This window comes from uncultured Oscillibacter sp. (assembly GCF_910579365.1).
In the GTDB taxonomy this organism is placed as follows: Bacteria; Bacillota; Clostridia; order Oscillospirales; family Oscillospiraceae; genus Oscillibacter.
Genome location: NZ_CAJTUX010000002.1, coordinates 1 through 113,154, shown reverse-complemented (window position 1 = coordinate 113,154; position 113,154 = coordinate 1). Strand labels below are relative to the sequence as shown.

Here is a 113,154-nt window from a genome sequence, read left to right as displayed (position 1 = left end):
CATTTCCTTCTCCAGCTTCTTGATCTCCGCCTCCCGTTCCTGCTTGTTCAGCTTGCGGTGGCGCCGGGCCCGGGTGGTCTCGTCCTCCGCTGCGGTGGAGATTTCCAGCACCTCCCGGACGCCCTTGATGATGGTCTTGGGCACGATGCCGTGCTCCTGGTTGAAGCGGTCCTGAATGCCCCGGCGGCGCTCCGTCTCGTCCATGGCGGCCCGCATGGAGGGAGTAATGCTGTCGGCGTAGAGAATGACCAGGCCCTCCGCGTTCCGGGCCGCCCGGCCGATGGTCTGAATCAGAGAGGTCTCGGACCGGAGGAAGCCCTCCTTGTCCGCGTCCAGCACCGCCACCAGACTGACCTCCGGAAGGTCCAACCCCTCCCGCAGAAGGTTGATGCCAATCAGCACGTCGAACTTCCCCAGCCGCAGATCCCGGATAATCTCCATCCGCTCGATGGTCTCCACGTCAGAGTGCATATAGCGGACCTTGATGCCCGCGTTCTTGAAGTACTCCGTCAGGTCCTCCGCCATCTTTTTGGTCAGGGTGGTCACCAGCACCCGCTCGTCCTTCGCCGCCCGGGCGCTGATCTCGTCCATCAAATCGTCGATCTGCCCGGTGACGGGCCGGACCTCCACCCGGGGGTCCAGCAGACCCGTGGGCCGGATGACCTGTTCCACCACCTGGTCCGCCTGGTCCCGCTCGTAGGGGCCTGGCGTGGCCGAGACGTAGACGGCCTGTCCCACGCGGCCCTCGAACTCCTCGAACTTCAGCGGCCGGTTGTCGTAGGCGCAGGGGAGGCGGAAGCCGTACTTCACCAGGGAGTCCTTCCGGGCGTGGTCGCCGTTGTACATGGCCCGGACCTGGGGCAGGGTGACGTGGCTCTCGTCCACGAAGAGCACGAAGTCGTCGGGGAAGAAGTCCAGCAGCGTCATGGGGGCGGAGCCCCGGGGCCGCTCGGAGATGATGCGGGAGTAATTCTCAATGCCGGAGCAGTAGCCCAGCTCCGCCATCATCTCCATGTCGTACTCCGTCCGCTGGCGGATGCGCTGGGCCTCCACCAGCTGGTTATTCTCCGTGAAGACCTTGACCTGCTCCTCCATCTCCCTCCGGATTTCCCCAATGGCCCGGTCCATCTTGTCCTTGGTGGTGACATAATGGCTGGCGGGATAGATGGCGATGTGGTTCAGCACCCGGTTCACAGAGCCGGTGACGGGGTTGAACTCGCTGATGCGGTCGATCTCATCCCCGAAGAACTCCACCCGGATGGCCCTGTCCTTGTAATAGGCGGGATACAGCTCCACCGTGTCCCCCCGGACCCGGAACATGTTCCGCTCGAAGGCGATGTCGTTCCGCTCATAGCGGATTTCCACCAGACGGCGTAGCAGCTCGTCCCGGTCCCACTCCGCCCCGGTGCGGAGGGAGACCACCATCTTCGCGAAGTCGTCCGGCTCCCCCAGGCCGTAGATGCACGAGACGGAGGAGACCACGATGACGTCCCGCCGTTCCAGCAGGGCGCAGGTGGCGGAGAGGCGGAGACGGTCGATCTCGTCGTTGGTGGAGGCGTCCTTGGCGATGTAGGTGTCGGTGTGGGGAATGTAGGCCTCGGGCTGGTAGTAGTCATAGTAGCTGACAAAGTACTCCACCGCGTTGTTGGGAAAGAACTCCTTAAACTCCGCGCACAGCTGGGCGGCCAGAGTCTTGTTGTGGGCCAGCACCAGCGTGGGGCGCTGAACGGCCTCGATGACCTTGGCCATGGTGAAGGTCTTTCCCGAGCCGGTGACGCCCAGGAGAATCTGCTCCTTCAGCCCGTTTTCGATGCCCTCCGCCAGGGCGGCGATGGCCTCCGGCTGGTCGCCGGAGGGCTGGTATTCGGATACGACTTGAAATTTTGGCATAGGGACCTCCCACGGACCAAACCGGATCTGCTTCCAGGGCCCATGATACCACAAGGCCGCCGGAATTACAACATATGTTCGATATAATTTTCAAGGACAGAGCGGCCGGACGCCCCCGCCCGCGCCGTCAGACAAAATACCCTGAGTCGAAAAAGGAGACGAAATCCCCGTCCGCCACAATGATGTGGTCCGCCAGCTGCACGCCGATGGCCTCCAGGGCGGCCCGGGCCTGCTGGGTGGCCGTGTGGTCGTCATCCGAGGGCAGGGCCACGCCGCTGGGGTGGTTGTGGGCCAGGATCACGGAGCTGGCGGAGCTCAAAAGCGCGTTTTCCACCAGCTTGCGGATGTCCAGGTTCACCGCCGAAGCGCTGCCCTCTCCCAGGCGCTTGCAGGCCAGCAGCTTTCCCTTCCGGTCCAGACAGAGCTGGTACACCGCCTCGTTCCGCTCCTGGGAAAAGCGCTCCAACAGGTACGCGCCGATACTGTCCACCGTGTTCAGGGCGATCTCCCGCTCCGCCTCCGCCAGGCGGGCCTTCTGGGCCAGCAGCGGCGCCAGCCGCAGCAGCACCGCCGCGCTCTCTCCCACGCCGTCCACCTGCTTCAAAAGCTCCACCGGGGCGGAGAGGACTCCGGACAGCGTGCCAAAGCGGTCCATCAGCTCGTGGGCGATGGGATTGGTGTCCCGCCGGGGGATGGCGTAGTACAGCAGCAGCTCCAGCGCCTCGTGATCGGCGAAGCCGCTGAGGCCGTTTTCCAGGAAGCGCCGGCGCATATGCTCTCTGTGCCCGTCGTGGATGCCCATGGGCCCTCCCCCTTCCGTCCCGCCCTTCCCTCCGCCGCCGGGTGGAAACGGAGGCGGAGGAGCGGTTTTCCCTGTGATTCCGGCCATATGATAGCACATTTTTCAAAGCCCGTCAATCTTCCCCCGGCCCGGCGGGCGGGGCGGCGGCGGCAATTTTCCAAAAGTTTTTGTATACAAACGGGAATTCCTGTGCTATACTATACCGAGTTGACGTTCCGGCGGCCCGGTTCAGGGCACCTGGAGCGGGTTCGCCCGGCGCTTTTTCCGGGCGTTTCATGGTATTTTTCCGGTGCGGGACGCGCTTCTCCGCCGGTCAAATAAATTTAAAAAAGGGGTCTGCCTTCAGCGGCCCCAGCGGTCTTTCGGACGTGACCAAACCTCCGCCGGCGTAACGGGGCCAGGCGGACCACGGGCGTCTTTGTTTTCTTATGCCCCTATGGGCGTCTGCGAAAGCCGCGGTACATCTTTTTGATAAGCAAAGGAGTTCTAGTATCTATGGCAGAAAAACTGAAAATCATTCCTCTGGGCGGTCTCAACGAGATCGGCAAGAATATGACCGCCTACGAGTACGGCGGGGAGATCATCGTCGTGGACTGCGGCATGGCCTTTCCCGGGGACGATATGTACGGCATCGACTGCATCATCCCCGACGTGACCTACCTCATCAAGAACCGCGCCCGCATCCGGGGCCTCTTCATCACCCACGGCCACGAGGACCATGTGGGCGCCATTCCCTATGTCCTTAAACAGGTGAACATGCCCATCTACTGCACCCGCTTCACCGCCGGCCTCATCCAGCTGAAACTGGAGGAGCACGGTCTCGTCAAGAGCACCAAGCTCATCACCGTGGAGGCGGGCCGTTCCGTCCGGGCGGGGAAGTTCACCGTGGAATTCATCCACGTCAACCATTCCATCGCCGACTCCGTGGCCTTCGCCATCCACACCCACATGGGCACTGTGGTCCACACCGGCGACTTCAAGATCGACTCCACTCCCATCGACGGGGAGGTCATCGACCTGGCCCGTCTGGGCGAGCTGGGAAAGGGCGGCGTGCTGGCCCTGTGCGCGGACTCCACCAATGTGGAGCGCCCGGGCTACACCATGAGCGAGCGGGCCGTGGGCCAGACCTTTATGCGTCAGTTCCAGGGCTGCGAGGAGCGGATCATCGTCACCACCTTCGCCTCCAACGTCCACCGCATCCAGCAGGTGCTGGACGCCGCCGCCGCCCACGGGCGGAAGGTGGCCGTCACGGGCCGGTCCATGGAGAACATCATGCGGGTGTCCACGGAGCTGGGCTACATGAAGGTGCCCAAAAACACCCTGGTGGACATCAACAAGATCAAGAGCCTGCCCAAGAACAAGCAGGTCATCGTCACCACCGGCTCCCAGGGCGAGGAGATGAGCGCCCTGTACCGCATGGCCTTCTCCACCCACAAGCAGGTGGAGGTGGGCCCCGGGGACAAGGTCATCATCTCCGCCTCCGCCATCCCCGGCAACGAGGTGACCGTGAGCCGCGTCATCAACGAGCTCTTCCGCAAGGGTGTAAAGGTCATCTATGACCGGGCGGACATGCTTCACGTCTCCGGCCACGCCTGCCAGGAGGAGCTGAAGATCATCCACGCCCTGACCCGCCCCCGGTTCTTCATCCCCCTTCACGGCGAGCAGCGGATGCTTCAGATTCACAGCCAGGTGGCCCAGCAAATGGGCATGGACCGCAATCACATCGCCATCGCCGAAAACGGCACGGTGATCGAGCTGACGGCCAAGACGCTGAAGCTGGGCAGCGCCGTTCCCGCCGGAGAGGTCTTTGTGGACGGCTCCGGCGTGGGCGATGTGGGCGCCGTGGTCATGCGGGACCGCAAGCGCCTGGCGGAGGACGGCATGGTCGTCGTGGTCCTGCCTATCTCCAGCCACGACGGGGGGCTTCTCAGCCCGCCGGAGATTATCACCCGGGGCTTTATCTACGTCAAGGAGTCCGGAGACCTGATGAAGGAGCTCCAGAACATTGCCATGGACGCGGCGGAGTCCGTCACCCGCAAGCGCGGGCGGGACGACGGGGAGCTCCGGGGCACCGTAAAGTCCGCCGTCAGCAGCTACCTCTTCAAAACCACCAAGCGCAGCCCCATGGTCATCCCCGTTGTGACGAGGCTGTGAGTATCCCAAGGCCGCCGGCTATGCCGGCGGCCTTTCGCATGCCGGGGAACGGGGCGGCGAAGGCGGTCCGCTCCCCCGGGGAGGGGGAGGAAGCCTCCCCATGAAAAAACGCGGACAGGAGACCTTCCTGTCCGCGTTTCATCGTTCCTTGCTGAGCCCCAGCAGGTAATCCGTGCTGACGCCGTAATACTTACTCAATGTAATCAGATGGTGGATGGGCAGCTCGTTGGCCCCCCGCTCATAGCGCGCATACATGGTCTGAGACGTACCCAGAACCTCGGCAATCTGCGACTGTGTTTTGTCGGCGTCTTCGCGCAAATCACGAAGAATTCGTACATACTCCATTTCATCCACGTTCGACACCCCCCTATTGACTTTTACCCTGTTCGTTTTCCAGCTTTACTGTAGCATAAAAAACCGGACAAGTTGGGTTCACAATACACAATTTTACTACGATTTCTTCGTGATTCCTTGTATAATTTGTAGGTTTCCTTGGATTTTAATTGGTTAAAGTTTTAAATTCCTCAAAATTTGAAGGCATGTAGAGCCGGACCGCTTTACAAGCGGAGTTTTTCCCTGTATAATGCTTTTGAAATACGATTTTCATTTGACAGCCGGCGCAGTTGAAAGGAATCCATAGGATTCTTTTCAACGAAGCGCCGCCATGCAGCGCCTCGGGCCGCATGGGCGGCCTCCTGCGCCCGGCTTCATTGGAAACGCATGCGCGCCTTGCACGCCGGCGGCCCCCTGGTCCGCCGGTTGAAAAGGTGCTTATGCTCCTTTTCAACTGCGTTGACTATAACATATGTCCCATTACGTGAAAAGAGGAAACGAGACATGGAATTTACCGAAGGCGTCCGGTTTGACAGTCTGGGGCTGTCGCCGGAGATTATGCGGGCCCTTCAGCGGCGGGAGCTGGAGATCACCACCCCCGTCCAGGCCGGCTGTATCCCCCCCATGATGAATTGGCAGGACGTCATTGCCAAGGCCCCCACCGGCACCGGCAAAACCTTTGCATACGGCATCCCCATCATCGAGCACACCGACTCGGAGGACGACGGCGTCCAGGCTGTTATCCTGGCCCCCACCCGGGAACTGGCCATTCAAATCACCGGCGAGCTGCGGGACATCGCCGCCTTCCGCCCCGGCGTCCGCTGCGTCTGCCTCTACGGCGGTCAGCCCATCGGAAAACAGATCGACGCGCTGAAAAAGCGGCCTCAGATCGTGGTGGCCACGCCGGGCCGCCTCAGCGACCACATGAAGCGCCGCACCGTCCGGGTGGACAGCGCCCAAACCGTGGTGCTGGACGAGGCGGACCGCATGCTGGACATGGGCTTCATTCACGACGTCACCCGCCTGCTGGATAAGATGAGCAAGCGGAAGAATCTGGGCCTCTTCTCCGCCACCATCTCCCGGGAGGTGATGGACATCGCCTGGGTCTACCAGCGGGACGCGGCGGAGGTCACCGTCCGGGAGGACGAGCAGAACAAGCCGGACATCAAGCAGTTCCGCATGGACGTCGCCCAGAACGAAAAGGCGGACGTCATCGCCAAAATCCTGGAGGAGACGGGTTTTGACCGCTGCATGGCCTTCTGCAACACCAAGGGCGCCACGGAGCGCATCTGCAAGTTTTTGCAGATGCGGGGCATTGACGCGGAGTGCATCCACGGCGACATTCCCCAGCGGCGGCGGGAGCAGGTGATGAATCTCTTCCGGGAGGGAAAGCTCCGGGTCTTCGTCTCCACCGATGTGGCGGCCCGGGGCATCGACGTGGACGACGTGGACATCGTCTTCAACTGCGACGTGCCCGACGAAAATCAGGATTACGTCCACCGCATTGGCCGCACGGGCCGGGCGAAGCGCCAGGGCGTGGCGGTGAGCCTCATCGCGGACTATCCCTCCAAAATGCGGATGGACGACATCGCCCAAAAGACCCGGAACCAGATCGTCCCCGTGAAGTTTGGGGAGGACGGGAAGCTGGAGGCCGTTGAATCGTGAAAAAGAGCGCCGGGGCTTTTGGCTCCGGCGTTCTCTTTTCCCGCAGGGGTTCAGCTCAGGGCAGCCAGCTCCTCCGCCACCCGGGTCTCGCTTTCCCGCATGGCCTGGATGGTCTTGTCCATCAGGGTCTCCAGCTCCCAGCCCAGGCGCGCCGCGCCGTCCTTGATGACGTCCCGGGAGCAGCCGGCGGCAAACTTCTTGTCCTTGAACTTCTTCTTGAGGGAGGACACCTCCATATCGGCGCAGGACTTGCTGGGCCGCATCCGGGCCGCCGCGCCGATGAGCCCCGTCAGCTCGTCCGCCGCGAAGAGAACCTTCTCCATCTCATGGGTGGGCTCCTCGTCGGAGCAGATGCCGTACCCGTGGCTGCAAACGGCGTGAATCAGCTCCTGGGAACAGCCGATCTCCGCCAGCAGCTCCGGGGCCTTCCGGCAGTGCTCCTCGGGCCACTTCTCAAAGTCCACGTCGTGGAGCAGGCCCACCGCGGACCAGAAGTCCGCCTCCCCGCCATAACCCAGGTCCCGGGCGTACCAGCCCATGACGGCCTCGACGGTCAAGGCGTGCTGAAGATGGAAGGGTTCCGTATTGTACTTGCGCAGCAGCGCCAGGGCCGCCGCTCGATCAGGACAGGCTTTCATGGACATTTCTCCTTTATGTTGATAGATTGCAATGGGGCTTGCGCGGGGACCGGAATCCGGGAGGAATGCGCCCCCCTGATCTTCGCGATTCCACTCTTCCAGTCCGAAAAAGAAGCAACCGCCCCTGCCCCACGGCACGGCGGTCACTATTTCCGCTAACCAGGGCGAACCGTTTGCCGGCGGCGCTTTTTTTCAGGGTACAGTATACCCGCTGGCCCCGGGATTGTCAAGCACTCTTTGCCTCACTGCTCCCGGGGATCGGCGTCCCCGTCCAGCGTCACAAAGTAATCGTAGTACGGCAGCAAAAACGCGTATCCCCGCTTCAGCCGGTCCACAATCGCCCGGGAGAACAGGTCCTCCGTCAGCTTCTCCTCGTGGCAGATGGTAAAGGACTTCGCCTGATACCAGGGCTCCAGCAGCGGCGAGGGAGCGGGGCCCTTGGGGCGCTTGTAGCGCTCCGTCTCCAGCCGGAACTCCTCCTGCCCCTCCAAAGTCCGTGTCAGGGCCTCCATGGGTTTCGGGTCCCGGTCCAGCCGGGCCCGGAGCTTCGCCATGGTCAGGGCCTTGGGGAGATAATACCCCATGCCGTAGCTCCAGCTCTCCGGCATCAGCTCGAACCAGAAGGTGGGCTTGGCCGTCCACTGCTCCGAGGGTTCCTCCACGGAGAACCACAGACTCTCCTTATAGGGTCCCCGGCCATGGAGGCGGCGGGCGTCCCGGTAGATGCGGGTGACCTTGTTGACCAGGTCGTAATCCGGGCGCTCGTCCCGGATAAAGGCGTAAATTTCCGCCCCCAGGGCCTGCATGGGGCGGTAGAAATGGTTCAGATAGACGTCTTTGTGGGCCTCGAACCAAGTCCGCTCATTGTTGAAGCGGATGCCCCACATGAAGTCCACCGTCTCGTCGGTAAAACCGGTAAACATGAACTGCCTCCTTTTTTCTCAATGGAAAGCCGAGGGCAGTATACCACAAAAGCGACCTCCTGGCAAGGGCGGCGCGGGGGGCTTCGGCACACGGGGAACGGAAATCCTGATGCCATACGGCGGCCCTCTCCCAAGGAGAGGACCGCCGCTTTTCCCGCTTATTCCGCCGGCTCCTTTGGCGGATAGGGAATCCGGTAGGGCTCCGTCCCCCGCTCCGCCAGCTTTTGGGAAAGCCAGGCCCGCAGCGCGGCGGTCCCCTCCTCCGTCCAGGGAAAAGTCTCCGTCTCCACATCCTTCGCCAGCTCAAAGCTGACATTCTCATAGACCCAGACCTGAAGGCTGCCGCCGCCCACCCAGCCGGTGCGCTGGAAGCGGTAACGGAAGGTCCCCAGACTGCCGGGGAACACCTCCGCCCGGGTAAAGAAATCCAGAGTCAGAAAATCAAAGGCGTTTTCCATGCGGTCTCCTCCCTTCTCCCGGCCCGGCCGGGAGGCGGTTTTCAATATACTACGAGTCGGGATAAAATGCAAGGCCGGGTTTTTATAGGCGTGTCCCCGTGCGTCAAAACCGGGATGGGCCCCAGGGCCGGAGCGGGGTGTCCGCCCCGGCGCACCCGGCGGTCAGAGCAGTCCCACCGGCCCGCCCCTGCGCAGTCAAATTTCGGACATTACCCGCTTTATGTAAAAGAACCTTGACAAACGAGCGGTTTTGTGATAGCTTATATGTAAAGCAACCTTTACAAGGCAAGGAGCGGCCGCTCTGCTTATAAGGGGATGCTTCTTGGAAAGGAGGAAGCCATGAAAGACCGCGTGGAGGAACTGCGGAAAAGCCGGGGCCTGAAACAGGAGGACTTCGCCAGAGCCATCCGGGTCTCCCGGCAGACGGTGAGCTCCATCGAGACGGGGCGCTACAGCCCGTCGCTGGAGCTGGCCTTTACGATTTCCGACTTTTTCGGACTCCCCATTGAGGAGATTTTTATTCACGAAAGGAGCTATACATTATGAAAAAGAGCCATCTTTGGACCGGCTTGGGTATGACTGCTGCGGGCCTCGCCTGTCTGGCCGCCGCCCTCCTCTGGGACACGCCGCTGGACAGCCTTCTCTGCGGCTTTGCCGGCGCCCTCGCCGGCCCGGGCGCAGTGCAGATTCTCCAATACCTCAAATACACCCGGCCTGGGGCCGCCGCCGCCTATCAGAAAAAGCTGGAGGAGGAGCGGATCAACCTTCGGGATGAGCGGAAGGAGATGCTGCGGAACAAAGCCGGGCGGTATGCCTACCTTCTGGTCATGGTCCTGACGGCGGTCTCCATCCTGACCTTTTCCGTTCTGGGCAAGCTGGGCGCGGTGGAGGATGGAGCGTCCAGGCTGATTACGCTTTTCCTGGCGGCGTTTTTGCTGGCGCAGTACTTCGCCGGCGTATTTTTCTACCAGATTCTGGAGAATCGGTATTAGACCTCCGGAACCGATGGCGGCATTCCCCTGGCAGGCGGAGGGCCCCGCCGTGATGCTTCACGGCGGGGCCTCTTGCGTTCAGGGCGCATCCGGAACCGGGTTCAGGCGTTCTTCCGGAGGGTCTCCAGGTCTCCGTCCTGAATGGCCCGGAGATGGTTCGCCAGCTTCTCCGGCGGCCAGTCCCACCACCGCAATTCCAAAAGCGCGTCGATGGTCTCCGGCTCAAACCGCCGCCGGATGAGCCGGGCCGGGACGCCTCCCACGATGGCGTAGGGCGGCACGTCCCGCGTCACGACGGACCGGGCGGCAATGACCGCCCCGTGACCAATGGTGACGCCGGAGAGGATCACCGCCTCGTAGCCAATCCAGACATCGTTTCCAATCACGATGTCCCCCCGGCGGTCCCAAGCCTCGGTGACGGGCATGCCGTGTCCCCACTCCTCGTAAAAGATGGGGAAAACGTAGGTGGAGAGGGACTTCATGGCATGGTTGGCGCTGGTCATCAGGAATTTCGCGCCGCAGGCGATGGAGCAGAAGCGGCCGATGGTCAGGCGGTCGCCATTGACAGGGTAGTGATAGAGCACATTGTTCTTCTGAAAATCCCTGGGGTCGCGGACAAAGTCGTTGTAAATGGTAAACGCACCCACCGTGATGTTGGGATTGTCCACCGCGTTTTTCAGGTAGATGGTCCGGCGGTCGCCGGTTCGGGGGTACAGCTTGGTGGAATCCGGAATCGTCATAGGGTCTTCTCCTTTTTTATTTGGCGTTATTTTGGACGATTCCGGTCCCGGCAATGCAGCGCTTCACCTGCCTACCACCTCTTTTTCCTCGTTTTGTTCCGCAAAGGCTCTGCCCTTTACTCCCGAAGCAGCGCCGTCCGCGCGTCCAGTCTTCCGTTCTCCAGCGTCACGACGCCGTAGGTGGGCCGGGAATAATCCCCGATGCTGCCGGGGTTCAAAAACAGCGTCTTTCCCCGCCTGTCCACCAGGGGCTTGTGGGTGTGGCCGAAGAGGAACAGGTCCAGGTTTTTCTCCTCCGCCGCCAGCCCCGCCCGCATCAGGGACTGTTTGACGCCGTAGGTGTGCCCGTGGCACATCAGAATCCGCATGTCCCCCAGGAACAAAAGCCTCTCCGTGGGCTGGGAGCCGCGGAAATCACAGTTGCCGGGGACCTGCTCCAAGGACAGCTCCGGCAGACGGTCATGGAGACGCTCACCGTCCCGCCAGCAGTCCCCCAGGTGCAGAATCAGCCGGGGCGACTCCCGCTCCGCCGCCTGGAGCATATTGGAGATGTTTCCATGGGAATCGGACAGGACCAAAATCTTCATTAAAGCACGCTCCCTCCCCCTCCCGCAGCGCCGGAGGAAAAATATTTGTCTCGCCATCGCCGCATGGCAGCCTGCGGACTTTTCCGTCTGTTTTACGAAAATCAGTATAGGCCAACTCGCCCCGCTTTTCAATGGCGAAGCGGCCAAATTTATACTTTTTTCAAAATGCGCCAAACTTGCTCTCAAAGGATTTTTCCTCCCCCCCGCGCACTCCAGGTCTCTCCTCCAGGAGGCGCTGCCGGCGTCTCCGCCGGAGCCTCCGCATCGCGCTCCCAGAAAATTTTTGAAAAAAGAAACATTTCCTCTTGACAGCCAGGGTTAGTCATGTTAAACTGCAAACTGTAAGGAGGTTAGTTATTTCTAACTACCTGACCTGTACGGCGGCAGCTCCGCCAGGAGAACGCTCTCCAAAGACACCTCTTTAGAATAGAACCCGCCCCGGAGTCAGGCAGCTCCGGGGCGGGTTCGTCTGTCCCAGGGCCTGTTCACATAAGACAGGCCCTAGACCGCTCCGGCTCCCCCGGCAGTCTGTCCATCTTGAAAGTCAGCCGCCTTCTCCGCAATCAGGGCCAGCTTTTTTCCGCGGTCCAGACGCTTGACCGCAGCCTCCCTCCGGAGGGCCGCAGAGCGGTCCGCAGCCTCCTCCCGATAGGCCAGCGCCACCGGCAGTCGGCTTCGGGTATACTTGGCCCCTTTGCCGCTTTGGTGCGCCTCCAGCCGGCGGGGCAGGTTGTTCGTGCAGCCTGTATACAGACTGCCGTCTCCGCAGCGGAGAATATAAACTGTCCAGGCCATGGCCCGCCCCCTCTCGTATTTGAAATGTAAGTATAGCACGGTCTTCCGGTGAAGTCAAAATCCGCATAGGGACTTCCCCGCCCTTCATAGAGATGAGGCAGAGGCAGGGCCTTTCCGCCGCCTCAAAAAATTCGGTCCGCCGCTGGCCGCAAAAGCGGCGGCCGGGGCGCTGAATCCAGTTCAAGGCCCCGGCGTGGAGGGTCTTATGCTGTCTGCCGCCCTGCTGCTGTTCGCCAACACGCTGCTGTTTTCCCTGCGCCTCTCCGGAGGCGGCTCGTTTCCCAAACCCCTCTCCGCCGCCGAGGAGCGGGAGTGGCTGGAAAAATACGCCAACGGCGACCCGGAAGCCCGGCAGGTCCTGATTGAACGGAACCTCCGGCTGGTGGCGCATATTATTAACAACGGATGAAGCAAAGGGAAAGATTTTGTGCGGCGGTGGACAGGCCGTGTTCCGGCGGCAAGGGAAAACAATTAATATCTATTGGAACATAATTGTATAAATCTGTTGTATCAACAATCAAAGTGTAGTATAATGCAGAATATAATTACAAATAAACAACTTTGGTACTCCTATGTCGAATTAAGTGGGGGAGGGCATTTATGCCGCAATTAGAGTTTGACGCTACCAGCCAATCCAAGCGGGAGTTTATTGAGTCTGTCATTGAGTTTTGTAAGCCGTTTTTTGATGAGGCGCTTGGTTTCGATTTCTCCAAAAATGACTGTCTCAAAATTGCTTATTGCAATTTTGAAAACCGCGCCGAAGTTTATGAAGACTTTTGCAAACGGTTTTTCCCTCTTTATTTGTCAGAAAATTATGACAGAAACTCGATTTTTGTAGCTCAATCTTTTACCAATGCGGATGATGAAATCTATGGCATATTGATTTGTTTAGATATGGAACCAGAAGATGCTGACTGGTATCAAATTATTTTTCATGAAATGAGCCACATCTTTTGTATTAGCCGTGAGCTTGGCAGAGATAATTTTACTGCCAAATACTTAAGCAGTGCAATTACAAAAAGTCCGAAAGAACAGTGTATGGATTTCGGATATGCGATATGGCGCGAATTTATCGCAGATTATATTTCGTACAAAGTAAGACCCATTACGCGTCCGTTGTCATTTGCTCAAATGCGTAAAGTGGTTCGTGAATTGGACCCAGGAGTTTGTGTTAGCAATCCTGAACAGACGGTAAACACATCCATCATACTTGCACATATTTTCGTACACCCCAAAATCCAAGAGGCGAGAGATATAGAGACTGTCCTCCAAGCACTAAAAAGGAATCGAATTTTTTCGTCAAAAGAGAGGTGTGAAGATTATCGTGAACTCATAAAACTCATTTTCCACCAGCTTGAGGATGACTATTGTTGGGAAATTACCCCTCAGTTTATCGTGAAGATAGGATGGGCGTATTTATTAATGCGTTTAAATTGAATCTCTCCACTCTGCTCACTAGAACCAACGAATTACGTAGAAATCTAATTTAGATATAGATAAGGAGAACATCCCTATGAAGCTATTGTTTATGCATTTAAGTGATTTACATTTAAGTAAAAATGATGATATAAACGAGGACGCAATAGCGGGGATAGCACAGACACTTTCTTCTCAAAATATCGGCTCCATAAACCACGTTCTTGTATTAGTAACTGGAGATATTGCAAATGCTGGCAAGAAAAATGAATATGATGCATTTCATTCCTTTAAAGAGTTACTTCTTTCCGCATTAGCAGAAAATCTGCCTCATGATGCTACTCTTCATATGTATATTGTTCCAGGAAATCACGATATCGATTATGATTATTTTTCAAACCCTGATGACAGACAGTATTATGAAACTTTTTTAAAAAATCAAAATAATTATACGCTTTTAGATACAGACAGGGAAGTAGTGTCCCGCTTGGAATTTATTCGCTTCTCTCATAAAGTAAACTCTTTAACCCCTGCTGCCCAACTGTTTGCCAGATATGCGATTGCTCTTGATGGATTCTCATTGGAGATTAATCTTTTAAATACGACCTTCTTTTCTTTAATGCACGAAAATGATCAAGGGTTACATTATTTGCCTTCTGATGTTATTAAAAAGCTAGAATCGCCTTCAGGTGCCATGATGGCAATTACATTATTGCACCACTCTCACCAATGGTTTCATGACTCGTGTAAGCGCGACCTTGAGCGCGCGCTTTTAGAAAAGAATACTTTTGTCTTCTGTGGGCATGAACACACTCCGATAACACAAGAAATTACATATAATGGAGTGAGTCCTGCTCATGTCTTTTGTGGCGGAAGTTTATGCAATTGCGGTGATTGGAGCAATAGTGAATTCTTTAGTTGTATTTATGATACAGATATATTATATTTCTCACAATTTAGTTATAAGTGGGACAAGGAGTCACATATTTATATCGAGAAACTAGAGGATCACGGCAATTTAGCTCACAAACACTCGGTAGAAATTCCCAAAAGGCGTATTGATGCCCATATTGCAAGTCTTGTCGAAGATCAGCATATTCACATTTCAGATAACTTAGCTGATTACTATACATTTCCTGGCCTTCTACGCGATGCAACCGTCGAAGATAATGATATCAGAGATATATTTGAATTTGAGGATTTTTATCAAAAACTAGAGCAATATAAGCGTATTGAAATCAGTGGCAGTGACTCTTCTGGAAAAAGCGCATTACTTAAAATGATATTTTTGCATTTTTTGCCCAGTAAGTATGTAATATTTTGCAAAGTCGATAATATAGTATCCGGTAACCGAAGAAATATTATAAAAAGCTTATTTGAATACATATATGGTGAAGAAAAAAGTGATTATGACAAGTTTACCAGAGCAAAAAAGGAAAACAGAATCATTTTAATAGATGATATCCATTTAATTAGTCCCAAACATATCAGTCGATTTCTTGAAGGAATTGAGGAGGAATTCGGCTATATAGTTTATACAACGAATAATCTACTTAAACTTGACATTCAAGAAAGGATAGAAGCTGCAATAGCTAAAGACTCGTATTCATGCTTTCGGCTTCTTCCGCTATATCGCAAAAAGCGGAAGCAATTAGTTGAAAAAATTATACCTCTTAAATATCCAACTTATACCTCCAAAGAAACGACGGCTCTAGTTGAAAGAATTTGTCACATACTTGATTTGCAAAGACGATATATTCCTCTAACACCGGAAATCATTTTACAATTTCTTGAACATTACGCAAACTACCAAATGGAGTCCGCTCAAAATGATGGTAATATTTTTAGTAAGGTCTTTGAATCGTCCTTAACCAACGCTCTTAGTCCTCACGTGACAGCCCCACTCACAGTTGACAAAACCATGTTGGTACTGGGTAAAATCGCATATTACATTCATGCTCATAAAGAATATCCAGTATCTGATAAAAAAATAATAGATATCATTAATTCTTATTGTGAAGAATACGGGACTAAGGTCAACTCAGTAAACTTTATTGCAACAGTTGTTCACGCCAGAATACTATCTGAATATGGTGAGGATGGGCAGTATAAATTTACAAATAATAACTACTTAGCATATTTTATTGCAAGCGAAATTTGTGCGAGCAAAAATATTGATGCAGTTGAACAATGCTTACAATATGCTTGCTTTGGCTTGAATGCAACGATTTTAATGTTTGTAACTTATTTAACGAACGATACGACGCTAATTGACCTAATTCTTGAGGCAGCGAAAAAAACATCTGATGAATGGGATGAGTTTATCTTTGGGATGCCTGGCTTTAAACATCTTGATGTACAAGCGCCTCCCAAAAATGCCATCATGCTTACCAAAGAAGATATGACATGGAATCAGCAGGTTGATGATGAAACTGATCATTCCGAGGTTGATAAAGCCCATATAGATGTTGTTAGTATTTATGACTATAACGAGGAAGAAATTACAAAATTGGAAAACCAATTAGTCCGTGCAATATCTTTGTTGATGCTGATTTCTAGATGCTTGCCAAACTTTGAGCATCGATTAAAAAAGAATCAAAAAGAGGCAATCATAAAAACTATTTATCAACTACCTAATAAGATTTTTTATGCATGGGCTCAGGAAATCGAAAAATGTAGCGAATCCCTTGTTGCTATGATTTTAAGTATAGAAACAAATGATTTTACAAGAAAAATTCAGACTGAGACAGATGCCAAACGATATTTGCAGTTGAATTCAATATCCCTTCTCTTAGAATTATATAATGGCTCGATTAATAATGCTTATCGTGAAAATACCTATGATTATTTAACAGGGACAGCCGAGACAATTGTCGATTTCCAGTATGAAACACATCAAATAGAAAGACTACTTGTTTTTAGCCAGAGTAAAAGAATCGAAGATTTCTGTACTCAGAGTAAATTCCTTATGGAAGAGTCCAAATCTCCAGCCGCAAAACTTGCTCTCGCATGCATTGTGCGACAAATATTAGTAAAAGGGTCCCTTTCCACCCAACAGATCAGGCGCCTTGAATCAACGTTCTCAATGGAGAAAAGTCATTCAGCTACAGTTTACCGACGTTATCTTGAAAAGAAAAAAGAAAATTAATGCACGTTTTCATGCAATTTTGCTGTTCCTACATTCTATAATTGTAGGAACAGCAAAATTGTTTATATTGGGTGATGCTATGAGTATACAAAAGTTACTTTTAACTTATTTATTGATGGCTAATATTTCAGAGTATGCCGGTTCAATAGAAAACTTATCTAAAATGATATATTGGGTTACAGGAGAAGTGCCGAACAAGACAAATCTTTATAGCTTCATGTCTCATTCAAAAAAAATTGGCCAATATTGCATAGAACGGGACACAAAAAAATGCCAAGCGAATAACAGAGATTTTCCAGACTTATTTTTAGTCCATAAAAAAGTAGAATGACAAAATTGATGTTATATCGTTTTATCAAACTTCGACTATCCTATAAGACACCTTGAACCCCAAAACTTATCATATATGTGGAATTATTTGCTTTTTACCAAAATATATGCGAATCCACTAAATTGTGCTTCAATTTATGTGCACATATCACAGCAGCAATCCTCGGTAATTCCACGTATTACTATAAATTAAATTTCCAAATTCTTTTTAATTCCACAATATATCAGAATTTGAGTTGACCTCCAGCAAAACTCCCTTTATAATAGCTTCCATGAAAACCATAAAGGGGGAGCTACATGTGGATGTCAGCAAAACAACGAGCAATCATGTTTCATATATTTTTTCCAAAGAAGTCATATTGAAATCCCTTCTGAAAAAAGGCATCATCACCGATGATGCCTTTTCGCGATATGATCAAATACTGTATGACCGTTACCACATTGACGCTTCCCTTGGAGTCCCTCGCCCTATCATCAAAGAAATTTCGGAAATACCAGCCCCGGCTACACGTTCACAAGATAGCCCGTATCTTTCACTGACCTCACTTGCCAAAGAGAAAGACAGTTCCTCATCAGGCTATCTCATTCAATGTTGGCTGCGGGAAACTCGGACAATCGAATTTTTGCGTACATGGGAGTTGCAGAACAACCCCCATTTCAATGACACTGGGTATCATGATTTAATGGAAGATTTACGCATATCTCCCACCACCTTTACTGCAAAGAAATGGGTCGAAGCCACTGGCGCTGTCGGAATCCAATCGAAAGCCGGCAAAACCGGAGGCACCTATGCTCATCCAGAAATATTTTGCCATTTTAAAGCGTGGCTGTTTCCGGAATACCAGTATGCACTGATTCAAAATTATATGCAGTCCTCCACCAGCAGGGAGGGCGCTCTGTCATGAAACGAGAAGTAATCGAACTGCCCGCTAAAGATCCGGTGGAAAAGCAAAACGGACATAGAAAGCTGCGGGTCGCTGCCTATTGCCGGGTCTCAACCAGTTTGGAGGCACAGCAAAATAGCTACGAGGCACAGAAGGAGTACTATACAAATAAAATCCTTTCTAATTCGGATTGGATCTTAGCAGGCATTTTTGCGGACAAAGGCATCACAGGCACTTCGGTCGAAAAGCGCAATGGATTTCAGCGCATGATTCGCAAGTGTAAGCAAGGCAAAATCGATTTGATTCTTACAAAGTCCATTTCTCGCTTTATGAGAAATACGTTGGATTGCCTGTATTACGTCCGCCTTCTTCAACGGTTGAATATTCCCATTATTTTCGAAACAGAGGGAATTGACACCTCCCAGATGATGAATGAACTGATCTTGACGTTGATGGGAGCAACCTCCCAAGCCGAGAGCGAAGCCATCAGCAGCCGGGTAAAATGGGGCGTTCGGGCGTCGTTTAAAGAAGGAAATGTGAGATACAGCTATAAAAACTGGCTTGGATATCAAAAAGGTGAAGACGGTGAGCCGGAAATCATACCGGAAGAGGCGGAAATCGTTCGGGAGATATATGCTACTTATTTGAGCGGATACAGTCTGCGCGACATCAAAACACTGCTGGAGAGCCGAAAGAACCTTACTAAAGCGGGAAAAGAAAAGTGGAATATATCCACCATTGACAGCATTCTGCGGAATGAAAAATATACAGGAGACGCAATTCTGCAAAAAACTTATACGACAGACCCTATATCCAAAAAGAGGTGTAAGAATGTTGGTGAGCTCCCCAAATATTTGGTAAAGCACTGCCATCCTGCTATCATATCTCATGAAATGTTCGATTTGGTGCAAAGGGAGTTGGAACGCCGCGGCGAGGCTGTCGGCGCGATTGAAAGTTCCTCTTCTGAACGGCCCAAAACATATTCCAGCAAGCACGCCTTGAGAGGAATTCTCATTTGTGGAGAATGCGGTACACCCTACCGCCGCTGTGTGTGGCACATGCGCAATAGCGGTAAGATTCGTACCGTCTGGCGCTGCTGCAACCGGCTTGACCATGGCAAGAAATTTTGCAAGCACTCTCCAACATTAGACGAAGCGCCTTTGCAGCAAGCCCTGATAGCCGCAATCAACCACCAGCTCTATCGTCCGGAATATCTGCTCGCCCCATTCAACAGGACTTTACTTGAATCGTCCTATGCCGACTCTATTCCGCCCGCAAAGAGTTGGCCCGAACTATATGCGAATCTTTTGGAATTACAAAGAAGAATCGACTATTCATTTGTGGAATTGCTGATGCAATGCGCTGAGCAAAAAGATTGGGAAACTCATGAAGCTCAATTCCGGGAACTGGTAAAGCAGCGTGCGGAGTACGATGAATATATTGACGCATTTGATATGCGGCAGTATGAGGAGGAACGCCGGAAAAATACATACCACCTGCCATTCCAACTGACGGAGTATAACGAGACGATTATCCGGCAAGTCTTAGATACCGTGAAGGTTTTGGACGCGAAGCGCTTATTGATCACATTCAAGGGCGGCGCTGAAGTGGAGCAGGTAATCGAATCGTAATGATAAGCGAAATGCTGGTCAGGATTCCCTGGCCAGCATTTTGTTCCACCCTTTGATAATACTATTTTAGCTCTTGAATATTCGTACCGAATAAACTATAATATAACCGAGGTGAAAGCATGGAACGACGCAAGGCAAAGGTCAACATCAGCTCCGCCGGCGGAACAGCCGGCAAAGGCGCGAAAACGTACAAGGTCACCTTGCCCACCACATGGGTGGAAAGGTTAGGCATCACAGAAGAACACCGGGAACTGGATCTGGCCTTCGATGGAAGAAGGATCATCCTCTCTCAACGTCTAAACGGCTCCGAATTCGCAAAGCGTCAGCGGGCACAAGGCCATGCGGTTCGCGCGTTCCGTCTTTATGATGGAGATCAGCTCTGTTCCACAATCTACGCGGACTTCACCGAACAAACCGTAATGGTGGAAAATCAGGCGGTCCCTACCATAAAGACTGCATTTGGAAATAACCCGGTTCCCTCTTGGGAGGACTTCCAGCGCTTTCTCGCAGAGCGCTGTATCCCCCGGCAGCGGGCCGGACTGCGGGAGTATTTAGAGGCGCTGGGATTAGACACTTACGACCCCTTAGCCATTATTGAGAAGACAGGCGGACATATGGCAGAGGACCAACAGTGGTTGTCCATGGAGGTTCTGAAATGACGATTCGGCTGGTGACGGATGAAAAAATCGCGGAAACCTCCTCGAAAGGGAATCAGGAAAAGTGGTACGACCGAGCGCCAGACCGCTGGTACAAGCTGGACCAGTTTGGATATGAGGCGTTAGCGGAAGCCACCGTCTCTTTATTCCTGGAGCAGAGTAATATTGAAACCGGCACACCCTTCACATTTGTTCGCTATCGCATGGAACGCCTGCAAGTCCATGGGCGGGAGCGCACAGGCTGTTCCAGCGAGAACTTTTTACGACCCGGACAGGCCCTCATCACAGTCAACCGTCTGCTGTCCAGCCACCTGGGCAACCCTTTGCGGGAAAAGCTGACGCGGCTTCCCAGCGACAAAAAGCGCATCGCTTATCTGGCGGAGGCGACGGCGGATATCACGGGCCTGAAGCTCTTCCCCCAATACCTGACCCTGCTCTTTGAGATCGACGCCCTGTTTTGCAACGATGACCGCCACTTGAACAACATCGCGGTCCTTGAGCGGGACGGCCAATACGATTATTGCCCAATCTTCGATAACGGAGCGGGACTCCTCTCCAACACGCAACTCTCCCCCATGGACATCGCGCCGCCAGCTCTAATCTTCGCTTTGCGGGCCAGGCCCTTCAACACCACCTTCACCCGGCAGATGAACACAGCCCGCAGCCTGTACGGACCACAACTGGTGATACCGAAGATGACAGCAGATCAGGTCCAGGAGGTCCTGCGGCCGGCCCTGGACTATTATCCTCAGCGGGACCAAGGTATCATAGCGGACCGGGTTGAAGCGTGTATTCTCACAAGACAAAAAAAGCTGTAAAAATGGAGGAACGGACATGAACAAACGGCACAAGATACTTTTCGGGCTTCTGCTCCTGTCGCTGGTCCTGCTCTGTGGCTGCGGCGGGGATAGCGGTAAGCTGCCGGCCGGGACCGCGCCGGAAACAGAACCGACTGACGAGTCTCAGGAAACTCCCGCCCCGGAGGATTCATCCCCAGAGGGGGAAAGCGAGCCCATCTACATCACCTTTGAGGGGACGGACCTGAAGGGGAATCCGGTTTCTCAGGAGATCTTTCCCCAGTCCAGGCTCACCATGGTCAATGTCTGGGCCACCTACTGCAATCCCTGCCTGAACGAGATGCCGGGGCTGGGCGAGCTGGCGGCGGAGCACGACGGGTCGGAGTTCCAGATCATCGGCATCGTCAACGATGTGCGGGAGGGAGACGACCAGACGCTTGTGGAGAGCCTGGTCCAGGAGACCGGGGCGGATTACACCCACCTGCTGGCCAATGACTCCATCGACCAGGCGCTTTTGTCCAGTGTGAGCGCCGTCCCCACCACCTTCTTTTTCAACCAGGATGGGGTGTACCTGGGCGGCGTGGTCGGCTCCGCGGAAAAATCGGATTGGGAGGAGCTCATTCATGAACTTCTGGAAGAACAGTAGCCGGTGCGCCTGGATATGGGGCGTTCTAGCTGGGGCGGTCTTTCTGGTCATCGGAATTATTCAGGGGCAGTTTGCCGTGATCTGGCAAAAGGCGGTGATGATCTGCCTGGAGTGCATCGGGATTGGGTGAGCAATGAGGAATAAATTACGACTGACCGTACAGCTGCTGTTCACCATCGTGACCAACGGATACCTGTACGGCTTCCTGAACGGGAAAATCTACCAGGGTGGCCTGAAATACGCCTGCGTTCCGGGGCTGAACTGCTATTCCTGCCCCGGGGCCGTGGCCTCGTGCCCCATCGGGGCCTTACAGGCCCTGCTGAACCAGCGGGGCTTTCAGGTCCCCTTCGCCGCCCTGGGGGTTTTCTTTGTGTTCGGAAGCGTGCTGGGGCGCTTCGTCTGCGGCTGGCTGTGCCCCTTCGGGCTGGTGCAGGACCTTCTCCATAAGATTCCCCTCTTCAAAAAAAGGAAGCGCCTGCCCGGCCACCGCGTCCTGAAATACGGAAAGTATGCGGTGCTGGTTCTGCTGGTGTGCGTTGGTTCCATGTTCTTGTTCGGAAGCTTTGCCAAGGTCCCGGCCTTCTGCAAGTATCTTTGCCCCTCCGGGACCCTGCTGGGGGCGCTTCCCCTGCTGGGCGCCAATGAAGCCCTGAGAAGCCAGGCCGGCGGGCTGTTCCTCTGGAAGCTGGGCATCCTGCTGATGATCGTCCTGCTTTCCGTGAAGGTGTTCCGCCCCTTCTGCCAGTACCTGTGCCCCCTGGGGGCCATTTACGGCTGGTTCAACCGCTTCAGTCTTGTGCAGATTCACTGGGACCAAGAAAATTGTGTCTCCTGCGGAGCCTGTGAGAGGGCCTGCCCGGTGGACCTTTCCCTACTCGAGATTTCCCGCTCCCTGGAATGCGTCCGCTGCGGGAAGTGCGCGGACGCCTGTCCGCGGGGATGCCTGCATTTCACAGGCCGTCCCGGGTATAATTCCACGGAATCACAGTCATCCTAAGGGCAAAAAGGATGTGAACCTGTGTCCAACCATTTGCAATACGAAACCAGCCCCTACCTCCTCCAGCACGCGGAGAATCCGGTGGACTGGTATCCCTGGTGTGAGGAGGCGTTCCTCCGGGCCCGTGAGGAGGACAAGCCCGTCTTCCTCAGTATCGGCTATAGCACCTGCCACTGGTGCCACGTCATGGCCCATGAGAGCTTCGAGGACCCCGAGACCGCGGCACTGCTGAACCGCTGGTTTATCTCGATTAAAGTGGACCGGGAGGAGCGGCCCGACCTGGACAGCGTCTATATGGCGGTCTGTCAGGCGTTCACCGGAAACGGCGGGTGGCCTGCCAGCATCTTCCTGACGCTGGAGAAGCGGCCTTTTTTTGCCGGGACCTACTTCCCCAAACGCCGCCGGGGCAATCTGGTAAGCTTCCAGGAACTGCTGACGGTCATTCACGAGAAGTGGGAACAGGACCGTTCCGCGCTGCTGGGCCCGACTGAGCAAATCATGGATCTGCTCAGCCGCGCAAACACAGCGGAAGACAGGGCGGAACCGGAGCTGCTGGAAGACGCCGTCCAGCTCTATAAGCGGCTGTTCGACCGGGAAAACGGCGGCTTCGGCGGTGCGCCCAAGTTTCCCTCCCCCCACAATCTTCTATTTCTCCTGGCGTATTACCGGAGGCGGGGAGACCCGGAGTGCCTGGAGATGGCGGAGCGGACGCTGACGCAGATGGTCCGGGGCGGACTGTTCGACCATATCGGCGGGGGCTTTTGCCGCTACTCCACCGACGAGCGGTTTTTGGCCCCCCACTTTGAGAAGATGCTGTACGACAACGCCCTGCTGATTCTGGCTTACTGTGAAGCGTATGAAACGGTCCAAAAGGAGCTGTACCTGCTGGCGGCAAACCGGACGGCGGAGTTTGTCCTCCGGGAGATGACCACAGCCGAGGGCGGCTTCTACAGTGCCCAGGACGCCGACAGCGACGGCGAGGAGGGAAAGTATTACCTCTTTACGCCGGAGGAGCTGGTCCGCCTTCTCGGCCCGGAGCAGGGCGGGGCGTTTAGCCGGTACTTTGATATCACGGACGCCGGGAACTTTGAGGGGAAGAGCATCCCCAATCTGCTTCAAAGCGACCTGGAGGACCGCTCCTTTGACGGCCTGCTGGAGACGGTATATCAATACCGCAAAAGCCGCTGTGCTCTCCGCCTGGACGACAAAATTCTGACCGCCTGGAACAGTCTGATGATCGCGGCGCTGTGCCGGCTGCATCAGGCCGGCGGGGAACAGAAATACCTGGAGGCCGCGAAACAGGCAGACCGCTTCCTCTGGGAGCATCTCTGGGACGGTAAGTCGCTCCACGTCAGCTTCCGGGTCGGGCGGCGGGGTGAAAAGGGGTTTCTGGACGACTACGCCGCCTGTATCTTCGCCCAGCTGGCACTGTACGGGGCCACCCTGGACAGCGCGTATCTGGAGCGGGCGGAGGAGCTTTGCCGGGATGCCTGTGAGCAATTCCAGGACCGGGAACATGGTGGCTTCTATCTCTACGGCCAGGGGCACGAAGCCCTAATCCTCCGGCCCAAGGAGACCTACGACGGGGCAATGCCCAGCGGGAACTCCCTGATGGCCTGGAATCTGGTGCGGCTGAGCCAGCTGGTTCCCGAGGAAACCTATGGACCCCTGGCGGAGCGGCAGCTGGACTTTCTGGCGGCGGACGCGAAACAGTACCCCGTCGGATACGCCATGTTCCTGCTGGCGCTTCTGGATGACCGCGATCCGCCGCCCAAGGTGACCGTGGTGCTGTCGGAAGAATCGGAGGCAGCCCGTCTGCCCCTGGAACTCCCGGCGGAGGCGGCTGTGGTTCTCCGGGAACCTGGGGCGGAGTACCCGCTGAAAAACGGAAAGACCACCTTCTATGTCTGCCGGGGGCACAGCTGCCGGCCGCCGGTCAACGAACGGCCTGTTCTATAATCTCTCAGCAACTGCCGGACGGAGGAAATCCGCCCGGCAGTTTTTGTTCTCCAAGCATATCCGCAAACCGGTGTAATGCCATTTGGAAATTGCAAGAAGTTACAAAGTGTCGCAGGAATGCGACCAAACGTCGCTATTTTGCTGATATAATCTCTCTTATTCAGCAGGGTGGTGTAAATTGTGATATATTGTCTTTCCGAACGGCTCAAAAGGCTCCGGCAATCCATGCACCTTTCACAGGAACAGCTGGCCCGTCTGTTGGGAGTAGACAGAAGCACAATTTCCTCATATGAGAGCAACGTACGCCAGCCTCCGCTGGATACGCTTTCCCGAATCGCCGACGTGTTCGGTGTAAGCACGGACTATCTTTTGGGGAGGACAAGCGCACTTACCTTCGACACATTTGATCTCACCGGAGAGGATACGGCCCTGCTTTACAACATGGCTTCCGAGCTGTCAGAGAAAAACCGAAGAATTCGTCAATTGCAGGCGCATTAAAATCAATAGCCAGAGAATTTGAAAATGGAGGTACTTTTATGCCCCTCAACGACAGAGAAGCGCAAGGAAAGCCGCATCAAAGCGAGGGCAACGACGGCAAAGTGTTCATCCCCGCCAAACCGAAAGTCCATTTTGACGACCCGGCTCAAATCTTCAGAGTGTGTGCCTACTGCCGTGTCTCAACAGACAGCGAGGAACAGCTTTCCTCCTTTGAACTCCAGCAGGCCCATTACCGGCAGCTGGCAAAGGAGCGGCCCAACTGGGATTTAAAGCGCGTCTACGCGGACGAGGGCATCTCCGGCACGTCCCTGAAAAACCGTACGGAATTCAACGCCATGATCGCCGCCTGCGAGAACGGCGAATACGACCTGATCGTGACAAAAAGCGTCTCCCGTTTTGCGAGGAACCTGGTGGACTGTATCTCCCTGATTCGGAAGCTCAAAAATCTCTCTCCTCCGGTGGGCGTGTTTTTTGAGACAGATCATCTGAACACTCTGGGGAAGGATTCGGAATTGATGCTGACCTTTCTCGCCTCGATTGCCCAGGAGGAATCCATTAAAAAACGGGAGGCCATGGTCTGGTCGCTGGCCCAGCGGTTTCAGGACCGCAAGCTGCTGACTCCTCCTTTGCTGGGCTATGACAGGCAGAGGGATGCCGCCGGCGGCTATATCAAATACGCTCCGCTTGTCGTCAACGAAGAAGAGGCTAAGGTGGTCCGCTTCATTTTCGACGCATATCTCCATGGATGGTCCCAGTCGCATATCGCGGATTTCCTGACGGATATCGGCTGCCGGACAAAAACCGGAAATACCGATTGGAACAGCGGCTCTATCGGCTATATCCTCACAAATGAGCGGTACTGCGGCGATGTCTTGACCTGGAAAACCTTTACATCAGATTTGTTTGAGCATAAGCGCAGGAAGAACCGGCAGGACCTGGATCAATACCACTACATGGGACAGCATAAAGCCATTATTCCAAGGGAGACGTTCGAGATGGCGCAGACGCTTCTCCAAAATCGAAAGCACCACATGCGGGGCGGTCTGCCCGTTCTTCAAGTGATAGACGGCGGAGTTTTTCGCGGGTTTGTTCCCATTAACCATCACTGGGTCAATGATGATCCCGGGCTTTACTACGATACATCCAACAGCGTGAAAGGGCCGGACCGAAAAGCCAAAATTCAAAGAAACACATTCTCCGCGTTTAATCTGGAGGGATATCAGGTTGTCAGAAGCCAGTTTCTACAGACCCGGTATGAAGGTCCAGCAATCACAATCTCCAGGGACAGGATTACGTTCAATCTTTTTTGCGTGAGAAGATTCGCGGACATCGGTCATATTCAATTGCTTCTTCATCCTTCTGAACGTAAAATCGCCATCAGGCCCTGTGAGGAAAACGCGACGCACAGTATCAAATGGCGTTCTGACGCCGCCAAGCCGCTGTACGCGAAGGCGCTGTGCTGCCGGCACTTTTGCGCCGCGCTCTTTCGCATTATGGAGTGGAATCCGGATTTTATCTACAGAGTCAGAGGAACCTGGGTGCGGTGTAACGACGGCCAAATCATCATGTTCAACCTGGAACAAGCCGTATCTGTGCTGCTGACCCCGGCAGATGAAAACACTTTAAAAAAGAAGCGCGTGGAACTGTTTCAGGAACAATGGGAGGATCGTTTTGGCGAGGAGTTTTACGAACACATCGTGGAAAACGAGATTTTCTACATGGCGGGGAGCGCGGCCTGGCAGACCCGCAGGCCCAGTATCCCGGCTCCCGGCATGGCGCAGTACAGAGCGCCAACGGAAGAAGAACTCCAAATCATGATGGAAACACTTACAAGAGAGGCGGCCGCCGGTCATGTTGGATCATAGTCAATTGGATGATATTTTTTTGAATGCAAGGCCGCTCGATGATGAGGAACCGGAAGCCGTGGCGGATTTAGCGGGATATCAGGTCACCAGGGCGGAGCTTTTCTCACACACGTATGAACCGGCGATTACCATCTGGCCAACCCGAATCAAGTTCAACATGGCCTGCCTGCGGAGGTTCCCGGGCGTGACGCACATTCAGATTCTGATTCACCCGGAGCAGCGGCGTCTGATTATTCGCCCCTGCCTTCCCGACGCGCCGGACTCTCTGCGGTGGGCGAAGGGCGGAGGAGAAAAGGAGCTCTCCAACCGGGATATGCTGTGCAGGATTTTCGCGGGGAAGGTCTTTGACTTGATGAAATGGGACTCGGAATACCGCTACAAAATGATGGGCAGGCCCGCCGTCTATCAGGAGGAAATGCTGTTTCTGTTTAAGCTGACGGATTTCGAGCTGTTTATGGGCGGGAGAAAGCGGCGGTCCTACCTTCCGGGAGAATGGAGGGACTATTTCGGAACGCCGGTGGAATCTCACGAGGAGCAGTACAAAATTGATCTTGCGGACGGTTATATTACAACTGACAGAGTATAGGAGGGCTACAAATGGCGGCGATTCCTTTCAGCAGTGAGATTGAGGAAATTTCCATGGACGGTTTTCAGGTAGTCAGCGGAGACCTCTTTACACGCAGATCCGGCTACTATTCCCCGACATGCACGATTTGGAGCGGCGGGATCACCTTTAATAAGGTAGCTTTGACGGCCCTGAACAACTGTGAACGGGTGAGGATTGAAATTCATCCTCAGAAAAAGAGCGTCTTGCTTGTTCCGGTAACCATGAAAGACAAGGACGGCATTCCCTGGAGAAAAAACATCAAAGATTACGCCCCCCGGCGCATGGAATGCGTCAGATTTTCTTCGAAGCTTTACGAAATGTGGAACTGGGATACCGGCTGTGTTTGCAGGGCGGTGGGGCGCGTTGTGACAGTAGACAACAAGGTCATGCTCCTTTTCGATTTCAGCTCTCCGGAGCAGTGGAAAGGCAAAGAGAGAACATCGGAGAAATGAATGACATTCACATTTCCTTTTACTTAAGGGTTGGACGGATTCACATTTTTACAGAAACGCTTCGGCTCATCGGCCAGCCAAAGCGGATATGCTTTTTGATTTCCTCGGATGGGCAGTCGCTGCTGATGCGCGCGTATGAAACCAGAGACCTCAAGTCCCACAGGGCCCCGCCGAATGTGTATAACGGCAAGCGCTCGTTTGAAGTATCCAGCTGTAAGCTGTGCGGGATTCTAGCTAATCTCCACGGTTGGAATCCGGAATACTCTTACCGTGTTCCCGGCGTACTGATGCAGGATCAGCGCTCAGTACGGTTTTCTTTGGCAGAGGCAGAGGTGATTGGTAAGGAATCATTTTGAGAACACGCTATATTGCCGGACGGAGTAAATCCGTCCGGCATTTTTTTGTTCCCGCAGCATATCCATGAACCGAGGTGATGCAATTTGGAAAGCGCGCAAAAAGAGCTGGTCAAGGTCCTGCTGGATCATATCCGCGCCCTTGGCCTGATATCGGATTTCACCTATTCCAGGGCCGTGGATTTGGTACATTCTGTGATAGACTTCCCGGAGCTTTTCCAGTATCCTGTGTGCTTGACAAAGGAGGCGGAGATTCATGAATGTACTTAGGATACGAAATGAAATGCGGAACGGGAAAACCATCTTCGACCTGCCCCTGCGGGTAACCTTCTACGCCAGAGTTTCCACAGACAAGGATGAACAGCTCAACAGTTTGGAAAACCAGGTACAGTATTACACACAATTCATTCAGGAAAAACGGAATTGGACCTATGTTCAGGGCTATGTGGACGAGGGTATTTCCGGCACCAGCACCAAAAAGCGGGACAGCTTCTTACGGATGATAGCGGACGCCAAAGCAGGGCGGTTTGACTTCATCATCACGAAGGAGATCTCCCGCTTTTCCCGTTCTACGCTGGACAGCATCCAGTACACTCAGGAGCTGCTGGAACACGACGTGGGGGTACTGTTCCAAAACGACAACATCAACACCCTGGACTCCGACAGCGAGTTCCGGCTGGTGGTCATGGCCGGGGTGGCTCAGGACGAGGTGCGCAAGCTGTCCGAGCGGCTGAAGTTCGGTTTCCGGCAAGCCATCAAAAACGGCCACGTGCTGGGCAATGACAAGCTGTGGGGGTATGACAAAAAGGACTGTGTGCTGACCATCAATGCGGGGGAGGCCCAGGTAGTACGGCGGATTTTCGACCTCTACGCCAATCAGCAAATGGGCATCCGCCGCATTTCTCAGGTGCTGTACGACGAGGGCTTTACCAGCCGCAAGGGCAACGCTTTCAACGTGCTCACCATCCGGCATATTCTCTGCAATCCAAAATATAAGGGCTGGTACTGTGCCAACAAAAGCCAGACAGTGGACTACCGCAGTAAGCGGAAAATTTTCATGGACGAGAGCGAATGGGTCATGTATCCAGATCCGTCTATCCCGGCGATCGTCTCCGAGGAGCTATGGGACAGGGCCAACGCCCTCTACAAGCGACGCAGTAAACAGATGATGTCCCATCAAAGCGGGGCGGAATTCCACAACCGATATCCTTACAGCGGCAAGATCATCTGTGAGGAACACGGCACCAGCTTCCACCGTCAACTGCTGAAAAGCGCCAAGGATGAAAAGGAGGCCTGGCAGTGTCGTGTCTACCGAGATAAAGGGCGGGCGGCCTGTTCCGCGCCCCAGCTCAGGACGGCGGAGTTAGACCAAATCATGGCCAATATCTTCAACCAACTGACGCAAAACAAACAGGCCGTCATAGGCGCGGTGGTGACCGTGCTCCAGGCAGTCCCCGACGAGCATGACTACGCCCAGGACATCCACCGCCTGGAGGAGGACCTGTCCGCCCTCCGGGCAAAGAAAGACCGCCTGCTGGAGCTGAGCGTCGAGGGCGTCATCTCCGTGGCGGAGTTTAAACAGCGCAACGATGGCTTCAACCAGCAGGCACAAGCCCTGGAGGAACAAATGGAAGTCCTCAGGGCGGAGGCAGAAAAAGGGCGGCGGACGGCGGTGCAGCTGGAGGAAATCCGCGCCGCCCTGGAGCGGGCGCTGACCTTCCAGGACGGAATCAGCTCCACTCTGGTCACCACAATTCTGGACAAAATCGTGGTCAAGAGGAACAGCACCAAAGAGCGTGTCTGCCTGGACATCCATCTGAAATTCGGCGGCCCGTGGGAGGCCGCTTTCAATCGGGTAAATCCTTCCCTTTGCTTCACCCGTCCAAAAAATACTACACCCAGAGCGCCGATCAGGAGGACCTGATTTCCATCGGAACCATCGGCCTCATCAAGGGCATCTCCAGCTTCAACCCCGCCAAGGGGGCCCGGCTGGCCACCTATGCCGCCCGGTGCATTGAAAATGCTATCCTCTCTTAGCGGCGCCGCGCGGCGGATTCCCATTCCTGCCGTTTGAAACGCCAAAGAGGCGGAAGGAAAACCGAGGGTGCAAATGCACACGGGAGAGCTTAAGGCAAACCGAAGAAACAAAAAGGCTGGGGTCCAACCCCCAGCCTTATCCTGTGCAGCTTCTGCGCTTTGCTATAACCGCGTCCATCAACGCAGCCCTCTGCTCCACAGGGCAGGAGAGTGCGCTGAGCTTTTCCACAACCGTCTGCGCATGAACGGTGGCGGCGCATTTGGCAAGCTCCCGCTGCGCCTCCTCGGTTTCGGGATAATGGACAACCATCTCAACAGGACCGCCGCCTTTCATCCTTCCGCCTCCCTTCCAGCGATTCACATAAAAGCATATGCGCCGGCGGCTCTTTTGTATGCGTGCGCTTTCCGAATCCGCGAATCCGGCGCGGAGGGTTCCTCCGCGCTTTCGCTCCAAGTGCCGGGTCCCCCGCGGCCTTGCTGTAGCTGCACCATCTTAAATCAGCGAAAGTGAATCACAGCGAACTCTGACGAAATATTACTTAAATTGGTGAATCGGCCCATAAAGCCAGCCTGTCACAGAAAAAAGTGATAGGTTGGTTCTTTTATTTGGAAATTGCAATAGGTGAATGTCCGCACAGTTATAGAGACAATTTCAATCGCTTCGCTTGTATAAATATCTGTGATTTGCCGGATTCTCTCTTATTTTTGTAAATTAATATAAAAATTAGCTCATGTTTTAGTATCTCTAAAAAAATATTCGTCATTTTTTGTTGCTCCTTCTCCGCGTCCGGCGTAAACTATGCCACCACGCTGAAATTTTTGGCTATCGACGGCCGCTTTGATGTGATCTGCAGTGGATCCATGCTGGGGATCAATTATCGGAAGATCGAGAGCAACAGCGTAGGCTATAAGACGGACTGCGAGATGTTCTCCATGGATTTTGAAGAATTTCTCTGGGCAAAGGGCTATGACGATGGGTTCATTGCTGATCTGCTGGATCATATGCGGACGCTGACGCCTTTCAGCGAATTGGAACTGTCCGTCTGCAATTCGCTGTTCCTGGATTTCTGCATTCTGGGCGGGATGCCGGCTGTGGTGCGGGAGTATGTGGAGCGGGGCACCTTTGAGGGCTCGCTGGATATCCAGCGTCAGCTCATTGCCGACTACAGAGAGGACATTCGGAAATACGCCGAGGGGCTGGATCAGGGGCGCATTCTCAATGTGTTCGACCAGATCCCGCCTCAGCTGGCCAAGGAAAGCAAAAAGTTCCAGATATCCAAGGTGGCTTCGGGGGCCCGGTTCAAGGACTACCGGGGGTGTATCGAGTGGCTCATCGATGCCGGGATGGTGAATATCCGCTGCTGACAGAATTGATATCCACTGATGAAAAACTCTGCAGGGCGCTGCTCCTTCGATATGGGGAGACGACTCTGGACGAATGTATGAAAACGCTGAAAAAAGAACTGGCCTCCATTGGAAGGCAGTATGCCGACCGCTATGGCTGTATCAACTATAGAGACGCGGATGAGTTTGAGTGCGATGTGGCTGATTTTATCGGGCGGCAGACGCAGACACGGTTGGGACGGGGTGAACCGTTGCTGGTACTCCGGGCAGGGATGAATGCGCTGCGGGAATACGCGAGCTATGAAACGGAGGAAGGCTGCGCCTATGTAGATGACGCTATGGACGCGATGCTTACGGACATACTTTGTGCCGGTAAGGAAGACGAGGTGTTCGACTTCCTCCTGAAATACCCAGGGTCGGCCGGCGAACACTGGAGTGTCCGGGATTTTGCGGAACAGGCGATTTTGTCCCGGTTTTCCGGAGAGACGTTTGACAGGAAAAAGTTGGAGCTGGCAGATAGACAAATCACGAACCTTGAGGATTCCGGCAAGCAAGGTTATTCCAGTGAATATGAGATGAAACGGCTGTTGATGCGTCGTTTCGACCTTATGAAAAAGCTGACCTTGCCAAAGGAGGAACTGGACGCCTTTTTAGAACGGTACACAAACTATTCCGATATCCGTAAGCTGCGTATCCAGCAGGCACTTGAGGATAGGAAGACGGATGAAGCTATTCGCCTGCTGGAGGAGGACTGGCGCACTCGGTACATCCGCCGCCGGGCTATGATGGAGGAACTGCGGAACGCGGGGTTTTAATTGCATCATTGTTATATGGCGCTTTTGGCGCTATAATAGCTTTGGGCAGGAGGTGTTCCCCATGAGCTGCCACAATATTGGTCATGGTCTGAACAAAGATAAAGCCGCAGAACGCCGGAAACAGACCGAGCAGTTCCTGGAACATCACGATGTCATCCAAAACGCTGATGTGCGGCGGCTCTGCGGCGTCTTTCCGGCGACAGCCAATCGCATCCGTGCGAAACTCGCGGCAGAAGGAAAACTGATGAAGTGCCGCAAGGGTGGACATTATCAAAAGATTTAGAAAATTAAACCACCGGTTCAATGACAAATCGCGGCGCTCTTGGTGAATTCTGAGAAAACGGCAAGCTGCCAGCGGCAGACCGGCCGGCAGTACCGCCGCAGGAAAGGGCAGGAGAAGTTGAACCGCCGGCTGGCCATCGTCCAGCTCTCCGGCTACGCGCCCCACCGGGGCTATGTGGATTGGGGCTTTGGGGGCAGGACCCTCCTGCACACAGGCAAGTACATCAAATATCCCAAGAACAGCAAGTGTCAGCAATGGCTCAAGCGGGTGAGCAACAAAAAGGTGCGGACTTACCCATTCCTCCCTCAAAAGGGAAACGGCTGCCGCAAGGTGTTTGACTACTGGTGGTCGCTGTATTAAAAGGACGCCTTGGTACATATTATCTGTTTTCTGGTTCACAAGGACAGACCGCTGAGGGATGCCGTACTGGATATGCCGCGCTCTATGGCCGGATCCAGGATTTTCAGCAGGCTGTCATCGGTGAGGGAAGAGAGGCTTGGTCTTCACCACTTGTCCCTCCCTGCGGATATGGGAGTGTTAGCGTCCAGGAATACCACCGCGGCCATTCTTTCGCTATAAGGAGACTAAGCTGGACATCGTGACGCATGTATTGCTTCGAACGGTCAGTGAGAAATGCCTGCGGCAAGCTCATCAATGCGCAGGGTTTACGGTCTGCTAAGCGCTGCCCCCTGACGTTTTTGACTTAACTTTGGAAGAATTCAAAACTCAATACATCACAACATAATTCTGTGTAAAAGGCGATCATGCGGTAAAATTAAGTACTGTATTTAACATCTGAGAAAAACCACGCAAAATCTCTTCAGCATCAGCATCCGCGTCCCAGCTAATCCGGGCAGCGCTTTCAATTCGTTCATCCGGAAGGCCCATCGCCAAAAGCACATGGCTGTGCTGATATGTGCTTGAAGTACAGGCGGAGCCGTTTGCGATCCCGCAGTATTGCCTTGTCGCAAGCATGAGCGCTTCAGAAGAAACTCCCAAAAAGCTGACATTCAGTGTTGAGGAAACACAATGATCCGGGTTTCCATTTATTGAGTAAGCCACATTGGATTCGGCCAACAGCTTCAAAAGTCTCGATTTGATTGCAGCGTTTTGCTGTTGATGATCCGTATAGTTTTGCTCAGCGAGCTCGCATGCTTTCCCCAGGCCTGCGATCAGTGCAGTGGGAAGCGTTCCGGGGCGGATACCATGCTCCTGGGCACCACCAAACATGATTGGGCGAACCGGGGGCAGACGATACTGCTTTTTCCTCAGAATGAGTCCCCCAACACCCTGCGGTCCATGCATCTTATGCCCACTGAACGACATCATGCGATAGGACAGCCTCTGAATCTCCGAAACCAGTTTTCCAGCACTTTGGGTTGCGTCAATGTGAAACAAGACATCTGTTTTCGCAAGCGCCTCCCCAATCTGATCCACGGGCTGGATTACACCGGTCTCGTTGTTTACATGCATAACACTGACCAGCCGCGTATCTTTACGGACCCTGGAAAGAATGTCATCCGCAGAAACGCAGCCGTCTTGACCGGGATTGACAAGTTCAATTTCAAATCCCTCAGTTTCTAAATGCTTTGCGGCTTCAAGGACAGCCTTATGTTCAATGGCCGTCACAATCAAATGCTTGCGCCCAACTTCCAGCCCGTACTTTTGCAGACCCAAAATCGCAAGGTTATTACTTTCTGTTGCCCCGCTGGTGAAAAAGATCTCGTCTTTTTTTACTCCAAACAGTGACGCTGCCTGCCCCCGGGCGGTTTCGACCAGATCGCGGGCATTTTCTCCATAACTATGGGTGCGACTGTCAGCATTTCCGGTGCAGTTCCGATATACGTCGATCATACACTCCAAAACCTCCGAAGATATTGGAGCGGATGCGTTGTAATCCAAATAGATACTCATATTATGAAGCCTCAATCGCAAGATTTAATAAATCAGACAGGTTTTTGATGAATCCTGTACCCGACAAGTGGGCAATCCCACGCTCCAGGTGGAGCTTGAAATATTTGGCCACAGTTATCTCATCCGTCGGGAGACCAGCTCTGACACACCAGGCTTTTATAACCGCCTCATATAGCTCGCTGTATTCTCCAGCGAAGGTGTACCAGGACATCTCAACATTGCTGTCTGCGCTGCCCAGCAGATGGAAGACAGCTGCGCCCAGTTCTTTGAGCCGGCCCGGTCTTATACCCACCTGGAGCAGTTGGACCGGGATACCCTGCCGGCCTTTGTGGAGCGCATTGAAATCGGTCCCAATATCTATGAAAACGGCAGACACAAGGTCCCCGCCCGGGCCAGCCAGCCATACCGGCAGAGTGTGCGGATTTTCTACAAATTTATTGGAGAATTAACCGAAAACGGCGAAAAATGTCCCGAAGAGAAACCCGCTTAAGATGGAGAAGGCACACCAAGGGAAGACGTCGTTACCCCCAAATCCCGCCGGGGCTAAGCCTTGCGGCGCTCAAAAAACTATGGTAAAATGAAACATATATCATCTTTCTGCCGCCGGCAGAAGGGGAATTCCATTACCAATTGGGAGGTATATCGAATGAGCAAACGACTGCGCACAGTCCTGATTATTATACTGCTCCTGGTTTTCGCCGGAAGCCTGGGCGGCCTGATTTGGAACCTCGCTGACCGGGAAAAAGGCCGGTCGTTCTATGAAGAGGCGGAAAGCATCGCCAAACTCTCCCCGCCTCCTCCTGACGCCGGTCTGGAGCCCGGAGCCGAAATCGAGGAGGACCCTTATTTTGAATCTCTCGCCGCCATCGACCTCGCCGCCCTTCAGGAAGTCAATCCCGACGTGCTAGGCTGGATTTTGATTCCGGATACGGAAGTCTCCTACCCCCTGCTCCTTGGACGAGACAACGACTATTACCTTCACCGGACCTGGAACGGCAAGAGCAGCGCCCTGGGCGCCATCTTCCTGGAATGCCGGAACAACGAGAGCCTCAGCGATTTCCACACCATCATCTACGGCCACCGGATGAAGAACGGAACCATGTTCGGCTCCCTGCGGAACTACAACCAGCAAGACTACTGGACCGCTCACCCCTACGTCTACATCATGACCGGCACCAGCATTCGCCGGTACAACATCTTCTCCGCTTACACCGCCAGCGTCACCGGACGGACCTATCAGATCGACTTTGCGAATGACGGGGAAAAACAGGCGTTCCTGGACGAGGGCCTCTCTCTCAACGTTCTCTCCACCGGACTGACCCCTGCCGTCACCGACAAGATCATTACCCTCTCCACCTGTTCCGGCAACACCTATGCCACCCGCTGGGTGGTGCAGGCTTCCCTGGCGGAAATCTATCTGCTGTGAGACCCAGCGGCCCGCGGCAGGGAAAACAAAAGGAGCATCCGTTCGGATGCTCCTTTTTGTTGGTTACGCAGCTTCGCGTTCTTCCTTGCGCTTGGAGGTAAGCAGGATGATGATACCCGCGCCGCTGGCCGTGGCCAGACCCAACCAAACTACAATCGCGTTGTTGTCGCCGGTCTTGGGGATGCCGCCCAGGGGCACGCCCTCGTCCTCGATTTCCTCTTCCGTGGGAGGCTCATCCGCCAGGGGAACCTCCGGGTCGTCGAGAGACACCTCGTCGGGGATATCCGGATTATCCAGAGGAACCTCCGGGTCCGTGATGTCCGTGGGGGGAGTGGGGGTGGGATCCGAGCCGGGAGCGGTTCCCGGACCGGGGTTGGTTCCCGGACCAGGGCCGGGTCCGGGACCAGGGCCAGGACCTGGGTCATCCGGAAGGGTATCCGCGTAGAAGACCCAGTCAATGTAGGCGCTCTTGTTGGCAAAGTCGTTGCCCATCTCTTCATTCACATGAAGATTTACGGTGATGTCATGGGAATCGCCGGGGGCGAAGGTGCCAAGCAGCACGCCGCTCAGGCCGGTGCCCTGCCCAATGTTCACATTGCCGATTTCCTCTCCGTTGTAGGAAACCGTGATGTCGAGATATTTCAGGAACTCCCGGTCCTTGTCGGTCAGATCGGGCCGGACATGAGCGCCGTTCTCGGGAACCTCCGCCTCGACGCACTCGCGGGCGTAGAGGAAGATGCGGTAGCTCTCCCGGTTGGCTCCGGCGGCGTTGACCTTGATGGTCTGGGTCAGGTCGTCGCCGGGCATTACACCCTTGAAGTCCTCGAAGAGGTCGTCGCCGTTGGCATTGATGACGAACCGGCGGGTGTTCCCCTCCTCTACCAGGGTAATACCGCTGTCAAGAGCCAGGGTCCGAGCGGCCAGGGCGCTGTTGGCAACGCCCACCGCAAAGACCGCCGCCAGGAGGACGCTCAAAATGCGCGTTGTTCTCTTCTTCATTTCTTACGCCTCCTTTTAGGTTGTGGGCTCGTCAGCGGAGAACGCGGGAACATAACTCACCGCGCTCGCTCCCCAAGAAGTCGCGACAGCAGTCTTGTTGACATCCGCCTGAAGCGTCTGGGTCAGGATGGTGACTTGGAGCCGGCCATCCACAGGGCCTACGCCATTTTTGGGGCTGCAGCTTTCAATCAGATTGGAAGTCTGCCCGCCGGGCTGCAAAACCTGCTGGTAATAGTAGTATCCGTCGGCTTTCTTCACCCAGTTTTCGTCCCCGTTTTCGCCGACCCAATTGATATTGACCATGCTGTTTTCATCATCCGTCACAACTACGGGCTCAGACAGGACCGTCTCTCCGTCCTTGTCAACCCAGTTGAAGATGACCTTGGCGCGGACATAGACCGGAAGGCTTCCGTCATTCTCGCCATTTTGGACATAGACGTCCTTTTTCACCTGTTCATTGAACTTCTCCTCCGTCGAGGTCGTAACCTCGCCGGGAATGAAGGTGTTCGTCTTCGGGCCGGTCTCGCGAATCAGGTAGGCCAGCGTGCCGCCAACAGAGACGGAGAGAATCAGAACCACCGAGAGCACCAGCAGCGCCGCGCGCCGGGATAGATGGCCGTGCTTCTTGTTATCCTTATTCATAACGGGTCACCTCCTTATCCGTTGGCCGTATCGCCGTCCGTGTCAGTACCGGTTCCAAAATTTTCATCCTGCTTTCCGCCATTCCACGCGTCGCCCGTACGGGCGTCCAGGGTCTTGGCGGCATTCACCGTGATGAAGGTATTCACCGCTGCGTCTCCGCCGGAGAGCCAATTCTCGTTGACCAGGGTGTTGTGGAAGCTCACGCTGCCCTCGCTGTTCGTTTCGCTGAGGGTGACAGCCCCCGGCGCAGAATCGAGCTTATACCGCCAGGACCAGTTCGTGTCCTCCGTCACAGTATACGTGCCTACCGGCAGGCCGCCGATGATCTTGCTGGCCGTCACGCCGCTGAAATCGTGCTCCTGGCTCAGGAAGACGTCCATATCGACTGCCGCCGCCAAGGGATTACCGCTGCCCCTGATGTGGAACAGGAAGCTGTCGCCCTGGTCATAGAACTTGCTGACGCTCTTGGTCACCGTCAGCTGGCAGGGGATGACATGGACATAGAACTGGTGACCCTTGACCGTGCCCTCCGCTTCAATTTTGTCGGGCTCAAGCAGACCGCAGTCATGTTCCCACTTGAAGATGATGCACGCGTTGATGTTCCGGGCCGCAGTTACGCCGGCAGGCGTATATTGCATATGTCCGCCCACCGCCGCCTGCACCTGAACGGGGGTATCCTTCACAAAGTAATTGCCGTTGTACAGATCGTTGTTTCTGGGTGTGTACTCGTAGGTGATCACAGGCGCGGGGGAACTGGGCATCTCAAGCTCCGCTCCGTTTTTAATCTCACCCGGGTACATCCATTCGACCTTTACAGGTCCGGCATACGTCACGTCGTCCTTCGTCATACCCTTGTAGACGCTCATGTCCGTGAAGGTGATTTCAGGCTTAAAGACGTGCACCAGGAACTCGCCAACCTTACTGTCATAAACCCGGCTGACAATGTCCTCGCAGACATGATGGCTGAATGTCACCACATTCTGCTCTTTCGCCGCGCCTTGATCGTCCCGCGTCTCGACAGTCTTGCCGTTGCTGAACTCGACCTTCGTCACAAAGGCATAATAGTCGCGGACAGCCTGGTTGACATCAGCACCGTGCAGCGCATTGACCCGGCCCTTGATGGTACAGGTCAGAGTGGGAGCCGTGCCCTCCATGGTCGCGTTCTCCCCGCCATAGGTAAGGAGGGTCGTATCCGTTTCGCTCACTTGAATGGTGCTGCCTTCAGAACCGCTGTTGGTCACCACATTTCCATTATGTGTCCATACCACACTTTTGGGCATATGGTGTTCCACATCCGCCACAACCGTCAGATACGTCCGCATATCGGCGAAGCTGACCGTGGGCTTGAAGACGTTGACCAGAGCGTCGCACTGGCCGCCCTTATGCACAGCCGGGGCTCCCTTGCTCGCGGGCTCAGGGGTCTCCGCGGCGGTAAAGGTGAAGTCAAGATTGTACTTCTCATCTTCCTCGAACTGAATCGTCTGCCCGTCCCGAAGGGTGATTTGAGGCTCGTTGTTCAGATAATCCGTCCGCCAATCCACAGGAACATTTCCAATTTCGAACAGGTCCTCCAATACGAGGGTGGCGTTTCCATAGTAAATGTTCTTGTCTTTCGGCTTCCACTCCGGAATTTTGATCTGCACATTCGCCTTGGGATACGCCAGCTCCGTGCTCTTAAAATCGGAGTGCAGGGCCTTGATGCAGGTCTCAGGCGATTGGTCGTCATCCAAATCCGTAAACACGCCGGAGAGGCGGGGGATATTGGTGGGCACGTTGTTGCCGCCCCAGAACCCATCTCTCTCCTTGATGGGAATCACGATGCGGAGTTTGTGGCCCTTCCCGTCCAGCAGGAAGTTTTCGTTGAAGTTATACTCCGCTTCCACGGTTTGAATGGCATTGTCCCCATAGACTCCATCATTCAAAGAAGCGTTGATCGGGGTGGAGGAGATTTCCTTACCGTTCTCGATGCTAACATCGTAGGCTTTCACGCCGCCGGCGGCTCTATCCACTTCAAAGTAGGGCGAGATGACGTCGCGCACGACGGTGGCGCCCAGGGACACGTTGGAGGTGCTGCCGGTGATAGAATCAGAGATCTTGATGAACGCATCGATCAACGCATCCGCATTTTCCGGACTAAGATAATGACTCTTTGACAAATCACAGCTTACATCCGCTCCCAAATAATTCGCCGCCCCGCAGTTGGAGGAAAGCATCTGCATAAAACGGTTCGCTCTGGCAAGCTCGTTCTCATCATTGGGTCCAGCATTCTCATTTACCGGGACATAACTCGGAAAACTCTTTCCATCCGCCCTGCTGAAAACGCCAATTGTATATATATCTACTCCATCGTTTTTCAAAGCGCCGGCGTGACGCAGTGCATCGTTTGCAAATTCACGATACGCATCCGGGTTAAATTCAGGTCTGGGTTCCTCCCGTACAAAGTAGCCCGTGTCTTGGTCTGCCGTCGGATAGCCGTCTGTAAAGAGGATCACGACCTTTTTGCGGCCTTCACTCGAAGCCTTCACTTCATCAAAGAGAGCCTTCGCATACTCCATCGCCCTTCCCGTCGGCGTCGCACCATGGGGTTCTCCAAGGTAACCATTGATATCTATCGTTCCTTCGGTCAAACGCCTGCGGATACCGGTCTGTCCGTCTCCCTGTCCGATTGCTTCACCGCCATAGGTCACAACGCCAATACGGTGATTCTCCCCAGATTTCGCCAACTCGGCAAGGAACTGATTCACCGCGTCTTTCAATACGGCTTGGCGCGAAGTGTCCTCGTAAGAGCCCAGAAAGCCTACATGTTCCGGGCCATTACCATAATCCACAAGCTCGTTAGAAGTTGGAATAAACTGCTCACAGCTACATCTATTACTCTCTGGAACTACGCTATTGAGTATAGACTCAGGAAAGGCATAAGTAGGAAGGTTAGGATGCTGATGCGTATAAAATTCCCTTCCGTCAGCGTCATGGATACTTGCCGATACCGGTATGCCGCATTCCATACACCCACTCATGGAGGCAGATTGATCCAGAGCCAAGACAATATCAGCGGGAGCGGAGGTTACCACTTCCGAAGACGTATAGCTGCCCGTGGCGTAAGCCTCAATGGTAAGCTGTAACTGACCATTCACCTCTTCCAGCTTCTTGCTGGTGTACATATTTTCATTTTCCTTGCCCGCAGCCACCGGATTCTGCATCGGGTCCTCCCCCGCAATCCGGCTATTCATCCGCCGGGCGCGCATGGGAGCCGCCGTTGCCTTCACCACAGGAATGTTCAGCAAGGCGCCTGCATCCGTAAAGTTTACAGGCGGAATAAAGGGAATTTCGTTCGCCGTCGCAAGGCGCATCAGTCTTATCAAATGCTCCTGCAAAGCGGCCTTCTCCGCGCTGCTCAGTTCGTACAGGGCGTCAATTTCCTCCCGGGTGGCCTCGTTCAAAATGGCCACGAACGCTTCCAGGGTCTCGGTGGCCATCAGCCGCTCATAGAGGCTGTCTCCCACCGGGGGCAGCTCCGGCAGACCCTCCAGCAGAGCCATCAAAGCCGCCTTCTGCTCTTCGGTCAGCTGCTCAAACAGCTCCCGGTTGGCCTCCAGGATATCCAGGAACTCCTGCTTGTTGGACGCGCCGTTCAGCCGGTTGATCAGGTCCTGCTTTTCCTGCTCCAGCTTCTCCTCAGCGGTGGGCAGAGTCTCCAGCTTTGCCAGCAAAGCGGCCTTCTCCTCGTCAGTCAGCTGCTCAAAGAGTTCCGCGAACTCCTCTTTCAGCTTCTCAAAATCCTCCTTGGTGAGCGCGCCGTTCAGCTTGTCAAAGAGGTCCTTCTTTTCCTGCTCCAGTTTCTCTCCGGCGGTGGGCAGAGTCTCCAGCTTCGCCAGCAGCGCCGCCCGCTCTTCCTCAGTCAGCTTGTCGAAAAGCTCCGCAAACTCCTCTTTCAGCTTCTCGAAATCTTCCTTGGTAGCCGCGCCGTTGAGCTTGTCAAAAAGGTCCTTTTTCGCCTCGGCGTCAGGGTCCTCCGCAGGAGCGTCGGGCAGGGTTTCCAGCTTCGCCAGCAGCTCGGCCTTCTCCTCCTCCGTCAGCTTGTCAAAGAGGTCCCGGTTGGCTTCCAGAATCTCGTTGAACGCGTCCTTGTCTGCGGCGGAGCCCAGCTGATCCAGAAAGTCCTTTTTGGCCTCCTCGTCGGGCTTCTCCTCGGGGGACCCGGAATCAGGCAGGGCCTCCAGTTTCGCCTGGAGCTCGGCCTTCTCCTCGTCGGTCAGTTTGTCATAGAGTTCCTTATTCCCGTTCAGAATGGCGTTGAACGCATCCTTATCTGCCGCGCTGCCCAGCTGGTCCAGGAAGTCTTTCTTGGCCTCGGCATCGGGGTCCTCGGGGACCTCGGGCTGGTCGGGATTCTCGGGATCGGTCGTTTCTCCGGGATTCTCGGGGTCGGTGGTCTCGCCGGGGTTCTCCGGGTCGGTGGTCTCGCCGGGGTTCTCCGGGTCGGTGGTCTCACCGGGATTCTCGGGATCGGTGGTTTCGCCGGGGTTCTCCGGGTCGGTGGTTTCACCGGGGTTCTCGGGCTCGGTGGTCTCACCGGGGTTCTCCGGTTCCGTAGTTTCACCGGGGTTCTCGGGCTCGGTGGTCTCGCCGGAATCGCCGGACTCCTCGGGCTCCGTCTCCTCAGACTCGGAGGGCTCGCTGGACTCGTTGTTGTCCGAACTACCGGAATCAGAAGAAGTATCCCCGCTCTCCACGGCGCTTCCTTCGCTCTCCGCCTCCACGGCAAACGCGGGCGAGGCGATGGAAAGCAGCAGCGTCAGGGTCAGCAGCATTGCCAGAAATTTTCTCATCTTCATTGCGTTTCCTCCTCTCCGCCTCAGTTCGCGGATTCGTCAGGCCAGCCCCTGGCCGCCAGAACGCCGCCTTCGGAGTTGTTGTCGCTTTGGACCGCTTGGGCGTTTACGTCAATGGAATAGCTCTTTCCCAGCCAGGAATTGTCGATCTGCGGACCGCTGAAATTCACCTGGGTCAGCAGGGGAAGGGTCTGGTAATTGTCGTTGGTGAGAATGGTATTATAATAGTACCATCCGTCCTGATAGGTCCAGTGTTCCTCATCCAGCACCAGGGTTACATCCCCATCCTCATAGACATCGGGCCGGTTCTCGGTGAGCTTCACCCGGACCCAGCAGGGCGCGGATTCCTCTGTCTTCCGCACTGCCACAATCTTACTGGCCTTGCTGCCGGGCATAACGGGCATGCCGCCCTCTTCACTGGGATAAACTTCGTTAAAGTCCTCTAATTCGTATACGGCGGTAAAGTTGTCCGCCGCCTGGCCCTCTTGGGCGGTTTTATCCAGCAGCTCAATGGCCACGCTGCCAGAAGTAATCACATTATGCGTTGTCACGTCCGCCGTAAGATAAGCCAGCGTGCCATACGCGCCCACGGTGACAATTAAAACCGCCGCCGCCGCGAGGACGAGCTTCTTTCTTAAACTCATACAGAATACCGCCTTTCTGTTTGCTTGTCATATTTCTTGCGCAGGCCGCGCGCCGGCACTCCCTTTTACATGTGGAGCGCCCGCGCGCGGCCTGCCCAGCGGGCAGGCCGCTTCAGGATGTTGTTTTCTAATGTGTCTGCGAGGATTAGGCTTTCTCAGCCGGAACGCCCTGGGACTGAACCATCTGCCAGATCTGCGCGATCTCATTTTCCGTGAGATAGTCCCCTTCCAGGTCAACGCTGCCAGCCAGCCAATCCTTCTGGATGGCGTATGCCGTAAAGGTCAGCGTGGGCTTGTTGTCTTTGAAGGCATCCATATCCGTCTTTTTCAGATCGGCGGGGATGTTAACTCCCACGATACCATCTTCTTCGCTCAAGAACGGATAGAGGTACTTGCCGTCTGTCGCCTCGACGTCCGGCTTCTTCTTGCTGAAGACCCGGTAAAAGACGTTCTCTACACCAGGCACCTCATGCCAGCCGTCAGCGGCCTTCCACTCAACAGGGCTGTTCTCGCTTTCCTCCACCTTGACGAAGAGGTAGCAGTCCTCGCTTCCCACTTCAACGGAAACGGTGGGGTCCTTAGGAAGACGGGTACCCGGGGCCATGACGTACGTGCGATCGGTCTCCGTCAATTCAATTACGATGTCCCCCGCCTTGAACGTATTCGTCAGCGGTTCAGAACCTTTCGACAGCAAGGCCATGGTGCCGCCGAAAACTACGCCCAGCAGCATGACCGCCGCGCACAGCAGGGCCACGGTCCGTTTTTTCATAAGGTTCCCTCCTTACTCGGGATTTAGGTTTTTATCGCTGGAAATGTAGCATGCGTATTAGCCGAAGAACGCGATAGCCTCAGCGTCGGCAACAGTCAGAGCATTCTCGCCCAGGTTATCGGCCTGGATGGCGAAAGCGGAGATCACGATGGTCTTGCCGTCCAGCTTAGAAGCGAGGGTCGTAGCGGTCAGGTCGCTGTGAACGTTGACCTCGGTGAAGAGGGGAGTGAGGTTGGTCACGTTCTCAGAGCTGGCAACAACTTCCTTGTAGCGATAGATATTGGTGGTGTCCTCAACCCGGGTCCAATCAGCGTGAATCTCCACGTCGGCCACATCAGCCAGCTCGTTCACAACCTTGGCATAGGCATAGCAGGCGGCGCTGTTGGCGCTGACATGCACGGTGGGGTCCTTCGCCAGGGTGGCGCCGGGGAGAACGTTATCGTAGGTGTTGCCGGTCTCGGTTCTGCTACCATCGTCCTTGGTGTTGTCTTTCTCGTCCAGGGTAATCACAACCTGGCCCTTGGTGCCAACGTTGAAGGTGTTGGTGACTTCGCCGGTCTCACCGGTCAGCCAAGCCAGGGTGCCGGCGGCAGCGATGGAGGCCACGACGGCCACGGACAGGACGAGGGCGAGAATCTTCTTGCTGTGTTTCATGTTGATTTCCTCCTAAAAATAATTTTTGATTTATATCTCACATGTAGTTGGCCTACACTTAAGATACCAAATGGGGTGTTGTATTTTCTGGATTTAGAATACCATCAAAAGGTTTCAAGCTGGTTACATCTGGAAAGTTCGGAAAACTTTTTTCATTCTTCCTTTTTCTTCTTTTCCGCCGCCCTGCGGTCCGCCGCGTCGGCGGCGTCCAGCACGTCCGGCAGGAACATCAGCACCAGCAGTCCAACCACCGCGCAGCCCGTGATGTAGATTCCCGGGGGCTGGGAAATCCAGTTGGACAGATTTCCAAACTTGGGCACGCAGAAAAGCGCTTTGCCGATCACATTCTCCGGAGCTACCGGGGCTCCGTCCGCCACATCGTTGGCGTCGCCCTTGGTGTGGAAGCCCTCTCCATCGATTTCGATTACCCGGTGAGTGGCGATGACGCCGCTCTCCTTATCCAAATAGAAGGTAATGGGGTCTCCCACCTCGATGCTCTCAGGGTCCACCGCTTTCACGTAGATCATGGAGCCCACCGGGAAGGCCGGCTCCATACTGCCGCTGAGGACGGCGTAGGGCGTAATGCCCACCAGCCGGACTCCTGCCAGCAGCATGGCCACCGCCACGACGGCGGCTACCAAAACCCACATGACCGCGTTCCATATTTTTTTCAGGGTCGGATTCATACTCCGAAATCACTCTCCTTTTCCGGCGGACAGCGCGCTGTCCATCAGCCGGACCAACTCCATCACGCTGCGGAATTGGGCGTCCATATTTTTCTCCACCCAGACAAGGCTTCCCTGCCAGCTGGCGTTCTGCCGGAACAAAACCCGAATCTGGAAGGTGGCCAGGGGCTCCGCCTCTTCCGAACCCTCCTCCGGCGTCTGCGGAGGCGCGGCCGCTCCGAAGGTCCGGTGTTCCTCCGCACGCTGGGGCAGATTCTCCCGGTCCATAAACGCGTCCATCGCCAGCAGCAGCTGCATGAGGCTGTTGAAGGAAACAGGCTTTCCCCAGTTGGGCCCCGTCAGTGTCCCGCAAGGGCGTTTGTAGTCATAGGAAGTAATCCGAACAATGACCGCGCTCTGACCTAAAGGGGTAAATGCAGGGGCTTTCACGTCGTATTCCTCCTTGATGTTTTCAACTTGCCGCCAGGTCATTCCCGGCTTCTGCCGATTAGGATACCATCCAAAAGTTTCAGTCAGGTTACGCCGGTGAAATTTTCCTCTTATGCGATAAGTGCGGCTTGTGTGTGCCGTTCTTTGGGTTCAGTATATCTCCCAGAGGTTTCAAACCGGTTACACGCGGAAAATTCTCCCTCTCAGGACACGATGGGCCGGAAGCCCGCCAGGGGCTCCTCCGTCTCCAGGGACAGCGCCGGCAGAAGGCTGAACTGCGGCGTGGTGGTTTTGCCCGCCAGCGTCTGCCCGTAGGCGGAGAGGACGCGGTCCACGGCCATGGAGCCGTTTTCGTGGCTGGCAGTGGGCAGAAGCACCAGAAACTGGGTGGGGCTGAACTGCGTAAAGATATCCCCCGAGCGGAGGCGCATCTGAATGGCCTCCTTCAGTTCCTCCATGGCGGCGGCCCGTTGGCTGGGGGCGAGGGCGCCGCCGGTTTTGGAGAAGAGGGTGATGACGCCCAGCTGGACAATCTGCCCGTTCCGGACGGAAATCCGGGCCAGCAGGCGGCAGATGTTGCGGAACACAAAATACTGGCAAAAGAACGCGCCCCGGTTGGCGCTGTCGTCCCCCAGCAGGACGGCCCGGATGGTCCGCAGGTCCAGCTCCTGGGCCTCCCCCGGTCCGCTGAGCTCATGGTACAGGGCCGTCAGCTCCTGGGAGGGGGCGACGCCCAGCTCCTTCATCAGCAGGGCGGAGATGTCGCTGTAATACCGGGCCACGGCCTGTTTGCTGCCGGAGGCGTGGAGAAGGCGCATCATCAGGGACTGGCAGGTCTCGTCATAAGGGTCCAGGGCGGTGGCGAACCGGCAGACCTCCACAGCCTCCTCCAGCCGGTCCCGCTCCCAAAGGACGCTGGCCATGTCAAAGCAGAGATGTAAGTACTTCAAATGATAGTGGGTCCGGGGGGAGAGGGCCCAGGGGCTGGCGGAGGCGTGGGGAAGAAAATCCCCCTGATAGAGAGCCAGGGCCTTCCTGGCGGCAGCCAGTCCCTCCTCGCCTGCGGGGCCGGTTTCAAACTGGTCCCGCAGGGCGTCAAACTCCTCGATATCCACGCGGATCACCAGCTCCGGGTTCCAAGAGTAAACGCCCCGGCGATAGCGCAGGACGTCCTTTCCGTCGGAAAAACCCAGGCGCTCCAGAGTAAGGCGCGCCCGGTGAAGCAGGGTTTTCAGGGTGTTGACGGGGTTGCCCACCTCGACGCCGCCCCAAATGATGTCAATGATCTCCTCCTGCGACACACAGCGCTGGTGGTAAACGCATAAGTACTCCAGAAAGGCCCATTGACGCCAGGAGTTGCTGTCCTGTTCCGTAATCTCCAGATTCTGGTCTTCCGTACAGATGTGTTTCAGGGAAAAGCCGCCTAACGTTTTCACGTATAACGTGCTGTCCAAACACACGCACTCCTTTCTCTATCTCTTCTCGCTCTCTCTATATTCCAGAGGAAGAGACGTCTCCGCTCTCTTGGTCCATCCCAAAGGCGTACTCCTGAAGGAAGCGGTCATGAAGCTGGTTTTCGGCCTGCTTGCGGGCAAGAACCGCATCATCAAAGTTCTTATAACTGCCCAGGTAATGGCGCTTGCCCTTGAAGCAGATGGTGGCCCGCCAGCGGTTCCGTCCCCCCCGCCAGTCCACGCCGGGGATACCGCTGGTGTTGTTGCGGCGCACGGTCTTGGCCCGGAGCATCTCCACGCAGGTGCCGTCCACATAGGTCAGCTTCAGTCCGGTTTCGGGGCGCCGGCAGCCGCAGCTGACGGTCCGGCCGCTGCGGAGCCGGTCGGTCTTCACCACGACTTCCCTGCCGCAGATACAGCGGCAAAGCCAGGCCGTATGCTTTCCGATGTTCTCCGCCGGAGCCAGAACGGTCAGGTCCCCATAGCGCTGTCCCGTCAAATCCAGTTTTTTCCTTGAATGACTCATGGTTTCCTCTCCGGCTGCCGGAACGGCCATCCCGCCGGAAAACTTCCCCCCTGGGGTACAGAATATGCCCAACCTCCAAAATTCCAGCGTGAAAGGCATCTTTAACAGAATTTACATTCTGTTTTTACTTTTGGTGAATTTGCGGCGGCATAAAAGCGAAAAAGACTTGAAAAAGGCTTGCGGGGAAAAGAAATAGAATTTGAGGCGCAATACAGAGAAACCGTGGCATAGAAACTGCCCGGCTCTGGTTAAGTGCCCGGATTTTTACATAAGCCCTTGCAAACGCATGTTGGATTGTGCTATAATAATTTCCCCAGTCGTGTCATGCGGTCAGTCTAGGAAACAGAATGTAAATTCTGTTTCTAAGTCAGCAGACCTAAGTGCTCCAGCTGGCGGGTATGCTCCGCGCCGGTGGACAGAAGGTAGATACGGGTGGTGTTGATAGAGCTGTGCCCCAGAACATCCGCCAGCTTCACGATGTCCCGGGTGGCGCGGTAGAAGGTGGAGGCAAACAAATGCCGCAGGTTGTGGGGGAACACCTTGGTGGGCGCGACGCCCGCCGCCGCGCACAGGCGCTTCATCTCCCGCCAGATTTGAACCCGGGAGAGACTGGTTCCGCCTCTTGCGAGAAAAATCTCGCCGGAGGCGGTTTTGCATTGTCCGGCATAGCGCAGAAGCCGCCGGCAGAGCTTCCCCGGCAGGAGAATGGTCCGGATTTTCCCCTTCAGCGACACGTCCGCCCGGCCCGCCCGGGCCGCCTCCACCGTGATGTAGCGCACCTCGGACACCCGGATGCCCGTGGCGCAGATCGTCTCCAGCAGCAGCTTCAGCCAGCCGGGGCGCAGGCGCTCCGCCGCCGCCAGAAGACGGGCGTACTCCGCCTTGGTCAAATCTCGGGAGGCATCCCGGAACACGCGGCGCTGAACCTTCAGGAATTTCACTTTGTGCTCTTCCCACCCCAGGAAGCGGAACAGCCCGTTTACAGCGGAGAGCTTGGCGTTGATGGTGGCGGGCGACTGCCCCTGGTCCAGAAGGTGCGCCTTCCAGCGGGCCGCGGAATCCTGGGCCGCGGGGCGGCCCTGGAGCCACGCAGCAAAGGCGCGGACGTCGCGCAGATATTTGTCAACGGTGGCAGGCGCGCGTTCCTCCTCCCGGAGAGCCCCGGCATAGGCGGCAAGCTGAGCGGCGGTCAGTGTACGGTTGTCCATAATCTGTCTCCTTGATTCTGTAATCAACTTCTTCTTCGGTGTTTTTCCGTCTGCGGGGGAAAATTCGTTTCCCCCGTTCTTGCCGACATTTTAAACGAAGAAACGGACAGCCGCCAGATACTGCGCAAATTTTTAAACGGAAACCGCAGGAAACGACAAGGGCACGAGGCGGACGTCCGGTTGGAACGCCCGCCTCGTGCCGGTTTTGTTTTCCGCTCCGTGCGCCTGCGCGGTTACAAAGAAGGAGGACCCCGCAGAATGCGGGGTCCTCCTCTGTCGCTCAGAACGAAACCTTGCCCGTAAAGTCGCCGTTGATCACATAATAAGCCGCCTGCTCTTCCGGCTTGACATACAGCTTCAAGCTGGTGACGAGGGTGCGCTTTTTTATGCTGCGGAAATCGGCTTTGGCGGCCTCCGCCAAGCTGTTCATATCCACCTCGGTACTCTGAAATTGAAGAATCAGCTCCGGCTTCAGATGGTCGGCCTTCTCCTTTTCAGCAGCCCGGAGCTTTGCCGCCGCCTCCTTTTCCTCCGCCGTCATGGGGCGCCTGCCCGGACGTTTCTTCTCCTTCAGTTCGCTGGCTTTTTCAGCGTTGGCTTTTCCTCTCATAAGTACCTCCCTGCATTTGAAATCTTTGCCTGTTATTATATAGGCAAACCGGACAAATTGCAACATCTATTTGCATATGCCGCCGTTTTGAATGCCGCCGCAGGGGAAAACCCGCTGTGCGCCTCCGTGATTTCATACAAAAGCCGCTGCTCAAACCCAAGCTCCCCGAATAGACTGGCAACAGATTTCATTCGGAAGGGGCGGTTCCATGAACGACGACGGGCAGCTTGTGATCTACTCCCGAAAATCCAGGTTCACAGGCAAGGGCGAGAGCATCGAAAACCAAATTGAGCTGTGCAGGCAGTACATACGCCTGCACTTCGGGGACGAAGCCGCCGCTCGTGCGCTGGTGTATGAGGACGAGGGCTTTTCCGGCGGCAATCTGGACCGCCCGCAGTTTCAAAAGATGATGGCCGACGCGGAAACAGTGAAACTCCGGGCCATTGTCGTCTACCGTCTGGACCGGATCAGCCGCAACATCGGGGACTTCGCCAAGCTGATTGAACGGCTGAACGGCATGAACACCGGCTTCATCTCCATCAAGGAGCAGTTTGACACCTCCTCCCCCATGGGGCGGGCCATGATGTACATCTCTTCCGTCTTTTCCCAGCTGGAGCGGGAGACCATTGCCGAGCGCATCCGCGACAACATGCGGGAGCTGTCCAAAACCGGGCGCTGGCTGGGCGGCGTCACCCCCACCGGCTACGCCTCGGAGAGCGTTTCCCACGTGACGGTGGACGGCAGGACCCGCAGGGCCTGCAAGCTGAAGCTCATCCGGGAGGAGGCCGGCCTGGTGAAATTGATCTTTGAGAAATTTCTGGAAACCGGCTCCCTCACCAAAACGGAGACCTACTTACTGCAAAACGGCTGCGCCACCAAAAACGGCAAACCCTTCACCCGGTTCGCCATCAAGGGAATTCTCTCCAATCCGGTTTACCTGATCGCGGACGAAAGCGCCTATCAATACCTGACCGAGGCCCGGGTGGACCTGTTCTCGGAGCAGCGGGATTTTGACGGCGTCCACGGCATCATGGCCTATAACCGCACCTTGCAGCAGCCCGGCAGGGCAACGCAGATCAAGCCCAGGGAGGAGTGGATCGTCTCCGTGGGCAAGCACCCGGGGCTGATCGAGGGAACCGCGTGGGTAAAGGTCCAGCGGCTTTTGGCGCGAAATCAATCCAAGAGCTACCGCAAAGCCCGCAGCAGCACGGCCCTGCTCTCCGGCCTTTTGATTTGCGGCGGCTGCCGCAGCTTCATGCGGCCGAAGGCCTCCGGGCGGCTTAACGCCCAGGGGGAACCCGTTTACACCTACCTGTGCTCCATGAAGGAGCGCAGCCGGGGACATGTCTGCAATATGCGAAACTGCAGCGGCAATCAGGCGGACGCCGGCGTTGTGGAGCAGCTGAAGGCCCTGCGGGAAAACGACTCCGACTTTCTCCGCCAGCTGATCCGCAGCAGGCAGGTCCTGGCCGGCGGCCAGCAAAGCCACGACGGGGAAACCGCCAGAATCGAAGCCGCTCTTGCCGCCAATGACGGCGAGATCAAAGGGCTGGTGTCTTCCCTGGGCAAGGCCTCCGGCACGTCCGCAGAGGCCTATATCCTCCGGCAGATCGACGAGCTGCACCACCGGGGCGAGGGATTCCGGCAGCGTCTGGACCAGCTCCGGGAGCTGACCGCCTATCACCGTCTGGCGGATAGGGAGCTCACGCTTCTGGCGCAGGCGCTGGCCTCGTTTCAAGATACCGTGGACGGCATGACCGTGGAGCAGAAGCGGGCGGCTGTCCGCGCCGTCTTCCGCCAGGCGATTTGGGACGGCTCCCAGGTTCACCTTGTGCTGTCCGGCTCAAATTACGAGTATCCGTTTCCCTCTGCCGGTACGGAGGACGGGGCCGCGGAAGGCGGAGAACCGGCGGCTTTTCAGGAGACGGCGGAACGGGAGAATACGGAGCCGCTGGGAGAGGATAGCAAATGAAATCCTGATGTACTTTCGTGGGCAGAAAAAGCTCCAGGGGGAGGTCTCCCTCTCCGACTCCATCGACACCGACAAGGACGGCAACGCCCTCCAGCTCCTGGATATCGTGGGCGTGGACGACACCATGCTGGAGGACCTCCAGGACCGGGACAACGCCCTGCGCCTCCACCGGCTGGTCCGGGAGCGCCTGACCTCCCGGGAGGCGGAAATCGTCCGCCTGCGCTATGGCCTGGGGGGCACGGTGCCCCTGACCCAGCGGGAAATCGCCTCCTCCTTCGGAATCTCCCGGAGCTATGTATCCCGCATCGAAAAACGGGCCCTGGAAAAACTCCGGGAAGCCCTCCAGGAGAACCCGCGCCGTCCCTGACCCGCAGGGCGCCGGCCAGTCCCCCTGGCCGGCGCCGGGACCATTCACAGCTTCAGCGTCTCAATGGCCTCCCGCATCTGCTCCGCCGAGGCCGCCAGCGCCGCCCGCTCGTCCTCCCTCAGCGGCATCTCCAAAATCTCCCGCAAGCCCTTCCGGCCCACGATGGACGGAAGACTCAGCGCCAAGCCGTTCATCCCGTACTGCCCGTCCAGCACCGCCGACACCGGCAGCACCGCCCGCTCGTCCTTCACGATGGCCGCCGCAATCCGCCCCACCGCCATGGCGATGCCGTAATATGTGGCCCCCTTCCGGCGGATGATCTCATAAGCGCTGTCCCGGACCTCCCGGTACAGCCGCTCCCGCTTCTCCGCCCCCAGGGTCTGCCCCCGGACGCGGCAGAAGTCCTCCAAATCCAGACCGGAGACGTTGGCCTCGCTCCAGACGGCAAGCTCGCTGTCCCCGTGCTCGCCGATGATGAAGGCGTGGATATTCCGGCTGTCCACCTCCAGCTCCGCTCCCAGCAGCTGTTTCAGGCGCCCGGTGTCCAGCACCGTGCCGGAGCCCATCACCCGCTCCCGGGGATAGCCCGACAGACGCCAGGCCGCGTAGGTCAGCACGTCCACCGGGTTGGACACCACCAGCAAAATACCGCCGAAGCTTCGAGCCGTGATCTCTCTCAAAATGGAGCGGAGAATCTCCGTATTCTTTCCGATGAGGTCCAGCCGGGTCTCCCCCGGCTTCTGGTTGGCTCCGGCGGTGATGACCACCAGGGCGCAGTCCGTCAGGTCGTCGTAGTCCCCGGCGGTAATGTCCATGGCCGCCGCGTAGGGCAGGCCGTCCCGGAGGTCCATGGCCTCGCCCTCCGCCTTCTCCCGGTTCGCGTCCAGCAGCACCAGGCGGGTGAACAGCCCCTGCTGCAAAAAGCGGAAGGCGATGGAGGCCCCCACGTTGCCGCAGCCGATGACGGCCGCCTTTCTGGGATTGATATTCATACGCGTCATCCTTTCCATTTTTTCACCGGCGGGTCCTCCGCCCGCCGGAGCGCCCCATGCCCTTCCGGCCGTCCGTGGCGGGGTTGTCCAGCAATTCTCCGTCCTCCCCGAACCGGGAGCCGTGGCAGGGGCAGTCCCAGCTGTGTTCCCCGGCGTTGTACTTCAGCGCGCAGCCCATGTGGGGGCATCGGGGAACCGTGGGAGTCAGCAGTCCCGCGGCGGACTCCAGCGCGTTCACCGCCAGCTGTGGGCGGAGCACGCTCCGGGAGGGGGAAAACAGCTCCGCGTAGGGATTTTCCCTCTCCAGGATCAAGTCCGCCAGCAGCAGCGCCGCCGCCATGGAGGAGGTCATGCCCCACTTGTTGAAGCCCGTTGCCGCGTAAAAGCCCGGGGTGCGCCGGGAGTACTGCCCGATATAGGGCACGCCGTCCAGGGTCATGCAGTCCTGGGCGGCCCAGCGGGCCGTCTCCCGCGCCTCCGGGAAGCGGGTCCGGGCGAACTCCTCCAGCTCCCGCCAGCCGCCCCCCTTCTTTCCGGTGCGGTGTCCCCCGCCGCCCAGCAAAAGAAGGCCCTTCCAGCTCCGGAAGGAGAGGCCCGTTTCCTCCCGGTCCACGTACATGCCCTCCGCCGCCGGGGCATTCTCCAGGGCCAGGACGTAGGAGCGGTGCTGGTACAGCTTGAGGTAATAGGCCCCGTGCTTGTTGAGAAGGGGAAAATGGGTGGCGGCGACGATCTTCTCCGCCGAGACGGTTCCGCCGTTGGTGACCGCTGTGCCCGGCCCCAGCTCCAGCACCTTGGTATGCTCGTAAATACGAAGGTCCCTGGCGATGGCGGCGGCGAACTTCAGCGGGTGGAACTGGGCCTGCCTCCGGAAGCCCACCGCCCCCGCCGTGGGGAAGGGCAGCGCCGGCTCCGCCCAGAAGGCCCCGGAAAAGCCCAGGCGCTCCAGGGCCTCCAGCTCCCGGTCCAGCTCCCGCCGGCCGTTTGTGGAGTAGACGAAGGAATCCCGCTCCTGAAAATCGCAGTCCACCCCCCGGCACAGCGTCCGGTAACGCTCCAGCGCCGCCTGGTTGACCTCCAGATAGAGGCGGGCCCGCTCCGCGCCGAACTCCCGCAGCAGCCGGCTATAGATCAGGCCGTGCTGGGAGGTGAGCTTCGCCGTGGTGTTTCGCGTGACGCCGCCGCAGATGCGGTCGCCCTCCACCAGGGCGTACTCCACCCCCGCCTGGGCCAGCTGATAGGCGCACAAGAGCCCCGCCATCCCGCCGCCGATGATCAGCACGTCCGTTTTCAGGTCCCCCTCCAAAGGGGCGAACTCCGGCAGCTTCTCCGTTTGGGTCCATATGGAATCCATACCATCACCTCCGCCCTAGCTTGCCCGGAACGGCGGGAAAACATGCCGCCGCGCTTCAGCCAGACCCGTCATTTTAAACGATAATTTCCGTGATGCGTTCTCATTTTTTGGCCGATTATTCAAAATTCATTTTTCCACTTGACAAACCGCGCCGGAAGAGCGTATGCTTTTTTCAAATTCAAAAGCGCAAACCGATGACGCAGACGAGTAAACAGGACGAGGTTCTCTCAGAGAGCCGCCGGCGGTGGGATGGCGGCAGAAGCGACCCTGCTGAATGGACTGCGGAGGGCGGGCCGAAACGATTCCCCTATGGTGTCTCCGTGAAATCACGGGACTTTGCAGGCGGCGGAGTAGGCGCCGACGGGCTTTTCCCCCGTTACCAAGGAAAGGCGTGTGTCCGCACGCCGCCGAGCGGGCGGTTTCCAGACCGCCAATTTGGGTGGCACCGCAGAAGTTCTCAGACTTTTGTCCCAAAGTACCTGTAACAGGTCCTTTTGGGATGGAGGTCTTTTTTTGACGCCTCCGCCCCGAAGCGGCCGGAGAATCGAAAGGAGCGAGGGTCATGACATTCGAGAAAATTCCTTACAAAATCTACCTCTCTGAGGAGGAGCTGCCCCAGGCGTGGTACAACGTCCGGGCCGATATGAAGAACAAGCCCGCCCCCCTGCTGAACCCCGGCACCGGCGCGCCCATGGGGTTCGAGGATCTGCGCGGCGTCTTCTGCGACGAGCTCATCCGCCAGGAGCTGGACAACGACAGCCGGGAAATCCCCATCCCCCAGGAGATTCGGGACTTCTACAAGATGTACCGTCCCGCCCCCCTGGTCCGGGCCTACTGCCTGGAGGAAAAGCTCCAGACCCCGGCGAAGATTTACTACAAATTCGAGGGGAACAACACCTCCGGTTCCCACAAGCTGAACAGCGCCATCGCCCAGGCCTATTACGCCAAGCAGCAGGGCCTCCGGGGCGTCACCACCGAGACCGGCGCGGGCCAGTGGGGCACCGCCCTCTCCATGGCCTGCGCCTATCTGGGGCTGGACTGCAAGGTCTACATGGTGAAGGTCAGCTATGAGCAAAAGCCCTTCCGCCGGGAGGTTATGCGGACCTACGGCGCGTCCGTCACCCCCTCCCCCTCTATGGAGACGGAGGTTGGGAAGAAAATCCTGGCCGAGCACCCCGGCACCACCGGCTCCCTGGGCTGCGCCATCTCCGAGGCCGTGGAGGCCGCCGCCGCCAACCCCGGCTACCGCTATGTGCTGGGCAGCGTCCTGAACCAGGTGCTGCTTCACCAGTCCATCATCGGCCTGGAGGCCAAGGCGGCTCTGGACAAGTACGGCGTGGTCCCCGACATCATCATTGGCTGTGCCGGCGGCGGCAGCAACCTGGGCGGCCTGATCTCCCCCTTCATGGGCGAGAAGCTCCGGGGCGAGCGGGACTACCGCTTCCTCGCCGTGGAGCCCGCCTCCTGCCCCAGCCTCACCCGGGGCCGGTTCGCCTATGACTTCTGCGACACCGGCATGGTCTGTCCCCTGGCGAAGATGTACACCCTGGGCAGCGGCTTCATCCCCTCCGCCAACCACGCCGGGGGCCTGCGGTATCACGGTATGAGCCCGGTCCTCTCCCAGCTCTATCACGACGGCTACATGGAGGCCGTGTCCGTGGAGCAGACGAAGGTCTTCGAGGCGGCGGAGGAGTTTGCCCGGGTGGAGGGCATCCTCCCGGCCCCGGAGTCCAGCCACGCCATCCGGGCCGCCATGGACGAGGCTCTGAAATGCAAGGAGACCGGGGAGGAGAAGACCATTCTCTTCGGCCTCACCGGCACTGGATACTTCGACATGGTGGCCTATGAGCGGTTCCATAACGGGGAGATGACAGACTATATCCCCACCGACGCGGAGCTGGAGGCCAGCTTTGCCAAGCTGCCCCAGATTCCGGGGCTGAACTGAACCGCGCAAACAGCGGCGCGGCCCTCTGGCCGCGCCGTATCCTTTGGGAAAAGAACATCAAAGAAGGCCGCCCCAGCCGGGGCGGCCTCAGCGTGTCAAAAAACGCAGAAGATTGACGCAACGGGAAGGAAGAGAGTTACGAGAGGAACCCAGGAAGGGTTCCTTTCGTTTTCAATCAGAAGTTTTTCAAAACTTTTTTAAAGGTTTGAAAAACTTGCGCAGGCTGGCGAAAATACGTTTTCGACAGCCTGAGGCCGCCCCAGCCGGGGCGGCCTCTTGTTCGCGTTTTCAGTTAATGGGGAACTCCGGAATCCCCGCCGCGCCGGCGGCGATGCTGTAGCGGGGGAAGCACACCACAACCGTCCCGTCCTCCCGGACATAGAAGCCGGTGGTCTCGTCCACGGTGGTAAAGCCCCCCTCCTCCGGGGCGAAGAAGAGGGTAAAGCCCTCCTCGTCCACGCTTTCGGCGATCTGCCGTTCAATGGCGGCGTTGCAGGTTTCCACCCAAGTATCCCCCAGGTAGTCCCGGAGGGTCAGGTCCCGGTCCCCGCTCAGGTCCAGGTTGTAGTAGTACCGCTCCTCCATGGAGGACACCCAGCCCTCTCCCAGGGTTACCACGAAGGAAACCCGGGTGTCGCTCTGGCTCTTGATCTCATAGCCCGCGATGACGTCCATCTCCCGGCCGCCCCACTCCTCCTCGGTGCCGCCGGTGGCGAAGAAGGCCTCCCGGTAATCGTCCCAGTCCTGCTGGGCCCTGGCGAGGTGGGCGTCCACCTTCTCCTGAATGGCGGCATTGACCCGCTCCGCCAGGCTGCCCTCCGCCTCCACCTTGGGGACGGAGACGTCGTAGTGAATACCATCCTCCGTCTTATCGTAGTTCACAAAGGTCAGCACCCGGAACAATCCCCCCAGCACAGGCACCTCCGCGGCGGCCTTTGCCAGGGTCGGTGACAGGTTCAGCCCCGCCAGCAGAAGGGAAAAGCAGGCGGCGGTGGCCACCCAGCGCCGGACGCTCTGCCTCCGGCGGGCCCGGTACCGCTCCTCGCCCTCCCGGATACCCGCCCGGACCCGCTCCGACAGTTCCTCGGGAATGGGGACGTTATCGTATTCCTCTTTCGCGCGCTTGAATTCGTTCATCAAATTTCCGCTCCTTCCATAGCGATGCGCAGCTTCTTCAGCCCCCCGTACAGACGGCTTTTCACCGTGCTCAGATTCTGCCCGGTGACCTCGCCGATTTCCCTCAGGGTCAGCTCCTCATAAAACCGCAGCTTGATGACGGTTCCCACCTCCGCCGGCAGGGCTTCCACCCGCTGGGCAAGGGTCTCGTCGGCGGGCTCCGGGTCCTCCCGGCCCGGTTCCAGCCCCTCCTCCGGGAAGGGAACCACCCGGCTCCTCCGGCGGAGGGCGTCCTGGCAGACGTTCACCAAAATCCGGGTGAACCAGGTCTTCACGGCCCCGGGGTCCCGGAGGCTGTCCTGCCGCTCCAGCGCCCGGCAGACCGCGGTCTGCACCGCGTCCAGAGCCTCCTCCCGGTCGCGGAGGACGCTGTAGGCCAGCCGGTAGGACCGGGCCTGGGTTTCGATGAGGAACGAGGTCAAGGTCTCTTCCTTCGTTTCCTTCGTCACATCGATGCTCCTTTCTGAAAGGGTTCCGCCCGTCCGTCGCCTGGGCTCCGGGCGGTTTTTCTGTAGTATAGACGGAGAAGAAAGCGGAAAAGTTTGAGGCGTCGAAAATTTTTTCTTGCCTCCACGGAAATTTGTTTTATACTGGTATTATCCTGTATCAATCCAACAAGGAGGGCCCGAATATGGACCGCTTTTCCATTCTCGTGGGCGACATCACCCAATCCGGCGCGGAGGCCATCGTCAACGCCGCCAACACAGCCCTGCTGGGCGGCAGCGGAGTGGACGGAGCCATTCACGCCGCCGCCGGGCCGGGCCTGCTGGCGGAGTGCCGGACCCTGGGGGGCTGTGAAACCGGACAGGCCAAGCTGACGAAGGGGTATCGCCTTCCGGCGAAATACGTTCTTCACACCCCCGGCCCTATCTGGCGGGGCGGAGACTGCGGAGAGGCGGCGGCGCTGGCCTCCTGCTACCGCTCCTGCCTCCTGCTGGCAGAGGAACGGGGTATAGAAAGCGTCGATTTCCCCTCCATCTCTACCGGGGTGTACGGGTATCCCATGGCCCAGGCGGCCAGCGTGGCCTTGAAGGCCATCCTGGATTTCCTCCGGGACCATGAGCTGCCCCGGCGGGTGCGGATGGTCTGCCACACGGAGCAGGCCGCGAAGATTTACCGCCAGACCTATAACATGTGGTACGCCGGGGAAAAATCGGAAAGACTATAAGCAAACGCCGGAAGGAACCGACCTTCCGGCGTTCTATATTCCGCGCTGCCGCCGCTTCAGTCCGGTACAGCACCGGACCGCCAGAGCGGGCTAACGCTCTTTCGGTTCCGTTTCTCCCGAGAAAAGCAACTCTTTCGGACCGGGCAAATACTCCTCCCCTGCCGGGATCATCGTCCCCTGGCCGGCGGACAGCTCCGTCAGCCGCGCAGCGAAAGCCTCTGCCCCCTCCCGGGAAAAAGCCGTGTGCAGCGTCACCTCCGCGCCGTAGTCCGCGTCCCGGAGGACGCCGCCCTGGGCGGCGATTTCCAGCTTCAGCCGCTCCAGAAGCGGGTAGGGACAGGGCACGTCCCAGAGGGTCCAAAGGCTGACCCAGGCCGTTCCCGCCGCGTCCAGACCCTCCTTGGCCCCCCGGCCATAGGCCCGGCTCAGCCCCCCGGCTCCCAGCAGCACGCCGCCGAAGTACCGGGTGACCACGCAGCAGACGTTGGTGACCTCCTGGCGCTGGAAGACGTTCAGCATGGGCTGTCCGGCGGTGCCCTGGGGCTCGCCGTCGTCGGAGTAGCGGACCACGCCGCCGTTTTGAATGAGGTAGCACCAGCAATGGTGCCGGGCGTCGTAGTGGCGTTTGCGGATTTCCTCAATTTTGGCCCGGGCCTCCGCCTCGGATTCCACCCGGTAGAGGTTCGTGATGAAGCGGGAGCGTTTTTCCGTAAACTCGGTTTCGGCGTCCGCAAAGGGGACGCGGTAGCCGGACATGGGCAGAGCCTCCTTTCAGGGGGGTGTTTTTGTGCGTAGTACGATACCGTTGGCGGTTGCGGGGGACGGGCGGACACGCAGGTCCGCCCTTTTCCCGGAACCGCCGACCATCAGTAAACCGTTTTTAAATTTCCTCCGGCACCTCTTCCGAGGGCGGCAGCATCTCCCGGACATCGGTCCGGCCCAGCAGATAGTCCGCATTGACCTCAAAATGGTCTGCCAGGGCGCTGAACACTGGAAGTCTCGGAAGACCCTCCCCGGTCTCGATCCTGTGATAATTGCGCAAGGCAATGCCGACCGCCCTGGCAACCGTTTCCTGTGACTCTCCCCGTTCTTTGCGCAGCTCTTTTAATCTCTTCTCAATTCCCATAGAAACCTCTTGACAACCCACCCTGGTTTTGATAAAATTATCAATATAAAATCATCAAAAGGAGGCTGTTTCACATGACGGATTTCCTATTCTGGCTCCACGAAAACTACATCAAGCCCCAGGTAGACGCCGCTCTCCGGGGGCCCTACGCCTTTCCGCTGGACGCCCTGCACAATGAGCTGTGCGAGGCCCAGCGGAGAGACCTGGACAAAGCCCTGGAATTCACGGCCATTCAAGCCTTCCTCCTGGGCCTGCGCACCGGGGAGGGGCTGGCCCTCAGCCGTCCGTGAACGCCTTCACCCGGCCCAGGGTCCGGGGGGCGCAGACCGCCGTCACGTCGATAGTCTCGCCGTACTCCACCTTTTCCACCTTCGCCTCCTTATAGAGGAGGTCCAGCAGTCCCCCCTGGTCATAGGGCAGGTGAATGGTAACCCGCCGGGACCCCTTGTCCAGCCGCCGGGCGATCATCTCCAGCAGCTTGTCCACTCCCCGGCCGCTCTTGGCGGAGATGGCGCAGATGTCCTCCCCGTGGGGCATGATCTCCCCCGGGGGAAGGAGGTCCGATTTATTGAACACGTCGATGCGGGGCAGTTCTCCCGCCCCCAGCTCCAGAATCAGGTTCTCCACCACCTGGGCCTGGGTCTGCCACTCGGGGCTGGACACGTCGATGACATGGAGCAGCAAATCCGCGTACTCCAGCTCCTCCAGGGTGGCCTTGAAGGCCTCCACCAGCTGGTGGGGGAGCTTGCGGATGAAGCCCACAGTGTCGCTGAGGACCACGTCCGTGGTGTCGCTGACGTGGAGGAGGCGGCTGGTGGTATCCAGGGTGTCAAAGAGGCGGTTGTTGGCGGGGATGCCCGCGCCGGTGAGGCGGTTCAGAAGCGTCGACTTCCCCGCGTTGGTGTAGCCCACCAGGGCCACCACGGGAATCTCGTTCTTCCGCCGCTGGCGGCGCTGGGTGTTCCGCACCCGGCGCACGTCCTCCAGGTCCTCCCGGAGCTTGTCGATCTTCCGGTGGATGTGCCGCCGGTCCGTCTCCAATTGGGTCTCGCCGGGGCCCTTGGAGCCGATGGGCCCGCTGCCGCTGGTGCCCGCCTGGCGCTCCAGATGGGTCCACATGCCGGTGAGGCGGGGCAGCAGGTATTGATACTGGGCCAGCTCCACCTGGAGCCGCCCCTCCCGGGTCCGGGCCCGCTGGGCGAAGATGTCCAGAATCAGGCCGCAGCGGTCCAGCACCTGGACCCCCAGCAGCTCCGTCAGCACCCGGAGCTGGGAGGGGGAGAGGTCGTTGTCGAAAATGACCATGGTGGCCTCGGTATTCTCGCAGTAGAGCTTTACCTCGGCGCACTTGCCCTCGCCGATGAAAGTCCGGGGGTCCGGGGCGTTCCGGTTTTGCAAAACCTGTCCCACGGTCTCGCCCCCGGCGGTCTCCACCAGGGCGGAGAGCTCCTCCAGGGTGTCCTCCCCGGCGGTTTCCTCCCGTTTGAGGACCGGGGAGTTCAGGCCCACCAGAACGACTCTGTCTCGAATTTCCTTTGTCTCTTGCATAAATCTCCTTGCTTTCCTGTAGGGGCCCTGTCCCGGCCCTTTCTCCGCCGCCGGGGCGCTCACAGCAGGCGGAACGCCCGCGTCAGACAGGCGCTGGCCAAGAACGGGGCGGAGTCCGCCCCTACAGGGTAATCCTTCCTTACGGTTCGTCCGCGTGCGGCTTGGCGGAGTAGGCCTCCACGATCTCGCCGGTGTAAACCCGGTGCCAGCCGCCCTTCTCGCCGTAGTGGGGCAGGATGCCCTTCTCCCCGGCGGGGAGCACGCAGGCGGCGTCCATATCCTGGACATAGAGCTTCCGGCACACCAGGACCAGCTCCGCCTCCTCGAAGAAGGGGGCGCCGCCGGCGCCGGTCCGCACCGTCAGGCCGCACTCCTGGATCTTGTCCATGTCCCGTCCGCTCTTCGTGCCGCAGAGGGCCATGGTCTTTTTTTGGTCCGCAGGCAGAACGGACACGGTGAAATACTCGCTGCCTTCCATGAAATCATAAGTATAGCGCTCCGGGCGCACGTAGACCGTACAGGTTTGCAGATTCCACAGCCGTCCCGCCTGACACCAGCCGATGGTCATGGTGTTGCAGCGCTCCGCCGTTCCGGCGGTGAGCAGGGCGTTGGCCCCGCCGAAGGCCGAAAGCAGCGCGGAGGCGGTGGTCTTGGGGTCCGCAGAATGTAAGCGCATGGCAAAGGACTCCTTTCAAAATGTTCCTGTTCCGCTGGTTCCAGTATATGCGTTTTCCGGAAAAACGCAACAAAAAATTCCCGGACGAAGAAAAAAGAGCGCGCCGGACTACGGCGCGCTCTCTCGCATGTGACGGTGTCGGACTCACTTGTCCAGGCCGAACCTCTTGTTGAACTTCGCGACCCGGCCGCCGGTATCCACCAGCTTCTGCTTGCCGGTGAAGAAGGGGTGACACTTAGAGCAGACTTCCACCTTGATATCCTTCTTGGTAGAACCTGTCTCAATCACATTACCGCAGGCGCATGTAATCGTAGTCTGCTGATAATTGGGATGGATTCCTTCCTTCATTGCTCTGTTCACCCCTTTCTAAAACGAATTGCGAAACAGCTTGCGCTATCACAGCATTGGTTAGTATATCACGGTGTTTTTCAAATTGCAAGCTTTTTCTTGCTCTTGGAAACTTTATTTTTTCAAGGCCGGAAACGGCCCTCCCCTCTGGACAGGGGCGGCTTTCTCTAGTATAGTGTCCTTCAGAACCCCTTACCGAAACGGACAGGAGGCCCGCCCCATGGACAAGCTGACCCTTCTCAAGCAGCACTTCGGCCACAGCGGCTTCCGCCCCGGTCAGGAGCCCCTGGCGGACGCGCTGCTCTCCGGCCGGGACGCTCTGGGCGTCATGCCCACCGGAGCGGGAAAATCCGTATGCTATCAGCTCCCCGCCCTGCTGCTGCCGGGGACGGCCCTGGTGATCTCCCCCCTCATCTCCCTGATGAAGGACCAGGTGGCCGCCCTGACCCAGGCGGGCATCCCCGCCGCCTTTCTCAACTCCTCGCAGGACGCCGGAGAGTACCGGGAGGCCTGCCGCCAGATCCGGCGGGGGGACTGCAAGCTCCTGTACGCCGCGCCGGAGCGCCTCCAGGCGGAGAGCTTCCGCCGTCTGCTGGAGGGGCTGTCCGTCTCCCTGGTGGCCGTGGACGAGGCCCACTGCGTCTCCCAGTGGGGGCAGGACTTCCGCCCCAGCTATCTGGACATTGCCGGACTGGTGGCCTCCCTGCCGGTCCGGCCCCCCGTGGGGGCGTTCACCGCCACCGCCACGGCGGCGGTGCGCCGGGACATCGAGACGCTGCTGGACCTCCGGGACCCCCTTCGGATCACCACGGGCTTCGACCGGCCCAACCTCTTTTTCGAGGTGGACCGCCCCAAGGACAAGGACCTCTGGCTCCGCCGCTTCCTGGCGGAGCGTCCCGGGCAGAGCGGCATCGTCTACTGCGCCACCCGGAAGACGGTGGACGCCGTCACCGCTTCCCTGCTGGCCCAGGGCGTCCCCGCCGCCCGGTACCACGCCGGCATGGAGGACGGCGAGCGCCGCCGGAGCCAGGAGGCCTTCGTCTACGACCAGGTGCGGGTCATGGTGGCCACCAACGCCTTTGGCATGGGCATCGACAAGTCCAACGTCAGCTTCGTGGTTCACTACAACATGCCCAAGGACCTGGAGAGCTATTACCAGGAGGCGGGCCGTGCGGGCCGGGACGGCGGCCCCGCCCGCTGCGTCCTGCTCTACGCCCCCGGGGATGTGCGGACGGCGAAATTCCTCATCGCCAACTCCCAGGAGACCCAGGAGGGGGACCCGGACCGTCTGCGCCGGGATCTCAGCCGCCTGGACCGTATGGTGCGCTACTGCAGGACCGGCGGCTGCCTCCGGGCGGACATTCTGGACTACTTCGGCGAGATTCACGGCGGCCGCTGCGGCCGCTGCGGGAACTGCGCCGGGTCCTTTGTGGACCGGGACATCACCGTGGAGGCGCAGAAAATCCTCTCTGCCGTGGCCCGGGTGGAAAAGCGCTACGCTTACGGCCTGGGGGCCGCCGTCATCATCAAGCTCCTCCGGGGCAGCCGGGACAAGCGGGTCCTCCAGCTGGGGCTGGACCAGCTGCCCACCCACGGGGCCCTGAAGGGCGTGGACCAGGACCGGATTCAGCGTTACATTGACGCTTTGATGGAGAAGGGCTATCTCGTCACCGAGGGGGAGGAGTACCCCGTCCTCCGTCTGACGGCCCAGGCGGGGGACGTCCTCTTCCGGGGGAAGAAGGTCCTCTTTCGGGAGCCGGCCCCCCAGGCGGAGGAGGCAAAGGCGCGGCCCCTCTCCCCCGCCGCCTCTGCGGAGGAGGAGGACGGCCTGCTGGCGGCGCTGAAATCCCTCCGCTTCCGCCTGGCCCAGGAGGCGGGCGTTCCCGCCTACGTCATCTTTTCCAACGCCACCCTGGCGGACATGGCCGCCCTCCGGCCTCTGACCATGGAGGAATTTCTCCAGGTCTCCGGCGTGGGCAGGGTCAAGGCGGAGCGCTATGGCGCGGCCTTCCTCCAGGCCGTTCAGGACTGGCGGGCGGGCCTGCGGGCCTGAGCCGCCGCCCTGGGGAAGAACACCGTATATCTTGGATACCCGGTCATGTTTCACCCAGGATCGGAGGAAGGAGACCGTTATGAAGAATTTGAAGACCGGCGTGGTGGGCCTGGGCCGTCTGGGCAGGGTCCACGCGCATAACATCCGCTATCAGATTCCCGGAGCGGAGCTGACGGCGGTCTGCTCCATCGTCCCCGCCGAGCTGGAGTACGCCCGAAGCGAGCTGGGCGTCGCCGCCGTCTACGCGGACTACAAGGAGATGCTGGCCCATGCGGACATGGACGCCGCGGTCATCGTCACCACCTCCAGCGAGCACTGCTGGCAGATTGAGGCCGCCCTGGACGCGGGGAAGCACGTCTTCTCCGAGAAGCCCCTGGGGGTGGACGCGGCCCAGTGCAAACAGGCGGAGGCCGCCGTGGAGCGGCACCCGGAGCTGACCTTCATGCTGGGCTTCATGCGGCGCTATGACAAGTCCTATGCCTACGCCAAGGAAAAGATTGACGCCGGGGCCATCGGCACGCCCTACCTGGTGAAGGCCACGGGCATTGACCCGGAGGCCCTCGTGGACGGGGCCATCCGCTTTGCCAAAAACTCCGGCGGCATCTTCCTGGACATGGCCATTCACGACATCGACCTCATGCGCTGGTTCCTGGGCTGCGAGGCCACGGAGGTGTACGCCATGGGCGCCACCTTCAAGCACCCGGAGTTCCGGGCGGCCGGGGATGACGAGACCGGCGTGGCCGTCTACCGGTTTGAAAACGGCGCTATGGGCATGATTCACGTGGGCCGGACGGCGCCTTACGGCTACCACGTGGAGACGGAGATCGTGGGCACGGAGGGCACCATCCGCATCTCCGCCGTCCCGGAGAAGAACCAGGCCCGTCTGTACAATCAGAACGGCGTATGCGCCGAGTGCGTAGGCTCCTTCCCGGAGCGGTTCGCGGAGGCGTACCTCACCGAGCTCCAGGAGTTCGTGGACTGCGCCCTGACAGGCAGGGCTCCCGGCGTCAGCGTCTACGACGGCACCAAATCCACCGCCATCGGCTACGCCACCACCGAAGCATGGAAAACCGGCGCCCCCGTAAAGATACTTCCTTGAAAGAACGTATCCAAAGAACTCTCGCGCGATCCGGCAGTCTGGATAGAAACCAAAACGAAGCGACGGCAACGAAAATGGTTCGTTGCCGTCGCTTCGGCTTGAATGACCTCCAGACCCCCAGAGCGCGCTAAAGCTTTTTTGGTTCCTTTTTTCTCAAAAAAAGGAACTAGGCGGAGCGGATGACGTCTTTGTTTTTGAGGAAGTATTCCACGCCGGAGTACAGGGTCGTCAGGGTGATGACCCAGCCGCAGATCATGTCCAGCCACAAGAACGGCTCGTCGGGCAGAGCCGTGAGGGCCGCCGGGTCCCGGAGCATGGCGACGGTGGGCCCCATTAGCAGCATCACCACGATACACACCATGGTGGAGGCTGTTTTCACCTTCCCGGACCACCCGGCGGCAATCACCCGCCCGTTGTCCGAGGCAATCATGCGCAGGCCGCTGACGGCAAACTCCCGGGTAATCACGATCATCACCATCCAGGCGGGCATCCGGCCCTGCTCCACAAACCACAGCATGGCCGCCACCACCAGGATTTTATCCGCCAGAGGATCGGCGAACTTGCCGAAGTCCGTCACCAGATTGTACTTCCGGGCGATCTTCCCGTCCAGCAGGTCCGTCAGACTGGCGATGATGAAAATGGCCAGAGCCGCGTAGTCCGCGCCGGGAAAGCCCCAGTACAGCACCGCCAGAAAAACCGGCGTCAGGATGATGCGGAGCATGGTCAATTTATTGGGCAGATTCATAGGTCCTCCTTCTCCGGATAGGTCTTGTCCTTCCAGTACCACCATTTCAGCTTCTCCGGGTCCCTGGTCTCGTGGTCCGCGTAGTATACCGCCGTCCGCCAGACGTACAGGGCGCAGCGGTCCTCCTGGTATCCCTTCATCAGACACTCCCTTGCGTACAGCTCCTCCGGGTCCCGGCCCCGGAGGTCCGAGACCCGCCGGATGCCCAGGGTCTCCATAACGGCGGCAATGCGGTCCCCCACGCCGGGAATTTCCGTCAGCGGGTGCTTCATACCCGCTCCCCGGTGAGCTCGCCGTCCATTACCCCGGTGAGGCGGACAGTGACGAAGTCCCCCGACGCGGGCTCCTCCCCGGCGTCAAACCAAATCCGCCCGTCGATCTCCGGGGACTCGGCATAGCTCCGGCCAAAGAACATCTGGCCGTCAAAGCCTTCGCAGAGGACTTCCCGCTCCGTTCCCAGAACGGACTCGTTGTACTCGTCTATGACATCGGACTGCACGTCCACCGCCAGCTCCGCCCGGCGGGCGGCCTCGCCGGCGTCCGCGTGGTCCATCTGTGCCGCCCGGGTTCCCTCCTCCGGGGAAAAGGGGAAGACCCCTGCCCGCTCGATTTTCTGCTCCCGGAGGAATTCGCACAGCTCCTCGAACTCCTCCTCCCCCTCGCCGGGAAGGCCGGCGATCAGACTGGTCCGCAGGACCAGGCCGGGGATGCGCCGGCGGAGGGTCCGGAAGAGGGAGCGGATGGATTCCTTGGTGTCCCGGCGGTTCATGGCCTTCAGAATGCCATCGTTGCAGTGCTGAATGGGGATATCCAGATAGGGCAGAATCTTCGGCTCGGAGGCAATTGTCTCGATGAGCTCCTCCGTGATCTCGTCGGGGTAGAGATAGTGGAGGCGAATCCAATGGAAGTCCAGCCTGCACAATTCCCGCAGAAGGGCGGCCAGCTGGTGTTCGCCGTTCAGGTCCGTGCCGTAGCGGGTGATGTCCTGGGCGATGACCAGCAGTTCCTTCACCCCGGCGGAGCAGAGCTCGCCAGCCTCGTCCAGAAGCTCTCCCATGGGGCGGCTGCGGTACTTGCCCCGGAGGGAGGGGATGACGCAGTAGGCGCAGTGGTTGTCGCAGCCCTCGGCAATGCGGAGATAGGCGTACCAGGGGGGCGTGGAGAGAATGCGGGGCCCGTTCTGGGGCGCGGTGTGGATGTTGCCCAGGCGGCAGGGGCGGAGGCCGGATTCCATAACCTCGGAAACGGCGGCGGCGATCTCGCCGTAGCTGCCGGTGCCCAGGATGCCGTCCACTTCCGGCAGCTCTTCCAGCACGCCGTTTTGATAGCGCTGGGCCATACAGCCGGTGACCAGGATTTTTTTCAGCTGGCCGGCTTTTTTCAGTTCCGCCAGCTCCAGGATGTGGCCGATGGCCTCCTCACAGGCGGAGGCCAGGAAGCCGCAGGTGTTGACCACGGCGATGTCCGCCCCGGCGGGGTCGGGTGCGATCTCGTGGCCCGCCGATTGGATCAGGGACATCATCTGCTCGCAGTTTACTTGGTTTTTGGCGCAGCCAAGGGAAAGGAAATATACTTTGTAGGGCATGGTATGCCCCCTTTCGTTGATTCTGCCCTTGCGGGCGGGGAGGATTGGCGGCCAGCGATGGCTGGTCCAATGCACCCCCCATTTTCTCTTTTTCTGATACGCAGAAAAAGAGAAAACGGGCCGTGCACGGTCCAAAAGAAAAAAAGACGTTTTCAAACGGGGGACGGGGGACGCGCCTGGGGACTGGCTTTCGGGTACGCATGTCTCTGCCCGCAGCTCGGTGCGGGCTGGGGTTTTGGCGGGCGTCGAATCGGCTTTCTTCTCTTTCCGCTGCCGCTGCCCTGGCGGGTTCAGCTTGGGGCTCTGCCCGGTGGTTCCCACTTTGGCGGTTCTTTCCCTGGCGGTTCCCGTAGGGGCGGCAATCTGCCGCCTGTTCCCTGGGCCCGCCCTTCTCCCGATAGACCATCTCGCAGGAGAAGGACTCTACATCTTTCCTGCCAAAAAGAGAGCGATATGAGTTATGATTCCTCTTCCCGGAGGGGGCCCCGCCAGGCGGGGTCGTCCGTAACGCCCAACAGGTAGTCTGTGGAGACATGAAAATATTCCGCCAGAAGGACCAGCTTCTCAAATGTCGTTTCCCGGTTTCCGGTCTCCATCATGCTAATTGCATTTGCACTCATTCCAATTTGAGATGCCAATTCCTTCTGCTGTAAGTTTGCTTGTTTGCGAAGCTGTTGTAGACGATCTTTAAAAATGATGACAGTTCTCATAAACCCTCTTGACAACCCACGATTCGTGTTTTATAATCATATCACACGAATCGTGATTTTAAAAGGAGTGCAGCTTATGCTCGACATCTTACATGCAATCTACCACGACGACATCCCGCCTCAGCAGATATTATGTTGTCTGGAACATCCGGAGAGCGCGGAGGAAAAGCGAATTGCCACACAGCTCCGCGCTGTCAACGAGGAAGCGGCGGAACTGCTCCGGTCCAGCATGGAGGACCTTGCGGACAAACAATCGGAGCAGGGCTTTTACTCCGGCGTGCGCTTCGGCGCTCAGCTTATGGCGGAGCTTTTAGGGCGCACGTCAACGCCGCTGTAGGGGCGGCGTTCTGCCGGAGGGACAGATTGCCGCCTCTACTCCTCTTCCTCCACGGCGTCCCCCAGCCGCCTCCAGGCCGCTTTGACCTCCCCCCAGGGAAAGCCCCGGCGAAGCAGGGCGTTGGTCAGCCGCCGCTTCTCCTTTTCGTCCGGTGTCCGGCCCCGGAGCTTGCTCTGCAAAAACGCGTCCACCTGTCCGCCATTTTCCGGAAGCTCCTCCAGCGCGTCCTCCCACAGCTCCCGGGGGACGCCCTTTTCATAGAGCTTCTCCCGCACCCGGGCGGGACCGTAGCCCATGCCGCCGTAGTGCCGCGCCAGGGCGGCGGCGTATTCCGCGTCGTTCAGCGCCCCGATGGCCTCCAGCCACTCGGCGGCGTAGCGGGCCTCCGCCTCGCTGGCCCCCTTCTCCTGGAGCTTCCGCTCCAAGCAGAAGCGGCTCATGGCCCGTTTGCCGATGAGCTCCGCCGCCGCCGCCCGGGTACTGGACACCCCGGCGGCTTCCTTCAGCCGTCCCAGCGTCTCTTCGTTCAGATCGTCCCCGGAACGGAGGCCGAAGTCCAGCAGCTCCTGTTCCGTCACCTTCAGGCAGGCTCCATCCTCCAGGAACACCAGGACCCGGCCCTTCTTGTGCTTCGACGCCTCGATCCGCTCAATCCGCATTGCCGGAGTCGTCAAAGTCGTCGGCGCTGACGTCCACCGCCCGTCCGGCGGCCTTGGCGGCGGCCCGGGCCTGGCTGCTCATCAGCTTGTCGAAGTTCTTCCGGATGTCCGCCTCCAGCTGGTCCCGGATTTCCGGGTTCTCCTGGAGGTACTTCTTCGCCGCCTCCCGGCCCTGGCCGATGCGGGTCTCCCCCATGGAGAACCAGGAGCCCGCCTTCTGCACAAGGTCCAGCTTCACGCCCAGGTCCACCAGCTCGCTCTCCCGGACGATGCCCTCGCCGTACATGATGTCAAACTCCGCCTCCCGGAAGGGGGGCGCCATTTTGTTCTTTACCACTTTGGCCCGGGTCCGGTTGCCGATGAGCTCGCTGCCGTTCTTGATGGCCTCGATGCGCCGCACGTCGATGCGGACGGAGGCATAGAATTTCAGCGCCCGGCCGCCGGTGGTGACCTCCGGGTTGCCGTACATCACGCCCACCTTCTCCCGGAGCTGGTTGATGAAGATGACGATGGTGTTGGTCTTGCCGATGGCGCCGGTGAGCTTCCGCAGGGCCTGACTCATCAGCCGGGCGTGGAGGCCCACATAGCTGTCCCCCATCTCGCCCTCGATCTCCGCCCGGGGCACCAGGGCGGCCACGGAGTCCACCACGATGACGTCGATGGCCCCGGAGCGCACCAGGGCCTCCGTGATTTCCAGGGCCTGCTCGCCGGTGTCCGGCTGGGAGATCAGCATGTCCTCCACCTTCACGCCCAGGGCCCGGGCATAGGTGGGGTCCAGGGCGTGCTCCGCGTCCACGAAGGCCACCTCGCCCCCCTGCTTCTGGGCCTCCGCCACCACATGGAGGGCCAGGGTGGTCTTGCCGGAGGACTCCGGCCCGTAAATCTCGATGATCCGCCCCTTGGGCAGGCCCCCGATGCCCAGGGCCACGTCCAGCGCCAGGGAGCCGGTGGGAATGACCTCCACATTCATGGCCGTCCGGTCGCCCAGGCGCATGATGGAGCCCTTACCGTACATCTTCTCGATCTGACTCATGGCCGTGTCGATGGCCTTCTTCTTATCCGTCGCGGGCGCCGCGCTGGGCAGCGGCGCTTTATCCTTTGCCATAGTTTCTATCCTCCTGATCTGTCGTTAAGCTCCTCACTCCCGGGGCATGATGACGGCGCAGATGATGTAGGCCAGGATGCCGCTGGCGCCCATGGCGCTGAAAATCACCCAGCCCAGCCGCACCAGCGTGGGGTCCAGGCCGAAGTACTCGGCAATGCCGCCGCAGACGCCGTCCACCATCTTGCCCTCGCTGATCTTGTAAAGTCTCTTATACATAACCGTCTCTCCCTTTCAGATTTCCGAACAGAGCGTGCCGAACACCACCCGGGGAACCCCCCGGGGGTCCTTCACGACCTGTATATCTCCAAAGCCCTGGCCGCGCATCAGCCGCAGAACCAGGTCCGCCTGACCGATGCCCACCTCAAAGTACAGCCGCCCCCCGGGGGCCAGAACCTCCTTCCAGTCCTGGGTGATGGAGCGGTAAAAGTCCATTCCGTCCTCTCCGCCGTCCAGGGCCAGATGGGGCTCGTACTCCCGGACGGAGACCTCCAGGCCCGGAATGTCGCCGGTGGGGATGTAGGGCGGGTTGCTGACGATGCACTGAAACTCCCCCAGAATGCGCCCCGGCTTTTTCAGGGCGTTCACCTGCACCGGCGCCACCCGGCCGGAGAGGCCGCAGCGCCGGATGTTCTGACGGCAGATTTTCAGCGCGTTGTCGTCCAATTCCCCCAGGGCCACCCGGGCCTGGGGAGCCTGGGAAGCCACCGCCAGCCCCACGCAGCCGCTTCCGGCGCACAGGTCCATCACCCGGCACTCCCCCAGGCTTTTTACATAGGCAATGGCCTGCTCCGCCAGGGTCTCGGTGTCCGCCCTGGGGATCAGCACGTCCTGGGAGATGTCCAGGGAGAGGCCGTAAAACTCCCACTCGCCGATGAGGTAGGCCACCGGCTCCCCGGCCATGCGCCGCGCCACCAGCCGCCGCACCTGCTCCTCCCGCTCCGGAGAGGCGTAAAGCCGCCCGTCCCGGCTCAGCTCCTCCCGGCTCTTGCCGGTGCCGAAGCACACCAGCTCCCGGGCCTCCAGGGTGGAGGCCTCCACACTGTGCTCCCGGAGCTGCCGGCGGATGTCCAAATACAGGTCATTATAGGTAATCGCCAAGGGAACCCCCCCTATCTTGTTACCACGCGTCCTTGCCCTTCTCCGCGGGCGCCACCAGCTCCAGGGAACGGATGGCGCACTCGATCATGCTGTCGTCGGGCTCGTTGGTGGTGAAATTCTGCATCCAGAGGCCCGGGGCCGTCAAGACCTTTGCCAGCCGATTCTCCTGCACGTGCCGCCCCACCCAGCGGTTGAACTCATAGGTCACTCCCACCACCAGGGGCAGCAGCAGCAGATGCACCGCCGTCCGCAGCCAGGCGTTGGTAATGGGCCAGATGCCGAACACCACACTGGAGAACAAAATCGACACCGCGATGACCACAAAGAGGAAGCTGGTGCCGCAGCGGGGATGGTGCCGGGGCTGGGCCCGGACATTTTCCACGGTCAGCGGCAGCCCCGCCTCGTAGCAGAAAATGGTCTTGTGCTCCGCCCCGTGGTACTGGAAGACCCGGTAGATGTCCCTCTGCCGGGAGCAGAGAATCAGATAGGCCAGGAAGATGGCAATCTTCAAAACGCCCTCCACCAAATTCCGCCCCCACAGGGGAAAGCCGGGGAAGAAGTGGAGAATGCCCCCGGTCAGCAGCGTGGGCAGCACCATGAAGAGGAACACCGACATACCCACCCCCAGCACCACCGCCAGGGCCACCACGGCGCTCTCCAGCTTCTTGCTGCTGATGTGCTTTTCCAGCCACAGCTCAAATCCGGAGGGCTTCGCCGCCTCCTCCTCCGGGTAAAATTCGGCGGAGTACATCAGGGCTTTCACGCCGTTCACCATGGAGTCCAGGAAGTTCACCGTCCCCCGAATCAGCGGCACGCCCAGAATGGGGAAGCGGTCCTTGATAAAGCGGAGCTCCTCCACCTTCTCCACCAGGTTCCCCTCCTGGTCCCGGACCACGACGGCCTGCTTCTCCGGGCCCCGCATCAAAATGCCTTCAATCAGCGCCTGCCCGCCGATGCTGGTGCGGAAGGCGCAGGATTTGTTTTCTTCTGCCATGGAGTTTCCTTTCCTTTGCGTTGGTATCGTATTCCACAGGGTTTACAAAAACGCGGCTCCGGGCGTCCGCTCCCGCCGGTCAGGCCCTGACCGGCAGCCGGATGGTCACCTCCGCCCCGCCGCCGGCGGCGTTGCCGATGGTAAACTCGCCGTTGTGCAGGGCGATGATCTCGTCGCACACCGCCAGGCCGATGCCGCTGCCTCTGGCCCGAGAGGTGCCCTTATAGAACTTCTGCTTGACAAAGGGCAGCTCCTCCTCCGGAATGCCGGGGCCGTAGTCCCGGACCCGGACCACCTGGACGCCGCCCTCCTGGGTGATGGAGGCGGCGATGCGGCGGCCCGCGCCGCCGTGCTTGGCGGCGTTGTCCAGCACGTTGCAGAACACCTGCTTCAGCCGCTCCGAGTCCCCCCGGATCAGGGGCAGGTCCCCGTCGCCGGGGTGGTACTCCAGGGCAATGCCGTCCTGTCGGAAAAGCTCCTGATAGGTGAAAATGGCGTCCTCCAGCTCCGCCTGGAGGTCCACGTCCTCAATCTGAAGGGTGAAGCGCCCATCCTCCATTTTGGAAAATTCCAGCAGCTCCTCCACCATGTTGGACAGGCGCCGGGACTCGTTGACAATGACCCGGATGCCCCGGCGGAGCTGCTCGGGGTCGTCCATAAGACCGTCTTCCAATATGGTTTCCCCCCAGCCGTTGATGGCGGTGAGGGGGGTCCGGAGCTCATGGGAGACGGAGGAGATGAACTCGCTTTTCATCTTCTCGTTCTGGCTGATCTTCATGGACATGTCGTTGATGTTGTCCACCAGCTCCCCCAGCTCGTCGGAGTACTTGTTTTCGATCCGCGCGCCATAACTTCCGGCGGAGATGCGCTTGGCCGCCTCTGTCACCACCGCCACCGGCTCCACCACGTTGTTGATGAACAGCAGATTGGAGATGGCCACCAGCAGCATGCACAGCATGGCCACCAGGAACATGGCCAGCACCACCACCAGCACCTGCCGGTCCACGGACCTCAGAGACGTCACCAGCCGCATGACGCCCACCACCCGGCCGTTCACCGTCAGCGGGCAGGACACCGCCAGAATCTCCTCCCCCGTCTCCAGGTCCCGGCCCTGATAGGGAACCATCCGGTTCTCCTGCCAGGCCCGGCTGATGTCCTCTGTTCCGGGGGAGGTGCCCGCCGTCAGGCCGGAGGTGGAGACCTGAATGCGCCCGCCGGAGCCGATGAACTGAAGCTCGATGCAGTTCTTGTCCTCAAAGCTCTCGGCGGAGCGGACAGCCTTTTGATAGTAGCTGCTAAAGCCGTTGTCCATGAAATACTCATTAAAGGAATTGGCCAGGGCCTGGGCCCGGGTCTCCAGCCCCTTTTGCATGGTGCCGTAATAATAATTGGAGACGCCTGCGGAGAACAGGGCCACCACCAGCACCAGAAACGCCAGAACCGGGAGAATGGAATTGAATATCCACCGCTGCCGCAGGCCCCGCAGCCGCAGGGAGGTCCACCGCTGTTCCTTTTCCATAGCCGCGCCTCCCCGTCACAGTCCCCACTTGTACCCATAGCCCCAGACGGTGGTGATATAGGCGGGGTTCTGCACATTGTCCTCAATCTTCAGCCGCAGGCGGCGGATGTTCACGTCCACGATTTTCAGCTCGCCGAAGTAGTCCCGGCCCCACACCATGTCCAAAATCTCCTCCCGGGAGAGGGCCTTTCCCGGATTCTCCATAAAGACCCGCATGATGGAATACTCCACCTGGGTCAGCTTGATCCGCTGTCCGTTCTTCTCCAGGGTGCGGTTCCGGGTGTTCAGCAGGAAGGGCGGCTGGAGCAGCTCGCCGGTCTGCACCGGCTCCTCGCCGCCGGAGCGGCGGACCAGGGCGTCCACCCGGGCGGTGAGCTCCGCCGGGGAGAAGGGCTTGGTCACATAGTCGTCCGCCCCGGTCATCAGCCCCGTCACCTTGTCCATCTCCTGGGACCGGGCGGTGAGCATGATGATGCCGATCCGGCTGTTGGTGGCCCGGATGCGGCGGCAGACCTCAAACCCGTCAATGCCGGGAAGCATGATGTCCAGCAGCGCCACCCGGGCGTCCGGATTCTCCCGCAGGAGCTCCAGGGCCTCTTCCCCGTTCTCCGCCTCGATGACATCATAGCCCGCCCGGCGCAGATTGATGACGATAAAGCCGCGAATGCTGGCCTCGTCCTCTAAAACCAACACTTTTTTCACCGTGTTCACTCCTTTTGGCCCGCGGGACCGCCCCCGCAGGCGCGCAAACTAATTATCCCCGGGAATCCACTCCCGCGCAATCAGGCTGAACGCCCCCCGGACCTCCTCCGCCGTCATGGAATGCTCCCACGGCGGGACCTCCGGCAGCTCGGCGGTGTAGATCGTGGTGCTCTGGCGGCTGAGGGAGAAGCGGCTGCCCCGGGTGGCCCGCATCTCCCGGCCGGAGCCGGTGAGAGCGGAAATCCGCAGGATGGCCCCGCCCTGGGTGCCGTCCTCCTTCAATATATAGAAGGTGACGCTGGACTCGCCGCTGGAGACGCTTCGCTCCCCCTGGACCCGGCCCACCCAGCTCTCCGGCAGGGTGAGATACCAGCCGTCCTCCATGCAGTGGTAGGTGCTGATTCCCCGCTCCCCCGTGCCGTCCAGGCTGAAGGAGCGCCAGTCCACCCGCTGGAAGGGGCTCATCCCATCGTGGGAGACGGGGGATGGGACCTCCGTCCATCCGTCGCCGTTGATGTCCGCGGGATAGAGGCCGGTGAAGGGGGCGATCTCCCCGGAGACGCCGGTGGCCTCGGAGAGGACGATGTTCGTCAGCTCCCCGTTCCGCACGGCCAAAATATCCGTGACCGCGCCGGACTCCTCCGTCACCCCGGTGACAAAGAGGGCCGGCTCGCCGTCCCGCAGCGTCCCGGTGCTCAGCCGGCCCTGCTGGTTCAGCTCCGCCATGGTGATGGAAATGCGCGCGGGAGACTGGGGGGCAAGGCTATACCCTTGCCAGTCATAGTAATCGGCCACGCCCTCGCCCTCCTCGTCGGAACGGAGGACCACCAGCTCCTGAAGGCCGTCGCCGTCCAGGTCCGCGTTGGCGTAGCGGACATAGCTGACGCTGCGCAGAAGCTCCCGCGTGCCGCCATGGCTCAGCGCGTAGACCGACAGCGCCTGAAGCTCGGCGTTGACCCGCCAGCCCACGATGAGCTCCGTCCGCCCGTCCCCGTCCAGATCGCTGTACACCACGCTGTAGACGGACGCGCCGCTGCCTTCAATGACGGCGGACTGCTCGTAGCTGTCCCCCCTGGCGGAGAAGATATAGATTTTCAGGGGCTTCTCGTCCTCGGTCTTGCGGAAGAAGGCCAGCGCCTCCTGCTGGCCGTCCCCGTTGAGGTCCATCAGCTGCACGGGCTGAATATTGGTGCCGGAAGCGGGGGCGGCGTACTCCGCGCCGTCCTCCAATATGGCGTTCAGCTGAGCGTTGAGCTCCGTATACTTGGCGGGCAGCTCCGGCAGGGCGTAAAGCTCCTCCGGATTGAACACAATATGAAAACCGCCGCAGCCGGAAAGGGTCACGGACAGCAGCAGCGCCGCCGCCAGGGCCCGGATTTTTCTGCGCATCGCTTCGCCTCCCACAGGGCCTGAGATTTCTGATGAAATATCATATCACGTTTTTCCCCGTTTGGGTAGTCCCCCCGCGGCTATTTTCCAATCCACGCCGAAAAATAAATACAAAGAGGACTGCCGCGCTTCGACAATCCTCTTCGTATTTCCTGTTTCTTCGCCTCACGCCTGCGCGCGCTTCTGCGGCAGAGCCGCCGGAAGGGGCGGCAGCACCCGCTGCTCCAGGTAAATCTCCCGCAGCCGCTTGCCCACCTGCTCCAGGCTCCGGGACTCCGCCACGGACCGCCCGGCGGCGGTGAGGTCCGGCAGGCTATGGTCCAGAAGGCCCGATACAATCCGTTGAAATTCGTCATTGTTCGACGCTTTGTATACCGCCTCCCCCTGCTCCAGCCAGCCGCCGTAGACGGGGATGTCCCGCAGCACCGTGGGCACGCCACAGGCCAGGGCCTCCAGCACCACGATGCCCTCGGTCTCCTCATGGCTGAGGAAGGCGAAGACGTCCGCCCCCTGATACGCCTCCCGCAGCTCCTCCCGGCCCACATAGCCGGGGAAGCGCACGTTGTCCGGGGCATTCCGGATGGCCTGGGCGATCTCCCGGGGGATGAGCTTGGGGTCCGTCCAGCCGAACCAGAGAAATTGGGCCTCGGGAATGCGCCGGGCCAGCTCCAAAAACTCCGTCACGCCCTTCCGGGCGATGGTATGTCCCACGGAGACCACCACCCGCTCCCCCTCCTCAAAGCCGTACCGGCTCCGAAGGGCGGTCCGGGCGGCGGGGTCCGGATGGAAGAAGTCTGTGTCCACGCCGTTGGAGATGCTGTAGACCGGCTTTTTCAAACCGTAGCTCTCCAGAAGGGACCGGGAGTACTCCGTGGGCGTCAGCACCACGTCCCCCAGACCGTAGCAGAAGGTGATCCACCGCTTGAACAGCGGGGCCAGGGCGTTGGACCCCTTGAAGGAGGAACGGAAATCCTCCATGGTGGAGTGACCGTACCACACCACCTTTCGCCGCCGGAGTTTGGCTCCCAGGGCCGCGAACACCGCGTCCGGAAGGACGGTGTTCACATGGACGGCGGCGGCGTCCTTGGTCCAGCGGTCCGTGGTGGCGACGCCGGAGCGCCGCAGGCATTCCCGCTGTTGGCGGATGGCCTGTCCCACGCCGCTTTTGCCGACAAGCTTCTCCCCGCCGCTGTAAATGAAAATCCGCATACAGCCTCCCTGCCGCAGTGGTTTTACACGCTGTGGCGCCGCTGTTTTCCGGCCGGCGGCCCGCCTGTTTTTGTCATGGTTTTCCAATTTTGGGTGCACAAAACCAAGCGGACGGCCTGTCCGCTTTTTTCGTTCCCGGATTTGGGTATAGAGAGTATTCCGCAAAAACCGTCTTTTTATGACGGCGTTCTTTTTTGAAATCAGCCGGGGAACAGCACCTGCCAAAGGGCCATCAGGCCCATGCTGTACAGGGCGATATTGAAGGGCTTACCCAGGAGGATGATGGCGGTATAGCGCCGCCAGGTCATGCTGGTGGTGCCCGCCAGATAGCAGAGGAAGTCGTCCGGGGCGATGGGCAGGAAGATGGACCAGAAAAAGAGCTTGGCGAAGCGGTCCCGCTTCTCGGTCCAGGCGTCGTATTTCTCGATGGTCTTTTCCGAGAAGAGGAGGTACAAAAGGGGTCTCCCGCAGCTCCGGGCCACGGCGAAGGCCAGAAGGGACCCGATGCAGATGCCCACATAATTATAGGTAAAGCCCCAAATGGGTCCAAAGAGGATGACCCCCACCAGACAGCCCAGTCCCCCGGGAAGCACCGGCACCACCACCTGCACCGCCTGAAAGACGGTGAACAGCAGCGCCCCGGCGGGGCCCCATTTGCCCACCAGCTCCTGGAGCTTTTCCTGAGAGGTCAGCACCCCCGTCTGCCAGCCCCACACGGCCACCGCCACGCAGATGGCAAAGCCGATGAGGGACACGGTCTGGAGGGCTCTTTTTTCAATCGGTACGGGTTTCATGCCGGTATCCTCCGCACAGCGTTCCGCTCGATCTGTTCCAAATAAATGGCCTCCACCCGCTCCGCGAAGCGCTGGGCGGAGTACTCCTCCCCCGTCTCCCGGGCGCAGCGGACCATATCCTCCCGCCGCCGGGTCCGGAACTCCTCCAGCCGCTGGCGGAACTCCGCCTCATCCCGGTACTGCCAGCCGTTCTCCCCGTCCCGGACCACGCCCAGGAGGCAGGGGTCCGCCCGGCACAGCACCGGCACCCCGGCGGCCAGGGCCTCGGCATAGGTCAGGCCCTGGGTCTCGCTGGTAGAGGCGCTGACGAACAGGTCCCCCAACTGATACCACTCCGCCACCTGATCCGCCGGGACCATGCCGGCAAAGACCACGTCCGGAGCCGTCAGACCCAGTCCGGCGGCCGTGTCCTCCAGCCGCTGCCGGTCCGGACCATCCCCCACCAAAAGCAGCGTCACATTCCCCGGGCCCATGTCCGCCCGGAAGCGCAGGAGCTCATCCACCCGCTTCTCCTCGGCCAGACGGCCCACAAAGACCAGGATGGTCCGCTCCTGGGGGATGCCCAGGCTGGCCCGGAGCACCGCGCCCCGCAGCGGGTCCGCCTCGTCCCGGAAGTGCCGCAGATCGATGCCGGAGGGCACCACAAAGACAGGCTTCTGCACGCCGTAGCCCTGGAGGAGGAGCCGCACCTTCCCCGTGGGGGCGATGAGGCAGTCCGTGTGGGAGGCGGCCCAGCGGGTGAAGACGGCGGCGGCCTTCTTGCCGAAATGCACACTGGGGGAGAAGTAGTGGGTATAGTCCTCATAAACCGTGTGATACGTATGAACCAGGGGGATGTCCAGCTCCTCGGCGATGCGCCGGGCCAGAAAGAAGGTGGAAAACTCGCATTGGGAGTGAACCACGTCCGGCCCCCACTCCACGATCTTCCGGACCCACCGGCCCGCCAGGGCCGTCCGCAGCCGGGCGCCGGGATAGACCAGCCCCGCCGCCACGGAGCCCAGATAGGTGACGCCGTCCCGCTCATAGGAACGCCGGTTCTGGGACAGGGTGAGCACCCGGACCTCATGGCCCCGGAGCTCCAGCTCCCGCCGGAGATTTTTCACCGAAGTGACCACGCCGTTCACGGCGGGAATGTACCAATCGGAGGTAATCAGAATTTTCATAGCAAGCCTCGCTTCCTGTGTATGTGTATATTACGGACCAGGGAAGGAAAATTCTTCACAAGGCGGAAAAATTTTTCTCCTGTGTTATTGTACTATCGTATTAGCAATAATAATACAGTTAATACAGCTTGTCAAGACCCGCGTCCGCTTTTTTCTTGGCAACGCAATCAGAATACACGGTTTTCGGAAAAAGGTAGTTACAAAAAAGGTACAATTTTAGAACTCCTCTGTTATTTTCAAGGTTCTTTCGCCTCCGGAAAAGAATTTACCACCCAAATCTGTCCAAGTCCTTTCCAGAATCTAACGGACCTGAAAGAATCCAAACAAGCCCCGCCGGCGGAAAAATCCAAACCGACGGGGCCCAAACCAAGGGGTGCAAGGTCCATTGGGTCCCAAAGCGGCGCATCCCCGTGCGCCAGCCTCACCAAGCCCCAGCATCCCCGTCCCCCGTCCCTCGTCCCTCGTCCCCCGTCCCTCGTCCCCCGTCCCTCGTCCCTCGTCTCTCACGCTCCCCCGTATTCCCCCGGCGGAGCCCAGCGCAGCGGGTCCGCCGGGGAGAGGAGGAAGGAATGAAGCAGAGCGGAGTTTTCGGCATCAGCCGGAAACGGAGCGGGCGGAATTTCTTCCGACGACGATGCGGCTGTAGGTCCGGGCGGTCAGGGCGAAGACCAGGGCGTAAATCAGGCAGAACATGGCCAGCGTTCCCGCCGTGCAGAGGGCGAACAGCCCCACGTTGTAGAGATTGAAGAGCTCCAGCATCCTGGAAAGCATGGGGAAGGCCATGAACACATGGAGCGCCGCCGCCCCCAGGGGCAGGAAGAACACCAGGAGAATCTGGCTCTGAATGGAGGCGTCCACCTCTTTTTGGCTCATGCCCACCTGCCGGAGGATGAGGTAGCGCCTCTGGTCCTCGTAGCCCTCGGAAATCTGTTTGTAATAAATTATGAGCACCGTGGCCAGGAGGAACAGCAGCCCCAGGAAGATGCCCAGGAACAGGAAGCCACCGTACATGGCGTAGAATTCCTGGGCCTGATCCTGCTTGCTGGTGGAGCTCACGCCGCCGTCCCGCCGGCTCAGTTCCAGAAGCAGCCGCTCCGTCTGGGCCAGCTTCTCCTCGTAGCCCTCCCCGGCCAGGTTCATCTGAACGCGGAACTGCCTGGCGCTGCGGGAGGTATCCAGGTCCATGAGCGTCTCCGCCGTCTCCCGGTCCGCCACCACCAGGAACAGCGACGAATCCTCCGAGCCCAGCAGGTTCGTGGCGCCGTGGCGGATGATCTCCGTGATTTCCTCTCGGACGTGGAAGGACAGGCCCTCCTGGCCAAAGCGGGCGGAGACGGTAAAGTCCGCCGGGAAGTCCGGGAGGTTCCGGGGACAGGCCAGCACCTCGTCCGGGGCCAGAATGACCTGCTTTCCCGTGAGACGGCCGTAGTCCTCCGCCGTCACCACCTCCACCTCCGTCCGGAGGCAGTTGGGATCCAGGTTCAGGGAGACCTCGCCGCCCCGGACGCCGCAGTAAACCCAATAGCGGGTGTAGTACCGGGATTCGGTGAAGCCGCCGGAGGCGTTCGCGGCGGCCTCCACCTCCCGCATCTCGTCCATGGGGTCCCCCGGCTGGTTTTCCAGGTCCTGGATAAACTCAATGTCATAGGGGAACATCTCGTTCAGGGAGTTCTCCAGTCCGATGTTCATGGCGATGGTGGTGGAGACCGTCACCAGCACCATGGTGGAGAGGATGCAGATGCTGGCCAGACCCACGGCGTTCTGCTTCATGCGGTACAAGAGCCCCGAGACGGCGGTGAAGTGCCGGGTCTGGTAATAGAACTTCGGGTTGGCCCGGAGGCGCTTCAAAAGGGCGACGGACCCGGCGGTGAACAGGCAGTAGGTGCCGATGATGACCAGGAACACCGCCCCGAAGAAGAAGAGCATGGCCTCAATGGGGTTCCGGGTGACGATGGCGATGGCATAGCCGCCCCCCAGGGTCAAAACACCCAGGACCACCAGCAGCCACTTCGTCCGGGGCTCCCGCTCTCCGGCGGAGGCGCTGTGCAGAAGCTCCACCGGCCTGGCCCGGCTCAGACGGAAGAGGTTCTGCGCCAGGGTCAGCAGAAACAAGACGCCGAAGAGCTGGGCGGTCTCCCCAATGCCCCGGAGGGAAATCTCCATCCCGAACTGGGCGGGAATGCGGACCATCTTCAAAAGAAGCAGGATGACGGCCTTGGAGAACAAGATTCCCAGGAGGATGCCCCCCGCCAGCGTGACGGCGGCGCAGTACAGGGTCTCCCAAAGGCACATCCGGGCGATGTGCCGCTTTTCCAGGCCCAGGATGTTGTACAGTCCCAGCTCCCGCTGCCGCCGCTTCATGACGAAGCTGTTGGCGTAGAGCAGGATGACGGCCGAGAGCAGCGCCGCCACGAAGCAGCCCACTCCGGCGAAACTCTTCAGGTACATCGCTCCCCGGACGTTATCCAGACCCTGGTTATACTCCAGGAACAGCAGAATGTAGTACATGGCCGCCGTCACCACACAGGAGAGGAGGTAGGGGCCGTAAAACCGCCCGTTCCGCGCCAGATTCACCAGGGCCAGGCGGGAGAAAAAGCCGGACTTACCCACGAAGCTCACCGCCTTGCGTCAGCACCGTCAGGGTGTCGGAGATTTTGGCGAACTGGGCCTCGGCGCTCTGTTCTCCCCGATAAAGCTGGTGATAGACCTGCCCGTCCCGGAGGAAGAGGACCCGCCCGGCGTGGCTGGCGGCCTTCACGGAGTGGGTGACCATGACGATGGTCTGTCCTCCCCGGTTGATCTCCCCGAAGAGCTCCAGCAGATGGTCCGAGGCCCGGGAGTCCAGGGCGCCGGTGGGCTCGTCGGCCAGGACCAGCTGGGGGTCCGTGATGAGGGCCCGGGCCACGGCGCAGCGCTGCTTCTGCCCGCCGGAGACCTCGTAGGGGTATTTGGCCAGGATGTCCGCGATGCCCAGCTGCTCCGCGATGGGCCGGAGCTTTTTGTGCATCTCCCGGTAGTCCCGCCCCGCCAGAACCAGGGGCAGGAAGATGTTGTCCTGAAGGGAGAACGTGTCCAGGAGGTTGAAGTCCTGAAACACGAATCCCAGGTGAGACCGGCGGAAAGCCGCCAGGTCCCGCTCCCGGATATCAGAGAGGGCCTTGCCGTTGAGGAAAACCTCCCCGGCGGTGGGGCGGTCCAGGGCCGCCAGGATATTTAGTAAGGTGGTCTTGCCGGAGCCGGACTCGCCCATGATGGCCACGTACTCCCCCGGCTCCACGGAGAAATTCACATCCGCCAGGGCGGTGACCTGGGCGCCGCCGAACCGGGTGGTGTAGATTTTTTGCAGGTGCTGTACTTCCAGTAATGACATATCCATGTCCTCCTATCGGGTTATGCTGTGATTATAGCAGGCCCGGCGGAGGGATGCCATGGTTTTGCCTTACAGTTCGGGCCCGGTGTCTTACAGTTTTGTAAGATACGCCGTCTCCGGCGGGCAAACTTTTCCTTGACATTTCTTCAAATTCCGATATAATAAATAAGCCTGCGGTTGCAGGCATATCCTTGCTCTCATCCAGGAATGAGGGCCATTTGTCCAAAAGGAGGTGCAAACATGGCAAAGGTTTCTGCCAATTACGAGGTCGTGTATATCATCGACCCTGCACAGGGGGAGGAGAACATCGCCGCTCTCGTCGCGAAGTTCAAGACCCTGGCTGAGCAGAACGGTTCCGCCGTTGAGGTGGAGGAGTGGGGCGCCCGCCGCCTCGCCTATCCCATCAACTATAAGAACGACGGCTATTACGTGCTGATGAGCTTCACCAGCGAACCGTCCTTCCCCAAGGAGCTGGACCGCGTTCTCGGTATCACCGACGGCATCATGCGTTCCCTGATCGTCTGCAAGGGCGAGTAAGGAGGGCTCCGGATGCTGAACAGGATCGTCATCATGGGCCGTTTGACCCGTGACCCCGAGCTGCGCCGCACCCAGAGCGGCACCGCCGTCACGTCCTTCTCCGTCGCCTGCGACCGGGACTTCAAGTCCCAGAGCGGCGAGAAGGAGACGGATTTTATCGACGTGGTGGCCTGGCGCGGCACTGCGGAATTTGTCAGCAAGTACTTCGCCAAGGGCCGCATGGCCGTGGTGGAGGGCCGTTTGCAGATTCGCGACTGGACCGACCGGGACGGCGGAAAGCGCCGCAGCGCGGAGGTCGTGGCTGACAACGTCTATTTCGGGGACTCCAAGCGGGACAGCGGCGGCGACTACGGCGCCCCCTCTTACGGAGCGCCCCCTGCCGCCGGAGCGTCCAGCGCTTACGGCGCCCCGGCCGGAAGGGCCCCCGCCGCCGGTTTTGGAGGAGGGTCTGATTTCGCCGAGCTGGGCGAGGAGGACGGCGAACTGCCGTTTTGACTTTGACGGGCCCGGGATTCCCGGCCCTTCCACACGCGCTCCCCGGCGGAGAAGCCGCCGGCGGGCGGACCTTTGGTCCGCGGACGGTCCCAGGGACCGGACCGGCGCCATTCTTTAAAGGAGGAACCATTTCATGGCTTTTGATCGTGAAGCGAGACCCGCCCGTCCGACGCGGGGCAAGCGCCGCAAGGTTTGCCAGTTCTGCGCCGAGAAGTGCGAGCATATCGATTATAAGGACGCCGCCAAGCTGCGCCGTTTCATCTCCGAGCGGGCCAAGATTCTGCCCCGCCGGACCACCGGCACCTGCGCCATGCATCAGCGCCAGCTGACCGAGGCCATCAAGCGCGCCCGGCAGATCGCTCTGCTGCCCTACGTCACCGACTGACGGAGGATTGGAAACACACAAGGTCCGGCCTGTTCCCGGAAGGGGGACAGGCCGGGCGTTTCTCCGGCGGGAAATTTTTGCCGCCGCGGCGGAAAAAGACTTGATTTTTCCTTCCGCTTCGTTTATAATGACAATGTTGCAGCGGACGGATCATAATGCGCAGGGTTCGTATATCGGTAATACAACGGCTTCCCAAGCCGTGAAGGCGGGTTCGATTCCCGTACCCTGCTCCAGCACAGAGCACCCACAGCCATGATGGCTGTGGGTGCGTTTCTTGTCCCGCCGCTCACCAATTGCAAGGCCATCTCTGTACGGCGCGCCCGCACAGAGTCCCGCCCTTTGCACGCGGGCAGAGAGCCCCCCCATTCGCCAAGCGGGCGCAGCCCCGAGGCTCTGTGCCTTGGGGCCGCGCCCGCAAACTGTCTATGCCTCCGGAGCGTTCCCCGCCGGACGGGGCTCTACTGCGGGGGGTTGTCCAAATCCAGGATATAACGCTCATAGGCGTTGATGATGGTGGTCTCCCCCCGGTGGAGCACCCGGGGGACGTTGCAGCCGTAGTTCACATGGACATGCCCGTGAATCAAAAAGCGGGGATGGTAGGTATCCACCATCCTGACCAGGCTCTCAAACCCCTGGTGGGCGTAATCCTCTCCGTCACCGTAGCCCTCCATGGGGGCGTGGGTCAGGATGACGTCCACCCCGCCCGCCTTCCAGATGCGGTAGCGCAAGCGGCGGATGCGCCGGGACATCTGGGCCTCCGTATACTGATGGGGCCCTCCGCTGTAGAGATAACTGCCCCCCAAGCCCACGATCCGAAGTCCCCGGATGTTGATCAGGCGGTCCTCGGCGCAGTCGCAGCCCTCCGGCGGGTTCTTCTCATAGCCCTTGTCATGATTGCCGTGGACGTAGACCAGGGGGCGGCCGCTCATGGTCACCAGAAAGGAAAGGTACTTGGAATTCAGGTCCCCGCAGGACAAAATGGCGTCCACGTCCTTCAGGCGGCCGGGCTGGTAGTAGTCCCAAAGGTATTCGCTCTCCTTGTCGGAGATCAGCAGCAGCTTCACAGGATGGGGTCCTCCTTTTCCGGCGGAATGGCGTCACGGTAGACTCCCTGGAGGCGGACCAGGGGCCGGGCCATGGGCAGGAGGTCCTCATAGGCGGGAATGCTGCCGTGCACACAGGGGAGCAGCGTGTCCATGTGCAGAATCTCCTCCGGCGTGGCCTCGGGGAAGGGCTGGATGGACCCGTCGATGATGCCCCGGCGGAGGATGCCCGCCATCTGGCGGATTCCGGCGGGGAGATCGTCTCCCAGCAAAATGTCGATGGCCCGGCTGTCCATACCCCACCAGTAGTTCACCGCCTGCCCTGCCTGGGAGCCCAGAACCTCCCACCCGCCGGCCAGGACGGCCCGAACCAGATTGGTATACACGCTGCCCCAGTGCCAGTAGGGGGAGGCCAGGGAGTGGAACTTCCCGTCCTGAATGCGGCACAGGCCCCAGGGCTCCTGGATGCGGTCCGGCGTGGGGATGTCCCGGTTGGAGATCAGGGAGACCCCCTCCCAGGCCAGGGCATCCATGGCGTCCTCCTCCACACAGGACCAGCGGACCGTGATCTCCGCCCGGGAATTGGTGAGCTGGGCTCCCAGGGCGAAGGCGTTGATGCTGGCGGGAACGCCGAAAATGGGATTGCTGGCCACATATCCGATGCGCCCGCTGCGGCTCAGGGCCCCGGCGATGGCGCCGGCGATGTATTTCGCCTCATAAATGCGGCTGTAGTAGGTCCGGACGCCGGCGTAAGGCATGGAGACGGAGCAGTTCAAAATCCGGACCTCCGGATGCCGGGCCGCCGTCTTCCGGCAGGCTCCGATCAGCGGCGGCGTCACCGCCAGAATCAGCTGCGCCCCGTTTTCAATGGCCGTTTCCATGGCCTCCTCGGCCTCCTGGCCGGGGTGAACGCCGTAGAACGTCTGGGTGACAACCTGGCCCTCCATCACGGTCTCCAGGTACTCCCGGCCCAGGTCGTGGGCCCTGGCCCAGTCGCTCTGATCGGGAAGCTGGTCGCTGACAAAGGCCGCGTTCAGGCACTGCCGGGGCTTGAAGATGCGGCTGAGCAGCTTGCCCTCCTTGGCCTCCGGCGCGTCGGTCCGGACGGCGATGGGCTCTGACAGGGCCTGGATGTCCGCCCACACCGCCTTGACGCTTTTGGCAAGCTCCGCGGAGGAGAAGGAAATCAGGTCGTCAAAATGGTAAACCTTCAGCCACACCAGCAGGGCGTCCGCCGTGGTGATGGGCAGCTCATTGCCCCCCAGCTTTTGAAAGGGCTCCTGAAAATACGTGAATCCCGCCAGGAAGCGGCGGCGCTCGTCCTCCGTCCAGACGTGGTCCGGCTCATAGCCCAGGGCCTTCTGGAGCTTGACGAAGCTCCCCGCCCGGCTGAACCGGGCCCGGTAGAGCTTGGTCTGCACAAAGGACTGCATAAAATCGTAATAGGCCGCCGTCGCCGGGTCCTCTGACCAGACGGGGACCATCCGGATAACGTGGGCGGGAATGGTGGGCGCGCCATAGCTCCGCAAGACGCTGACCCGCTTGTTGCCCTCCTGCACGTAAAAGCGGCCAAAGTACTCAAAGCACCGAATGGGGTCCCGGATGCCCTCGTCCCCCAGATGTGCCTCACAGAGGCTCATCCACTTCCCCGCGAACTCCGTGTCCGGGTCCAGCAGCGGCAGAAAGTCCGCCGAGAAGGCGGAGCGGCGGCCCGCCGTCTTGGTACCGGCAATCTGGTCGATGGGGATTTCCACGACGCCCAGCTCCACCTGTCCCGCAATCATGGTCTCGCTGATGATCTCGTCCAGCACCTGGGGATAGGGATAGCGCCCCCGCGTCAGGGCCTCTTTATAGGCTTTTCGTCCCTGCTTCAGGGCGCTGGCGTACTGCGCTGCGGCTTCCTGCCGGTTCATAGGGATGACCTCCTTTGCCGCCCGGGCGGTTGATTGCCTTATTGTACCCTGCCGCCTCCCAAATTACAATGGCATTTCCGCCAAAAGCCAAGGCCCCCGGAGGGGGTGGAACGGGCCTTTTCCCAAAAGCGGGGGCAAGACCCCCGCCAGGCCCCCGTGTACACAAGGCCGGGAAGGGCCTCCCCACCCGGAGCATGGCGGAAGCCCCGCCCAAAATAGGGCTCATCTATAAAAGGAGCGCCGGAGGCTTGGCCTCCGGCGCTCTTCCATTCGATCCAATAATCAGACTTCCGGCTCCTTGCTCAGGTCCAGGCTGCGGATGATCTTCCGCAGAGGCAGCACCGAGGCGGGAGACACGCTCAGCTCGTCCACGCCGTAACGGAGGAAGGTCTCCGTCAGGGTCTGGTCCGCGCCCAGTTCGCCACAGATGCCCACCCAGCAGCCATGGCGGTGGCCCGCCTCGATGGTGTGGCGGATCATGCGGAGGACCGCCGGGTGATGGGCGTCGTAGAAGTTGTCCAGCTTGGGGTTCTGCCGGTCGATGGCCAGGGTGTACTGGGTCAGATCGTTGGTCCCCAGGGAGAAGAACTCCACCTCCCCGGCCAGCTCGTCAGCCATCATGACGGCGGCGGGGGTCTCGATCATGATGCCGATTTCCACATTGCCGAAGGCCACGCCCCGCTCCTGAAGCTCGGCCCTGCACTCCTCCAGAATCTCCTTCGCGTCCCGCACCTCCCGGACGGAGATGATCATGGGGAACATGATGGAGACGGTTCCAAAGGCGCTGGCCCGGAGAATGGCCCGAAGCTGGGTCTTGAAGACCTCCTTCCGCGTCAGGCAGATGCGGATGGCCCGATAGCCCAGGGCGGGATTCTCCTCCTTCTCCAGCTCGAAGTAATCCGCCTGTTTGTCCGCGCCGATATCCAAGGTCCGGATGATGACCTTCTTCCCGGCCATGGTCTCCACCACGCGCTTGTACAGCATGAACTGCTGGTCCTCGCTGGGGTAATCCTGGGAGTCCAGATAGATGAACTCGCTGCGGAACAGCCCGATGCCCTGGGCGTCGTTCTGAAGGACCAGACCCACGTCCCCGGCGTTGCCGATGTTGGCGTAGACCTTGATTTCCTTGCCGTCCAGCGTCACATTGGGCTTCTTCTTCAGGCTCTGGAGCAGAGCCTCCTGCTTGAGGTCGTTGCTCCGCTTCTCCTCCATGGCGCTGAGGAGCTCCGGCGCGGGCTCAATGTAAACGCAGTGGTTATACCCGTCGATGACGGCAAGCTTCCCGTCCCAGTCGTCCTGGAAGTCCACACCCACCAGGGCCGGGATGTTCATGGTCCGGGCCAGAATGGCGGTGTGGCTGTTGGAGGAGCCGTGGCGGGTAATAAAGCCCAAAAGCTTCGACTTGTCCAGCTGGACGGTCTCGCTGGGGGTCAGGTCGTCCGCCACCAGGATGGCGGGCTGGTCGGCCATCATCTCCGCGTCGTCTTCTCCCAGGAGGATGTTGACCACCCGGCGGGAGATGTCCTTGATATCCGTCGCCCGGGCCCGCATATAGGCGTCCTCCATGGCGGCGAAGGCGGCGGCGAAGTTCTCTCCCGTGGCGGACACGGCGTACTCCGCGGTGGCCCCCTGGGTGTCCAGGATACCCTTCACGGCATCCAGGAAATCGTCGTCGTCCAGCATCATCTGGTGAATCTCAAAAATGGAGGCGTTGTCCTCCCCCACCTCGTCCAGGGCCTTTTCGTACAGGACGCCCAGCTGCTCCTGCGCCTTGACGCGGGCGGCGTCGAAGCGGGCGTACTCCTCCTCAGGGGTAAGGGTGGAGGCGGCGGTGGTCTGGACCTCCTCCTTCTTATAGATGCGCAGGGGGCCAATGGCGATGCCGTTCAGAATAGATTTTCCGGTCGCAACTTGCATAGCGCTTTCCTCCCAGCGGTCTTACATGTTGTCTTTGCAGAACTGCTCCATGGCGGCGGCGCTGGCCTCTTCGTCCCCGCCCTCGATGGTAAAGGTGATGGTCTCCCCGGTCTTGACCCCCAGGCCCATAACGGCCATGAGCTTCGTGGCCACGGCGGACTTGCTGCCATCGGCCTTGGAGATGGTGACGGTGCTGTCCAGCGCCTTGGCAGCCTTGGCCAGCATACCGGCGGGACGGGCATGGATGCCCACGGGATCGGTGATGGTATAAGTGAACTGTTTCATGAGACGGCTTCCTTTCTGATCGTGGTGGCCGGAACGACCGGCTTTATGAGTATAGAATACCACGTCCCAGCTCCATTTGCAAACACTATTTAATCGTTTACCCAATTTTGTCCCAAGGCCTTGGCCCTCCCCCGGCGCCCGGACAACACATGCGCCCGGAGGGTTTCCCCTCCGGGTGCCGGAAAGCCCCTCCCCTTTTCAGGGCAGGCGCGGCTGTCCCTTCCCGTCAAACAGCTCCGCCAGGGTGGGCATGGCGGGAATGGCCCCGCTGCGGGAACAGGTGAAGGCCGCCGCCCGGTTGGCGAAGGCCAGAATATCCTTCAGCTCCAGCCGGGTCAGCCCCTCCAGGGGCCTCTCCCCCCGGAGGCAGAGGCGGCTCAGCACCGCCCCCAGGAAGGTGTCCCCCGCGCCGTTGGTGTCCGCCACCTTGACAGGGATGCCGGGCTGATGCCAGCCGCTTCCCTGCCAGCGGCAGAAGACGCCCTCGCCCCCTAGGGTGACCATGATGAGGGAGACCCCCCGCTCCTCCAGAATGCGGGTTCCCTTCTCCAGGTCCGCCGTGCCGGTGAGAAGGGGCAGCTCCTCCTCCGCCAGCTTGATGATGTCCACCAGAGGCAGAGGAATGGTCATCCACTCCGCCGCCTCCGCTTTGCTGGCCCAGAGGGCGGCTCGGTAGTTGGGGTCGTAGCTCACCAGCCTGCCATTGCGGTGAGCCGTCCGGGCGGCAAAGATGGTGGCGCTGCGGCTCATGCCCGCCGTCAGGCTGACGGAGCCAAAGTGCAGAATCTTCGTCCGCAGCACCGCGTCCTCGTCCACCTCCTCGGGGCAGATGTCCCGGTCCGCCCCCCGGAGAAAGCGGAAGCTCCGCTCCCCGGTTTCATCCACGGCGACAACGGCCATGGTGGTGGGCTGGCTCCCCACATGAAGCCCCGTGTGGTCCACGCCGTTCTCCGCCAGCACCCGGCGGAGATACGCGCCAAAGCTGTCGTCCCCCACCTTGCCCCAAAAGGCGGTTTCGGCCCCCAGCCGGGCGGCCGCCACCGCCGCGTTGGCGGGTGCTCCGCCGGGGTTGGCGGAAAATTGAGGCACCCCTGCCGCGTTGACCCCCGTCTGCGTCAGGTCAATCAAAATCTCACCAATCGCTGTTACGTCCATGATACCGGCCTCCTGTCTGTTTATTTTATGAGGCGGAAGGCTAAAATGTCCTTTTTTTGCCAGCAGTCCGCCCCGTAATCGATTTTCTCGGATTATATCAAACTTTTTTCTCCTTGTCTAGTGCTTTGTACATGCTAACCCGCGACTTTTCGCCTGCTTGCCCAATTTTCTGGAAAAAGTAGGAAAGAGAGGCCCTTTCGGGCCTCTCAGGCTGGTTTTCACCGTATTTCCTCACCCATTCTTTCCCAGGTACGCCTCCCGGACCTTCTCGTTGGCCAGCAGCTCCGCGCCGGTGCCGGACATGGTGATGTTGCCCGTCTCCAGCACGTAGGCCAGGTCCGCGATCTTCAGGGCCATGTTGGCGTTCTGCTCGATGAGAAGCACCGTCACGCCCTGGCGGTTGATCTCCTGGATGATGGAGAAGATATCCTGCACCACCAGAGGGGCCAGCCCCAGGGACGGTTCGTCCAGCATCATCAGCTGGGGCCGGGACATCAGCGCCCGCCCCACGGCCAGCATCTGCTGCTCGCCGCCGGAGAGGGTGCCCGCCAGCTGCCAGCTCCGCTCCTCCAGCCGGGGGAAGAGGCTGTAGACCCATTTGACGTCCTCCTCGATGCCCGCCTTGTCCTTGCGGAGGTAGGCCCCGATGCGCAGGTTTTCCAGCACCGACATGTCGGCGAAGACCCGCCGCCCCTCGGGGCTCATGGCAATGCCGGAGCCAATGATCTTGTCGATGGACCGGCCCAGAAGCTCCTCCCCGTTCCACTGGATGGAGCCGGAGGAGGCCTTCACCAGCCCCGTGATGGTCCGCAGGGTGGTGGACTTCCCCGCGCCGTTGGCGCCGATCAGGGTGACGATCTTGCCCTCCGGCACCTCCAGGGAGATGCCCCGAAGAGCCTGGATGCCGCCGTAGCTGACGTGGAGGTTTTCAATTTTAAGCATCCTCGCTCACCCCCAAATAGGCGTCAATGACGCGCTTGTTGTTCTGGATCTCCGCCGGGGTGCCCTGGGCAATGAGCTCGCCGAAATCCAGGACGTAAATCCGCTCGGAGATGTTCATGACCAGATTCATGTGGTGCTCAATGAGGAAAACCGTCATTTGGAAGCGGTCCCGAATCTGGCCGATGAAGGCCGTCAGCTCCTCGGTCTCCTGGGGGTTCATGCCCGCCGCCGGTTCGTCCAGAAGCAGCAGCTGGGGCTCCGCCGCCAGGGCTCGGGCAATCTCCAGCCGCCGCTGCTTGCCATAGGGCAGGGAGGTGGCCAGCTCGTCCTTCACGTCCGCCAGGCCCACGGTCTCCAGCAGCTCCTCCACATTCTCCCGCTGCCGCGCCTCCTCCTTCCGGTTGAGGCGGAACGCGGCGGAAAAGACGTTGCTGGTGGTCCGGCAGTGCTTGGCGATCAGCACGTTGTCAAACACTGTCTGGCTCTTCCACAGCCGGATGTTCTGGAAGGTCCGGGCCATGCCCAGGCGGGTGATCCGGTCCGGGGTGGGAGCCAGAACCTGATGGTACTCCCCGGCGTGCCGGCCCTTGTACTGCTGCTTCATCTTCCCCTGGGGGTGGTTTTCCACGATCTTCTCCCCCCGGAACCAGACCGCGCCGTTGGTGGGCTGATAGACGCCGGTGATGACGTTGAAGGCCGTGGTTTTCCCCGCGCCATTGGGGCCGATGAGGGCCACGATCTCCCCCTGGTTGACCTCCAGGTTCAGATTATCCACCGCCACCACGCCGCCGAACTGCATGGTGACGTTTTCCACTTTCAAAACATTCTCGCTCATTTCGCCGCCTCCTTTTTCCGCCGCTGAAAGAGGTCCGGCAGCTCCCTGTCGCCCATGATGCCCCTGCGGAAGAACAGCACCACGATCATGATGACCACGGAGAACACCACCATACGGAAGCCATTGCGCAGCAGGGGCACCTTGAATCCGCCGATGAAGGTCTCCGCGTCCAGGAAGCGGAGCCACCACTCGCTGGCCGCCACATAGAGGAAGGCCGCGATGCAGCTGCCGGAGACGGAGCCGATACCGCCGATGACCACGATCAGCAAAATCTCATAGGTCATGGCGGTGGTGAAGGTCTTGGCCTGGGCCTGGTTGGCGAACATGGCGAACATGCCGCCCCCCACCCCGGCGAAGAAGGAGCTGATGACAAAGGCCAGCCGCTTGTGCCTGGAGAGGTTGATGCCCATGGCTTCGGCGGCCACCTCGTCGTCCCGGATGGCCTTGAAGGCCCGGCCGTAGGTGGAGTTGATGAGGAGCACGATGACGGCAATGCAGATTCCCGCCAGCAGGAAGGCCGTGAAGGTGGACAGCCGCAGCACCGTCTCCCCGCTCTCGTTTTGGATATTGAAGCTGGTGAAGGTGGGGAAGCTCTTCAGCGCGTTGGCGCCGTTGGTGACGGGGCCCAGCTTATCCCACTGGAACACCGCCCGGATGATCTCGCCGAAGCCCAGGGTGGCAATAGCCAGATAGTCGCTTTTCAGCCGCAGCACCGGCAGGCCGATAAGCCACGCCACCGCCGCGGCCACGCAGCCGCCCAGCACCAGCGCCGTCAGGACGCCCAGCACCAGTCCCACCGCTCCGCCGCCGAAGAGCTCCGGCAGGGAGAAGTTGATGGCGGAGCCGTTATAGATATAGTATACAGCGTCCCTCTGGGCTGCGGGGATGGTCAAAATGGCGTAGGTATACGCCCCCAGCAGCATGAAGCCCGCCTGCCCCAGGGAGAAGAGGCCCGTGAACCCGTTGAGCAGGTTCATGGACACCGCCACCAGGGCGTACACCGCGCCCTTTTTCAGGGCGGTGAAGACCATGATGTTCTTGTTGGGGTCCAGCACGTTCTCCAGCACCACCACCACGGCCAGCAGAGCCGCGATGCCCAGCAGGGCGGTCCAGACGCCCCGTTTCGATGTCTTATTCATAATCCGCAGCCCCCCTTACACTTTGTCGGTGACCTTCTCACCGAAGAGGCCCGTGGGCTTCACCACCAGGATGACAATCAGCAGGGCGAAGGTAAAGGCGTCGGAGAAAATGCTCCAGCTGGAGCCCTTAATGACGCTTTCCGAAAGGCCGATGATGAAGGCCCCCACCACGGCCCCGGGAATGGAGCCGATGCCGCCGAACACCGCCGCCACAAAGGCCCGCAGGCCCGGCAGCGCGCCGGAGAGGGGAACAATGGACTGATAGTTCGTGAAGTACAGCACGGAGCCCACCGCCGCCAGGAAGGAGCCGATGATGAAGGTGACGGAGATGACGGCGTTGATCTTGATGCCCATGAGCTGGGCGGTCTCGAAGTCCTTGGCCACGGCCCGCATGGCCATGCCCACCTTGGTGTGGTTGATGAGCTGGGTCAGGGCGACGACCAGCACCAGCACCAAAATGGGCGTCACCACCGTGACCACCTTGGTGGGCACGCCGGCGATGGTGATGGTCTTGGAAATGCCCGGAATCTCGGGGTACATCTGGGGCAGGCCGCCGGTGATATAGGTCGCCAGGTTCTGGAGCAGATAGCTCACGCCGATGGCGGAGATCATAACGCTCATCCGGGGCGCTTCCCGCAGGGGCTTATAGGCCGCCCGCTCGATGACGAAGCCCAAAAACACCGTCAGGGCCAGCACCAGGGGGATGGACGCCGCCAGCGGCAGATTGGCGCTGAGGTAGACCATCAGCAGCCCCGCCACCATGAACAGATCGCCGTGGGCGAAGTTGATGAGGCGCAGGATGCCGTAAACCATGGTGTACCCAATGGCAATCAGCGCGTACTGTCCGCCCAGAGACACACCGGAGAGCAGAATGGAAATGGCGTATTGCACGCGGGAACCCTCCTTTGTCTTGATAGTGATGGAACGCGAAGGACCGTCTCGAAAAAGGCCCGGCCAGCCCCTTTCGAGGCGGTCCCAGGAAACGCCGCCACCTGCCGGAGGAAGCCTCCCCCGGCAGGTGTCACGGCAGGATTCAGACGCCGCGCCCGCAAAACGCCGGACGCATGGAAGCGGCTCTGGAATCCTTATTTCGCGGTCTGGACAGTCTCCAGGGTCCAAGCGCCGGCGGTGTTGTCGGCGGTCTTGATATAGGCGGTGTCGCGGATGGCGTCGCCCACCTCGTCGAAGGCGATGTCGCCGGACACGCCGGTGTAGGTCAGGCTGGGCAGGGCGGCCTTGACCGCGCCCTTGTCGGTGGAGCCGGCGGCCTTCAGGGCTTCCAGGGCCACGTAGTACGCGTCATAGCCCATGGCGGTGACGGCGGCGATGGTATCGTTGCCGCCGTTGTTGGTCATGGCGGTGGAGTCCTCCGCCAGCCAGGCCTTGATGCCGTTATCGAAGTCCGGCGCGCCGCCCTCCTGGTAGAAGGTGGAGACGTAAATCTGCACGTCGGAGCCCTTGGCGGCCTCGAGAACCATGTTGCTGTCCAGGGTGTCGGAGCCCAGGATGGGGATGCTCAGGCCCATGGAGGCGGCCAGCTTCACGATCTGGGTGGAGTAGGCGATGGAGACGGGGCAGAAGATGACGTCCGCGTTTTCCGCCACAGCCTCGTTCAGGTAGGTGGAGAAGTCGGAGGTGTTGGTGGGGAAGGACTTTTTGACCACGTCGCCGTCAAAGGCCTGCTCGAAGTAGTTCAGAAGGCCCTGGTCATAGTCGTTGCCCAGCTCGCCAAGAAGGTACGCCTTCTTGGCGGCGAACTTCTCCTGGGCGAAGTTCGCCAGGACGGTGCCCTGGAAGGGGTCCAGGAAGCAGATGCGGAAATAGTAGTCGTTGCCCGCGGTGACGCCGGGGTTCGTGCAGGTGACGCCGATGGCGGCCAGACCCGCCTCGCCGAAGATGGGGCCGCCGGCAATGGCGGAGCTGGAGCCGTAGGTACCCAGCACCAGGCTCACGTCCTGACTCACCAGCTGAGACGCGGCGGTGGGAGCCTTGGAGGCGTCGGAGGCGTTGTCGGCGTAGACCAGCTCGACGTTGTAGGTCTCGCCGCCGATCACCACCGTCGGGGTCTCCTTGTTGCCGTACTGCATGCCCAGCATCTCCTGCTTGCCGCCGGCGCCGGAGTCGCCGGTGGCGGGCTCGAACACGCCGATGCGGACGACCTTATCGCCGCCGGACGCGCCGCCGGAGGGCTGGGCGTCACCGGAGCCGCCGCTGCCGGAGCCGCCGGACCCGCCGCTGCCGCCGCAGGCGGCCAGGCTCAGGACCATGGCGAGGGTCAAAAGCATCGCAAAACATTTCTTCATTCTTTTCATCCTCCTGTCAGATGGGACCTTCCGTCCCTAGTATGCCGACTATTTTACGTTCTTTTCTCTGATTTTGCAAGTTAAATTCTACACAGAAAGATTCCTTCAATTTTAATGCGGCAACGCGGCGCGTTTTCAAAAGGGCGTCCTTTTGTCCTCCAGATAAGGACATTCCGGGGAACCCGGAAATTTCTGCCCGATCCCTGTTCGCCGCCGGCGGACAGTCGTTTTCGTGATTTTGCTGAACGCCCAGTCCGCACAAAACGGGATTTTTCACACTTCCGGGGCGGGCGCGGAGGCTGGGAGAGAAAATTTTCCAGAGAATTTTTCGCCTCCGGCCTCTGGTTTTTGTTGCATTATCGGGGAACGATTGCTATAATGAACACAATACTCCGCTCCGCTCCAGCTTTTTCGCCGCCCACTCTCCATCGGAACGGCGGTTTTTCCACCCCCCTTGCGAGGCGCGAAATCGGACGCGGGGCCAGACAACCGCGCCAGCGGTCATGTAAAAACAAAATGGGAGGATACATAGCTATGCAAAAAAGCATCAAAAGAACCGTGTGGATCCGCACGGTGGCGGCCCTGGCCTCCGTGCTGCTGTTCAGCTTTGTGACCACAGCCAACATCCTGCGCATCCAAAGCGTTCAGAATGCCAACACCCAGGCGGCGTCCCTGCTCCAGCGGGCCCAGGCGGCGGAAACCGCCCACTACCGCTGGGCCAGCAACCTCAGCAACGCCCTCTATGCCGGAAGCGAGTTCACCGGCAGCATTGACCCCACCTCCTGCACCCTGGGCCAGTGGCTCTACGGCGACCCGGAGACGGACGATCCCACTGTCCTGGCTCTCCGCAGCCAGATGGAGCCCCTCCACAAGGAGATTCACGAGTCCGCCACCTACGTGCTGGACCTGCTGAAAACCAGTCCCTCCCAGGCCCAGGACTATTATCAAAAGACCATTCTGACCAACATCAGCACCCTGGTGGGCCATCTGGACGAGGTGGTGACGAATCAGACCACCGTCAATAACGACGGTCTCACCCGCATGCACACCATGATACTCCAGATGCAGCTGGTGTGCTTCCTCTGCCTGGTGCTGGCTCTGATCTGCCTGATCAGCCTGGTCACCTTCGTCGGCAAGCATGTGGTGAAGCCCATCCTCCTCATCACCAGCCACGCCCGTCCCCTTCAGGAAGGCCACCTGGACCTGAAGATGGATTACCACTCCGAAAACGAGCTGGGCGAGCTGGCCCAGACTCTGGAGGGCTCCATGAAACTCATCCGCGGTTATGTGGAGGATATCAACCGCATCATGGCGCAGCTGTCCCAGGGCAATTTTGACGTCGCCACCTCCACGCCCTATATCGGCGACTTCCAGTCCATCGAGACCTCCCTTGCCAGCTTCACCGCCACCATCTCCGACACCCTGGGCAGCATCGTCCAGACCCAGGGCCGGGTCTCCAGCAACGCCGGTCAGCTCTCCAGCGGCGCGCAGGCTCTGGCCCAGGGCGCCACGGAGCAGGCCAGCGCCGTGGAGGAGCTTTACGCCACGCTGGACGACCTCTCCAAGGGCGCAAAGCAGAATGTTCAGTCCGCCTCCGCCGCCCTGGAAAACGCCCGCCTCACCGGCGAGCAGGTCACCATCAGCAGCAAGCAGATGGAGCAGATGGTGGCCGCCATGACGGACATCACCAACTCCTCCCAGCAGATCGGGCGGATCATCGCCACCATTGAGGACATCGCCTTCCAGACCAATATCCTGGCTTTGAACGCCGCCGTGGAGGCCGCCCGGGCGGGCAGCGCCGGCAAGGGCTTCGCCGTAGTGGCGGACGAGGTGCGCTCCCTCGCCACCCGGTCCGACGAGGCCGCTAAAGCCACCAAGGACCTGATTGACAACTCCGTCCAAGCCACGGAGCAGGGCAGCCGCATTGTGGGCGAGGTCTCCGCGTCTTTGAAAAAGACCCTGGATCTTGTGATGCAGTCCAACACCACCATCAACGCCATCGCCGAGGCCGTCCAGGGCGAGGCCGCCTCCATCGCCCAGGTGACCGAGGGCATCGGCCAGATTTCCGCCGTGGTTCAGACCAACTCCGCCAGCAGCGAGGAGTCCGCCGCCGTCAGCTCGGAGCTCTTCGAGGAGGTCCACAAGCTGGAGGATGAGACCAAGAAGTTCCGCCTCAAGCGGGGCGGCGCGGGCCACTCCTATATGGGCTGACGCAAGCGCCATGCAAATGCAAAAGGGCCGCCCGGACGGAACTGTCCAGGCGGCCCTTTCCTTTACTCCATCAGTCCTGCCCGCCGCATCTGCGCCGTTTTGGACTGGAGCCGGGCGAAGGAGGTCACGCTGCCGTCCTCTTCCAGCAGGACTTTGGCCTCCGGAGACAGGGTCTGGAAAAATTCGTAAGCCGAGGGGTCCTGATCCAGCAGGTCCTCCAGGCTCAGGTATTCCGCGCCGTACATCCAAATCACCTCCGGGCTTAGTTTGCCCGGATTTCAAGGGAGCTTATGATGGAATTTCGAACAATTTCTGACAACAAGCGGACCTTCCTCCCCCTGCTCCTCCTGGGGGATGAGCAGGAGGACATGATTGACCGCTATCTGGACCGGGGAACGCTGTGTGCCCTTTATGACGGCGGCGCTCTGCGGTGCGTCTGCGTGGTGACGGAGGAGGGCGGCGGGGATTTTGAGATCAAAAATCTGGCCGTGGCTCCGGAGAGCCAGCGGCGAGGTTACGGACGGGCCATGGTGGAGTTTGTGGTCCAGACCTGCCGGGGCCGGGGAACGCGGCTGCTGGTTGGCACCGGGGACAGCCCGCTGACGGCGCCGTTTTACGAGGCGTGCGGCTTCCGGGAGTGCGGGCGGGTGAAAAACTTTTTCCCGGACCACTATGACCATCCCATTTTCGAGGCGGGGCGGCAGCTGGTGGATATGGTGTATTTTTCCATGGAGTTATAATGTGGTAAACGGAGAGTGTTCCGCAATATGGAGGATTCCTCCGAACCGGAGGCGCCCGTTACAAAGGCCGCCTCCCGCATGCCTGTCAGCCTTTCGTTACGGCAAAAGCAGGGACGGCATGCTGCCTGTCATGCCGTCCCTGCAAATGATAGAGGGGTCTCTATGAAAGTCACTCCGCCGCGGCGGCCTTCAGGGCCTCCACCCGGTCCGTCTTTTCCCAGGCGACGCCCAGGTCCTCCCGGCCCATGTGGCCGTAGGCGGCCAGCTTGCGGTAGATGGGCTTGCGCAGGTCCAGGTCCCGGATGATGGCGGTGGGACGGAGGTCAAAGACCTTGGCCACGGCCTCCTCCAGCTTTCCGTCGCTGACAGAGCCGGTGCCGAAGGTGTCCACCATGATGCTCACGGGCTTGGCAACGCCGATGGCGTAGGCCAGCTCAATCTGGCAGCGCTTGGCCAGGCCCGCGGCCACGATATTCTTGGCCACCCAGCGGGCGGCGTAGGCCGCAGAGCGGTCCACCTTGGTGGGGTCCTTGCCGGAGAAGCAGCCGCCGCCGTGGGGGGCGCTGCCGCCGTATGTATCCACGATGATCTTCCGGCCCGTCAGTCCCGCGTCGGCGGCGGGTCCGCCCTTGACAAAACGGCCGGTGGGGTTCACATAGTACTTGGTGTTCTCATCCAGCAGATTGGCAGGAAGGACCTCCTTGGCCACCAGGTTGATCATGTCCCGGCGAATCTGCTCCAGGGTGACGTCCGGGTTGTGCTGGGTGGAGATGACCACGGTGTCAATGCGGACCGGATTGTTGTTTTCGTCGTACTCCACGGTGACCTGGCTTTTGCCGTCGGGGCGCATGTAGGAAACCAGGCCGCTCTTGCGCACCTTGGTCATCTGGAGGCACAGCTTCTGGGCCAGGGACAGGGGCAGGGGCATCAGCTCCGGCGTCTCGTCGCAGGCATAGCCGAACATCATGCCCTGGTCGCCCGCGCCGTGGTTCAGCTCGGCCTCCTCGTTGTTCTTGTTCTCCAGGGACTTGTCCACGCCCATGGCGATGTCGGCGGACTGCTCGTCAATGGAGGTGATGACGCCGCAGGTGTCGCAGTCGAAGCCGTACTTGCCCCGGTCATAGCCGATGTCCCGAACGACTTCCCGGGCGATCTTGTCGATGTCCACAAAGCAGTTGGTGGTGATCTCGCCCATGACGTGGATCAGCCCCGTGCAGGCCGTGGTCTCGCAGGCCACGCGGCCCTGGGGGTCCTGGGCCAGGATGGCGTCCAGCACGGCGTCGGAAATCTGGTCGCAGATTTTGTCGGGATGCCCCTCCGTCACGGACTCGGAGGTGAAGAGATAATGTCTTGCCATAGCAGTGCTCCTTTGCGCCCTCTGGGGCGGCGCGCCTCTTTTCTCCCGCGCGCTGGGACGATTTTTGCCGGCTGAAAGGCCCTTGAGATCCAAAGAAAAACCGCGCGTTTCGACGCGAAACGCACGGGAAATTCCTTCTCGTTCCTCATCTGTCGTTTCCGCCGGATTTGGCACCTTTCAAATGCAGGTTGCCGTGGTTTCATCGGGCCGTTCCCTCCGCCACTCTTGATAAGGATATTTACTTGATTAGTATTGTATCAGGTCCTGCGGGTTTGTCAAGGGCTCCCGCTCTTTTTTTCGCCGGATTTTTTTGCCGGCTCCGGCAATGTTCATAAAAAGTAGGTGACTTTTTCCGGCAAACGGGGTATAATGTCCTTTACGATTTTGCGATTTCGGATACTAGGAGGGAACCCCTTGAGAAAGCTGAACAACGCCGTGGAGCGTTTCGCGCTCCGGCATCCCAACTTCGGCGTCGCCAACCTCATGCTGTACATCGTCATCGGCAACGCCGCCGCCTTCTTTCTGCTGCGCATGACCAACGGCGCGGCCATTCAATTTTTGTACTTCGATTGGGGACAGGTTCTTCGGGGTCAGATCTGGCGGCTGGCGACCTTTATCTTCGTCCCGGAAAGCACTCAGCCCTTCAACCTGATTCTCTCGCTGTACTTCATGTACTTCATCGGCACCATGCTGGAGCGGGAGTGGGGCACGCCGAAGTTCTGCCTCTATTACCTCTCCGGCGTGGTTCTGACCCTCGTCACGGGCATCCTCAGCTACTACGCCTTCGGCTACGGCGTACTGATGGGGACCTACTATGTGGGCATGTCCATGTTCCTGGCCTTCGCCGCCCTGTATCCCGACGCGCGGCTGATGCTGCTGTACATCATTCCCGTAAAGGCCAAGTGGCTGGCCCTGGCGGACATCGCTCTTTTCGCCGTGGACATTATCGGGGCCCTGCTCCGGGGGGACTGGCTCAGCGCCCTGCTGCCCGTGATCGCCCTTTTGAACTTCCTGATCTTCTTCTGGTGCGAAATCACGGACCAGATCGGCCGGCGGCGGGCCTACGCCCGGCACCGCAACTCCCATCAGACCATCCAGTTCAAGTCCGCCGTCCGCCAGCAGCGGAAGAAGGAGGCCCAGCAGGGCTACCGGCACAAGTGCTCCGTCTGCGGGCGGACCGACACGGAGTATCCGGACCTGGAGTTCCGGTACTGCTCCCGCTGCGCCGGATACCACTGCTTCTGCATGGACCACATTTTCAATCACGAGCATTTCAAGGAGTGACCTGTTTGATTCATCCGCTTTCAAGTCCCCGATACCGCCTGTCCCTGCCCCTCAGCCTGCTGGCGGCGGCGCTGCTGGCAGGAGGCGTCACCCTTCTGGCCCTCTGGTGCCAGCCCAACTCTTTCCGGACGCTGCTCTCCGGCCTTCTCCAGCAGCCGCTTTTGATCGTTCTCAACGCCCTTCCCGTGGGCCTTTTGGTCCTGGCGGCGGCGGCGCTGTTGCGAAACGTCTTCTTCGGCGCGGCGCTGGTGAATCTTCTGGTCTGCACCCTGTCCATCGCCAACCGGGTGAAGATCGAGGTCCGGGACGAGCCGGTATTTCCCCGGGACTTCGCCCTTTTAAAAGAGGTGGGCAGCGCCCTGGGAACCTATGACATCCGCTTTCCCCTCCCGCAGATCGGGGCGGTGGTCCTGGTGACCGCCGCTCTGGCGGCCCTGGGCTTTTTCATCGGCTGCCGGCCCTTCCCGGCGGAACGGCTCCGGGGCTGGCCGGGGCGGCTTTCGGGCTTCGCCGCCGCTCTGGCGGTTTTGACCGGGCTGATCCTCACGGTCTACGCCTCCCAGGACCTCTATCAGTCCTTTCGCGTCCGCAACGCCGAATACGTCCCCTCCGTCTTCAACGACCTGGGCTTTCCCTACGCCTTCTGCCACCACTTTACCACCTATCTCGTGGACCGGCCCGAGGGCTTCAGCCGCTCCGAGGCGGCGTCCTGGGAGACCGGGGACCGCCCGGGCCAGGGGAAGAACGTCAGCGTCGTCATGGTGATGAACGAGGCCTTCTCCGACATCACCGACGCGGACATTTTCGCGTACGATGAGGAGAGCGATCCCCTGCCCAACCTTCACGCCCTGCGAGAAGACCCCCACTCCCTCAGCGGCCATGTGGTGGTGCCCGGCTTCGCCGGAGGCACCGCCAACACGGAGTTCGACGTGCTGACGGGAATGCAGACCACAGCCCTCTCCGCCTCCGCCACCTCCGCCATGCGGGTGGTGAACCGGAACCTGGACAGTCTCTTCCGGGTCTTTGGGAACGACGGCTATGAGACCTCCTTCTACCATCCGGGGGACAACTGGTTCTATAACCGGGAAAATGTCTACCGCTGGCTGGGGGCGGAGGAGACGCGGTTCGTCGCGGACATGGAGGCCCCGGAGTACAAGGGCCGCTGGGTCACCGACGATTACGCCGCCGGCCTCATCGAAGAAGCCTTCGAGGAGGCGGAGGCCCCCCTCTTCCACTTCACCACCACCATTCAAAACCACATGTCCTACACCGCCGACAAGTACGGTCCGGACTATCCCTTCCCCCCCACCGGCGTCCCCGGCCTCTCGGAGGAAGCGGAGACCCTTCTCCAAGTCTATATCGAGGGGGTCCGGGACGCGGACGCCATGCTGGGCCGCCTCTGGCGGTACTTCCAGGCCCAGAGCGAGCCGGTGGTTCTGGTCTTCTTCGGGGACCACCTCCCCTATCTCGGAAACGACATGCTGGGCTACCGCCAGCTGGGGCTGGACGTCTTCCCCGGTCCCGAGGGGCAGGAGAATCCGGCGGCCTATGAGACGCCCTATATCATCTGGGCCAACGGCGCGGCGGCGGAAGCGCTGGACTGGGACGCGGCGGCGGCGTCCCTGGACCTGCCGGAGACGGTGTCCGCCGCCTTCCTGGGCGCGGCGGTGCTGGAGCTGACGGGCCGGGGGGAGGAGAGCCCCTGGTTCTCCTTCCTGAACCAGCTGCGCCGGGAACTTCCCGTCGTGCAGAAAACCCTCTGCCAGCTGGCGGACGGCTCCCTCACGGACACCGGAAGCCTCAGCGGCGGGCAGCGGGAGCTGCTCCGGAAGTGGCGGAGCTGGAGCTACTATAAGCTCCAGTACAAGGAGGTCCCATGAGCGCCCGGCCCCTGGCCCTCTGCGGGGTGCTGACCGCCCTGGCGGTGGTGCTGCTGTGCCTGGGGGGCATCCTTCCCGCCGCCGTGCTCTGCGCCCCGATTCTGGCCATGATCGCGCTTTTGCCCGTGCTGGAGGAGCTGGGCCCCAAGACCGCCGGAACGGTGTACGCTGCCGTGTCCCTCCTGGCCCTGCTGCTGGTTCCGAACCGGGAGACCGCTCTTGTGTACCTGTTCTTCGGCTGGTATCCCATCCTCCGGCCCAGGATCGCCGCCCTGCCCTCCCGGCTTCTGCGGGTTCTGGCCCGGCTGACGGTGTGCAACGCCGCCGCCCTGCTGCTCTACGGGCTGGTCCTGCGCCTCCTGGGCCTGACGGAGGAGCTGGCGGAGTCCGCCTGGTACTTCAACGCCCTGCTGCTGGTCATGGGCAACGTGGTGTTTCTGCTGACGGACTCCACCCTGTCCCGCCTCACCGGCATCTGGCACTGGAAACTGAAAAAGCATCTGTACCGTTAGGCCCTTTGCATCCGGCCTGACCCATTCTGATTGAGGTGATACCATGAAAACCGCGCTGGTTCTGGAGGGCGGCGCCCTGCGGACCATCTATTCCTCCGGCGTGTGCGACGCCTTTCTGGACGGGGGCCTGCCCCTGCCGGACTACACTTTGGGCGTCTCCGCCGGCATCGCTTACGGCGTCAGCTACCTCTCCCGGCAGAGCCGCCGGAACCTGCAACTGATCTGCCACTACGTGGGCGACAAGCGCTATATGGGCCTGCGGAACCTGGCGAACCCCAGGAACCGCTCCTACTTCGGCCTCAAGTTCGCCTACGAGACCATTCCCAACGAGCTGGTCCCCTTTGATTACGACGCCTTCGCCGCCTACCCTGGCCGGGCGGAGGCCGTGGTGACGAATCTGGACACCGGAGCGGCGGAGTATCTGCCCGTCCCCCGGCGGGACACGCCGAATCTGCTTCTCCAGGCCACCTGCGCCATTCCGCTGATGTTCCCCGTCATCGAAATCGGCGGAAAGCCCTATCTGGACGGAGGCTGCGCCGACGCCGTCCCCTGGCGGCGGGCTTTGGACGAGGGCTGCGACCGGGTGGTGGTGGTGCTGACCCGGGAGCGGGACTACCGCAAAAAGCCCGGCCGGTCCGACCAGATCATTGCCCGGGCCTTTCGGAAGCACCCCCGGTTTCAGGAGACCATGGAGACCCGGTCCGACCGCTACAACGCCTGCCGGGAGGAGCTGTTCGCTCTGGAGCGGGAGGGAAAGGTCCTGGTCATCGCCCCGAAGGACACGCTGGGCTGTTCCCGGACGGAGAAGAATCTGGATACCCTCCGGGCCCTGTGGCAGGAGGGCTATTTCGACGGCCGCCGGGAGGCGGAGCGGGTTCGGGAGTTCTGGACAAAGGAATGAGGAATTCCCTGGCCGGGGCAACGCGTCCCAGGCCGCAGGGCCGCGCCAAAAGCGGCTTGAAGCAGAAAAACAGGGCGTTCAAACGCGAAAGGGAGCGGGACCGCGCAGGCGGCGCCGCTCCTTTTTTCGTCCGGATGCGCGCACGGCTGCCATCAGAATACAAACCCGCGCGGCACCTGGACCAATGTCCACGCGGTCAGACGACGCGTATTTTGTCCTCACAGAGAAGACATCATACATCTATGTAGAAATATGATCTCACGGACCCTTGGATTTTGTCACTTCCTCCATTGACAGCGGGCCCTTTTACGGTGTAAACTTCAACACAACAAAGCGATACAGAAAACGGCGTTGATGGAGAAAAGTACCGCAGGCGTTCCGTCCCAGTGAGCGGGAGACAGTGCAAACCCCGCACAAAGAACCTGCGCGAAGAACACTCCGGAGCCCTAAGCTGAACCCGGGTCCCTCCGGCAGTAGGCGCGGCGAGTTGTGATCGTTACCTCACACGGGCTTGTTGGAGCCTTGAAGGTGACCGTTCCCCCTGGGGAAGGTAAATTAGGTGGCACCGCGGATAGCAGCTATTCGTCCTAAAATATTAGGAGATAGCTGCGTTTTTATTTTCCCGGACGGGATGAAATCAGGAGGTGCTTTTATGTGTTCGATTATGGGTTTTGAGAAAAAAGAGGTCACGAAGGAGGAGCTTCAGCCTTTCTTTGACCGCACCATCTCCCGGGGGCCGGACATGTCCCGCATTGCGGAGACCCCCTCCGGCTGGCTCTGCTTCCACCGGCTGGCCATCATGGGGCTGACCCCGGAGGGCATGCAGCCCTTCCATCTGGGGGAGAACTCTCTGGTGTGCAACGGGGAGATCTACGGCTTCCGCCCCCTCAAGCGCCAGCTTCGGGAGAAGGGCTACGTCTTTCAAAGCGGCAGCGACTGCGAGATTCTGCTGCCCCTCTACCAGGAGTATGGGCTGGAGATGTTCTCCCGGCTGGACGCGGAGTTCGCCCTCGTCCTCTACGACGGGAAAACGGACTCCCTCATCGCCGCCCGGGACCCCATCGGCATCCGTCCCCTGTACTACGGCACGGACCGGGCGGGCGGCATGGTCTTCGCCAGCGAGGCGAAAAACCTGGTGGGCCTGTGCCGGGAAATCCGACCCTTCCCGCCGGGACACTACTACGCCGGAGGGCGCTTCGTCCGCTACGCCGACCTGACCTCCGTGGACGCGTACTGCCGCGACGATCTGGAGACCGCCTGCAAAAAGATTCGCGGCAAGCTCATCGCCGCCGTGGATAAGCGCCTGGACGCCGACGCGCCCCTGGGCTTCCTCCTCTCCGGCGGGCTGGACTCCAGTCTGGTCTGCGCCATCAGCTCCGTCGTGCTGGGTAAGAACATCCGCACCTTCGCCATCGGCATGGACAAGGACGCCATCGATCTCAAATACGCCCGGGAGGCGGCGGACTACATCGGCGCGGACCACACGGAGGTCTATATGACCCGGGAGGAGGTCCTGGCCACCCTGGACAGCCTCATCGCGCTGCTTGGCACCTGGGACATCACCACCATCCGGGCCAGCATGGGCATGTATCTTTGCTGCAAGGCCATCCATGAGCGGACGGATCTCCGGGTGCTGCTGACCGGGGAGATTTCCGACGAGCTCTTTGGCTACAAGTACACCGACTTCGCCCCCAGCGGCGAGGAGTTCCAGAAGGAGGCAAAGAAGCGGGTAGACGAGCTCCATATGTACGACGTGCTCCGGGCGGACCGCTGCATCTCCGTCAACTCCCTGGAGGCCCGGGTTCCCTTTGGGGACCTGGACTTCGTGAAATACGTCATGTCCCTGGACCCCGAGATGAAGCGGAACACCTACGGCATGGGAAAATACCTCCTCCGTCACGCCTTTGAGAGGGACCGCCTCCTCCCCGACGGCATCCTCTGGCGGCAGAAGGCCGCCTTCTCCGACGCCGTGGGCCACTCCATGGTGGACGACCTGAAAGAATATGCCCGGCAGAAATACACGGACGCGGAGTTTGAAGCCCGGCGGCGTCAGTACGGCTATCACGCCCTTCCCTTCACCAAGGAAAGTCTGCTGTACCGGGAGATTTTCGAAAAGCACTACCCCGGCCAGGCGGCCATGATCCGGGACTTCTGGATGCCCAACAAGTCCTGGGAGGGCTGCGATGTGGACGATCCCTCCGCCCGGGTCCTGCGCAACTACGGCGCCAGCGGACAATGACGGGCCCCGGGAGGCCCCGAAGTTTAGAAGTATTACCAATTGTGTTTGGGCAATTTTATGCTAACATAATACTCAGAAATTTAGGAGGAACATGATATGAGTACCACCTTACAGCTCCCCGAGCTCTTCGGAAGCCGAGTCTTCAACGAGGAGACCATGAAGGACCGCCTCTCCCCCGCGTCTTACGGCGCCTGGAAGACCTGTGTCACCGAGGGCGCCCCTCTGGACATCTCCACCGCCAACGAGATCGCCGAGGCCATGAAGCAGTGGGCCGTGGAGCGGGGGGCCACCCACTTCACCCACTGGTTCCAGCCCATGACCGGCGTCACCGCCGAGAAGCACGACAGCTTCATCAACCCCACCGGCGGCGGCCGGATCATGATGGAGTTTTCCGGCAGGGAGCTGGTCCGGGGCGAGCCGGACGCCTCCTCCTTCCCCTCCGGCGGCCTCCGCGCCACCTTCGAGGCCCGGGGCTACACCGCCTGGGACCCCACCTCCTTCGCCTTTTTGAAGGAGGGCTCCCTCTGCATCCCCACCATCTTCTGCTCCTATTCCGGCCACGCCCTGGACAAGAAGACGCCCCTCCTCCGCTCCATTGAGGAGGTCAGCCGCCAGGCCATCCGCATCCTCCGCCTCTTCGGCGACACCGAGAGCCGCAAGGTCCTCGCCCAGGTGGGCCCGGAGCAGGAGTACTTCCTCATTGACAAGCAGCTTTTCAACCAACGCAAGGACCTGCGCATGACGGGGCGGACCCTCTTCGGCGCCAAGCCCCCCCGGGGCCAGGAGCTGGAGGACCACTATTTTGGCGCCATCAAGCCCCGGGTCGCCGCCTATATGAAGGACCTGGACGAGACCCTCTGGTCCCTGGGCGTCCCCTCCAAGACCAAGCACAACGAGGTGGCCCCCTCCCAGCACGAGATGGCCCCCGTCTACACCGACGCCAACACCGCCTGCGACCAGAACCAGCTGGTGATGGAGGTCATGAAGAAGGTGGCGGACCGGCACGGGCTGGTGTGCCTCCTCCATGAGAAGCCCTTCGCCGGGGTGAACGGCTCCGGCAAGCACGACAACTGGTCCCTCTCCACCGACACGGGGAGGAACCTCTTCCGCCCCGGCTCCACCCCCAGCCAGAACGCCCGGTTCCTCCTCTTCCTGGCGGCCTTCGTCAAGGGCGTGGACGATTACCAGGACTTCCTCCGCACCACCGTGGCCACCGCCGGAAACGACCACCGCCTGGGCGCTCAGGAGGCTCCGCCCGCCGTCCTCTCCATCTTCCTGGGCGACGAGCTCAACGCCGTGGTGGAGTCCATCATCCATGGGACCGAGTACACGGATACCAGCAAGAAAACGCTGCAGATCGGCGTGGACGTGCTGCCCGCCATCCGGCAGGACACCACGGACCGCAACCGCACCTCTCCCATGGCCTTCACGGGGAACAAGTTCGAGTTCCGGATGCTGGGCTCCTCCCAGTCCATCTCCGGGCCCAACATCGCCCTGAACACCATCATGGCCGAGGAGCTCAAGCAGTTCGCCGACGAGCTGGAGCCCTCCGCCGACTTCCAGGGGGACCTTCAGAAGCTGATCCGCCGGGTGTTCACGGAGCACCAGCGCATCATCTTCAACGGCAACGGCTATGACGGCAACTGGATCGCCGAGGCGGAGCGCCGGGGGCTCAGCAACCTCCAGTCCACCGCCGACGCCCTGCCCGCCTACATTCAGCAAAAGAACATCGATCTCTTCGTCAAGCACGGCATCTATACGGAGGCGGAGGTCCGGGCCCGGTATGAGATTCATGTGGAAAACTACCGGACCGTCCTCTCCATTGAGGCCAGCACCATGATCGACATGATCCGCCACGAGATTCTTCCCGCCGTCTCCAAGTACGCCGCCGACCTCTGCGGCCGGGCGGAGCGCAAGAAGGGCCTGGGCCTCCCCTGCGCCTACGAGATCAACACGGCCAAGGGGATTTCCGAAATCACGGACAACCTGATGGAGGCATGCCGTGTCCTGGCCTCGGACCTGGAGGATATGCCCGCCGGGCCGGAGGAGGCCATGCGCTACTGCCACGACACCCTGATTCCCGACATGAACGACGCCCGCGTCTTCGTCGACTCTCTGGAGGTTCTCACCGCCTCGGAGTACTGGCCCATGCCGGTGTACTCGGAGCTTCTGTTCTCCGTCTGACGGCGCGTTCAAACCAAAACAAAGTCCCGTGCCGGTACAGCGCCGGCACGGGACTTCTTTCTTAGAACCTGTATTCATAACCGGGGGATGCCGGATGGGCGAGGATTTTTCCTGCCAGACAAGGAGATTTTCCGCAGCAATCCTGACGGATTGCAAAAGACCGCCCAGGCGGCGTCTAACGGTTGTGAATACAGGTTCTTAATACCGCCCCGTCCAGTCCGCCATCAGGAGGACCGGCAGGGTCCACAGGAGCAGAAACAGCTCCAGCGCCAGGGGGTTGAGCAGGTCATAGGCCCCCAGGGACGTGAGGTAAAAGGTGAGCAGGGTTCCCGCCCAGCCCCCCAGCAGGGACAACGCCGCCGCCCGGCGGACCGCCTTGCACAGCCGGAGGCTGCCCGCCACGGTCTCCGCGTAGGGCAAAAGCCCCTCCCGGAACAGCAGGGCCCGGGGCAGGTCCCGGTCCTTCTCCGCCTCGCTGAGGGCGATGCGCTCCGAGAGGTCCGGGTATTCCAGGTGGATCGTCTTGCTGAATTTCCGCCGGATGAGGGCGGGGGTGATGTTGGGGTCCCGGGAGGCCAGAATGGGCTGGATGCGGCTGCGCTGCATCATCCGCAGGGCATAGTCCACGTTTTCCGCCGGGTTGTACTTCACGGCGAAGACGGCGGTCAAATGCCGGTCCACCGCCAGAAAGACGCCGGTGCGGAGGTTCAGGTCCCCCGGCAGGCGGATATTCATCTTCCGCATAAAGGAGGCACTGCCCATCAGCACGGACTCGCCCCGGATGGTCCCGGAGTAGCCCCCCTCCTCGTAAAAGCTGAAATCGTCCACCGTTTCATAGCATCCCCCCTCGCTGCGGATAAGGCTGTTGAACAGCCGCTCCAGTCCGGACCCGGCGGCCCTGGCCATGGAGGCCGCCAGGGAGACCGCCACCTCCGACTCCTCGCCGAAGAGCTTCCGGCCGTTGAGCTGGATGGCGCCGGGGGGAAAGAGGTCCGTGTCGGTGACGATCATCCGCCTCTGGGAGCTGATCTTCTGGGCCCCGGACCAGCCCGCCACGGCGCAGCCCGTTCGCTGGAGATGCTCCGACAGCTTGGACCAGGGCAGCGCCCAGCAAAGGGGCAGGGAGAAGGTGGCCGCCGCCGGGAGGATGGCGGAGAGGTTCAGAAGAAAATCGCCGCTGCGGCCCTGGCCCAGAGAGCTGAGCCCCGCGAAGACCAGGGACGCCGCCAAAAACACCGGCAGCAGCGCCGTCTGCCAAAGGGTGGACACATCGCTCCGGGCGGCGGTGGTGAAGAAGCCGGGAACGGACCCCCGCTGCTTGCAGGCCCCCTGGGGGGTGTTGGTGACCAAATACGGGGGGTCTTCGTCCAGAGCGGCGGCCCGGAGCATGTCGTAGTTCCCCTTGCTCTCCCGGCGGACGCCCCACTGGGCGAACACCAGGCTGAGGCAGCTGACGGCGGCATAGGGCATGGCGCCGCCGTATTCCTTTGTGAGAAGGCGGAGGGCGCAGTCCGCCGCCGCCGCCAGAACGGAGAGGGAGACCAGCAGCTCGCTGACGCAGCGCCGGTGGAGAAGCATCCAAACGCCCTTGACAAACACGTGCCGGCACAGCGCCGCCGTCAGCCCCAGGCAGACCAGCATGACGGCGCACCGGAGGCCCGGGTCCCCGGACCAGCAGGGCACTTTCACCTGATAGCGCTCCAAAAACAGGGCCAGGGTGGGAGGCAGGGCCGTCAGCAGGGGCAGGAGGAGACTGTGCCTCCGGGCCATGTAGAGCCGCCGGGCGTCGTGGGCCGCCTCCCACAGCGAGGGTTCCGGGCCGATGGGCTCCGGGTCGGGCTCCGGTTCCGGCTCCGGCGGGGGAGGAAGGGGCTCCGTCTCCTCCGCCGGCCGGCGGGAAAACAGGCCCCGGCGGGGAGACGGCAGAAGGGGCTCTTTGGCCTCCTCCATCACGGCATCCACGGTGCTGCCCACCACGTCCTCCAGGGAGATGGGCCGGGGCCGGGGGATTTTCAGACGCTCCGCCTCCGCCTTGGCCGCCTCCTCCGCCGCCCGCATGGGGTCCGGAACCGGGGCGGGCTTCCGGGGCGGGGCGGGAGGCGGTTTGGCCGGTGCCTCCGGCTGCGCCGCCGGAGCGGCGGGCTCCGCCTCCTCCGCCCGGGGGGGCTCCAGCGTCTCCGGAGGCGGCTCCAGTGAGCGGAGAAGATGCCGCTCCAGACTGCCGCCGAACTCCTCCAGAATGTCCTCCAGGGAGTAGTCCTCCTCCGGGGAGGCGGGCGCGGGGATGTTGTGGTCATCTTTTGAGGTCATGGACTTCCCTCCTTTGGAAGGCGATGGGAATGCGGCGGACGGAAGCGCCGGTTCACAGTTGGTTACAGCCTCTGGCGCACCGCCTCATACAGCAGGATAGCCGCGGCGGCGGAGGCGTTCAGGGAGTTCAGCTTTCCCCGCATGGGGATGCGGACCAGAAAGTCGCAGGTTTCCGAGACCAGGCGCCCCATGCCGCTGCCCTCGCTGCCGATGACGATGGCGGCGGGGCCCTTCAGGTCCGCGTCATAGAGGGAGGTGGCCCCGTCCGCCGCCGTGCCGAAGACCCAGACCCCCTCTTTCTTCAAATCCTGCAAAAGAGTGGGGATGTTGGCCACCCGGGCCACGGGCACATGGGCCACCGCCCCGGCGGAGGTCTTGGCCACCACCGCCGTAAGCCCCGCGCTGCGGCGCTTGGGGATGACGACGCCGTGGGCCCCGGCGCACTCCGCCGTGCGGATGACGGCCCCCAGGTTGTGAGGGTCCGAGAGTTCGTCGCACACCACCAGCAAAGGGGGCTCCCCCCTGTCCGCCGCGGCTTGCAGAATGTCCTCCACATGGGCGTACTCCCGGACGGAGGACAGGGCGATGACGCCCTGGTGGGCGTGGGTGCGGCTCATGGCGTCCAGCTTCCGTTTGTCCGCCTCCACCACCACGGCGCCGGCGGCCCGGGCCTTGGAGGCGATGTGGCCCAGGGTCCGGTCCGTCTCGCCCTTTTGGAGATAGATTTTGTCGATAGCCGCCCCGGCCCGCAGGGCCTCAATGACGGCGTTGCGGCCCTCAATGACGCCGTCGGCCTCGGGGGCGGGGAAATCACGGTGATCCATAGGCGTTCCTCTTTCGGCGAAAAATTTTGTCGATACATTATAGTATAGCATAGGTTGCGGCAACAATAAAGAAGGAATTTTCAGAGGCGGCAAGGGGCCATACTTGAATTTACAGAAACTTCATGAAACATCCTTGAGACTTTTGGGGTTCTGTGATATACTGCCATATAATTTCGCCGACTCTTACGGTCTGCCTGGGACGTCGCGTTTCTCTCTGAAAGGAGCTACTGCATACATGGACCAAAACAACAACAAAAAACCGAACAATCAAAAAGGAAACAACTGGCGGGGCTTTATCCACCTGATCTGCTGGGCCGTGCTGCTGGCGGTGCTGGTGAGCTACGCCACCACCTACATGACCAGCATGGGCCGTCAGGCCAGCTCCGTCGAGCTGGAGTACAGCGAGTTTTTGGATATGCTGGACTTCGGCAAGGTCGCCGGGGTGGATTTTGACAACAGCGAGTCCATCCTCCTCATCACCCCCGTGGACGGATACGTCTATACGGACGGGGAGGGGCGGGAATACACCAAAACCACCCTGGAGGACGGAACCTCCGCCTACACCTTCACCAACGCCTTAGGGCAGGAGCAGCACGCCTCCCTGGAGCTGTTCACCGTCCGCCTCCAGTCCTATGACGCCATTGTGGAGCACATTCAGGAGCTGAACCGGCAGTCGGGCAGCCACGGCGAGGGAGAGGGCATCCGCATCAACCAGGACTACCAGCCCCCCATGAGTCCCATCCTGCTCTTCCTGGTGAATCTGGCCCCCTTCTTCATCATCATTCTGGTCATGAGTCTGGTCATGAGCTGGATGGCCAAAAAGGGCATGGGAGGCATCGGCGGCATCGGCGGCGTGGGCAAATCCAACGCCAAGGTTTATATGGAGAAGTCCACCGGCGTCACCTTCAAGGACGTGGCCGGCCAGGACGAGGCCAAGGAATCCCTGACGGAGATCATCGACTTCCTCCACAACCCCGGAAAGTACACGGAGATCGGCGCGAAGCTGCCCAAGGGCGCGCTGCTGGTGGGCCCCCCGGGCACCGGCAAGACCCTGCTGGCCAAGGCCGTGGCC

General features: G+C 59.8%; 111 protein-coding genes, 1 tRNA gene, 1 pseudogene and 1 riboswitch (1 of these 114 only partly in view). Of the genes and pseudogenes, 49 read left to right on the top strand and 64 right to left on the bottom strand.

Going from position 1 to position 113,154, the window contains the following annotated elements; all coding sequences use genetic code 11:
• Nucleotides 1-1,890, bottom strand: partial view of an excinuclease ABC subunit UvrB gene (gene uvrB, locus QZ329_RS01445; protein WP_295747542.1) — the 5' portion only. It extends 84 nt beyond the left edge of the window; the window shows 1,890 of its 1,974 coding nt (coding positions 1-1,890); its start codon is at nt 1,888-1,890; its stop codon lies off the left edge, out of view.
• 127 nt (nt 1,891-2,017) lie between these two features.
• On the bottom strand, nt 2,018-2,692 hold the full coding sequence (gene radC, locus QZ329_RS01440) for a DNA repair protein RadC (protein WP_295747541.1): 675 nt from the start codon (nt 2,690-2,692) through the stop codon (nt 2,018-2,020).
• Between the two features lie 495 nt (nt 2,693-3,187).
• Here radC and QZ329_RS01435 point away from each other — a divergent pair, with 495 nt between their 5' ends.
• The gene (locus QZ329_RS01435) at nt 3,188-4,846 is read left to right on the top strand and encodes a ribonuclease J (RefSeq protein WP_295747539.1); all 1,659 of its coding nucleotides are present in this window, start codon (nt 3,188-3,190) and stop codon (nt 4,844-4,846) included.
• A 138-nt stretch (nt 4,847-4,984) separates the two neighbouring features.
• On the opposite strand, the gene QZ329_RS01430 is transcribed toward QZ329_RS01435, so the two are convergent.
• Nucleotides 4,985-5,191: a helix-turn-helix transcriptional regulator gene (locus QZ329_RS01430; RefSeq protein WP_204791453.1), complete on the bottom strand. Its 207-nt coding sequence runs from the start codon at nt 5,189-5,191 to the stop codon at nt 4,985-4,987.
• A gap of 492 nt (nt 5,192-5,683) precedes the next feature.
• On the opposite strand from QZ329_RS01430, the gene QZ329_RS01425 reads away from it, so the two are divergent.
• On the top strand, nt 5,684-6,844 hold the full coding sequence (locus QZ329_RS01425; protein ID WP_295747537.1) for a DEAD/DEAH box helicase: 1,161 nt from the start codon (nt 5,684-5,686) through the stop codon (nt 6,842-6,844).
• A gap of 50 nt (nt 6,845-6,894) precedes the next feature.
• Here QZ329_RS01425 and QZ329_RS01420 read toward each other — a convergent pair whose 3' ends face one another.
• The 3 genes from QZ329_RS01420 to QZ329_RS01410 all read right to left on the bottom strand — a co-directional run bounded on the left by QZ329_RS01420 (nt 6,895) and on the right by QZ329_RS01410 (nt 8,863).
• Nucleotides 6,895-7,482: a hydrolase gene (locus QZ329_RS01420; protein WP_295747535.1), complete on the bottom strand. Its 588-nt coding sequence runs from the start codon at nt 7,480-7,482 to the stop codon at nt 6,895-6,897.
• A 242-nt stretch (nt 7,483-7,724) separates the two neighbouring features.
• Nucleotides 7,725-8,405: a DUF2461 domain-containing protein gene (locus tag QZ329_RS01415; RefSeq protein WP_295747533.1), complete on the bottom strand. Its 681-nt coding sequence runs from the start codon at nt 8,403-8,405 to the stop codon at nt 7,725-7,727.
• 158 nt (nt 8,406-8,563) lie between these two features.
• A complete protein-coding gene (locus QZ329_RS01410; protein ID WP_295747531.1) occupies nt 8,564-8,863 on the bottom strand; it encodes a hypothetical protein in 300 nt (99 codons plus the stop codon).
• A gap of 339 nt (nt 8,864-9,202) precedes the next feature.
• On the opposite strand from QZ329_RS01410, the gene QZ329_RS01405 reads away from it, so the two are divergent.
• On the top strand, nt 9,203-9,409 hold the full coding sequence (locus QZ329_RS01405) for a helix-turn-helix transcriptional regulator (RefSeq protein ID WP_295747529.1): 207 nt from the start codon (nt 9,203-9,205) through the stop codon (nt 9,407-9,409).
• Nucleotides 9,406-9,855: a hypothetical protein gene (locus QZ329_RS01400; RefSeq protein ID WP_295747527.1), complete on the top strand. Its 450-nt coding sequence runs from the start codon at nt 9,406-9,408 to the stop codon at nt 9,853-9,855. The genes QZ329_RS01405 and QZ329_RS01400 overlap by 4 nt, the downstream gene beginning before the upstream one ends.
• 101 nt (nt 9,856-9,956) lie before the next feature.
• Here the strand turns inward: QZ329_RS01400 and QZ329_RS01395 are convergent, their stop codons facing one another.
• The 3 genes from QZ329_RS01395 to QZ329_RS01385 all read right to left on the bottom strand — a co-directional run bounded on the left by QZ329_RS01395 (nt 9,957) and on the right by QZ329_RS01385 (nt 11,977).
• A complete protein-coding gene (locus tag QZ329_RS01395; protein ID WP_295747525.1) occupies nt 9,957-10,595 on the bottom strand; it encodes a CatB-related O-acetyltransferase in 639 nt (212 codons plus the stop codon).
• Nucleotides 10,596-10,711: 116 nt separating this feature from the next.
• Nucleotides 10,712-11,182 (bottom strand): metallophosphoesterase, encoded by a 471-nt coding sequence (locus tag QZ329_RS01390; protein ID WP_295747523.1) that lies wholly within the window; start codon nt 11,180-11,182, stop codon nt 10,712-10,714.
• A 501-nt stretch (nt 11,183-11,683) separates the two neighbouring features.
• Nucleotides 11,684-11,977, bottom strand: a complete 294-nt coding sequence (locus tag QZ329_RS01385) for a GIY-YIG nuclease family protein (RefSeq protein ID WP_295747521.1) — start codon at nt 11,975-11,977, stop codon at nt 11,684-11,686.
• Nucleotides 11,978-12,182: 205 nt separating this feature from the next.
• Between QZ329_RS01385 and QZ329_RS01380 the strand changes: the two genes are divergently transcribed.
• The 18 genes and pseudogenes from QZ329_RS01380 to QZ329_RS01295 all read left to right on the top strand — a co-directional run.
• On the top strand, nt 12,183-12,386 hold the full coding sequence (locus QZ329_RS01380) for a sporulation sigma factor SigK (protein WP_365351203.1): 204 nt from the start codon (nt 12,183-12,185) through the stop codon (nt 12,384-12,386).
• Between the two features lie 191 nt (nt 12,387-12,577).
• Nucleotides 12,578-13,414, top strand: coding sequence for a hypothetical protein (locus QZ329_RS01375; RefSeq protein ID WP_290209733.1), 837 nt, complete (start codon nt 12,578-12,580; stop codon nt 13,412-13,414).
• 76 nt (nt 13,415-13,490) lie between these two features.
• On the top strand, nt 13,491-16,541 hold the full coding sequence (locus QZ329_RS01370; protein ID WP_290209736.1) for a metallophosphoesterase: 3,051 nt from the start codon (nt 13,491-13,493) through the stop codon (nt 16,539-16,541).
• Nucleotides 16,519-16,872, top strand: coding sequence for a hypothetical protein (locus tag QZ329_RS01365; protein WP_290209738.1), 354 nt, complete (start codon nt 16,519-16,521; stop codon nt 16,870-16,872). The genes QZ329_RS01370 and QZ329_RS01365 overlap by 23 nt, the downstream gene beginning before the upstream one ends.
• 298 nt (nt 16,873-17,170) lie before the next feature.
• On the top strand, nt 17,171-17,776 hold the full coding sequence (locus tag QZ329_RS01360) for a KilA-N domain-containing protein (RefSeq protein WP_295747518.1): 606 nt from the start codon (nt 17,171-17,173) through the stop codon (nt 17,774-17,776).
• On the top strand, nt 17,773-19,386 hold the full coding sequence (locus tag QZ329_RS01355; RefSeq protein ID WP_290209742.1) for a recombinase family protein: 1,614 nt from the start codon (nt 17,773-17,775) through the stop codon (nt 19,384-19,386). The genes QZ329_RS01360 and QZ329_RS01355 overlap by 4 nt, the downstream gene beginning before the upstream one ends.
• 119 nt (nt 19,387-19,505) lie before the next feature.
• Complete coding sequence (locus QZ329_RS01350) at nt 19,506-20,045, top strand: hypothetical protein (RefSeq protein WP_290209745.1); 540 nt, start codon at nt 19,506-19,508, stop codon at nt 20,043-20,045.
• On the top strand, nt 20,042-20,860 hold the full coding sequence (locus tag QZ329_RS01345) for a hypothetical protein (protein ID WP_290209747.1): 819 nt from the start codon (nt 20,042-20,044) through the stop codon (nt 20,858-20,860). Before QZ329_RS01350 ends, QZ329_RS01345 begins: the two co-directional genes overlap by 4 nt.
• Before the next feature lie 16 nt (nt 20,861-20,876).
• The gene (locus QZ329_RS01340) at nt 20,877-21,485 is read left to right on the top strand and encodes a TlpA disulfide reductase family protein (RefSeq protein ID WP_290209748.1); all 609 of its coding nucleotides are present in this window, start codon (nt 20,877-20,879) and stop codon (nt 21,483-21,485) included.
• Entirely contained in the window at nt 21,463-21,615 is a 153-nt protein-coding gene (locus QZ329_RS01335; RefSeq protein ID WP_295747515.1) for a CD1871A family CXXC motif-containing protein, read from the top strand. Before QZ329_RS01340 ends, QZ329_RS01335 begins: the two co-directional genes overlap by 23 nt.
• 3 nt (nt 21,616-21,618) lie before the next feature.
• Complete coding sequence (locus QZ329_RS01330; RefSeq protein ID WP_295747514.1) at nt 21,619-22,482, top strand: 4Fe-4S binding protein; 864 nt, start codon at nt 21,619-21,621, stop codon at nt 22,480-22,482.
• 21 nt (nt 22,483-22,503) lie between these two features.
• Nucleotides 22,504-24,441 (top strand): thioredoxin domain-containing protein, encoded by a 1,938-nt coding sequence (locus QZ329_RS01325; RefSeq protein WP_295747512.1) that lies wholly within the window; start codon nt 22,504-22,506, stop codon nt 24,439-24,441.
• Between the two features lie 180 nt (nt 24,442-24,621).
• The gene (locus QZ329_RS01320; protein WP_295747510.1) at nt 24,622-24,939 is read left to right on the top strand and encodes a helix-turn-helix transcriptional regulator; all 318 of its coding nucleotides are present in this window, start codon (nt 24,622-24,624) and stop codon (nt 24,937-24,939) included.
• A 38-nt stretch (nt 24,940-24,977) separates the two neighbouring features.
• A complete protein-coding gene (locus QZ329_RS01315) occupies nt 24,978-26,804 on the top strand; it encodes a recombinase family protein (RefSeq protein ID WP_295747508.1) in 1,827 nt (608 codons plus the stop codon).
• Between the two features lie 58 nt (nt 26,805-26,862).
• Nucleotides 26,863-27,390, top strand: a complete 528-nt coding sequence (locus QZ329_RS01310; RefSeq protein WP_295735162.1) for a hypothetical protein — start codon at nt 26,863-26,865, stop codon at nt 27,388-27,390.
• A gap of 11 nt (nt 27,391-27,401) precedes the next feature.
• Nucleotides 27,402-27,863, top strand: coding sequence for a hypothetical protein (locus tag QZ329_RS01305; protein ID WP_295747506.1), 462 nt, complete (start codon nt 27,402-27,404; stop codon nt 27,861-27,863).
• Between the two features lie 609 nt (nt 27,864-28,472).
• The gene (locus QZ329_RS01300) at nt 28,473-30,140 is read left to right on the top strand and encodes a recombinase family protein (RefSeq protein ID WP_295747505.1); all 1,668 of its coding nucleotides are present in this window, start codon (nt 28,473-28,475) and stop codon (nt 30,138-30,140) included.
• Nucleotides 30,086-30,247, top strand: a pseudogene (locus tag QZ329_RS01295) (sigma factor); the annotation flags it as partial. The gene QZ329_RS01300 and the pseudogene QZ329_RS01295, both read left to right, overlap by 55 nt.
• Nucleotides 30,248-30,389: 142 nt before the next feature.
• Here the strand turns inward: QZ329_RS01295 and QZ329_RS01290 are convergent.
• Nucleotides 30,390-30,587, bottom strand: a complete 198-nt coding sequence (locus tag QZ329_RS01290; RefSeq protein ID WP_295747503.1) for a hypothetical protein — start codon at nt 30,585-30,587, stop codon at nt 30,390-30,392.
• Nucleotides 30,588-31,114: 527 nt separating this feature from the next.
• Between QZ329_RS01290 and QZ329_RS01285 the strand changes: the two genes are divergently transcribed.
• The 4 genes from QZ329_RS01285 to QZ329_RS01270 all read left to right on the top strand — a co-directional run bounded on the left by QZ329_RS01285 (nt 31,115) and on the right by QZ329_RS01270 (nt 33,055).
• Nucleotides 31,115-31,618, top strand: coding sequence for a hypothetical protein (locus QZ329_RS01285; protein WP_295747501.1), 504 nt, complete (start codon nt 31,115-31,117; stop codon nt 31,616-31,618).
• Between the two features lie 77 nt (nt 31,619-31,695).
• On the top strand, nt 31,696-32,412 hold the full coding sequence (locus QZ329_RS01280) for a hypothetical protein (protein ID WP_295747500.1): 717 nt from the start codon (nt 31,696-31,698) through the stop codon (nt 32,410-32,412).
• Between the two features lie 61 nt (nt 32,413-32,473).
• The gene (locus QZ329_RS01275; RefSeq protein ID WP_295747498.1) at nt 32,474-32,695 is read left to right on the top strand and encodes a hypothetical protein; all 222 of its coding nucleotides are present in this window, start codon (nt 32,474-32,476) and stop codon (nt 32,693-32,695) included.
• A gap of 42 nt (nt 32,696-32,737) precedes the next feature.
• A complete protein-coding gene (locus QZ329_RS01270; RefSeq protein ID WP_295747496.1) occupies nt 32,738-33,055 on the top strand; it encodes a hypothetical protein in 318 nt (105 codons plus the stop codon).
• A 402-nt stretch (nt 33,056-33,457) separates the two neighbouring features.
• Here the strand turns inward: QZ329_RS01270 and QZ329_RS01265 are convergent, their stop codons facing one another.
• Together QZ329_RS01265 and QZ329_RS01260 are read right to left on the bottom strand one after the other, a co-directional pair.
• The gene (locus QZ329_RS01265) at nt 33,458-34,609 is read right to left on the bottom strand and encodes an aminotransferase class V-fold PLP-dependent enzyme (RefSeq protein ID WP_295747494.1); all 1,152 of its coding nucleotides are present in this window, start codon (nt 34,607-34,609) and stop codon (nt 33,458-33,460) included.
• Nucleotide 34,610: 1 nt separating this feature from the next.
• Complete coding sequence (locus QZ329_RS01260) at nt 34,611-34,964, bottom strand: DndE family protein (RefSeq protein WP_365351238.1); 354 nt, start codon at nt 34,962-34,964, stop codon at nt 34,611-34,613.
• Between QZ329_RS01260 and QZ329_RS15560 the strand changes: the two genes are divergently transcribed.
• Together QZ329_RS15560 and srtB are read left to right on the top strand one after the other, a co-directional pair.
• Nucleotides 34,851-35,099 (top strand): DUF4368 domain-containing protein, encoded by a 249-nt coding sequence (locus QZ329_RS15560; RefSeq protein WP_365351193.1) that lies wholly within the window; start codon nt 34,851-34,853, stop codon nt 35,097-35,099. The two genes, QZ329_RS01260 and QZ329_RS15560, sit on opposite strands and share 114 nt — an antisense overlap.
• A gap of 156 nt (nt 35,100-35,255) precedes the next feature.
• Entirely contained in the window at nt 35,256-36,035 is a 780-nt protein-coding gene (gene srtB, locus QZ329_RS01255) for a class B sortase (RefSeq protein WP_295747490.1), read from the top strand.
• Nucleotides 36,036-36,098: 63 nt separating this feature from the next.
• Here srtB and QZ329_RS01250 read toward each other — a convergent pair whose 3' ends face one another.
• The 12 genes from QZ329_RS01250 to QZ329_RS01195 all read right to left on the bottom strand — a co-directional run bounded on the left by QZ329_RS01250 (nt 36,099) and on the right by QZ329_RS01195 (nt 49,488).
• Complete coding sequence (locus QZ329_RS01250) at nt 36,099-37,034, bottom strand: LPXTG cell wall anchor domain-containing protein (RefSeq protein ID WP_295747489.1); 936 nt, start codon at nt 37,032-37,034, stop codon at nt 36,099-36,101.
• Between the two features lie 15 nt (nt 37,035-37,049).
• Nucleotides 37,050-37,676 (bottom strand): hypothetical protein, encoded by a 627-nt coding sequence (locus QZ329_RS01245; protein WP_295747487.1) that lies wholly within the window; start codon nt 37,674-37,676, stop codon nt 37,050-37,052.
• A 14-nt stretch (nt 37,677-37,690) separates the two neighbouring features.
• Nucleotides 37,691-42,511: a VWA domain-containing protein gene (locus tag QZ329_RS01240; protein WP_295747485.1), complete on the bottom strand. Its 4,821-nt coding sequence runs from the start codon at nt 42,509-42,511 to the stop codon at nt 37,691-37,693.
• A 20-nt stretch (nt 42,512-42,531) separates the two neighbouring features.
• On the bottom strand, nt 42,532-43,152 hold the full coding sequence (locus tag QZ329_RS01235; protein ID WP_295747483.1) for a SipW-dependent-type signal peptide-containing protein: 621 nt from the start codon (nt 43,150-43,152) through the stop codon (nt 42,532-42,534).
• A 145-nt stretch (nt 43,153-43,297) separates the two neighbouring features.
• On the bottom strand, nt 43,298-43,921 hold the full coding sequence (locus QZ329_RS01230; protein ID WP_295747481.1) for a hypothetical protein: 624 nt from the start codon (nt 43,919-43,921) through the stop codon (nt 43,298-43,300).
• Between the two features lie 57 nt (nt 43,922-43,978).
• Complete coding sequence (locus QZ329_RS01225) at nt 43,979-44,575, bottom strand: hypothetical protein (protein ID WP_295747479.1); 597 nt, start codon at nt 44,573-44,575, stop codon at nt 43,979-43,981.
• A 152-nt stretch (nt 44,576-44,727) separates the two neighbouring features.
• Nucleotides 44,728-45,261 (bottom strand): signal peptidase I, encoded by a 534-nt coding sequence (locus QZ329_RS01220; protein ID WP_295747477.1) that lies wholly within the window; start codon nt 45,259-45,261, stop codon nt 44,728-44,730.
• 9 nt (nt 45,262-45,270) lie between these two features.
• Nucleotides 45,271-45,732 (bottom strand): hypothetical protein, encoded by a 462-nt coding sequence (locus QZ329_RS01215; protein ID WP_295747475.1) that lies wholly within the window; start codon nt 45,730-45,732, stop codon nt 45,271-45,273.
• Between the two features lie 161 nt (nt 45,733-45,893).
• Nucleotides 45,894-47,144 carry a BTAD domain-containing putative transcriptional regulator gene (locus QZ329_RS01210; RefSeq protein ID WP_295747473.1) on the bottom strand — a complete coding sequence of 417 codons (1,251 nt, stop codon included), beginning with the start codon at nt 47,142-47,144 and terminating at the stop codon, nt 45,894-45,896.
• 37 nt (nt 47,145-47,181) lie between these two features.
• A complete protein-coding gene (locus QZ329_RS01205; RefSeq protein WP_295747471.1) occupies nt 47,182-47,670 on the bottom strand; it encodes an AP2 domain-containing protein in 489 nt (162 codons plus the stop codon).
• A gap of 362 nt (nt 47,671-48,032) precedes the next feature.
• Nucleotides 48,033-48,878: a tyrosine-type recombinase/integrase gene (locus QZ329_RS01200; RefSeq protein ID WP_295747469.1), complete on the bottom strand. Its 846-nt coding sequence runs from the start codon at nt 48,876-48,878 to the stop codon at nt 48,033-48,035.
• Nucleotides 48,879-49,158: 280 nt separating this feature from the next.
• Nucleotides 49,159-49,488, bottom strand: coding sequence for a DUF6465 family protein (locus QZ329_RS01195; protein ID WP_295747467.1), 330 nt, complete (start codon nt 49,486-49,488; stop codon nt 49,159-49,161).
• Between the two features lie 208 nt (nt 49,489-49,696).
• On the opposite strand from QZ329_RS01195, the gene QZ329_RS01190 reads away from it, so the two are divergent.
• Nucleotides 49,697-51,460, top strand: a complete 1,764-nt coding sequence (locus tag QZ329_RS01190; RefSeq protein WP_295747465.1) for a recombinase family protein — start codon at nt 49,697-49,699, stop codon at nt 51,458-51,460.
• Between the two features lie 7 nt (nt 51,461-51,467).
• On the top strand, nt 51,468-51,827 hold the full coding sequence (locus QZ329_RS01185) for a sigma-70 family RNA polymerase sigma factor (RefSeq protein WP_295747463.1): 360 nt from the start codon (nt 51,468-51,470) through the stop codon (nt 51,825-51,827).
• 44 nt (nt 51,828-51,871) lie between these two features.
• Here the strand turns inward: QZ329_RS01185 and QZ329_RS01180 are convergent, their stop codons facing one another.
• Entirely contained in the window at nt 51,872-52,819 is a 948-nt protein-coding gene (locus QZ329_RS01180; RefSeq protein ID WP_295747461.1) for an L-lactate dehydrogenase, read from the bottom strand.
• 22 nt (nt 52,820-52,841) lie between these two features.
• Nucleotides 52,842-54,173: an FAD-dependent oxidoreductase gene (locus tag QZ329_RS01175; RefSeq protein WP_295747459.1), complete on the bottom strand. Its 1,332-nt coding sequence runs from the start codon at nt 54,171-54,173 to the stop codon at nt 52,842-52,844.
• A gap of 562 nt (nt 54,174-54,735) precedes the next feature.
• Here QZ329_RS01175 and QZ329_RS01170 point away from each other — a divergent pair.
• On the top strand, nt 54,736-56,118 hold the full coding sequence (locus tag QZ329_RS01170; RefSeq protein WP_295747457.1) for a TrpB-like pyridoxal phosphate-dependent enzyme: 1,383 nt from the start codon (nt 54,736-54,738) through the stop codon (nt 56,116-56,118).
• A 288-nt stretch (nt 56,119-56,406) separates the two neighbouring features.
• On the opposite strand, the gene QZ329_RS01165 is transcribed toward QZ329_RS01170, so the two are convergent.
• Together QZ329_RS01165 and QZ329_RS01160 are read right to left on the bottom strand one after the other, a co-directional pair.
• Nucleotides 56,407-57,255, bottom strand: a complete 849-nt coding sequence (locus QZ329_RS01165; RefSeq protein WP_295747455.1) for an RsiV family protein — start codon at nt 57,253-57,255, stop codon at nt 56,407-56,409.
• A complete protein-coding gene (locus QZ329_RS01160) occupies nt 57,255-57,743 on the bottom strand; it encodes a sigma-70 family RNA polymerase sigma factor (RefSeq protein ID WP_295747453.1) in 489 nt (162 codons plus the stop codon). Before QZ329_RS01160 ends, QZ329_RS01165 begins: the two co-directional genes overlap by 1 nt.
• Before the next feature lie 182 nt (nt 57,744-57,925).
• Here QZ329_RS01160 and QZ329_RS01155 point away from each other — a divergent pair, with 182 nt between their 5' ends.
• Nucleotides 57,926-58,462 (top strand): macro domain-containing protein, encoded by a 537-nt coding sequence (locus QZ329_RS01155; RefSeq protein ID WP_295747451.1) that lies wholly within the window; start codon nt 57,926-57,928, stop codon nt 58,460-58,462.
• 90 nt (nt 58,463-58,552) lie between these two features.
• Here the strand turns inward: QZ329_RS01155 and QZ329_RS01150 are convergent, their stop codons facing one another.
• On the bottom strand, nt 58,553-59,218 hold the full coding sequence (locus QZ329_RS01150) for a YigZ family protein (protein WP_295747449.1): 666 nt from the start codon (nt 59,216-59,218) through the stop codon (nt 58,553-58,555).
• Nucleotides 59,219-59,342: 124 nt separating this feature from the next.
• Complete coding sequence (locus QZ329_RS01145; protein WP_295747447.1) at nt 59,343-59,588, bottom strand: helix-turn-helix transcriptional regulator; 246 nt, start codon at nt 59,586-59,588, stop codon at nt 59,343-59,345.
• Nucleotides 59,589-59,662: 74 nt separating this feature from the next.
• On the opposite strand from QZ329_RS01145, the gene QZ329_RS01140 reads away from it, so the two are divergent.
• Nucleotides 59,663-59,878, top strand: a complete 216-nt coding sequence (locus QZ329_RS01140) for a hypothetical protein (protein ID WP_295747445.1) — start codon at nt 59,663-59,665, stop codon at nt 59,876-59,878.
• On the opposite strand, the gene hflX is transcribed toward QZ329_RS01140, so the two are convergent.
• The 3 genes from hflX to rpmE form a co-directional block, all read right to left on the bottom strand.
• On the bottom strand, nt 59,865-61,136 hold the full coding sequence (hflX, locus tag QZ329_RS01135; protein WP_295747443.1) for a GTPase HflX: 1,272 nt from the start codon (nt 61,134-61,136) through the stop codon (nt 59,865-59,867). The two genes, QZ329_RS01140 and hflX, sit on opposite strands and share 14 nt — an antisense overlap.
• Before the next feature lie 139 nt (nt 61,137-61,275).
• Nucleotides 61,276-61,812: a flavin reductase family protein gene (locus QZ329_RS01130; protein ID WP_295747442.1), complete on the bottom strand. Its 537-nt coding sequence runs from the start codon at nt 61,810-61,812 to the stop codon at nt 61,276-61,278.
• Between the two features lie 144 nt (nt 61,813-61,956).
• Nucleotides 61,957-62,160: a 50S ribosomal protein L31 gene (gene rpmE / locus QZ329_RS01125; RefSeq protein ID WP_016321164.1), complete on the bottom strand. Its 204-nt coding sequence runs from the start codon at nt 62,158-62,160 to the stop codon at nt 61,957-61,959.
• A 220-nt stretch (nt 62,161-62,380) separates the two neighbouring features.
• Between rpmE and recQ the strand changes: the two genes are divergently transcribed.
• Nucleotides 62,381-64,213 (top strand): DNA helicase RecQ, encoded by a 1,833-nt coding sequence (recQ, locus tag QZ329_RS01120; protein ID WP_295747440.1) that lies wholly within the window; start codon nt 62,381-62,383, stop codon nt 64,211-64,213.
• Between the two features lie 79 nt (nt 64,214-64,292).
• Nucleotides 64,293-65,312, top strand: coding sequence for a Gfo/Idh/MocA family oxidoreductase (locus QZ329_RS01115; protein WP_295747438.1), 1,020 nt, complete (start codon nt 64,293-64,295; stop codon nt 65,310-65,312).
• Nucleotides 65,313-65,478: 166 nt separating this feature from the next.
• Here the strand turns inward: QZ329_RS01115 and pgsA are convergent, their stop codons facing one another.
• From pgsA to QZ329_RS01095, 4 genes are all read right to left on the bottom strand, one after another.
• Nucleotides 65,479-66,057, bottom strand: a complete 579-nt coding sequence (gene pgsA, locus QZ329_RS01110; RefSeq protein WP_295747436.1) for a CDP-diacylglycerol--glycerol-3-phosphate 3-phosphatidyltransferase — start codon at nt 66,055-66,057, stop codon at nt 65,479-65,481.
• Complete coding sequence (locus QZ329_RS01105) at nt 66,054-66,329, bottom strand: helix-hairpin-helix domain-containing protein (protein WP_295747434.1); 276 nt, start codon at nt 66,327-66,329, stop codon at nt 66,054-66,056. Before QZ329_RS01105 ends, pgsA begins: the two co-directional genes overlap by 4 nt.
• A complete protein-coding gene (rimO, locus tag QZ329_RS01100; RefSeq protein WP_295747433.1) occupies nt 66,326-67,642 on the bottom strand; it encodes a 30S ribosomal protein S12 methylthiotransferase RimO in 1,317 nt (438 codons plus the stop codon). The genes QZ329_RS01105 and rimO overlap by 4 nt, the downstream gene beginning before the upstream one ends.
• A gap of 458 nt (nt 67,643-68,100) precedes the next feature.
• A complete protein-coding gene (locus QZ329_RS01095; RefSeq protein ID WP_295747432.1) occupies nt 68,101-68,352 on the bottom strand; it encodes a helix-turn-helix transcriptional regulator in 252 nt (83 codons plus the stop codon).
• Between the two features lie 76 nt (nt 68,353-68,428).
• On the opposite strand from QZ329_RS01095, the gene QZ329_RS01090 reads away from it, so the two are divergent.
• Nucleotides 68,429-68,689: a hypothetical protein gene (locus tag QZ329_RS01090; protein ID WP_295747430.1), complete on the top strand. Its 261-nt coding sequence runs from the start codon at nt 68,429-68,431 to the stop codon at nt 68,687-68,689.
• 35 nt (nt 68,690-68,724) lie between these two features.
• On the opposite strand, the gene QZ329_RS01085 is transcribed toward QZ329_RS01090, so the two are convergent.
• The 13 genes from QZ329_RS01085 to QZ329_RS01025 form a co-directional block, all read right to left on the bottom strand.
• A complete protein-coding gene (locus tag QZ329_RS01085) occupies nt 68,725-69,348 on the bottom strand; it encodes a regulatory protein RecX (RefSeq protein WP_295747428.1) in 624 nt (207 codons plus the stop codon).
• A complete protein-coding gene (gene recA, locus QZ329_RS01080; RefSeq protein ID WP_295747426.1) occupies nt 69,338-70,453 on the bottom strand; it encodes a recombinase RecA in 1,116 nt (371 codons plus the stop codon). Before recA ends, QZ329_RS01085 begins: the two co-directional genes overlap by 11 nt.
• A gap of 33 nt (nt 70,454-70,486) precedes the next feature.
• On the bottom strand, nt 70,487-70,669 hold the full coding sequence (locus QZ329_RS01075) for a PspC domain-containing protein (RefSeq protein ID WP_295747424.1): 183 nt from the start codon (nt 70,667-70,669) through the stop codon (nt 70,487-70,489).
• Nucleotides 70,670-70,684: 15 nt separating this feature from the next.
• The gene (gene prmC, locus QZ329_RS01070; RefSeq protein ID WP_295747422.1) at nt 70,685-71,551 is read right to left on the bottom strand and encodes a peptide chain release factor N(5)-glutamine methyltransferase; all 867 of its coding nucleotides are present in this window, start codon (nt 71,549-71,551) and stop codon (nt 70,685-70,687) included.
• 19 nt (nt 71,552-71,570) lie between these two features.
• Entirely contained in the window at nt 71,571-72,545 is a 975-nt protein-coding gene (locus QZ329_RS01065) for a DUF1385 domain-containing protein (RefSeq protein ID WP_295747420.1), read from the bottom strand.
• Between the two features lie 79 nt (nt 72,546-72,624).
• Nucleotides 72,625-74,064: a HAMP domain-containing sensor histidine kinase gene (locus tag QZ329_RS01060; RefSeq protein WP_295747418.1), complete on the bottom strand. Its 1,440-nt coding sequence runs from the start codon at nt 74,062-74,064 to the stop codon at nt 72,625-72,627.
• A gap of 15 nt (nt 74,065-74,079) precedes the next feature.
• A complete protein-coding gene (locus QZ329_RS01055; RefSeq protein ID WP_295747416.1) occupies nt 74,080-74,766 on the bottom strand; it encodes a response regulator transcription factor in 687 nt (228 codons plus the stop codon).
• A gap of 48 nt (nt 74,767-74,814) precedes the next feature.
• Nucleotides 74,815-76,155, bottom strand: a complete 1,341-nt coding sequence (locus QZ329_RS01050) for a VCBS repeat-containing protein (protein ID WP_295747414.1) — start codon at nt 76,153-76,155, stop codon at nt 74,815-74,817.
• 165 nt (nt 76,156-76,320) lie between these two features.
• Nucleotides 76,321-77,364 carry a glycosyltransferase family 4 protein gene (locus QZ329_RS01045; RefSeq protein WP_295747413.1) on the bottom strand — a complete coding sequence of 348 codons (1,044 nt, stop codon included), beginning with the start codon at nt 77,362-77,364 and terminating at the stop codon, nt 76,321-76,323.
• Between the two features lie 200 nt (nt 77,365-77,564).
• Entirely contained in the window at nt 77,565-78,158 is a 594-nt protein-coding gene (locus QZ329_RS01040; protein WP_295747411.1) for a TVP38/TMEM64 family protein, read from the bottom strand.
• Complete coding sequence (locus tag QZ329_RS01035; protein ID WP_295747409.1) at nt 78,155-79,321, bottom strand: glycosyltransferase family 4 protein; 1,167 nt, start codon at nt 79,319-79,321, stop codon at nt 78,155-78,157. Before QZ329_RS01035 ends, QZ329_RS01040 begins: the two co-directional genes overlap by 4 nt.
• Before the next feature lie 594 nt (nt 79,322-79,915).
• Nucleotides 79,916-81,931 (bottom strand): ABC transporter permease, encoded by a 2,016-nt coding sequence (locus QZ329_RS01030; protein ID WP_295747407.1) that lies wholly within the window; start codon nt 81,929-81,931, stop codon nt 79,916-79,918.
• Nucleotides 81,924-82,691 (bottom strand): ABC transporter ATP-binding protein, encoded by a 768-nt coding sequence (locus QZ329_RS01025; RefSeq protein ID WP_295747405.1) that lies wholly within the window; start codon nt 82,689-82,691, stop codon nt 81,924-81,926. Before QZ329_RS01025 ends, QZ329_RS01030 begins: the two co-directional genes overlap by 8 nt.
• Before the next feature lie 240 nt (nt 82,692-82,931).
• Here QZ329_RS01025 and rpsF point away from each other — a divergent pair, with 240 nt between their 5' ends.
• The 4 genes from rpsF (at nt 82,932) to QZ329_RS01005 (ending at nt 84,341) form a co-directional block, all read left to right on the top strand.
• Nucleotides 82,932-83,228, top strand: a complete 297-nt coding sequence (gene rpsF, locus QZ329_RS01020; RefSeq protein WP_295747402.1) for a 30S ribosomal protein S6 — start codon at nt 82,932-82,934, stop codon at nt 83,226-83,228.
• 12 nt (nt 83,229-83,240) lie between these two features.
• The gene (locus QZ329_RS01015) at nt 83,241-83,723 is read left to right on the top strand and encodes a single-stranded DNA-binding protein (protein WP_295747400.1); all 483 of its coding nucleotides are present in this window, start codon (nt 83,241-83,243) and stop codon (nt 83,721-83,723) included.
• Nucleotides 83,724-83,856: 133 nt separating this feature from the next.
• Nucleotides 83,857-84,108 (top strand): 30S ribosomal protein S18, encoded by a 252-nt coding sequence (rpsR, locus tag QZ329_RS01010; RefSeq protein ID WP_295747398.1) that lies wholly within the window; start codon nt 83,857-83,859, stop codon nt 84,106-84,108.
• 159 nt (nt 84,109-84,267) lie between these two features.
• Nucleotides 84,268-84,341, top strand: a tRNA-Gly gene (locus QZ329_RS01005).
• Between the two features lie 225 nt (nt 84,342-84,566).
• Here QZ329_RS01005 and QZ329_RS01000 read toward each other — a convergent pair.
• The 10 genes from QZ329_RS01000 to QZ329_RS00955 all read right to left on the bottom strand — a co-directional run bounded on the left by QZ329_RS01000 (nt 84,567) and on the right by QZ329_RS00955 (nt 95,640).
• Nucleotides 84,567-85,172, bottom strand: coding sequence for a metallophosphoesterase (locus QZ329_RS01000; protein ID WP_295747396.1), 606 nt, complete (start codon nt 85,170-85,172; stop codon nt 84,567-84,569).
• Nucleotides 85,169-87,064: a BMP family ABC transporter substrate-binding protein gene (locus QZ329_RS00995; RefSeq protein ID WP_295747394.1), complete on the bottom strand. Its 1,896-nt coding sequence runs from the start codon at nt 87,062-87,064 to the stop codon at nt 85,169-85,171. The genes QZ329_RS01000 and QZ329_RS00995 overlap by 4 nt, the downstream gene beginning before the upstream one ends.
• Nucleotides 87,065-87,346: 282 nt before the next feature.
• The gene (gene ptsP, locus QZ329_RS00990) at nt 87,347-88,981 is read right to left on the bottom strand and encodes a phosphoenolpyruvate--protein phosphotransferase (RefSeq protein ID WP_295747392.1); all 1,635 of its coding nucleotides are present in this window, start codon (nt 88,979-88,981) and stop codon (nt 87,347-87,349) included.
• A 21-nt stretch (nt 88,982-89,002) separates the two neighbouring features.
• Nucleotides 89,003-89,266: an HPr family phosphocarrier protein gene (locus QZ329_RS00985; protein WP_295747390.1), complete on the bottom strand. Its 264-nt coding sequence runs from the start codon at nt 89,264-89,266 to the stop codon at nt 89,003-89,005.
• Nucleotides 89,267-89,464: 198 nt separating this feature from the next.
• Nucleotides 89,465-90,421 carry a carbohydrate kinase gene (locus QZ329_RS00980; protein ID WP_295747388.1) on the bottom strand — a complete coding sequence of 319 codons (957 nt, stop codon included), beginning with the start codon at nt 90,419-90,421 and terminating at the stop codon, nt 89,465-89,467.
• Between the two features lie 231 nt (nt 90,422-90,652).
• Nucleotides 90,653-91,363: an ABC transporter ATP-binding protein gene (locus tag QZ329_RS00975; RefSeq protein ID WP_295747386.1), complete on the bottom strand. Its 711-nt coding sequence runs from the start codon at nt 91,361-91,363 to the stop codon at nt 90,653-90,655.
• Nucleotides 91,356-92,198, bottom strand: coding sequence for an ABC transporter ATP-binding protein (locus QZ329_RS00970; protein WP_295747384.1), 843 nt, complete (start codon nt 92,196-92,198; stop codon nt 91,356-91,358). The genes QZ329_RS00975 and QZ329_RS00970 overlap by 8 nt, the downstream gene beginning before the upstream one ends.
• Entirely contained in the window at nt 92,195-93,337 is a 1,143-nt protein-coding gene (locus QZ329_RS00965; protein WP_295747382.1) for a branched-chain amino acid ABC transporter permease, read from the bottom strand. The genes QZ329_RS00970 and QZ329_RS00965 overlap by 4 nt, the downstream gene beginning before the upstream one ends.
• A 15-nt stretch (nt 93,338-93,352) precedes the next feature.
• Nucleotides 93,353-94,228 carry a branched-chain amino acid ABC transporter permease gene (locus QZ329_RS00960; protein WP_295747380.1) on the bottom strand — a complete coding sequence of 292 codons (876 nt, stop codon included), beginning with the start codon at nt 94,226-94,228 and terminating at the stop codon, nt 93,353-93,355.
• A 194-nt stretch (nt 94,229-94,422) separates the two neighbouring features.
• Nucleotides 94,423-95,640, bottom strand: coding sequence for an ABC transporter substrate-binding protein (locus QZ329_RS00955; protein ID WP_295747378.1), 1,218 nt, complete (start codon nt 95,638-95,640; stop codon nt 94,423-94,425).
• Between the two features lie 534 nt (nt 95,641-96,174).
• Between QZ329_RS00955 and QZ329_RS00950 the strand changes: the two genes are divergently transcribed.
• Nucleotides 96,175-97,851, top strand: coding sequence for a methyl-accepting chemotaxis protein (locus tag QZ329_RS00950; RefSeq protein ID WP_295747376.1), 1,677 nt, complete (start codon nt 96,175-96,177; stop codon nt 97,849-97,851).
• Nucleotides 97,852-97,913: 62 nt separating this feature from the next.
• Here the strand turns inward: QZ329_RS00950 and QZ329_RS00945 are convergent, their stop codons facing one another.
• Complete coding sequence (locus QZ329_RS00945) at nt 97,914-98,096, bottom strand: hypothetical protein (RefSeq protein WP_295747374.1); 183 nt, start codon at nt 98,094-98,096, stop codon at nt 97,914-97,916.
• Nucleotides 98,097-98,144: 48 nt separating this feature from the next.
• Here QZ329_RS00945 and QZ329_RS00940 point away from each other — a divergent pair, with 48 nt between their 5' ends.
• On the top strand, nt 98,145-98,591 hold the full coding sequence (locus tag QZ329_RS00940; RefSeq protein WP_295747372.1) for a GNAT family N-acetyltransferase: 447 nt from the start codon (nt 98,145-98,147) through the stop codon (nt 98,589-98,591).
• Nucleotides 98,592-98,760: 169 nt separating this feature from the next.
• Here the strand turns inward: QZ329_RS00940 and metK are convergent, their stop codons facing one another.
• Entirely contained in the window at nt 98,761-99,948 is a 1,188-nt protein-coding gene (gene metK / locus QZ329_RS00935) for a methionine adenosyltransferase (RefSeq protein WP_295747370.1), read from the bottom strand.
• A gap of 142 nt (nt 99,949-100,090) precedes the next feature.
• Nucleotides 100,091-100,183, bottom strand: a riboswitch (SAM riboswitch).
• 179 nt (nt 100,184-100,362) lie between these two features.
• On the opposite strand from metK, the gene QZ329_RS00930 reads away from it, so the two are divergent.
• The 6 genes from QZ329_RS00930 to QZ329_RS00905 all read left to right on the top strand — a co-directional run bounded on the left by QZ329_RS00930 (nt 100,363) and on the right by QZ329_RS00905 (nt 108,948).
• Nucleotides 100,363-101,232 carry a rhomboid family intramembrane serine protease gene (locus tag QZ329_RS00930; RefSeq protein WP_295747368.1) on the top strand — a complete coding sequence of 290 codons (870 nt, stop codon included), beginning with the start codon at nt 100,363-100,365 and terminating at the stop codon, nt 101,230-101,232.
• A 5-nt stretch (nt 101,233-101,237) separates the two neighbouring features.
• A complete protein-coding gene (locus QZ329_RS00925) occupies nt 101,238-103,112 on the top strand; it encodes an LTA synthase family protein (protein WP_295747366.1) in 1,875 nt (624 codons plus the stop codon).
• On the top strand, nt 103,109-103,624 hold the full coding sequence (locus QZ329_RS00920; protein WP_295747364.1) for a hypothetical protein: 516 nt from the start codon (nt 103,109-103,111) through the stop codon (nt 103,622-103,624). The genes QZ329_RS00925 and QZ329_RS00920 overlap by 4 nt, the downstream gene beginning before the upstream one ends.
• Before the next feature lie 43 nt (nt 103,625-103,667).
• Nucleotides 103,668-104,525 (top strand): patatin family protein, encoded by an 858-nt coding sequence (locus QZ329_RS00915; RefSeq protein WP_295747362.1) that lies wholly within the window; start codon nt 103,668-103,670, stop codon nt 104,523-104,525.
• Nucleotides 104,526-105,177: 652 nt separating this feature from the next.
• Nucleotides 105,178-106,764: an asparagine synthase B gene (gene asnB / locus QZ329_RS00910; RefSeq protein WP_295747361.1), complete on the top strand. Its 1,587-nt coding sequence runs from the start codon at nt 105,178-105,180 to the stop codon at nt 106,762-106,764.
• 96 nt (nt 106,765-106,860) lie between these two features.
• Nucleotides 106,861-108,948, top strand: a complete 2,088-nt coding sequence (locus tag QZ329_RS00905) for a glutamine synthetase III (protein ID WP_295747359.1) — start codon at nt 106,861-106,863, stop codon at nt 108,946-108,948.
• A 198-nt stretch (nt 108,949-109,146) separates the two neighbouring features.
• Here QZ329_RS00905 and QZ329_RS00900 read toward each other — a convergent pair whose 3' ends face one another.
• Both QZ329_RS00900 and rlmB read right to left on the bottom strand, forming a co-directional pair.
• Entirely contained in the window at nt 109,147-111,258 is a 2,112-nt protein-coding gene (locus tag QZ329_RS00900) for a hypothetical protein (protein ID WP_295747357.1), read from the bottom strand.
• 62 nt (nt 111,259-111,320) lie between these two features.
• Nucleotides 111,321-112,082 (bottom strand): 23S rRNA (guanosine(2251)-2'-O)-methyltransferase RlmB, encoded by a 762-nt coding sequence (gene rlmB / locus QZ329_RS00895; RefSeq protein ID WP_295747355.1) that lies wholly within the window; start codon nt 112,080-112,082, stop codon nt 111,321-111,323.
• Nucleotides 112,083-112,317: 235 nt separating this feature from the next.
• Here rlmB and QZ329_RS00890 point away from each other — a divergent pair.
• The coding region (locus QZ329_RS00890; RefSeq protein WP_295747353.1) for an ATP-dependent metallopeptidase FtsH/Yme1/Tma family protein at nt 112,318-113,154 on the top strand (837 nt) is incomplete at its 3' end.

Coding starts and splice junctions, on each gene's coding strand:
- QZ329_RS01200 (WP_295747469.1), bottom strand. CDS start 48,878: ATGGACAACCGTACACTGACCGCCGCTCAGCTTGCCGCCTATGCCGGG.
- QZ329_RS01065 (WP_295747420.1), bottom strand. CDS start 72,545: ATGGCAGAAGAAAACAAATCCTGCGCCTTCCGCACCAGCATCGGCGGG.
- QZ329_RS00965 (WP_295747382.1), bottom strand. CDS start 93,337: ATGAATAAGACATCGAAACGGGGCGTCTGGACCGCCCTGCTGGGCATC.
- pgsA (WP_295747436.1), bottom strand. CDS start 66,057: ATGAATCTGCCCAATAAATTGACCATGCTCCGCATCATCCTGACGCCG.
- QZ329_RS00950 (WP_295747376.1), top strand. CDS start 96,175: ATGCAAAAAAGCATCAAAAGAACCGTGTGGATCCGCACGGTGGCGGCC.
- QZ329_RS01205 (WP_295747471.1), bottom strand. CDS start 47,670: ATGAGTCATTCAAGGAAAAAACTGGATTTGACGGGACAGCGCTATGGG.
- rimO (WP_295747433.1), bottom strand. CDS start 67,642: ATGCCCTACAAAGTATATTTCCTTTCCCTTGGCTGCGCCAAAAACCAA.
- QZ329_RS01045 (WP_295747413.1), bottom strand. CDS start 77,364: ATGCGGATTTTCATTTACAGCGGCGGGGAGAAGCTTGTCGGCAAAAGC.
- QZ329_RS01190 (WP_295747465.1), top strand. CDS start 49,697: ATGAACGACGACGGGCAGCTTGTGATCTACTCCCGAAAATCCAGGTTC.
- radC (WP_295747541.1), bottom strand. CDS start 2,692: ATGGGCATCCACGACGGGCACAGAGAGCATATGCGCCGGCGCTTCCTG.
- srtB (WP_295747490.1), top strand. CDS start 35,256: ATGAGCAAACGACTGCGCACAGTCCTGATTATTATACTGCTCCTGGTT.
- QZ329_RS01280 (WP_295747500.1), top strand. CDS start 31,696: ATGAAAACGCTGAAAAAAGAACTGGCCTCCATTGGAAGGCAGTATGCC.
- QZ329_RS01435 (WP_295747539.1), top strand. CDS start 3,188: ATGGCAGAAAAACTGAAAATCATTCCTCTGGGCGGTCTCAACGAGATC.
- QZ329_RS00955 (WP_295747378.1), bottom strand. CDS start 95,640: ATGAAGAAATGTTTTGCGATGCTTTTGACCCTCGCCATGGTCCTGAGC.
- QZ329_RS01155 (WP_295747451.1), top strand. CDS start 57,926: ATGGACCGCTTTTCCATTCTCGTGGGCGACATCACCCAATCCGGCGCG.
- QZ329_RS01275 (WP_295747498.1), top strand. CDS start 32,474: ATGAGCTGCCACAATATTGGTCATGGTCTGAACAAAGATAAAGCCGCA.
- hflX (WP_295747443.1), bottom strand. CDS start 61,136: ATGCAAGAGACAAAGGAAATTCGAGACAGAGTCGTTCTGGTGGGCCTG.
- QZ329_RS01345 (WP_290209747.1), top strand. CDS start 20,042: ATGACGATTCGGCTGGTGACGGATGAAAAAATCGCGGAAACCTCCTCG.
- QZ329_RS00975 (WP_295747386.1), bottom strand. CDS start 91,363: ATGCTTAAAATTGAAAACCTCCACGTCAGCTACGGCGGCATCCAGGCT.
- QZ329_RS01315 (WP_295747508.1), top strand. CDS start 24,978: ATGCCCCTCAACGACAGAGAAGCGCAAGGAAAGCCGCATCAAAGCGAG.
- QZ329_RS01405 (WP_295747529.1), top strand. CDS start 9,203: ATGAAAGACCGCGTGGAGGAACTGCGGAAAAGCCGGGGCCTGAAACAG.
- QZ329_RS01420 (WP_295747535.1), bottom strand. CDS start 7,482: ATGAAAGCCTGTCCTGATCGAGCGGCGGCCCTGGCGCTGCTGCGCAAG.
- QZ329_RS00985 (WP_295747390.1), bottom strand. CDS start 89,266: ATGAAACAGTTCACTTATACCATCACCGATCCCGTGGGCATCCATGCC.
- metK (WP_295747370.1), bottom strand. CDS start 99,948: ATGGCAAGACATTATCTCTTCACCTCCGAGTCCGTGACGGAGGGGCAT.
- QZ329_RS01290 (WP_295747503.1), bottom strand. CDS start 30,587: ATGAAAGGCGGCGGTCCTGTTGAGATGGTTGTCCATTATCCCGAAACC.
- QZ329_RS01390 (WP_295747523.1), bottom strand. CDS start 11,182: ATGAAGATTTTGGTCCTGTCCGATTCCCATGGAAACATCTCCAATATG.
- QZ329_RS01395 (WP_295747525.1), bottom strand. CDS start 10,595: ATGACGATTCCGGATTCCACCAAGCTGTACCCCCGAACCGGCGACCGC.
- QZ329_RS01400 (WP_295747527.1), top strand. CDS start 9,406: ATGAAAAAGAGCCATCTTTGGACCGGCTTGGGTATGACTGCTGCGGGC.
- QZ329_RS01060 (WP_295747418.1), bottom strand. CDS start 74,064: ATGGAAAAGGAACAGCGGTGGACCTCCCTGCGGCTGCGGGGCCTGCGG.
- QZ329_RS01285 (WP_295747501.1), top strand. CDS start 31,115: ATGCTGGGGATCAATTATCGGAAGATCGAGAGCAACAGCGTAGGCTAT.
- rpmE (WP_016321164.1), bottom strand. CDS start 62,160: ATGAAGGAAGGAATCCATCCCAATTATCAGCAGACTACGATTACATGC.
- QZ329_RS01050 (WP_295747414.1), bottom strand. CDS start 76,155: ATGCGCAGAAAAATCCGGGCCCTGGCGGCGGCGCTGCTGCTGTCCGTG.
- QZ329_RS01240 (WP_295747485.1), bottom strand. CDS start 42,511: ATGAAGATGAGAAAATTTCTGGCAATGCTGCTGACCCTGACGCTGCTG.
- QZ329_RS01105 (WP_295747434.1), bottom strand. CDS start 66,329: ATGAAGCACCCGCTGACGGAAATTCCCGGCGTGGGGGACCGCATTGCC.
- QZ329_RS15560 (WP_365351193.1), top strand. CDS start 34,851: ATGGAAGACAGCTGCGCCCAGTTCTTTGAGCCGGCCCGGTCTTATACC.
- QZ329_RS01035 (WP_295747409.1), bottom strand. CDS start 79,321: ATGAAAATTCTGATTACCTCCGATTGGTACATTCCCGCCGTGAACGGC.
- QZ329_RS01430 (WP_204791453.1), bottom strand. CDS start 5,191: ATGGAGTATGTACGAATTCTTCGTGATTTGCGCGAAGACGCCGACAAA.
- QZ329_RS00995 (WP_295747394.1), bottom strand. CDS start 87,064: ATGAACCGGCAGGAAGCCGCAGCGCAGTACGCCAGCGCCCTGAAGCAG.
- QZ329_RS01410 (WP_295747531.1), bottom strand. CDS start 8,863: ATGGAAAACGCCTTTGATTTTCTGACTCTGGATTTCTTTACCCGGGCG.
- QZ329_RS01095 (WP_295747432.1), bottom strand. CDS start 68,352: ATGAGAACTGTCATCATTTTTAAAGATCGTCTACAACAGCTTCGCAAA.
- QZ329_RS01375 (WP_290209733.1), top strand. CDS start 12,578: ATGCCGCAATTAGAGTTTGACGCTACCAGCCAATCCAAGCGGGAGTTT.
- QZ329_RS01250 (WP_295747489.1), bottom strand. CDS start 37,034: ATGAAGAAGAGAACAACGCGCATTTTGAGCGTCCTCCTGGCGGCGGTC.
- QZ329_RS01085 (WP_295747428.1), bottom strand. CDS start 69,348: ATGCGGATTGAGCGGATCGAGGCGTCGAAGCACAAGAAGGGCCGGGTC.
- QZ329_RS01385 (WP_295747521.1), bottom strand. CDS start 11,977: ATGGCCTGGACAGTTTATATTCTCCGCTGCGGAGACGGCAGTCTGTAT.
- QZ329_RS01245 (WP_295747487.1), bottom strand. CDS start 37,676: ATGAATAAGGATAACAAGAAGCACGGCCATCTATCCCGGCGCGCGGCG.
- QZ329_RS01075 (WP_295747424.1), bottom strand. CDS start 70,669: ATGTATAAGAGACTTTACAAGATCAGCGAGGGCAAGATGGTGGACGGC.
- QZ329_RS01015 (WP_295747400.1), top strand. CDS start 83,241: ATGCTGAACAGGATCGTCATCATGGGCCGTTTGACCCGTGACCCCGAG.
- QZ329_RS01215 (WP_295747475.1), bottom strand. CDS start 45,732: ATGACCTGGCGGCAAGTTGAAAACATCAAGGAGGAATACGACGTGAAA.
- QZ329_RS01235 (WP_295747483.1), bottom strand. CDS start 43,152: ATGAGTTTAAGAAAGAAGCTCGTCCTCGCGGCGGCGGCGGTTTTAATT.
- QZ329_RS00940 (WP_295747372.1), top strand. CDS start 98,145: ATGGAATTTCGAACAATTTCTGACAACAAGCGGACCTTCCTCCCCCTG.
- asnB (WP_295747361.1), top strand. CDS start 105,178: ATGTGTTCGATTATGGGTTTTGAGAAAAAAGAGGTCACGAAGGAGGAG.
- QZ329_RS01415 (WP_295747533.1), bottom strand. CDS start 8,405: ATGTTTACCGGTTTTACCGACGAGACGGTGGACTTCATGTGGGGCATC.
- QZ329_RS01220 (WP_295747477.1), bottom strand. CDS start 45,261: ATGAATCCGACCCTGAAAAAAATATGGAACGCGGTCATGTGGGTTTTG.
- recA (WP_295747426.1), bottom strand. CDS start 70,453: ATGGCAAAGGATAAAGCGCCGCTGCCCAGCGCGGCGCCCGCGACGGAT.
- QZ329_RS01040 (WP_295747411.1), bottom strand. CDS start 78,158: ATGAAACCCGTACCGATTGAAAAAAGAGCCCTCCAGACCGTGTCCCTC.
- QZ329_RS01195 (WP_295747467.1), bottom strand. CDS start 49,488: ATGAGAGGAAAAGCCAACGCTGAAAAAGCCAGCGAACTGAAGGAGAAG.
- QZ329_RS01425 (WP_295747537.1), top strand. CDS start 5,684: ATGGAATTTACCGAAGGCGTCCGGTTTGACAGTCTGGGGCTGTCGCCG.
- QZ329_RS00980 (WP_295747388.1), bottom strand. CDS start 90,421: ATGGACGTAACAGCGATTGGTGAGATTTTGATTGACCTGACGCAGACG.
- QZ329_RS01025 (WP_295747405.1), bottom strand. CDS start 82,691: ATGTCATTACTGGAAGTACAGCACCTGCAAAAAATCTACACCACCCGG.
- recQ (WP_295747440.1), top strand. CDS start 62,381: ATGGACAAGCTGACCCTTCTCAAGCAGCACTTCGGCCACAGCGGCTTC.
- QZ329_RS01165 (WP_295747455.1), bottom strand. CDS start 57,255: ATGAACGAATTCAAGCGCGCGAAAGAGGAATACGATAACGTCCCCATT.
- QZ329_RS01340 (WP_290209748.1), top strand. CDS start 20,877: ATGAACAAACGGCACAAGATACTTTTCGGGCTTCTGCTCCTGTCGCTG.
- QZ329_RS01145 (WP_295747447.1), bottom strand. CDS start 59,588: ATGGGAATTGAGAAGAGATTAAAAGAGCTGCGCAAAGAACGGGGAGAG.
- rlmB (WP_295747355.1), bottom strand. CDS start 112,082: ATGGATCACCGTGATTTCCCCGCCCCCGAGGCCGACGGCGTCATTGAG.
- rpsF (WP_295747402.1), top strand. CDS start 82,932: ATGGCAAAGGTTTCTGCCAATTACGAGGTCGTGTATATCATCGACCCT.
- QZ329_RS01180 (WP_295747461.1), bottom strand. CDS start 52,819: ATGAATATCAATCCCAGAAAGGCGGCCGTCATCGGCTGCGGCAACGTG.
- QZ329_RS00920 (WP_295747364.1), top strand. CDS start 103,109: ATGAGCGCCCGGCCCCTGGCCCTCTGCGGGGTGCTGACCGCCCTGGCG.
- QZ329_RS01370 (WP_290209736.1), top strand. CDS start 13,491: ATGAAGCTATTGTTTATGCATTTAAGTGATTTACATTTAAGTAAAAAT.
- QZ329_RS01380 (WP_365351203.1), top strand. CDS start 12,183: ATGCTGTCTGCCGCCCTGCTGCTGTTCGCCAACACGCTGCTGTTTTCC.
- QZ329_RS01230 (WP_295747481.1), bottom strand. CDS start 43,921: ATGAAAAAACGGACCGTGGCCCTGCTGTGCGCGGCGGTCATGCTGCTG.
- QZ329_RS01335 (WP_295747515.1), top strand. CDS start 21,463: ATGAACTTCTGGAAGAACAGTAGCCGGTGCGCCTGGATATGGGGCGTT.
- QZ329_RS01355 (WP_290209742.1), top strand. CDS start 17,773: ATGAAACGAGAAGTAATCGAACTGCCCGCTAAAGATCCGGTGGAAAAG.
- QZ329_RS01225 (WP_295747479.1), bottom strand. CDS start 44,575: ATGAAACACAGCAAGAAGATTCTCGCCCTCGTCCTGTCCGTGGCCGTC.
- QZ329_RS00900 (WP_295747357.1), bottom strand. CDS start 111,258: ATGACCTCAAAAGATGACCACAACATCCCCGCGCCCGCCTCCCCGGAG.
- QZ329_RS01140 (WP_295747445.1), top strand. CDS start 59,663: ATGACGGATTTCCTATTCTGGCTCCACGAAAACTACATCAAGCCCCAG.
- QZ329_RS01175 (WP_295747459.1), bottom strand. CDS start 54,173: ATGGATTCCATATGGACCCAAACGGAGAAGCTGCCGGAGTTCGCCCCT.
- QZ329_RS01170 (WP_295747457.1), top strand. CDS start 54,736: ATGACATTCGAGAAAATTCCTTACAAAATCTACCTCTCTGAGGAGGAG.
- QZ329_RS01150 (WP_295747449.1), bottom strand. CDS start 59,218: ATGTCCGGCTACCGCGTCCCCTTTGCGGACGCCGAAACCGAGTTTACG.
- QZ329_RS00905 (WP_295747359.1), top strand. CDS start 106,861: ATGAGTACCACCTTACAGCTCCCCGAGCTCTTCGGAAGCCGAGTCTTC.
- QZ329_RS00945 (WP_295747374.1), bottom strand. CDS start 98,096: ATGTACGGCGCGGAATACCTGAGCCTGGAGGACCTGCTGGATCAGGAC.
- ptsP (WP_295747392.1), bottom strand. CDS start 88,981: ATGCAAGTTGCGACCGGAAAATCTATTCTGAACGGCATCGCCATTGGC.
- QZ329_RS01090 (WP_295747430.1), top strand. CDS start 68,429: ATGCTCGACATCTTACATGCAATCTACCACGACGACATCCCGCCTCAG.
- QZ329_RS00915 (WP_295747362.1), top strand. CDS start 103,668: ATGAAAACCGCGCTGGTTCTGGAGGGCGGCGCCCTGCGGACCATCTAT.
- QZ329_RS01265 (WP_295747494.1), bottom strand. CDS start 34,609: ATGAGTATCTATTTGGATTACAACGCATCCGCTCCAATATCTTCGGAG.
- rpsR (WP_295747398.1), top strand. CDS start 83,857: ATGGCTTTTGATCGTGAAGCGAGACCCGCCCGTCCGACGCGGGGCAAG.
- QZ329_RS01305 (WP_295747506.1), top strand. CDS start 27,402: ATGGCGGCGATTCCTTTCAGCAGTGAGATTGAGGAAATTTCCATGGAC.
- QZ329_RS01300 (WP_295747505.1), top strand. CDS start 28,473: ATGAATGTACTTAGGATACGAAATGAAATGCGGAACGGGAAAACCATC.
- QZ329_RS01330 (WP_295747514.1), top strand. CDS start 21,619: ATGAGGAATAAATTACGACTGACCGTACAGCTGCTGTTCACCATCGTG.
- QZ329_RS00970 (WP_295747384.1), bottom strand. CDS start 92,198: ATGAGCGAGAATGTTTTGAAAGTGGAAAACGTCACCATGCAGTTCGGC.
- QZ329_RS01130 (WP_295747442.1), bottom strand. CDS start 61,812: ATGCGCTTACATTCTGCGGACCCCAAGACCACCGCCTCCGCGCTGCTT.
- QZ329_RS01115 (WP_295747438.1), top strand. CDS start 64,293: ATGAAGAATTTGAAGACCGGCGTGGTGGGCCTGGGCCGTCTGGGCAGG.
- QZ329_RS01185 (WP_295747463.1), top strand. CDS start 51,468: ATGTACTTTCGTGGGCAGAAAAAGCTCCAGGGGGAGGTCTCCCTCTCC.
- QZ329_RS01350 (WP_290209745.1), top strand. CDS start 19,506: ATGGAACGACGCAAGGCAAAGGTCAACATCAGCTCCGCCGGCGGAACA.